At 56.1% G+C, this 114,241-nt stretch carries 105 protein-coding genes, 2 tRNA genes and 1 pseudogene (2 of these 108 only partly in view); 53 read left to right on the top strand and 55 right to left on the bottom strand.

All coding sequences use genetic code 11. From position 1 onward, the window contains the following. The 3 genes from QUE75_RS11875 to QUE75_RS11865 all read right to left on the bottom strand — a co-directional run. On the bottom strand, window positions 1-93 hold the beginning of the coding sequence (locus QUE75_RS11875; RefSeq protein WP_286250348.1) for a hypothetical protein. 273 nt of this gene lie to the left of the window's left edge; only the first 93 of its 366 coding nucleotides appear in the window; it begins with the start codon at window positions 91-93; its stop codon lies off the left edge, out of view. A 12-nt stretch (window positions 94-105) separates the two neighbouring features. Then, window positions 106-1,455: an NAD(P)/FAD-dependent oxidoreductase gene (locus tag QUE75_RS11870; protein WP_286250347.1), complete on the bottom strand. Its 1,350-nt coding sequence runs from the start codon at window positions 1,453-1,455 to the stop codon at window positions 106-108. A gap of 200 nt (window positions 1,456-1,655) precedes the next feature. Further along, the gene (locus tag QUE75_RS11865) at window positions 1,656-2,192 is read right to left on the bottom strand and encodes a DUF2058 domain-containing protein (protein ID WP_061332700.1); all 537 of its coding nucleotides are present in this window, start codon (window positions 2,190-2,192) and stop codon (window positions 1,656-1,658) included. A 104-nt stretch (window positions 2,193-2,296) separates the two neighbouring features. Here QUE75_RS11865 and dbpA point away from each other — a divergent pair, with 104 nt between their 5' ends. The 4 genes from dbpA (at window position 2,297) to QUE75_RS11845 (ending at window position 7,301) form a co-directional block, all read left to right on the top strand. Continuing rightward, a complete protein-coding gene (gene dbpA / locus QUE75_RS11860) occupies window positions 2,297-3,670 on the top strand; it encodes an ATP-dependent RNA helicase DbpA (RefSeq protein ID WP_106693716.1) in 1,374 nt (457 codons plus the stop codon). Between the two features lie 223 nt (window positions 3,671-3,893). Then, entirely contained in the window at window positions 3,894-4,145 is a 252-nt protein-coding gene (locus QUE75_RS11855) for an OadG family protein (RefSeq protein ID WP_061332702.1), read from the top strand. Between the two features lie 41 nt (window positions 4,146-4,186). Next, window positions 4,187-5,965, top strand: a complete 1,779-nt coding sequence (gene oadA, locus QUE75_RS11850; protein ID WP_061332703.1) for a sodium-extruding oxaloacetate decarboxylase subunit alpha — start codon at window positions 4,187-4,189, stop codon at window positions 5,963-5,965. A 13-nt stretch (window positions 5,966-5,978) separates the two neighbouring features. Continuing rightward, the gene (locus QUE75_RS11845) at window positions 5,979-7,301 is read left to right on the top strand and encodes a sodium ion-translocating decarboxylase subunit beta (RefSeq protein WP_061332704.1); all 1,323 of its coding nucleotides are present in this window, start codon (window positions 5,979-5,981) and stop codon (window positions 7,299-7,301) included. A gap of 258 nt (window positions 7,302-7,559) precedes the next feature. On the opposite strand, the gene QUE75_RS11840 is transcribed toward QUE75_RS11845, so the two are convergent. From QUE75_RS11840 to imuA, 3 genes are read right to left on the bottom strand one after another with little or no spacing between them, the layout of a single operon-like run. Further along, window positions 7,560-10,676 (bottom strand): error-prone DNA polymerase, encoded by a 3,117-nt coding sequence (locus QUE75_RS11840; protein WP_286250343.1) that lies wholly within the window; start codon window positions 10,674-10,676, stop codon window positions 7,560-7,562. Beyond that, entirely contained in the window at window positions 10,676-12,094 is a 1,419-nt protein-coding gene (locus QUE75_RS11835; RefSeq protein WP_286250341.1) for a Y-family DNA polymerase, read from the bottom strand. The genes QUE75_RS11840 and QUE75_RS11835 overlap by 1 nt, the downstream gene beginning before the upstream one ends. Window positions 12,095-12,099: 5 nt before the next feature. Further along, window positions 12,100-12,789: a translesion DNA synthesis-associated protein ImuA gene (gene imuA, locus QUE75_RS11830; protein ID WP_061332707.1), complete on the bottom strand. Its 690-nt coding sequence runs from the start codon at window positions 12,787-12,789 to the stop codon at window positions 12,100-12,102. Window positions 12,790-12,915: 126 nt separating this feature from the next. On the opposite strand from imuA, the gene QUE75_RS11825 reads away from it, so the two are divergent. Then, window positions 12,916-13,251 (top strand): 4a-hydroxytetrahydrobiopterin dehydratase, encoded by a 336-nt coding sequence (locus QUE75_RS11825; protein ID WP_061332708.1) that lies wholly within the window; start codon window positions 12,916-12,918, stop codon window positions 13,249-13,251. Here QUE75_RS11825 and QUE75_RS11820 read toward each other — a convergent pair. Further along, window positions 13,248-14,234 carry an integron integrase gene (locus tag QUE75_RS11820; protein ID WP_286250334.1) on the bottom strand — a complete coding sequence of 329 codons (987 nt, stop codon included), beginning with the start codon at window positions 14,232-14,234 and terminating at the stop codon, window positions 13,248-13,250. The two genes, QUE75_RS11825 and QUE75_RS11820, sit on opposite strands and share 4 nt — an antisense overlap. Before the next feature lie 480 nt (window positions 14,235-14,714). Between QUE75_RS11820 and QUE75_RS11815 the strand changes: the two genes are divergently transcribed. From QUE75_RS11815 to QUE75_RS11765, 11 genes are all read left to right on the top strand, one after another. Next, window positions 14,715-15,551: a hypothetical protein gene (locus QUE75_RS11815; RefSeq protein WP_286250332.1), complete on the top strand. Its 837-nt coding sequence runs from the start codon at window positions 14,715-14,717 to the stop codon at window positions 15,549-15,551. Window positions 15,552-15,629: 78 nt separating this feature from the next. Then, window positions 15,630-16,016: a RidA family protein gene (locus QUE75_RS11810; RefSeq protein WP_286250330.1), complete on the top strand. Its 387-nt coding sequence runs from the start codon at window positions 15,630-15,632 to the stop codon at window positions 16,014-16,016. Window positions 16,017-16,164: 148 nt separating this feature from the next. Further along, a complete protein-coding gene (locus tag QUE75_RS11805) occupies window positions 16,165-17,736 on the top strand; it encodes a transposase (protein ID WP_286250329.1) in 1,572 nt (523 codons plus the stop codon). 202 nt (window positions 17,737-17,938) lie between these two features. Continuing rightward, window positions 17,939-18,289, top strand: coding sequence for an RNA recognition motif domain-containing protein (locus QUE75_RS11800; RefSeq protein WP_232902770.1), 351 nt, complete (start codon window positions 17,939-17,941; stop codon window positions 18,287-18,289). Between the two features lie 362 nt (window positions 18,290-18,651). Further along, window positions 18,652-22,263, top strand: a complete 3,612-nt coding sequence (locus tag QUE75_RS11795) for a YobI family P-loop NTPase (RefSeq protein ID WP_286250320.1) — start codon at window positions 18,652-18,654, stop codon at window positions 22,261-22,263. A gap of 583 nt (window positions 22,264-22,846) precedes the next feature. Continuing rightward, window positions 22,847-23,161 (top strand): transcriptional regulator, encoded by a 315-nt coding sequence (locus tag QUE75_RS11790; RefSeq protein ID WP_286250317.1) that lies wholly within the window; start codon window positions 22,847-22,849, stop codon window positions 23,159-23,161. Beyond that, window positions 23,154-23,453 carry a helix-turn-helix domain-containing protein gene (locus QUE75_RS11785; RefSeq protein WP_016914159.1) on the top strand — a complete coding sequence of 100 codons (300 nt, stop codon included), beginning with the start codon at window positions 23,154-23,156 and terminating at the stop codon, window positions 23,451-23,453. Before QUE75_RS11790 ends, QUE75_RS11785 begins: the two co-directional genes overlap by 8 nt. Window positions 23,454-23,595: 142 nt before the next feature. Beyond that, window positions 23,596-23,853: a type II toxin-antitoxin system Phd/YefM family antitoxin gene (locus QUE75_RS11780; RefSeq protein ID WP_022992576.1), complete on the top strand. Its 258-nt coding sequence runs from the start codon at window positions 23,596-23,598 to the stop codon at window positions 23,851-23,853. Continuing rightward, on the top strand, window positions 23,841-24,143 hold the full coding sequence (locus tag QUE75_RS11775; RefSeq protein WP_061332717.1) for a type II toxin-antitoxin system RelE/ParE family toxin: 303 nt from the start codon (window positions 23,841-23,843) through the stop codon (window positions 24,141-24,143). Before QUE75_RS11780 ends, QUE75_RS11775 begins: the two co-directional genes overlap by 13 nt. Window positions 24,144-24,255: 112 nt before the next feature. After that, on the top strand, window positions 24,256-24,534 hold the full coding sequence (locus tag QUE75_RS11770; RefSeq protein WP_230714988.1) for a type II toxin-antitoxin system RelE/ParE family toxin: 279 nt from the start codon (window positions 24,256-24,258) through the stop codon (window positions 24,532-24,534). Beyond that, entirely contained in the window at window positions 24,534-24,827 is a 294-nt protein-coding gene (locus QUE75_RS11765) for a HigA family addiction module antitoxin (RefSeq protein WP_061332719.1), read from the top strand. The genes QUE75_RS11770 and QUE75_RS11765 overlap by 1 nt, the downstream gene beginning before the upstream one ends. A 67-nt stretch (window positions 24,828-24,894) precedes the next feature. Here QUE75_RS11765 and QUE75_RS11760 read toward each other — a convergent pair whose 3' ends face one another. Genes QUE75_RS11760 through QUE75_RS11750 form a run of 3 tightly spaced genes read right to left on the bottom strand, consistent with a single transcriptional unit; the run spans window position 24,895 to window position 25,589 of the window. After that, window positions 24,895-25,095, bottom strand: a complete 201-nt coding sequence (locus QUE75_RS11760; protein ID WP_230714989.1) for a BrnA antitoxin family protein — start codon at window positions 25,093-25,095, stop codon at window positions 24,895-24,897. Window positions 25,096-25,146: 51 nt separating this feature from the next. After that, window positions 25,147-25,398: a PIN domain-containing protein gene (locus QUE75_RS11755; protein WP_286250300.1), complete on the bottom strand. Its 252-nt coding sequence runs from the start codon at window positions 25,396-25,398 to the stop codon at window positions 25,147-25,149. Continuing rightward, window positions 25,395-25,589 carry a type II toxin-antitoxin system VapB family antitoxin gene (locus QUE75_RS11750; RefSeq protein WP_061332722.1) on the bottom strand — a complete coding sequence of 65 codons (195 nt, stop codon included), beginning with the start codon at window positions 25,587-25,589 and terminating at the stop codon, window positions 25,395-25,397. Before QUE75_RS11750 ends, QUE75_RS11755 begins: the two co-directional genes overlap by 4 nt. A 207-nt stretch (window positions 25,590-25,796) precedes the next feature. Between QUE75_RS11750 and QUE75_RS11745 the strand changes: the two genes are divergently transcribed. The 3 genes and pseudogenes from QUE75_RS11745 to QUE75_RS11735 all read left to right on the top strand — a co-directional run bounded on the left by QUE75_RS11745 (window position 25,797) and on the right by QUE75_RS11735 (window position 26,864). Further along, the gene (locus QUE75_RS11745) at window positions 25,797-26,039 is read left to right on the top strand and encodes a type II toxin-antitoxin system Phd/YefM family antitoxin (protein WP_061332723.1); all 243 of its coding nucleotides are present in this window, start codon (window positions 25,797-25,799) and stop codon (window positions 26,037-26,039) included. After that, a pseudogene (locus QUE75_RS11740) lies at window positions 26,035-26,151 on the top strand (Txe/YoeB family addiction module toxin); the annotation flags it as partial. The gene QUE75_RS11745 and the pseudogene QUE75_RS11740, both read left to right, overlap by 5 nt. A 107-nt stretch (window positions 26,152-26,258) precedes the next feature. Then, the gene (locus tag QUE75_RS11735; protein ID WP_106695971.1) at window positions 26,259-26,864 is read left to right on the top strand and encodes a hypothetical protein; all 606 of its coding nucleotides are present in this window, start codon (window positions 26,259-26,261) and stop codon (window positions 26,862-26,864) included. Window positions 26,865-26,907: 43 nt separating this feature from the next. Here the strand turns inward: QUE75_RS11735 and QUE75_RS11730 are convergent, their stop codons facing one another. The 4 genes from QUE75_RS11730 to QUE75_RS11715 form a co-directional block, all read right to left on the bottom strand. Beyond that, window positions 26,908-28,218: a methyl-accepting chemotaxis protein gene (locus QUE75_RS11730; RefSeq protein WP_286250296.1), complete on the bottom strand. Its 1,311-nt coding sequence runs from the start codon at window positions 28,216-28,218 to the stop codon at window positions 26,908-26,910. Window positions 28,219-28,349: 131 nt separating this feature from the next. Continuing rightward, window positions 28,350-29,558, bottom strand: a complete 1,209-nt coding sequence (locus QUE75_RS11725; RefSeq protein ID WP_286250294.1) for an efflux RND transporter periplasmic adaptor subunit — start codon at window positions 29,556-29,558, stop codon at window positions 28,350-28,352. 23 nt (window positions 29,559-29,581) lie between these two features. Then, the gene (locus QUE75_RS11720; RefSeq protein WP_286250292.1) at window positions 29,582-31,960 is read right to left on the bottom strand and encodes an ABC transporter permease; all 2,379 of its coding nucleotides are present in this window, start codon (window positions 31,958-31,960) and stop codon (window positions 29,582-29,584) included. 4 nt (window positions 31,961-31,964) lie between these two features. After that, complete coding sequence (locus QUE75_RS11715; RefSeq protein ID WP_286250290.1) at window positions 31,965-32,690, bottom strand: ABC transporter ATP-binding protein; 726 nt, start codon at window positions 32,688-32,690, stop codon at window positions 31,965-31,967. 161 nt (window positions 32,691-32,851) lie between these two features. On the opposite strand from QUE75_RS11715, the gene yghU reads away from it, so the two are divergent. The 3 genes from yghU to QUE75_RS11700 are packed head-to-tail and all read left to right on the top strand — an operon-like array spanning window position 32,852 to window position 36,980. Then, entirely contained in the window at window positions 32,852-33,724 is an 873-nt protein-coding gene (yghU, locus tag QUE75_RS11710; RefSeq protein ID WP_286250288.1) for a glutathione-dependent disulfide-bond oxidoreductase, read from the top strand. A gap of 9 nt (window positions 33,725-33,733) precedes the next feature. Beyond that, complete coding sequence (locus tag QUE75_RS11705) at window positions 33,734-36,133, top strand: Lon protease family protein (RefSeq protein WP_286250286.1); 2,400 nt, start codon at window positions 33,734-33,736, stop codon at window positions 36,131-36,133. Then, window positions 36,123-36,980, top strand: coding sequence for a universal stress protein (locus QUE75_RS11700; RefSeq protein WP_286250284.1), 858 nt, complete (start codon window positions 36,123-36,125; stop codon window positions 36,978-36,980). Before QUE75_RS11705 ends, QUE75_RS11700 begins: the two co-directional genes overlap by 11 nt. 13 nt (window positions 36,981-36,993) lie before the next feature. Here QUE75_RS11700 and ftsH read toward each other — a convergent pair whose 3' ends face one another. Genes ftsH through ggt form a run of 3 tightly spaced genes read right to left on the bottom strand, consistent with a single transcriptional unit; the run spans window position 36,994 to window position 40,948 of the window. Then, entirely contained in the window at window positions 36,994-38,895 is a 1,902-nt protein-coding gene (gene ftsH, locus QUE75_RS11695) for an ATP-dependent zinc metalloprotease FtsH (protein ID WP_061332733.1), read from the bottom strand. Beyond that, the gene (locus QUE75_RS11690; RefSeq protein WP_058090531.1) at window positions 38,892-39,140 is read right to left on the bottom strand and encodes a YkoF family thiamine/hydroxymethylpyrimidine-binding protein; all 249 of its coding nucleotides are present in this window, start codon (window positions 39,138-39,140) and stop codon (window positions 38,892-38,894) included. The genes ftsH and QUE75_RS11690 overlap by 4 nt, the downstream gene beginning before the upstream one ends. Before the next feature lie 44 nt (window positions 39,141-39,184). Further along, entirely contained in the window at window positions 39,185-40,948 is a 1,764-nt protein-coding gene (ggt, locus tag QUE75_RS11685) for a gamma-glutamyltransferase (protein WP_286250279.1), read from the bottom strand. Between the two features lie 140 nt (window positions 40,949-41,088). On the opposite strand from ggt, the gene purU reads away from it, so the two are divergent. The 12 genes from purU to pyrF all read left to right on the top strand — a co-directional run bounded on the left by purU (window position 41,089) and on the right by pyrF (window position 55,426). Further along, window positions 41,089-41,943, top strand: a complete 855-nt coding sequence (purU, locus tag QUE75_RS11680; protein ID WP_058090533.1) for a formyltetrahydrofolate deformylase — start codon at window positions 41,089-41,091, stop codon at window positions 41,941-41,943. A 126-nt stretch (window positions 41,944-42,069) separates the two neighbouring features. Further along, the gene (gene gyrA / locus QUE75_RS11675) at window positions 42,070-44,643 is read left to right on the top strand and encodes a DNA gyrase subunit A (RefSeq protein ID WP_138437600.1); all 2,574 of its coding nucleotides are present in this window, start codon (window positions 42,070-42,072) and stop codon (window positions 44,641-44,643) included. Then, window positions 44,640-45,722, top strand: coding sequence for a 3-phosphoserine/phosphohydroxythreonine transaminase (gene serC / locus QUE75_RS11670; RefSeq protein WP_286250272.1), 1,083 nt, complete (start codon window positions 44,640-44,642; stop codon window positions 45,720-45,722). Before gyrA ends, serC begins: the two co-directional genes overlap by 4 nt. A gap of 2 nt (window positions 45,723-45,724) precedes the next feature. Continuing rightward, window positions 45,725-46,822, top strand: a complete 1,098-nt coding sequence (gene pheA, locus QUE75_RS11665; protein ID WP_138437598.1) for a prephenate dehydratase — start codon at window positions 45,725-45,727, stop codon at window positions 46,820-46,822. Window positions 46,823-46,855: 33 nt separating this feature from the next. Then, window positions 46,856-47,980 (top strand): histidinol-phosphate transaminase, encoded by a 1,125-nt coding sequence (gene hisC, locus QUE75_RS11660; protein WP_286250269.1) that lies wholly within the window; start codon window positions 46,856-46,858, stop codon window positions 47,978-47,980. Window position 47,981: 1 nt separating this feature from the next. Further along, a complete protein-coding gene (locus tag QUE75_RS11655) occupies window positions 47,982-50,210 on the top strand; it encodes a bifunctional prephenate dehydrogenase/3-phosphoshikimate 1-carboxyvinyltransferase (RefSeq protein WP_286250267.1) in 2,229 nt (742 codons plus the stop codon). Then, window positions 50,210-50,890, top strand: coding sequence for a (d)CMP kinase (cmk, locus tag QUE75_RS11650; RefSeq protein WP_061332741.1), 681 nt, complete (start codon window positions 50,210-50,212; stop codon window positions 50,888-50,890). Before QUE75_RS11655 ends, cmk begins: the two co-directional genes overlap by 1 nt. A gap of 131 nt (window positions 50,891-51,021) precedes the next feature. Beyond that, window positions 51,022-52,713 (top strand): 30S ribosomal protein S1, encoded by a 1,692-nt coding sequence (rpsA, locus tag QUE75_RS11645; protein ID WP_058090540.1) that lies wholly within the window; start codon window positions 51,022-51,024, stop codon window positions 52,711-52,713. 133 nt (window positions 52,714-52,846) lie between these two features. Next, entirely contained in the window at window positions 52,847-53,143 is a 297-nt protein-coding gene (locus tag QUE75_RS11640) for an integration host factor subunit beta (protein ID WP_058090541.1), read from the top strand. Between the two features lie 70 nt (window positions 53,144-53,213). Next, window positions 53,214-53,516 (top strand): LapA family protein, encoded by a 303-nt coding sequence (locus QUE75_RS11635; protein ID WP_061332743.1) that lies wholly within the window; start codon window positions 53,214-53,216, stop codon window positions 53,514-53,516. Then, window positions 53,516-54,685, top strand: coding sequence for a lipopolysaccharide assembly protein LapB (gene lapB, locus QUE75_RS11630; RefSeq protein WP_061332744.1), 1,170 nt, complete (start codon window positions 53,516-53,518; stop codon window positions 54,683-54,685). Before QUE75_RS11635 ends, lapB begins: the two co-directional genes overlap by 1 nt. 30 nt (window positions 54,686-54,715) lie before the next feature. After that, window positions 54,716-55,426: an orotidine-5'-phosphate decarboxylase gene (gene pyrF, locus QUE75_RS11625; protein ID WP_286250260.1), complete on the top strand. Its 711-nt coding sequence runs from the start codon at window positions 54,716-54,718 to the stop codon at window positions 55,424-55,426. Window positions 55,427-55,938: 512 nt separating this feature from the next. Here pyrF and QUE75_RS11620 read toward each other — a convergent pair. Continuing rightward, a tRNA-Asn gene (locus QUE75_RS11620) sits at window positions 55,939-56,014 on the bottom strand. Window positions 56,015-56,085: 71 nt separating this feature from the next. Beyond that, the gene (locus QUE75_RS11615; protein WP_286250257.1) at window positions 56,086-57,270 is read right to left on the bottom strand and encodes a pyridoxal phosphate-dependent aminotransferase; all 1,185 of its coding nucleotides are present in this window, start codon (window positions 57,268-57,270) and stop codon (window positions 56,086-56,088) included. Window positions 57,271-57,461: 191 nt separating this feature from the next. On the opposite strand from QUE75_RS11615, the gene uvrB reads away from it, so the two are divergent. After that, window positions 57,462-59,519, top strand: coding sequence for an excinuclease ABC subunit UvrB (gene uvrB, locus QUE75_RS11610; RefSeq protein ID WP_286250256.1), 2,058 nt, complete (start codon window positions 57,462-57,464; stop codon window positions 59,517-59,519). On the opposite strand, the gene rimI is transcribed toward uvrB, so the two are convergent. After that, on the bottom strand, window positions 59,520-60,635 hold the full coding sequence (gene rimI, locus QUE75_RS11605) for a ribosomal protein S18-alanine N-acetyltransferase (protein ID WP_286250254.1): 1,116 nt from the start codon (window positions 60,633-60,635) through the stop codon (window positions 59,520-59,522). Window positions 60,636-60,833: 198 nt separating this feature from the next. On the opposite strand from rimI, the gene QUE75_RS11600 reads away from it, so the two are divergent. Continuing rightward, window positions 60,834-62,333: a RimK family protein gene (locus QUE75_RS11600; protein ID WP_138437592.1), complete on the top strand. Its 1,500-nt coding sequence runs from the start codon at window positions 60,834-60,836 to the stop codon at window positions 62,331-62,333. Window positions 62,334-62,346: 13 nt separating this feature from the next. On the opposite strand, the gene QUE75_RS11595 is transcribed toward QUE75_RS11600, so the two are convergent. Further along, entirely contained in the window at window positions 62,347-63,510 is a 1,164-nt protein-coding gene (locus tag QUE75_RS11595; protein WP_286250249.1) for a cation diffusion facilitator family transporter, read from the bottom strand. Window positions 63,511-63,913: 403 nt separating this feature from the next. Between QUE75_RS11595 and QUE75_RS11590 the strand changes: the two genes are divergently transcribed. Beyond that, window positions 63,914-64,939 (top strand): quinone-dependent dihydroorotate dehydrogenase, encoded by a 1,026-nt coding sequence (locus tag QUE75_RS11590; protein ID WP_286250247.1) that lies wholly within the window; start codon window positions 63,914-63,916, stop codon window positions 64,937-64,939. Between the two features lie 179 nt (window positions 64,940-65,118). Here the strand turns inward: QUE75_RS11590 and rmf are convergent, their stop codons facing one another. Next, window positions 65,119-65,331 (bottom strand): ribosome modulation factor, encoded by a 213-nt coding sequence (gene rmf / locus QUE75_RS11585; RefSeq protein ID WP_058090550.1) that lies wholly within the window; start codon window positions 65,329-65,331, stop codon window positions 65,119-65,121. Window positions 65,332-65,656: 325 nt separating this feature from the next. Between rmf and rlmKL the strand changes: the two genes are divergently transcribed. Further along, window positions 65,657-67,837: a bifunctional 23S rRNA (guanine(2069)-N(7))-methyltransferase RlmK/23S rRNA (guanine(2445)-N(2))-methyltransferase RlmL gene (gene rlmKL / locus QUE75_RS11580; RefSeq protein WP_286250243.1), complete on the top strand. Its 2,181-nt coding sequence runs from the start codon at window positions 65,657-65,659 to the stop codon at window positions 67,835-67,837. Window positions 67,838-68,089: 252 nt separating this feature from the next. Here the strand turns inward: rlmKL and QUE75_RS11575 are convergent, their stop codons facing one another. Both QUE75_RS11575 and QUE75_RS11570 read right to left on the bottom strand, forming a co-directional pair. After that, window positions 68,090-68,695, bottom strand: a complete 606-nt coding sequence (locus QUE75_RS11575; protein WP_061332753.1) for an outer membrane beta-barrel protein — start codon at window positions 68,693-68,695, stop codon at window positions 68,090-68,092. 105 nt (window positions 68,696-68,800) lie between these two features. Then, the gene (locus QUE75_RS11570) at window positions 68,801-69,286 is read right to left on the bottom strand and encodes a hypothetical protein (RefSeq protein WP_286250240.1); all 486 of its coding nucleotides are present in this window, start codon (window positions 69,284-69,286) and stop codon (window positions 68,801-68,803) included. 115 nt (window positions 69,287-69,401) lie between these two features. Here QUE75_RS11570 and QUE75_RS11565 point away from each other — a divergent pair, with 115 nt between their 5' ends. Further along, complete coding sequence (locus tag QUE75_RS11565; protein WP_286250238.1) at window positions 69,402-70,691, top strand: M18 family aminopeptidase; 1,290 nt, start codon at window positions 69,402-69,404, stop codon at window positions 70,689-70,691. 52 nt (window positions 70,692-70,743) lie between these two features. Here the strand turns inward: QUE75_RS11565 and QUE75_RS11560 are convergent. Next, a tRNA-Asn gene (locus QUE75_RS11560) sits at window positions 70,744-70,819 on the bottom strand. Window positions 70,820-70,987: 168 nt separating this feature from the next. On the opposite strand from QUE75_RS11560, the gene QUE75_RS11555 reads away from it, so the two are divergent. Further along, the gene (locus QUE75_RS11555) at window positions 70,988-71,866 is read left to right on the top strand and encodes a YheT family hydrolase (RefSeq protein ID WP_286250236.1); all 879 of its coding nucleotides are present in this window, start codon (window positions 70,988-70,990) and stop codon (window positions 71,864-71,866) included. Here QUE75_RS11555 and QUE75_RS11550 read toward each other — a convergent pair. Then, window positions 71,809-72,468 carry an arylesterase gene (locus tag QUE75_RS11550; RefSeq protein ID WP_286250234.1) on the bottom strand — a complete coding sequence of 220 codons (660 nt, stop codon included), beginning with the start codon at window positions 72,466-72,468 and terminating at the stop codon, window positions 71,809-71,811. The two genes, QUE75_RS11555 and QUE75_RS11550, sit on opposite strands and share 58 nt — an antisense overlap. Window positions 72,469-72,537: 69 nt before the next feature. On the opposite strand from QUE75_RS11550, the gene QUE75_RS11545 reads away from it, so the two are divergent. Then, window positions 72,538-73,257: an ABC transporter ATP-binding protein gene (locus QUE75_RS11545; protein WP_286255681.1), complete on the top strand. Its 720-nt coding sequence runs from the start codon at window positions 72,538-72,540 to the stop codon at window positions 73,255-73,257. After that, window positions 73,257-75,743 (top strand): ABC transporter permease, encoded by a 2,487-nt coding sequence (locus QUE75_RS11540; RefSeq protein ID WP_286250231.1) that lies wholly within the window; start codon window positions 73,257-73,259, stop codon window positions 75,741-75,743. Before QUE75_RS11545 ends, QUE75_RS11540 begins: the two co-directional genes overlap by 1 nt. A gap of 4 nt (window positions 75,744-75,747) precedes the next feature. On the opposite strand, the gene QUE75_RS11535 is transcribed toward QUE75_RS11540, so the two are convergent. From QUE75_RS11535 to QUE75_RS11520, 4 genes are all read right to left on the bottom strand, one after another. Further along, on the bottom strand, window positions 75,748-76,527 hold the full coding sequence (locus QUE75_RS11535; RefSeq protein ID WP_286250229.1) for a substrate-binding periplasmic protein: 780 nt from the start codon (window positions 76,525-76,527) through the stop codon (window positions 75,748-75,750). Between the two features lie 171 nt (window positions 76,528-76,698). Next, entirely contained in the window at window positions 76,699-77,886 is a 1,188-nt protein-coding gene (locus QUE75_RS11530; RefSeq protein WP_286250228.1) for an iron-containing alcohol dehydrogenase, read from the bottom strand. Then, complete coding sequence (locus QUE75_RS11525) at window positions 77,886-78,431, bottom strand: hypothetical protein (RefSeq protein WP_058090560.1); 546 nt, start codon at window positions 78,429-78,431, stop codon at window positions 77,886-77,888. The genes QUE75_RS11530 and QUE75_RS11525 overlap by 1 nt, the downstream gene beginning before the upstream one ends. Window positions 78,432-78,592: 161 nt before the next feature. After that, the gene (locus QUE75_RS11520; protein WP_058090593.1) at window positions 78,593-79,828 is read right to left on the bottom strand and encodes a M48 family metalloprotease; all 1,236 of its coding nucleotides are present in this window, start codon (window positions 79,826-79,828) and stop codon (window positions 78,593-78,595) included. 229 nt (window positions 79,829-80,057) lie between these two features. Between QUE75_RS11520 and QUE75_RS11515 the strand changes: the two genes are divergently transcribed. The 7 genes from QUE75_RS11515 to QUE75_RS11485 all read left to right on the top strand — a co-directional run bounded on the left by QUE75_RS11515 (window position 80,058) and on the right by QUE75_RS11485 (window position 87,975). Next, complete coding sequence (locus tag QUE75_RS11515; RefSeq protein WP_286255679.1) at window positions 80,058-80,798, top strand: DUF599 domain-containing protein; 741 nt, start codon at window positions 80,058-80,060, stop codon at window positions 80,796-80,798. An 18-nt stretch (window positions 80,799-80,816) separates the two neighbouring features. Then, entirely contained in the window at window positions 80,817-81,287 is a 471-nt protein-coding gene (locus QUE75_RS11510; RefSeq protein WP_061332768.1) for a PaaI family thioesterase, read from the top strand. Continuing rightward, the gene (locus QUE75_RS11505) at window positions 81,284-81,718 is read left to right on the top strand and encodes a PaaI family thioesterase (RefSeq protein WP_058090563.1); all 435 of its coding nucleotides are present in this window, start codon (window positions 81,284-81,286) and stop codon (window positions 81,716-81,718) included. Before QUE75_RS11510 ends, QUE75_RS11505 begins: the two co-directional genes overlap by 4 nt. A gap of 462 nt (window positions 81,719-82,180) precedes the next feature. Further along, complete coding sequence (gene htpG, locus QUE75_RS11500) at window positions 82,181-84,073, top strand: molecular chaperone HtpG (RefSeq protein WP_286250222.1); 1,893 nt, start codon at window positions 82,181-82,183, stop codon at window positions 84,071-84,073. 13 nt (window positions 84,074-84,086) lie between these two features. Continuing rightward, entirely contained in the window at window positions 84,087-84,305 is a 219-nt protein-coding gene (locus QUE75_RS11495) for a DUF2835 domain-containing protein (RefSeq protein WP_061332772.1), read from the top strand. A 387-nt stretch (window positions 84,306-84,692) separates the two neighbouring features. Beyond that, window positions 84,693-86,864: a catalase/peroxidase HPI gene (gene katG, locus QUE75_RS11490; protein WP_286250219.1), complete on the top strand. Its 2,172-nt coding sequence runs from the start codon at window positions 84,693-84,695 to the stop codon at window positions 86,862-86,864. Between the two features lie 133 nt (window positions 86,865-86,997). After that, entirely contained in the window at window positions 86,998-87,975 is a 978-nt protein-coding gene (locus QUE75_RS11485; RefSeq protein ID WP_286250217.1) for a tRNA dihydrouridine synthase, read from the top strand. A gap of 25 nt (window positions 87,976-88,000) precedes the next feature. Here the strand turns inward: QUE75_RS11485 and QUE75_RS11480 are convergent, their stop codons facing one another. Then, window positions 88,001-89,020: a class I fructose-bisphosphate aldolase gene (locus QUE75_RS11480; protein ID WP_286250215.1), complete on the bottom strand. Its 1,020-nt coding sequence runs from the start codon at window positions 89,018-89,020 to the stop codon at window positions 88,001-88,003. A 147-nt stretch (window positions 89,021-89,167) separates the two neighbouring features. On the opposite strand from QUE75_RS11480, the gene QUE75_RS11475 reads away from it, so the two are divergent. Next, the gene (locus QUE75_RS11475; RefSeq protein WP_286250212.1) at window positions 89,168-91,222 is read left to right on the top strand and encodes a dehydrogenase; all 2,055 of its coding nucleotides are present in this window, start codon (window positions 89,168-89,170) and stop codon (window positions 91,220-91,222) included. A gap of 126 nt (window positions 91,223-91,348) precedes the next feature. Continuing rightward, complete coding sequence (locus tag QUE75_RS11470; protein WP_286250211.1) at window positions 91,349-92,227, top strand: metal-dependent hydrolase; 879 nt, start codon at window positions 91,349-91,351, stop codon at window positions 92,225-92,227. A gap of 51 nt (window positions 92,228-92,278) precedes the next feature. Here the strand turns inward: QUE75_RS11470 and QUE75_RS11465 are convergent, their stop codons facing one another. The 22 genes from QUE75_RS11465 to QUE75_RS11360 form a co-directional block, all read right to left on the bottom strand. Next, on the bottom strand, window positions 92,279-92,764 hold the full coding sequence (locus QUE75_RS11465) for a GNAT family N-acetyltransferase (RefSeq protein WP_058090570.1): 486 nt from the start codon (window positions 92,762-92,764) through the stop codon (window positions 92,279-92,281). 122 nt (window positions 92,765-92,886) lie between these two features. Then, window positions 92,887-93,834 (bottom strand): aldo/keto reductase, encoded by a 948-nt coding sequence (locus QUE75_RS11460; protein ID WP_286250205.1) that lies wholly within the window; start codon window positions 93,832-93,834, stop codon window positions 92,887-92,889. Then, window positions 93,821-95,158: an NTP/NDP exchange transporter gene (locus QUE75_RS11455; protein ID WP_286250203.1), complete on the bottom strand. Its 1,338-nt coding sequence runs from the start codon at window positions 95,156-95,158 to the stop codon at window positions 93,821-93,823. Before QUE75_RS11455 ends, QUE75_RS11460 begins: the two co-directional genes overlap by 14 nt. Window positions 95,159-95,300: 142 nt before the next feature. Then, complete coding sequence (locus QUE75_RS11450; RefSeq protein ID WP_286250201.1) at window positions 95,301-96,212, bottom strand: histone deacetylase family protein; 912 nt, start codon at window positions 96,210-96,212, stop codon at window positions 95,301-95,303. A 3-nt stretch (window positions 96,213-96,215) separates the two neighbouring features. After that, window positions 96,216-97,214 (bottom strand): serine hydrolase domain-containing protein, encoded by a 999-nt coding sequence (locus QUE75_RS11445; protein WP_286250200.1) that lies wholly within the window; start codon window positions 97,212-97,214, stop codon window positions 96,216-96,218. A gap of 156 nt (window positions 97,215-97,370) precedes the next feature. Beyond that, entirely contained in the window at window positions 97,371-97,814 is a 444-nt protein-coding gene (locus tag QUE75_RS11440; protein ID WP_286250198.1) for a hypothetical protein, read from the bottom strand. Between the two features lie 154 nt (window positions 97,815-97,968). Beyond that, window positions 97,969-98,463: a hypothetical protein gene (locus QUE75_RS11435; RefSeq protein WP_286250196.1), complete on the bottom strand. Its 495-nt coding sequence runs from the start codon at window positions 98,461-98,463 to the stop codon at window positions 97,969-97,971. A gap of 90 nt (window positions 98,464-98,553) precedes the next feature. Beyond that, entirely contained in the window at window positions 98,554-99,204 is a 651-nt protein-coding gene (locus QUE75_RS11430) for a helix-turn-helix domain-containing protein (RefSeq protein ID WP_286250195.1), read from the bottom strand. Between the two features lie 115 nt (window positions 99,205-99,319). Beyond that, window positions 99,320-99,778, bottom strand: a complete 459-nt coding sequence (locus QUE75_RS11425; protein WP_286250193.1) for a carboxymuconolactone decarboxylase family protein — start codon at window positions 99,776-99,778, stop codon at window positions 99,320-99,322. A gap of 235 nt (window positions 99,779-100,013) precedes the next feature. Beyond that, window positions 100,014-100,697 (bottom strand): DUF899 domain-containing protein, encoded by a 684-nt coding sequence (locus tag QUE75_RS11420; RefSeq protein ID WP_286250189.1) that lies wholly within the window; start codon window positions 100,695-100,697, stop codon window positions 100,014-100,016. A gap of 91 nt (window positions 100,698-100,788) precedes the next feature. Next, a complete protein-coding gene (locus tag QUE75_RS11415) occupies window positions 100,789-101,787 on the bottom strand; it encodes a hypothetical protein (RefSeq protein WP_286250188.1) in 999 nt (332 codons plus the stop codon). Between the two features lie 65 nt (window positions 101,788-101,852). Continuing rightward, on the bottom strand, window positions 101,853-102,239 hold the full coding sequence (locus QUE75_RS11410; RefSeq protein WP_286250186.1) for a RidA family protein: 387 nt from the start codon (window positions 102,237-102,239) through the stop codon (window positions 101,853-101,855). A gap of 20 nt (window positions 102,240-102,259) precedes the next feature. Further along, window positions 102,260-102,796 (bottom strand): TFIIB-type zinc ribbon-containing protein, encoded by a 537-nt coding sequence (locus QUE75_RS11405; protein WP_286250184.1) that lies wholly within the window; start codon window positions 102,794-102,796, stop codon window positions 102,260-102,262. A gap of 45 nt (window positions 102,797-102,841) precedes the next feature. After that, window positions 102,842-103,744: a glycosyltransferase gene (locus tag QUE75_RS11400; protein WP_286250182.1), complete on the bottom strand. Its 903-nt coding sequence runs from the start codon at window positions 103,742-103,744 to the stop codon at window positions 102,842-102,844. A gap of 71 nt (window positions 103,745-103,815) precedes the next feature. Next, entirely contained in the window at window positions 103,816-104,358 is a 543-nt protein-coding gene (locus tag QUE75_RS11395) for a DinB family protein (RefSeq protein WP_286250180.1), read from the bottom strand. A gap of 197 nt (window positions 104,359-104,555) precedes the next feature. Next, window positions 104,556-105,023 carry a signal peptidase I gene (gene lepB / locus QUE75_RS11390; protein WP_286255676.1) on the bottom strand — a complete coding sequence of 156 codons (468 nt, stop codon included), beginning with the start codon at window positions 105,021-105,023 and terminating at the stop codon, window positions 104,556-104,558. Between the two features lie 152 nt (window positions 105,024-105,175). After that, complete coding sequence (locus QUE75_RS11385; protein ID WP_286250178.1) at window positions 105,176-105,676, bottom strand: hypothetical protein; 501 nt, start codon at window positions 105,674-105,676, stop codon at window positions 105,176-105,178. 1 nt (window position 105,677) lies between these two features. After that, entirely contained in the window at window positions 105,678-105,992 is a 315-nt protein-coding gene (locus tag QUE75_RS11380) for a hypothetical protein (RefSeq protein WP_286250176.1), read from the bottom strand. 92 nt (window positions 105,993-106,084) lie between these two features. Continuing rightward, a complete protein-coding gene (gene bla, locus QUE75_RS11375; protein WP_396631657.1) occupies window positions 106,085-106,987 on the bottom strand; it encodes a class A beta-lactamase in 903 nt (300 codons plus the stop codon). A 64-nt stretch (window positions 106,988-107,051) separates the two neighbouring features. Further along, window positions 107,052-108,431 carry a hypothetical protein gene (locus QUE75_RS11370; protein ID WP_286250174.1) on the bottom strand — a complete coding sequence of 460 codons (1,380 nt, stop codon included), beginning with the start codon at window positions 108,429-108,431 and terminating at the stop codon, window positions 107,052-107,054. A gap of 329 nt (window positions 108,432-108,760) precedes the next feature. After that, complete coding sequence (locus QUE75_RS11365; RefSeq protein ID WP_061332095.1) at window positions 108,761-109,459, bottom strand: TSCPD domain-containing protein; 699 nt, start codon at window positions 109,457-109,459, stop codon at window positions 108,761-108,763. Between the two features lie 30 nt (window positions 109,460-109,489). Further along, the gene (locus QUE75_RS11360; RefSeq protein ID WP_286255672.1) at window positions 109,490-111,628 is read right to left on the bottom strand and encodes an adenosylcobalamin-dependent ribonucleoside-diphosphate reductase; all 2,139 of its coding nucleotides are present in this window, start codon (window positions 111,626-111,628) and stop codon (window positions 109,490-109,492) included. Window positions 111,629-111,919: 291 nt separating this feature from the next. Here QUE75_RS11360 and QUE75_RS11355 point away from each other — a divergent pair, with 291 nt between their 5' ends. Together QUE75_RS11355 and QUE75_RS11350 are read left to right on the top strand one after the other, a co-directional pair. Beyond that, entirely contained in the window at window positions 111,920-112,096 is a 177-nt protein-coding gene (locus QUE75_RS11355; RefSeq protein ID WP_286250170.1) for a hypothetical protein, read from the top strand. A gap of 105 nt (window positions 112,097-112,201) precedes the next feature. Then, the gene (locus tag QUE75_RS11350) at window positions 112,202-113,008 is read left to right on the top strand and encodes a DUF6160 family protein (protein ID WP_286250169.1); all 807 of its coding nucleotides are present in this window, start codon (window positions 112,202-112,204) and stop codon (window positions 113,006-113,008) included. A gap of 70 nt (window positions 113,009-113,078) precedes the next feature. On the opposite strand, the gene QUE75_RS11345 is transcribed toward QUE75_RS11350, so the two are convergent. Beyond that, window positions 113,079-113,873, bottom strand: coding sequence for an ABC transporter ATP-binding protein (locus QUE75_RS11345; protein ID WP_061332101.1), 795 nt, complete (start codon window positions 113,871-113,873; stop codon window positions 113,079-113,081). Window positions 113,874-113,882: 9 nt separating this feature from the next. Continuing rightward, window positions 113,883-114,241 carry the end of an ABC transporter permease gene (locus QUE75_RS11340; protein ID WP_072677142.1) on the bottom strand. 544 nt of this gene lie beyond the right edge of the window, so the window shows 359 of its 903 coding nt (coding positions 545-903); the start codon falls outside the window, past its right edge; the stop codon is at window positions 113,883-113,885.

Below are 114,241 nucleotides of genomic sequence, written 5' to 3'. Positions count from 1 at the left end.
CGCCTCAATCAGCAGGGCTGTGGCGATAAGTGGCAGGACCGGGCGCAAAGCCTCTAGCAGTACCGACAGAACACCGAACAGTGAAAATACCATGTGATTGCCTCCTTATACCCGGCCTCTGAGCATGGCCTGGTAGGCCGCCTGTAGCATTTTGTCTTTCAGAATCCAGGGTACCCAATGTTCTTCGTAGGGGTTGATGAAGCCGAACGAAGGCACCATTTTCAGTTCGTAGTCGAACTCCACCAGAATCGCCTTGCCTTTCTCTGTGATCAGGGGGCAGGAGGTGTAACCGTTGTAGCGGCCCGGCAGTTCGCTTTTGCCTTGAATCGTCGCCAGCAGGTTGGCAACGGCGATGGGTGCCTGGGCTTTTACGCTGGCAGCTGTTTTGCCAACCGGTGTGCCAACCACGTCACCCACCCCGAAAATATTCGGATATCGACGGTGCTGAAGGGTGTGACGATCAACTTCAAGCCAGCCTGTGAATGGACCTTCCCGCCAGGCCAGGGGGCCTTCGCGAACCGGCGCTGGAGCGGTCATCGGGGGCACTACGTGAATGAAGTCGTAGTCTTCCGTGATATTGCCATCCGGGGTTCTGAAGGTAGCTTCTTTGCGCCCCGGTTCAATGGCAATCAGTTCGTGCCGATTGCGAATCGGAATACCCCTTGCGGGCATATGGCTGTATAGGAATTTATTGATGTCTGGCTGCGAGAACAGGCCGGCTTCCCCTGAGATATAGTGCATCTCGGTACGATTCCGGGTGCCGGCTTCGCGCATGCGGTGTTCAGTCAGCAAGGTCACTTTCAAAGGCGCGCCGGCGCATTTGATGGCAGTGATCGGGCGGGTCATCAGCGCTTTGCCGCCTTTCTCTACCAGTTCGTCAACGGCCCTGGCTGTGGCAGCACCGTGAATGGGATTATCGTAGACGCAGGCGATGCCGTTCTGGCCGATCAGGTCTGTACTCATTCCCTCGATCAGGTCGTAACGCACCTCTACACCGGTGGCCACCATTAGGTAGTCATAGTCAACTTGCTGCCCGCCGCTGGTCATCACCCGGTTGTTGTCTGGATCGAATGCCGCAACGGTATCTTTGACCCACTTGACGGACCGGGGCAGGTAACGGTCGTTCCGGTCGATGACTTTGTTGACATCCTTCCAGGCACCGACCGCAACCAGAGTCAGGCCAGGCTGGTAATAATGGGCTTCACGGCTGTCGATAATGGTGATGTTTGGCGAATCGATGGCGGAAGATAGGCGCGATGCCAGTGAAATTCCGGCTGCGCCGGCACCGACGATAACAATGCGGGCTTTCGACTGGATGGCGGCGGCTTGGCGAGGTGAGAGCAGGGCGGTGGTTGGTACTGCCGCTGCCAGTGCGCCTGCCGCAGAGAGCTTGATCAGTTGTCGGCGGCTGAGTTTGCCGGCCGGTTCGCTAGCATGGGTTCTGTTTTTGGGCATGGTGAGCCTCTTCTGATTTAGCCAGGGGTAGATGATGCATGGCCACATATACCCAAATGATCTATGCATAGAATATTTGGGAATTCATCAGAACTCTACGAAAGCAGGAGGCGGTGGTCTGTGACAATGTCACACAAGCGGGAGGAAGCCGGTAGCAGCGGGGGCTAGAGTGCTACCGACTTTAGTCGTAGGGCGGGTCTTTACCACATCAGATCATCGGGAATCTCATACCCCGCGTAAGGGTCGTCCTCTCCGGCATCATCCTGCTTGCGATCGTGCATCGAAATCACGGCGGTTTCGTCTCGCTCCATAATCTTGCGGGCTACTTTGTCCGGGACCACTTCGTAGTTGTCGCCAATTGCCACAATCGCAAGCCGGCCACGGGAGAGCTGGTCAACCATGGTGTCATCCACCAGAATTTTCTTGATCTTCTTTCCGTCGACAAACTGGTAAGACGTTTCGCCCCGGCTGCGGTCCAGCCGGTTGGTTTCAATCAGTTGCCGAATCTGAGCCTGAATGGCTTTCTTTTCCGCCTCCTTTTGCCGTTCCAGGTTCAGCTGGCGGTCACGCTCGGCCTTTTCAAGGCGGGCCTGGCGAGCGCGTTCCTCGGCTTCATTCACCTGGACTGCACCTTTGGGTTGCTGCTTGCGTTGCTTGCGTTTTTCGTTTCGTATGCTTTTGGCTTTCTTTTCGTCGGCCAGTCCGGCCTTGAGTAGTTGTTCCTGCAAAGACGCCATCAGTGACTCCGTGGATTCGTGATAAACTGCATATTATGAACCTCTAGTATACGCCGACGTTATTCCCGCAATAACCCACAAACATTTATCTCGTGGATTTTTCTATGTCTTCTTTTAAAGAGCTGGGGCTTTCTCAGGCCATGCAGGCAAACCTGCAGCGGTTGGGTTTTGAGCAGCCGACTGGCATACAGGTCAAGGCATTGCCACCAGCGCTGGCCGGCAAGGATGTGATTGCCATGGCGCAGACCGGCAGTGGCAAGACGGCCGCATTCGGCATTCCGTTGGTGGAACGACTGAAACCAAAACAGTTTGCGGTGCAGGCGCTGGTGTTATGCCCGACCCGGGAACTGGCTGACCAGGTGGCCAAGGCTCTGAGAGAGCTGGCGCGGGCACAAGACAACGTGAAAGTGCTCACGCTTTGTGGGGGTGTTCCCATAGGGCCCCAGATCGGCTCGCTCAGTCATGGCGCCCATATCGTGGTAGGCACGCCGGGCAGGGTTGATGACCACCTGCGCAAGGGTACGCTGACCCTGGACCGCGTGAACACGCTGGTGTTGGACGAAGCAGACCGAATGCTGGATATGGGGTTTGAAGAGGTGGTGTTGTCCATTCTTGAGCAAACGCCGGCCGCCCGACAAACCCTCCTGTTTTCCGCAACCTGGCCAGAACCGATCCGGGCCATGAGCGAGCGCTTCCAGGTTGAGCCGGTGGACGTCAGGATCGAGGCAGAAGACGCTACCAGCAGTATTTCTGAGGTGTTCTACGAAATATCGCCAGACCAGAAAGTTCGCGCAGTTGCAGCCCTGTTGTCTCATTATCAGCCGGTGTCGTCTCTGGTTTTCTGTACAACCAAGCGGGACTGCGACGAGCTGGCGCAGGAGCTTGAGGCACTCGGTTTTGCGGCTATGTCACTGCATGGGGATCTCGAGCAGAAAGACAGGGACAGCACGTTGGTCAAATTCGCCAATCAGAGCTGTACGGTTATGGTCGCCACCGACGTGGCTGCTCGTGGCCTGGATATCAAAGCGTTGCCCCTGGTGATCAATGCCGAGCCTGCCCGCGACCCGGAAGTACACACCCATCGCATTGGCCGAACTGGGCGTGCCGGTGAACAGGGGCACGCGATTACGCTGTGCGCGCCCAGCCAGGGCCATAAAGTCTCGCGGCTTGAATCAGCCCGAGGTGCGTCTGTTGTCTGGGGCGATTCCGAAAGCCTGCTGGCGCAAACGTTACGCCCGGTTCGCCCGGCCATGAAAACCCTGTGCCTGGCCGGTGGTCGAAAAGACAAAGTGCGCCCTGGCGACGTGTTGGGCGCTTTGACCGGGGATGCGGGTATTCCCGGTACGGCAGTGGGAAAAATAGATCTGTTCGATTTCCAGTGTTTTGTGGCCGTTGATGAAGCCTGGGCAGATAAAGCTTTGGCTCGGCTTGAGAAAGGAAAGGTCAAAGGCCGCAAAATCAGGGTTCGTTATGCTTGATTCCGGTTGTTGGAGACCGGTCGGGTGAGTGTCAGATCAGGCCAGGAAGCTCGGAAAGTCCCTATAGAAATGTTTACTTCAGGTTGCTCCTGATCAATGAAAACGGTAAATTACGCAGGATTTTGCCTCCCGATTTGTTCGTTCCAGCCATTAGACTTTGGTCTGACGGCTGAAGGCGGCGAAGCGGGGAAATCACACAAATCAATACAGGTAGCTATTCGATATGAATGAGCTGATGTCACAAGCCGTCGAGTTGATGATTGCTGGTATGGGCTTTGTGTTCGCGTTCCTGGTTGTTCTGGTATTCGCGACACTGCTCATGTCCAAACTCATTGGACGGTTTGCGCCGCCAGAGCCGGCAACCCCGGCCAAAACGCCACGTGCCAAGCCGAAGGCGCCCGCGTCGGTTGATCCTGACACCGCCGAGGCCATCAAGAAGGCGATTGCACAATACCGGGCACGCCACAAGAAGTGACCCGTTGCACGATTAGAACCTTTTAACAGAAGGCTGACACGATGACTGATACCAAGAAACCGCTGGGGATTACGGACGTAATTCTGCGTGACGCCCACCAATCCCTGCTTGCCACCCGTATGCGGCTTGATGACATGCTGCCCATTGCCGAGAAACTCGACAAAGTCGGTTTCTGGTCTCTGGAGTCCTGGGGTGGTGCTACCTTTGATTCCTGTATCCGTTACCTGGGCGAAGACCCATGGGAGCGCATCCGCGAGCTGAAAAAAGCCATGCCCAACACCCAACAGCAGATGCTGTTGCGTGGTCAGAACCTGTTGGGCTATCGCCATTACGCGGATGATGTGGTTGATCGTTTCTGTGAGCGTGCCGCCGAAAATGGCGTTGACGTGTTCCGTATCTTCGACGCGATGAACGATCCTCGTAACATGGACCGTGCCATCAAAGCCGTTCGCAAGACCGGCAAGCATGCCCAGGGCACCATTGCCTACACCACCAGCCCCGTGCATACCGTCGACATGTGGGTAGAGCTTGCGAAAGAAGTGGCCGACATGGGTGCCGATTCCATCGCCATCAAAGACATGGCGGGCATTCTCAAGCCCTACGTAGCGTATGAGCTGGTCAGTCGTCTGAAGAAAGAGCTGGATATCCCTATCCACATGCAGTGCCACGCCACCACCGGTATGTCTACCGCCACCGCCATCAAGGCTGCGGAAGCCGGCATTGATAACGTGGACACCGCAATCTCCTCCATGAGTATGACCTACGGCCACTCGCCCACTGAGGCAGTCGTGGCCATTCTGGAAGGTACCGACCGTGACACCGGCCTGGACCTGAACCTGCTGGAAGAAATTGCCGCTTATTTCCGCGAAGTGCGTAAGAAGTACGCCAAATTTGAAGGCAGCCTCCGTGGAACCGATTCCCGCATCCTGATTGCCCAGGTGCCGGGCGGCATGCTGACCAACATGGAAAACCAGTTGCGTGAGCAGAACGCAAGCGACAAGTTTGATCAGGTTCTGGAAGAAATTCCCAAGGTTCGCGAAGACCTGGGCTTCATCCCGCTGGTGACCCCAACCTCTCAGATTGTCGGTACCCAGGCGGTACTGAATGTTCTGACCGGCGAGCGTTACAAGTCGATCTCCAAGGAAACGGCTGCGATCCTGAAGGGTGAGTACGGCGCAGCGCCGGCACCCATGAACAAAGAGTTGCAGGATCGTGTTCTGGATGGCAAGGAAGTGATGACCTGCCGCCCGGCGGATGTGCTTGAACCGGAAATGGACAAGCTGACCGCTGAGCTGAAGGACATCGCCAAAGAGAAGGGCATCAAACTGGCCGAGCAGGAAGTTGATGACGTTCTGACCTACGCCTTGTTCCCGCAGATTGGCCTGAAGTTCCTGGAAAACCGCGGTAATCCGGATGCATTTGAGCCGGTACCGAGTGCCGATGACGTTGCCCCCGCCAAAAAGGCCGCTGGCCCTGAGACTTACACCGTAGAAGTTAACGGCAAGAAGTACGTGGTTGCTGTTAACGAAGGTGGTGAGATCAGCCAGATTGAAGGCCAGGGTGGCGCCTCTGCGCCTGCCGCTGCTGCAGCTCCGGCTGCCGGTGAGGGCGAGCCTGTGGTGGCGCCTCTGGGCGGTAACATTTGGAAGGTTCACGTTTCTCCGGGTGATACCGTGGAAGAGGGCGATGTGCTGATTATCCTCGAAGCCATGAAAATGGAAACCGAGGTGCGCGCACCCAAGGCCGGTACCATCGGTGAAGTCTTCATCAAGGAGGGGGACGCCGTCTCCGTTGATGATGAAATGCTGACAATCGCATAAGGGCCAGCATTCCATGGAAAAGTTATTGACGTTGTGGACAGGTAGTGGCCTGTTCAACATAGAGCCGGGCCAGGTGGTGATGATCATCGTTGGCCTTGTGCTTCTCTATCTTGCGATCAACAAGAAGTTTGAGCCATTGCTTCTGGTACCCATTGGGTTCGGTGGCATCCTGGCGAATATTCCGGAGGCAGGGCTTGCCCTGTCTGCGGCCGAGAACGCCATCCATTTCGCGAAGCCGGAAGTGTATGCGGCTTTGGCGAGCACACTAGATGTAGCCTATCAGGCTGGCCAGACAGTTACCCCTGAGGTAAAGGCGGCCTTCAAGGAAGCCTATGAGTCGGCTGGCTACGGCACGGTGAGTGCTGCGGATTCCATCGCTCAAAGCCTTGGTTACAGCCACGGGATGCTGCACAGCTTCTACATGGTGATTATCGGTTCTACCATTGGCCCGCTGCTGATCTTCATGGGCGTTGGCGCGATGACCGATTTTGGCCCCTTGCTGGCTAACCCCAAGACGCTGCTGCTTGGTGCCGCCGCTCAGTTCGGTATCTTCGGTACCGTGATTGGTGCGGCGTTGCTGGACTGGACCGGTGTTCTTGAGTTCACCATTCGTGAAGCAGCGGCCATCGGTATTATCGGTGGTGCGGATGGCCCGACGTCGATCTACGTATCAAGCGTTCTGGCTCCGCATCTGCTGGGTGCCATCGCGGTCTCTGCCTACGCCTACATGGCGCTGGTGCCGATGATCCAGCCGCCGATCATGAAGGCGCTGACCACCCAGAAAGAGCGCGCCATCAAGATGTCGCAGCTGCGCCCGGTGAGCAAGAAAGAGAAGATCATCTTCCCGATCGTGGTACTGATCGCGGTGGTTCTGTTCCTGCCGGATGCGGCTCCGCTGCTGGGTATGTTCTGCTTCGGTAACCTGATGCGTGAGTGTGGCGTGGTCGAGCGTTTGAGCGACACGGCCCAGAACGCGCTGATCAACATTGTGACCATCTTCCTGGGGCTGTCTGTTGGCGCCAAGCTGGTGGCGGACAAGTTCCTGGATGGCCAGACTCTGGGTATCCTGGTGCTGGGCATGGTGGCCTTTGCGGTTGGTACCGCTGCCGGTATCTTGATGGCCAAGTTGATGAATAAGGTGACCAAGGAAGCGATCAACCCGTTGATTGGTTCTGCCGGGGTGTCTGCGGTGCCGATGGCGGCGCGGGTGTCCAACAAGGTTGGCCTGGAGGCGAACCCGCAGAACTTCCTGCTGATGCACGCGATGGGCCCGAATGTGGCTGGTGTTATCGGCTCTGCGGTTGCAGCGGGTGTGATGATCAAGCTGCTTGGCTGATTGTTGTTCGCTGCTGTATTGAGAGAACCCTGCTTCGGCGGGGTTTTCTTTTTTGTAGCCTGCTAGTTTGGTGCTGGCAGCAGGGTGGCAGGGCTTTCCAAAAAACGCTCCTTCGGCACATCCATGTGGCGCTTGGGCTCCGCCATCCATGGCTCCGCACATTTTTGGAAAGCCCCGCCACCCTGCTGCTTCTGAGCTCCGAGTTGTCAGCCTTAAGAGTGCGGAAAAGTTTGCATTGTGGTGGTCGTTCCCAGCTGTTCAGTGAAAATCTCTGGAACTGACCGGTAACGCGTTAATCAGATGGCTCAGGTCAGACAGCTTTCCGGCCATGATATGAACGATATCTCCCTCCTTTTCGATAATCCCCTTTACGTGTAACAACCGGGCGGTGAGTAACGGTTTTCGTTGGCGGCGGGCGGTGTCTAGCCAGACGACGACGTTGATGTTGCCGGTTTCGTCTTCGAGGGTGACGAAGGTGACGCCGGAGGCGGTGCCGGGGCGTTGGCGGCCGGTGACGAGGCCGGCGACTTGTACGGGGATGCCGGGGCGGGTGGTTTTGAGTTGGTCGGCGGTGAGGCAGTAGCGCAGGTGGCCTTGTTCGCGGAGCAGGGCGAGGGGGTGTCTTTGTAGTGTTAGGCCCTGGCTGCTGTAGTCGGCCAGTACGTTCTGGCCTTCGGTGGGTTCGGGGAGCAGGTGGCAGGGCTCCGGGGTGTAATCGGCCATGGTTTCGTTGGCGAAGAGTTCTGCCGGTTCTTCGTGTTCGAGTAACTGCCAGTAAGCCTGGTGGCGGTTGCTGGTGAAGCCGGGCATGGCGTTGGCGCCGGCGAGGAGTTCCATGTCGCGCTGGTTGAGGCCCGCGCGGGTGCGCAGCTCGGCGGCGCTTTGGTAGCCGCTTACGGGGCGGTTCTGCTGAATGCGTTCGGCACCGCTGGAGGACAGGCCCTGTATGATTCTGAGGCCGAGGCGCAGGTGTTTTTCCTTGCCTTGCAGGGTGTGTTCCCAGGCGCTGTGGTTCACATCCGGTGGCAGCACGGTTACCTGGTGGCGCTGGGCATCCTGTACCAACTGGCTGGGGGAGTAGAACCCCATGGGCTGGCTGTTGAGTAGGGCGCAGTAGAAGGCGGCCGGGTGGTGGCGTTTGATCCAGGCGGAGACGTACACCAGCAAGGCGAAGCTGGCGGCGTGGGATTCCGGGAAGCCGTAGCCGCCGAAACCGCAGATTTGCTGGTATAAGCGTTCGGCGAAGTCCGGATCGTGGCCCCGTTCCAGCATGCCGCTGATCAGTTTGTCCCGGAACGGGGTGAGGTCGCCGTGGGATTTCCAGGCGGCCATGGCGCGGCGCAGTTTATCGGCTTCGCCGGCACTGAAGCCTGCCGCCACCATGGCCAGTTTGATGACCTGTTCCTGGAAGATCGGCACACCCAGGGTACGTTCCAGTACCTGGCGGACGGCGTCGTTCGGGTAGTCCACCGCTTCCAGGCCGTGTTTTCGGCGCAGGTAAGGGTGCACCATGTCGCCCTGAATAGGGCCGGGGCGGACGATGGCCACTTCAATCACCAAGTCATACCAGGTTTCCGGTTTCAGGCGCGGGAGCATATTGATCTGGGCCCGGGATTCCACCTGGAACACGCCGATGCTGTCGCCTTTCTGCAGCATGGCGTAGGTGGCCGGATCTTCCTGGGGTACATCCTGCATGGTGAACGTGTGGCCCTTTTCCTCGCTGATTAACGTCAGCGCCTTGCGGATGGCGGTGAGCATGCCCAGGGCCAGCACATCCACCTTCATCAATCCCAGGCTTTCCAGGTCGTCTTTGTCCCACTGGATCACGGTGCGGCCTTCCATGGCAGCATTTTCTACCGGCACCAGTTCAGCCAATGGCCCGGCACTGATCACAAACCCGCCCACATGCTGGGACAGGTGCCGGGGGAAACCCAGTATTGTGTTGACCAGGGTAAAGAACTGGTCTGCCACTTTCGGGTTTCGGGTGAGCCCTTTATCCAGAATCTGCTGGCGCCAGTTGGTGGCCTTGTCGCGCCAGTCGATGCCATCGAGCAGCTTTTCCACCAGTGCGGCGTCGAACCCCAGGGCCTTGCCGACATCGCGGATGGCGCTGCGGGGGCGATAGCGGATAACCGTTGCCGCCAGTGCCGCCCGTTCCCGGCCATAACGTTGATAGATGTACTGGATGACTTCTTCCCGCCGTTGGTGCTCAAAATCCACATCGATATCCGGTGGCTCGTCCCGGTCTTTCGAGATGAAACGTTCGAACAGCAGCTCCACCTTGGCGGGGTTCACTTCGGTGATGCCCAGGCAGTAACAGACGGCCGAGTTGGCGGCCGATCCTCGCCCCTGGCACAAGATACCGCAGCTGCGAGCAAAGGCCACGATGTCGTGGATGGTGAGGAAGTAATGCTCGTAGTTGAGCTCCGAGATCAAACCCAGCTCTTTGCGGATTAATGCCTGCACCTTCATGGGCGTGCCCCCGGGGTAGCGGCGACGTTCGCCGTCCCGGGTCAGGCGTTTTAGGTAGGCCGCCGGGGTTTCGCCCTTCGGTACAAGGTCAGGCGGGTATTCATAGCGCAGGCTGCCGGGCTCGAAACGGCAGCTGTTGGCAATGTTGACGGTTTCCTGAAGCCAGGCCTGGGGGAACAGGCGTTGCAGTACCGGGAGCGGCCGCAGGTAACGCTCGCCGTTCTGGAACAGGCAGTGGCCAGCGTTTTCGACCGTGGAGTGATGGCGCAGTGCCGTGAGTACATCTTGCAGGGGCTGGCGCTCCCTGGCGTGCATGTGTACTTCGCCGGTTGCGGCAATGGCAAGTTTGAGCTGATCGGCCAGCTTGCGTACACGAGCCAGCTGTTGCTCTTCGCCCGCTTCCAGGGTGCGGGTGGCGCCAATGCGCAGGCGTTGCTCAAACAACCGTTGCAACCATTCGCCACAAACCTCGGCTTGCTCGTAGCTGGCAGCCGACGATGCCGGTGGTAGCCACAGGCAGAGGCAGTTATCCAGCTCTTGGGTTTCGATATCCCGGGTAAACAGCTGATATTGGCCTTTCTCTGCCCGGCGCCGGCCGGTTGTGATCAGCTGGCAGAGTTGTCCATAACCCTTGCGGTTACGGGCCAGAAGGATAAAGCGGGGAGCCGAACCACCGGGGGGCGCATCTTCCAGTTCAAACCAGCTACCGGTAATTAGCTTTACCGGGCTGCCTTTCAGGGCAGACCAGGCTCTGGGAATGCCGGCAACGGAGCAGGCATCGGTGATGGCGATAGCGTTGTAGCCCAGCTCCAGGGCACGCTCGGCCAGCTCGTGGGGGTGTGAGGCCCCGGTCAGGAAGGTGAAATTGCTGAAGCAGAATAACTCTGCGTAGCCGGTAGCCATCAGCCAAACCATCCGTGTATGAACCAGCCATCCTGCACGTCCCGGAACACCCAGGCCAGTTCGCCGCCCGGCAACTGGGCGATGTAGTAATCTCGGTGAACCCGCTGGCCATCCCACCAGCCACCGCTGATGCGCTCCGGGCCGGAATGCCAGGTTTCCGGGGGCTGAGCCAGAGGCCGGGGAGCCTTCAGGAGCCACAAGGGACGCCGGGGTAGTGTCACTGAAGCCTGTGGCCGGAGTTTACAGGGTTTGCCCGGATTGTTGGCAGACCAGGCACATTCGGGCCGGTGATCAGCCCTGGCCGCAAGCCGTTTCAGGGACTGTTCGCCCAGGCGTGCCTGCAGGCGGCTGATCAGCGTGTGCCAGGCTTCGTCCAGGTCTTCCGTTTCGCCCAACAGATCCCGGCCTAACGGGGCTTCCCGGCCGGTGAAGCGTTTGACTGCCAGAATCAGGCCGGTGACCGGTGCGCTCAAGGGGTGTTGGTCCAGCTTCAGGCGTATCAGTTTCAGAAACATCTCGGCCCGGTGTTCCGGCCCGGTAGTGCGAATGCGTAAACGGGTGGCTTGCTGATGCCGGTGCTGCAGAATCAGTAACAGGGTATCCGTGTCTTGCTGGCGCCAGCACAGGTCTTCCTCCAGTTCTGACAGAATCCGCTGTAGTGAGAACAGCAGCCCCTCGGTGTGCTCCACTTCGTGAATGAAGTCGGCTTTTTGCCGGAAACTGTGGGGTGGTTGCCAGGGGGCTTTTGGGTCTGGCCGGGTGCCCTGGATTTTCTGGACCATGGCCAGCAGTTCTGGTGACAGTCGCCGGGCCAGCTCTGTGGGGGGCAGGGCAAACACCTCTGCCAGGGTGTTCAGCCCCAGGCGTTGTAAGCGGGTGCAGGACTTTTCATCAAACCCTGCGGCCGGCAAGGGTAGGCTTCCCACCGATGCAAGAATGTGGTGTTTGTCTGCCGTGCATTCCCCTTTGCCGGCCCGGGCCAGTAACTGTGCGGCCTGGGGCGTATGGCCAATGGCGACCCAGGCGGTCAGTTTACGTTCGGCCAGCGCCTGCTCCACGGTTTGCCAGATAGAAGGCAAACCGCCATACAGTTTCTGCAGGCTGCTGACTTCTGCCCAGATACCGTCTGGCGGTGAGAGGGTAATGTGTGCTGCATAGCGGTATAGCCAGCGCGCCTGGTCTTCCAACAGCCAGGCTTCCTGCCTGGCTTCGGTACGCATGATGCTCAGTTCTGGTGCCAGGCCCAGGGCAGTCTTCAGGCGCATACCGGCTTCAATACCAAGATCCCTGGCGTTTGGGCAGGCCTGAACCACGGTATGCCCGGCGCCATCCACAATCGCCAGGGCTCCTGTGGATGGCTGATTCCGGTGGATGTGGTCCAGCAGCAAATGCGGGAAGTGCAGGTAAAGCCAGAGCATACAGCTTACCCTTGTGAACGGGGCCACGGCCCCTGAACCACACGGGATGAATCCTGAGTGGTGATGTCTGCCCGGTGCCCTAACGCCAGGGAACAACGTTGGCCAGGCCAGCTGCCACGGCGCTTGATGATGTTTACTTTGAGGTCCTGGTGATCCCCTGGCACCAGTTCCAGGCGCAAAGCCGCAGGTGAGTTTTGATCCGCCTGCCGGCGGCTACGGAACAGCACACACACATTGCCGCCGGCTTCTGATGCCAGCTGTAGCCGCCGGATATCCCGGCTGGCAAGCTTGCCAGGCCAGGCGAGCACCAGCCCGGTTACCGGTGAGCGAAGGCAGTTCTCAAGTGTCCACAGGAAATCGCCCTGATCGTCTGTGTTGATCACCACCAGATGGTCCAGATTCACGCCTTCCCGGGCCAGGGCAGGGGCATAGGGCGTGTGCGGCGGGTTCAGCCAGAAAACGGTCTTGCCCTGCTCAGACAAGCGCTGCATTAATGGCAAAACAAGGTGCAACTCACCAATGCCGAGGGCATCCAGCAGGCATTCGCTCAACGCGCCCCGGGGCCAACCAAGGCCACCCAGTTGATTGTCCAGAACCTGATAGCCTGTCGGCTCTGCTGGCTGCGTAGTTTTTCTATGCTTGTGGCCCTGCCATACGCGGGCATCCTGCAGAAGACTGCTGAGAAGGTCACTCATGGGGAAATCTCTGAACACTGTTTATATATACAGTATTATTGTGGGGGCGGAATTTCAACTACCCACTTGATAAAACCGCTCACGCCACCCACGCTGGACACAGTAACCAGGAGAGGAGAAACAGCCATGACAAAACTGAGCCAACACGCCTGTGAAGCCTGCCGTTCAGACGCACCGAAAGTGACCGGCCAGGAGAAGCAGGAACTGCTGAGCGTGATCCCAGACTGGGAAGATGTGATGGTAGACGGCGAGGAACAGCTACGCAGGGTCTTCACCTTCAAGAACTTCGTGGAAGCGCAAGCCTTCACCAACAAAGTGGCGGACCTGGCCGAAGCCGAAAACCATCACCCCGCGATTCTGCTGGAGTGGGGCAAAGCCACCGTGCGCTGGTGGACTCACAAAATCGGCGGTTTGCACAAAAATGATTTCATTATGGCCGCCAGAACAGACGAGCTTTATTAAAAGGCCTCGTCCACCGGGCTGCGCACACCAAAGCCGCCTTTACGGACAACATGGGTGTAGATTTCGGTGGTACGGACATCGGAATGGCCGAGTAGCTTCTGGATAGTGCGTAAATCGTAGCCTGCTTCCAGAAGCCGCGTAGCAAAACTGTGCCTGAAGGTGTGGCTCCCGGCGGGCTTGTGAATGCCCGCCGCGCGAATGGCGATCTTGAAGTGCTTCTGTACCGTTCGGTCAAGCATGTGGTGGCGCCGCCGTATTCCAGAACGCGGATCAATAGAAAGATCCGGTGCCGGAAATACATACTGCCAGTCTGGTTCCTGGCTGGCACTGGGATATTTTCTGGCCAGGCCAGCCGGTATATACACCAATCCACAGCCACGGGCGATATCTACCTTGTGCTGCAGCAGGGCTGAGTGGATCTGCTTCTGGAGAGGCTCAATCAGCCGGTCTGGAAGCAGTGTGATTCTGTCTTTACCGCCTTTGCCTTCGCGGATAATTAACTGCTGCATCCCGAAATCAATGTCTTTTATCCGGAGCCGAAGCGCTTCACTTATCCGTAAACCAGAACCGTAAAGTAGCATGGCGATCAGTTTATAGTCGCCTTCCAGGTTGGCAATGACCCGCCGGGCCTCGTCCGGACTGAAGACAACGGGCAGCTTCTTGGGTTTTCTGGCTGCCTCATACTGAAGCTCTTCCAAGGGTGTGCCCAGAAACTCCCGGTACAGGAAAATCAGGGCATTCAGTGCGACTCGCTGGGTAGCCACGCTGACATTTGCCTGCAGTACCAGATGTGACAAAAATGCCTCTACCTCCGCAGTGCCCATCGCTTCGGGGTGTTTCCGGCCATGGAACCGGATAAAGCGTTTAATCCAGAAAACGTAGGTTATCTCGGTTTTATAGGCCAGGCCCCGTAGCCGGATAAAGTTCCTGAGTTGATCAAGAAAGCGGGTAGATTGCGGTGAAATAGGGATGCGGATATCCATATCCTGAACTCTCTCTTTTTATGTATGGATATACAGTATATTGGTGTAGGGATTTGTCAATCCCTGATGGAGCCGTAGTTATACGAACGCGTTCGCAAAACTCCGGAAAAATGGATAGGAAATGTTTGTAACCTTCTGATATGGTTAGAAACTAGGATTTTCAGGGGTGGAGTTATACGCCCCTATGTAGGGGCTGGGGTGGCTCGAAAGAGGGCGTATAACTCCGGCGGTAGCCGTGGTGACTTCTGTTAACCTTCTGTTCTTGTTAGGAAAAGTATGAAATTTTGGGCGCGTTTTGGGTGGAGTTATACGAACGCGGGATATACGAACGTGTTCGTATAATTCACTGTTAACTGATTTGAGGGGGTGGTTTTGTACAGAAAGGACGTCGAGAAGCTAAAGAATCAAATCTCACTAGACCTCAGATCCAGCGCTCGGTCGTATTACAAGATTGGTATAGATGTTTTTCATGACGCGAGAATGAAGAGCTGGGTTGACTTTCAGCCTGCAATCGGGAACTTATGTATAAGTGTTGAGCTTTTATTAAAGTCAGTAATCGCTGAAAAGGCGCTCTACATGCTTTATGTCGGCCTACCTGACGAAGCCAAGCTGCTATTGTGCTATCCAGACAGCTTAACGAAAGAACATAACTCAGTCTCTTATATTGGCGATCTTAAATACTTTTCGTACAAAACTATTGAAATGGATAAGGCGTCTTCTTTTTTATTTCATTTTTATCCAGAAATTAAGCAGGAGTATAAAGGCTTCTTTCATTCACTTTCTTCAATTAGAAATGTAAGTGTGCACGCATCTGTTCCAGATTTCCAAAAATACGAACTGGAAAGCATTGCTTACCACTCAACAAGATTATTCCATAAAGTTTCTGAGTTAGGTGTATTTAAGTATTTCCCCTTTAGCCCAGAAAAGAAAACCGTAAATTTTTTAAAATATTACGAGGGCGAAAAGGTAAAGAAAGTTAAAGACGCTTTAGATAACGCTCGGAAGGTTGTGAAAAGCGGCAAGCTGAACGAATCATTTTCCTATTGTGATGATTGGGCAATGATGGTGCAAGAGTGCCCTATATGTGGCCAAAATGGCGTGTATACAGGTGAAACTGAAGAAAGTTCTGATGATAATGGTGTATCTCTTAACTTTCTATGTGAATCGTTCGAGTGCGATGCTTGCGGTTTAAAGCTTGAAGATTTTGAAGAGCTAGAGCTTGCTGGTATGGAGACTAGTATTGATAGAGAGGATGATGTCGAACAATGGTGTCATGAACACGGATACTATGACGATGACCGGTGGGATCACAGTTAACAAACAATTGCAGCGGATCAAATTTTGCTGCGCAAAATTAACCCGCTGAATTGGGCGTTATACCTCAAGGAGGAGCATATGAGAAAACTGGTAAGTTCAGGCTCTCCTTTGGAAGAACCGATTGGGTTTTCCAGAGCATGCAGAGTTGGAAACATGATTTCTGTCGCCGGCACGGCACCCATAGAGAATGGTGAAACTACCTGCGTTGGGGATGTTTATGGGCAGACCAAGTATTGCTTGGAACTGTCTATTCGGGCTATCGAAGAGGCTGGAGGAAAACCGACAGATATAATCAGAACTCGCATCATGCTCACTGACATTTCTCGTTGGGAGGAAGCCGCCAAAGCACATGGTGAGTTATTTTCTGCAATAAAGCCCGCGTGTACGTTTGTTGAAGTAAGCCGCTTCATCAATCCGGACTGGCTTGTAGAAACGGAGATCGATTGTGTCCTGGGTCCGGTATAACAAAGCCATTAAGTCTGTTCCGGGCCGGTGGCCCTCCACCGGACGTCCCTGTCGGGCCGCCGCTTATGGCTGGCGTTGAGGCTGTAGAAAAACCCCGAAATCACCCTGTGTTTTGATAGGATCAGGCAAACGGACAAGGAGTGGTCAGATGCCCCGCTTCAAGCACTACAACTACGACCAGGACACCATGGTCGCCATCAACTACCAGGAACAGCTCCAGCCCGGCACCTTTGAACACGCGGTGCACTACCTGATCGAGCACAAACTGAACCTGGCGGTGTTTCATCCCAAGTACCGCAACGAAGACACTGGCCGGCTGGCCTACGATCCGGCCATCCTGCTGAAGATCATCCTGTTTGCCTACTCCAAGGGCATCACCTCCAGTCGCGAAATGCAGTGGTGTTGCGAGACCAACATCATCTTCAAAGCTCTCTCCTGCGATACCGTTCCGCATTTCACGACCCTGGCCAAGTTTGTCAGCAGCCACGCCGATGAGATCGAAGAGCTGTTCGAACAAGTTCTGCTGGTGTGCCACGAAGAAGGTCTGTTGGGTAACGAGCTGTTTGCCATCGACGGCTGCAAAATGTCCTCCAACGCGGCCAAGGAATGGTCCGGCACCTTTAAAGAGCTGGGCGAGAAGCGGGAGAAACTGCGACGACTGATCCGTCATCACCTCAGGGCGCATTACGAGCGGGACGAGGCAGACACCGAGGCCGAACTGGACCGCGACATCCGCCGAGCGAAGACCATTCTGTCGTTGGATGAGGCCGCTAAAAAGATTGATCGTTTCCTAAAGACGAGCCGCCCACGGATGGGCCGGGGGAAACGGAGCAAGGAAGTGAAGAGCAACGTCACCGATAACGAAAGCGCCAAGATGACCACCAGCAAAGGCACGATCCAGGGCTACAATGGGGTCGCCACGGTGGATAAGAAACACCAAATCATCATCGACGCCCAGGCCTTTGGCGAAGGCCAGGAACATCACACCCTGCAACCGGTACTGGAAACCGTCGAAGCCCGTTTCAAGAAACTGGGTATCGCTGACAACATCTACCAGTCTGGCGCTATTGTCACTGCCGACACCGGCTTCGCCAACGAGGCCAACATGCAGTACCTGCATGACCGTCAGATCAACGGCTATGTGCCAGACAACCAGTTCCGCAGCCGGGACCCGAAGTTCACAAACCAGAAAGACAAGTACGGCAAGCGGCATCAAAACCTGCCGGACAAGGGTTGGAAAGACATCATTCCGGCCAGTGAATTCCAGTTCGATCCCGTGAACCTGATCTGCGTCTGCCCGACTGGCGAAGAGCTTACCTATCGGGGTCAAAGGGAAGCCGAGAATGGCAAGGTCCGAGTTCACTTCGAAGGTCGATTGCTGCAATGTCGCCACTGTCCCAAGAAGCACCAATGCATGCAGAACCCTGCATCCGCTAACCACCGAAATGGGTCTGGCCGACAGGTGTCGTTCACCATTGAGAACAAGCGTCTGCCGAACTACACGGACTGGATGAAGCACCGGGTCGACAGCCAACAGGGCAAAGAGATATACAGCCACCGAATGTCGGTGGTGGAGCCGGTGTTCGGCAACATCGGCACGAACAAACGGCTGAATCGCTTCAGCTTGCGAGGCAAGAAGAAGGTGCAAGGCCAATGGCAGCTATACTGCCTGGTGCACAATATTGAGAAGTTGGCGAATTACGGGCGGTTAGCAGCGTGATGTCGGGATCAGGCGGTTACAAATGTGTCTGCTGGATGTCAGCTATACCGGCACTGACACCGTCAAAAGGGCTGAAACTCATGGCTGAACATCGGAACGATGATAATCGGCTAACTGATGGCCGCTAAGAAAATTTTAGGAACCAGGTGCTGGGGAAGGCTCGGAATCGGGTTTTTCTACAGCCTCGTTATGGGGCTCTCGTATGAGAGATGACATTCCGAAAACTCACACTGAAGTTCTGGCTGCACTCAGTGGTCGCGGAAGTTTGTCGTTCGATATGCCCGCAGCCAGAAAAAAGCAGTTTGCCCTAAACATCCAGAGGCAGAAAAGGTCTCTCATCATGCTTAGGCAAAATACTGGTTGGCTTGGGAAAAAATGGGCACTCATTTACAGTTTTTACGCCGAAGTTTCCCTAATGTGGGTCTCACGAGGTGTACCCAGCATGGGCCATGCCTTTTTGGTATATCAGACAGCGCACCGTGCAATCGAGACCATTGAGGGTGAAGATATTGACGGTGGAATTATCAGGGTTACCTTTGTTGGCCGCCCATAACAAGGCCAGGCACGCGACGCCTACTGCATTGCGGCTTCGCCTCCATTCCGTAGCCGCGCATGCTGGCTGGCGTTAGCGACCGGTATGGGCCACTTCCTGCAATGCTGGTAATGGAAGCAGCTTCGCGCACAGAGCGGACGTTAGAAGGGTCGGGACGGACTCGCTATCGATCCGAAATGGTGATTCGACGGTCACTGGTATCAGCGATCTGAGTGGTTCAATATGAAACCTTAGGTTCAATCGGACGTCCGAATCCAAACATAGAATTTAAATAAGCAAGAGTGCCCAGGCAAAAGTGGGCTGATTTAAGTCAGCCTTTCGTGCATTTTCGTTTCTTGAAGGTTAGGTTAGTTCAGCATCGTATGATAAAGACCATCACCTCACTAACACGCTGGCTTGCCAATAGCCTCTATAGCATCGTGTCTTGGCTGGAAAGCAAAGACCGCTCCGCCGACATGCAATCGAAGTTCGTGGACCTCGCGCCAACTGATGAGGCAGACAAGGCTGGCGTATATTCCGAAGCGATTTTGTTTGCGACGAACAATGCGAAGGTCTCCAACATTGCCCTAACGGGTCCCTATGGGTCGGGAAAGAGCAGCATCATCCAATCCTTCTTGAAGAAGTATCGGCGGCCTGCGCTTCATATTTCTCTTGCTGCGTTCGTTCCCGAGGCCGATTCCGGGGGCGAGAAGGTGAGCCGTCAAGAGATTGAGAGAAGCATCCTGCAGCAGATGCTGTATGGTGCTGACGCAAACAAGCTTCCGCTATCGCGGTTCAAAAGAATTCAGTCGCCCGGTGTTTGGTCGATTTTTAAATCTCTTTACATAATGCTTGGAATTCTCGCGCTTTGGTACGTGTTTCATCAGCGAGAAGACATCATCAGCGGCCCCTTTTTCGTTCCGCTCGCGCTCAGCAATTGGCTCAACCTGGGGACCTTCGTGCTCGCGGCAACATTCCTCTGGGTGACACTGCATCATTTTTATGTCGCGAGCTTCGGTCTGTCACTCAAGAGCATCTCGTTGAAGGACGTTGAGATAAAGCCTGCACATGATGACCAGGCGTCCATATTGAACCGTCACCTAGACGAAATAGTCTACTTCTTCCAATCAACCGATTACGACCTTGTAGTCATTGAGGATATAGATCGATTTGAAAATGCCGAAATTTTCGTCACACTGCGCGAAATTAATAGCCTCGTGAACGAGAACGCAGGCGTGAAACGCACCATCAGATTCCTCTACGCCCTGCGCGACGACATGTTTGTCAACACCGATCGAACCAAGTTCTTCGAATTCATCATTCCCGTCATACCGATCATCAACACATCGAATTCGATCGACATGGTATTGGAGCAGGGAAGGAGACTTGAGCTCGACGGCCGCCTTGATCGGCAGTTTCTGAGAGAGGTCTCACGATACCTGAACGACCTGAGGTTGATTCAGAACATCTTTAATGAATACGCCATTTATGTGGCTAATTTGGAAACTGATGGAGAGAATCTGCTCGACGCCAACAAGCTCCTCGCGATCCTGATCTATAAAAACGTCTATCCAAGGGACTTTGAGCAACTGCACCGCGGCGCGGGGACTCTCGCTGAAATATTGAACCGCCAAGACGAGCTCATTGGGCATGGTGAGGCCACGTATAGGACCGAGATCGCGGAACTCGAAAAGCGGCTTGAAGTCGCCGAGCGACAGACGCCTTCGGACCTGAGAGAGTTGCGGCAAATCTACGCTATGGCTCTGATTGAGAAGCTTCCAGCGAATGTTAACAGCGTTCGTATTGATGGGTCACAATGGATCCCCCTTCCACAGTTGGTCAGCCACGATGCGTTTGAGCAACTTATAGAGGCTTCCCGTCTTATCGGCCGCAACATCAATGGTCAACAACATCAGGTCGATGTTTCCAAATTGCAAAGCGAGGTGGACTCCCAGAAATCCTACCAGCAACGCAAGGAGGAGATCGAAAGCAAGGCGGCTGATAATAAGAACAAGAGCTTGCGCCAAATACGCGACCTAAGATCAAAGATCGCAGCGCTTCGCACGACTAAGCTCAACGAGCTGTTGCGTTTGAACGCCGACCACGTGCAGGATCTTTTCGGGAACTTCGGGGAAAACGGAGAGCTTGCCCGTTTTCTGATTCTGGAAGGCCATCTCGACGATACCTACTACCAATACACTTCACTCTTTCACTCAGGCCGTTTGTCGCCCAATGACAATAAGTTTCTGATCCAGATACGGGCATTCGTCACGCCTGAGCCGGGTTTTCCGATCGACAATCCGAAAGAGGTCATCGCAGCGATGCGAGATGAAGACTTCCGGCAAAGCTATGTCTTGAACGTCAAGCTTGTCGATAGTCTCCTGGGTGACCGGAGCAGTTACCTCGACCAAACGCAGAAGCTTTTCGAGTTTCTCTCGTCCGAATTCGAGAGCTGCGAGGACTTTTTCGATGCCTATTACACCAGCGGCCGCGATGTTGTAGGACTTCTTTCGGGACTAGTCAAAGCTTGGAAAAGTCTAGTCCCAACTGTCATTGCCAGCCCTAACAATATCTCCCACGTCACCCAACTGGTCTCGAACCTACCGGAAACCTCGCTCAAAACGCTCGCAAGGGATTTTGATGAGTTACCGGAATTTGTTTCGGCGAACCTTCCAGAGATTCTGGTGAATTCACCCGAACTAGAACCGGAACGCCTTGCATGTCTCGACTTTGAGATCAAAGATCTGGCTGCAATCAAAGAACACTCTGAAATTGTACGCGTCATGTTCGAGGAGGGGCTTTTCGAACTCACGATCCCGAACCTGGAGTACGTCTACCAAGCGATTTTGGGAGAGAACGATCTCGAGCCACTACGCGAGAGGAACTTCACGGCCATACGTTCGACGAATAACACAACCTTGATGAAGCGGGTCGAACGCGATTTCGACCGCTACTTTATCGATGTACTTTTGGAGCTTGAAGAAAATTCTAAAGAGGATGCGCCTGCTATTCTTGCCGTGGTTCGCCACGATACGCTTGATGAGGATGATCTTCGGGAGTTTCTTGAACGGCAGACGACCCTGCTGCCAACTCTAGAAGATGTGCCCGAGAGATTGCACGCAATGCTGTTCAAGCTAAATGTGATCGAACCAACTTGGGTGAACTGTCTTGATTTTATGGAAGGTGAAGGGTTCGAAGCAGATAGCCTGGTTGGCTATCTTGATCGGGATGTTGTCCGTGCGGCTATCCTGAAATACCCCATACCAAGTGACTCAGATTCACTGCAGCTGCGTCAATTCCTCGTCGGGGCAGGCTCGCTGTCTCATGCCGCCTACAGAGAATATGCTCACGCCCTGCCGAACTCGTTCAAAAAGCCACCCGAAGGACTCGAGCCAGCCAAGCTTCGAATCCTGATAGATGAAGGAAAAATCACATTCACTAAGGAGAGTCTCGACGCGCTCACTGACAATAGGGACTTGCAGGTACTATTTGTCGCGGCCAATATCGACACATATTTGGCGGACCCAGACAGCTTTGCGCTGGACGAAGATTTCTTGGAAGATCTTCTTCGATCTGAAATTGATCATGCAGCCAAACTCCGGATAGTTGAGTTGATGGACCTTGGAGCACTCGTAAATTTACCCAACAGAGCAGCACTTATTGGTCCAATCATTCAAAATACCGACGTCGAAATTTTCGACCTTGATGTCGGTATAGTACGATCTTTAATTGAGCATTCTAGACCTATAGAGACGCAAATATCACTTCTAAATAAATGTCATGCTCATTTAAATGATAATGAAGTGCGTCAAGTCTTGGCCAATCTACCGCGACCGTTTTCCGAAATAAAAACTGGGTATATGGCGCCGAAACTGAAGAACAGTTCCGAGAATATAGAGTTGGTTAGGTGGCTTGACTCAAGAAACATTATTTCGTCATGGAGTGAGAGTAAATTATTCAATAATGATATAAAAGTGAATCTCTATAGACGCTGATAAGCGGCTTCCAAAATTCCGCACTGTCTCGGCGTCGGCGTTACCCCGCCTGGAGCGCCACACACCGAACGACCGCTTCGGGCCAACTCTTGCAATGCTGGTAATTGAAGCGGCTTGGCGGACAGAGCAACAGTATATGTTGCCCCTTACTACTGACAGCTCGGGAGAAAATGGTCCAAGATCAAGCCATTATGGAATGGCCGTTGCGATATGATACGCAGGGTAAGGCAGAAAACGCGCAGGCTCAGTATTAAAATGTTAGCTCTCTAGGAGTTCTTAGTGGATACAAATGAAGGAAGAGTATACTTCGCCCTTGATAGTGATGACTTTGATCTTGACGACGAAGTAACGGAATTTCTCGGAATTGAACTAATATCAATCAAAGCAGTATAATTTTTAGTCGAAATTAGAGTGTTTTTTATATTGATAAATATAATCACTAAAGCCAAAGAGCTAACAAATGGCTTCTGTCGGACTGGTAAAAGCTCCGGCTTCGCCTCCACTTTTCCCAGCCGCAGAGCCGAGCGTTAACCCTTCCACCCGCCACCTTGCAAAACTCCGTCAATGACGTATATTGGTCATCATGTTTACCATCATCGAAACCCCTACATTCGAATCAGATGCCAGAAAGATCTGGACTGAGGAGGAACGGAATGCGTTCTTTGCCTGGCTGGCAGCCAATCCGGAAATTGGCGATCCCATTCCAGGGAGCGGTGGATGTAGAAAGGTTCGTTGGTCGGTGGCGGGTTCAGGGAAGCGTGGTGGAGTGCGAGTCATCTACTTCACCAGATTGGCAAATGGTGAGATCTGGTTGTTGGTGATCTACAAGAAGGCCGTCAAGGAGAACATACCCGCGCATATCCTGAAGTCGATTCGTGAGGTATTGGAAAATGAGTAATGAGACTCTGAGTGCTGAGGAGCTTGGTAACAAGCTGCTCCAATCTGTTAAAGAAATGAAAGCAGGCAAAGCCGCACGAGTCAGTCGTGTGGAGCCAAATGAGGTCGCAGAGGCGCGCGGCAAGACTGGCCTTACACAACGAGAGTTTGCCGAGGTGCTCCACATTTCCCCGCGCACGCTACAGGAATGGGAGCAGGGGCGACGTAAACCTTCCGGGCCGGCAAAAGCGCTCATCGAGATTGCGTTTCGCCATCCGGAGGTGATTCGGGAAGACCTCGAGCTCAGGGGTTAACAAGGCCAATCACGGCGACGCCTACTGCATTGCGGCTTCGCCTTCATTTCGTAGCCGCGCATGTTGGCGGGCGTTAGCTGTGATTGCCCCACCTGAAAAGTGATACTATAGTGTCACTATTAGTCTGATTTAGGGTGAGCCCATGAAAGTTGAGCTTGTTACGAACCTCAAGCGCCAAGCCACAAAGATTCTGGCAGATCTGCACTTGTCTAAGGAGCCGATACTGATCACGGAGCATGGTCAGCCATCGGCATATCTTGTCGATGTGCAGGATTACGAGTTTATGCAGCGCCGACTTGAGCTGCTTGAGGGGCTCTCACGGGGAGAGCGTGCTGTACTTGAGGGAAGAACGTACAGTCAAAGTGAGGCCAGGGAGAAAATGAGTAAATGGCTGAAGTAATCTGGACGGAGCCTGCCCTTCAAGAACTGGATGCCATAGCTGAGTACATTGCTCTGGATAATCCTGTTGCCGCAAGTCATCTGGTCCAGGAAGTTTTCGATAAGACCGAGCGCTTGGAAGATTTTCCCCAATCCGGACGGATTCCTCCAGAGCTCCCTAATTCGGTATACAGGGAGGTAGTGGTTCCACCGTGTCGCATTTTTTATCGTGAGGATAAGAAGCGGGTTCTCGTCCTCTATGTCATGCGAGAGGAGCGACAGCTTCGGGCGTACATGCTTGGGAACAGCTAACCAGGCGCGTGACTCGGATGCCTTTGTCTCCGCTTCGCTACGTCAAAGTCACCGGTGCGCTTCGGCGTTAAGCTTGGTTGTTGCGTGGTGCGCAACATGCTAGCATTTCCTCATGATTAAATCATTCCGTCACAAAGGACTGAAGCGGTTCTACTCGACCGGCAGCACGTCTGGCATACAGCCAGATCATCCCAAGAAACTGCGCATGCAGCTGGCAGCTCTGGATACCGCCACTTCGGTGGATGATATGGATATCCCTGGTTTTCGGCTTCACCCATTGAAGGGGCTAGACAAAGGGCGGTGGTCGATTTGGGTAAGCGGAAACTGGCGCATGACGTTCGAATTTCGGGACGGCAACGCCTACATACTTGATTATGAGGATTATCACTAATGACCATGCATAATCCGCCACATCCCGGTGAATTCATTCGGGAGGTGTACCTGGCGCCTTTCGGTATCAGTTCCCGTCAGCTTGCTTCCAGTCTGGGCGTATCACCTTCCACTTTGTCTCGGTTGCTCAAAGGAAATAGTGGTATTAGCCCGGAAATGTCATTGCGGCTATCCAAGGTTCTCGGGCGTACTCCTGAGAGCTGGTTGGCAATGCAGGACATGTACGATCTTTGGGTGGCCCGCAATACGGTCAATCTGGATGGCATTCATCCCCTGGACTTCGAAGCAGCTTAACCAGTGGCTGTTGTCGGACGCGCCTACGCTGGCGCTCCGGCACGCCGCTTCGCTCAGCGTTAGCACCTCAGGTCCGACGGCTGTCGTTCACGTCGTCCGCAAGCCAAGCCTTGATCAGTGATTGATAGGGCATGTCCCGCTTGTTGGCTTCGATTTTGATCCGATCAAGCAAGGTTTCCGGCAACCGGAGTGAGATAGTCTTGGTTGAGGGTTTCAGCTTCGGGAGCGATGCCGGCTTGGCCTGACTCCAATGCAGGCACTGCGACACCCCTTACATTTCGCCTTCGGCTCCATTCCATAGGCGCCCATGCTGCAGGCGTTATGTTTCTCTCAGGGCCGGCTCAAGTCCAAGATGATCAACAAAGGGGATAAAGTCGCGATCCAGCGCCATCAGGCTTTGTTTGGTCTGACGATATTGTTTGTCGTTGCGGATGCCTTGCAGGATTTCCAGAAATATGAGGTCCCCGATAGCGACATATCCTTGGACTATCGAGGCATCCAACAGATCGGTATGTGGGTTAGTGACTCCGTTGAAATAGTCGATCCAGACGCTGGTATCCACCAGTATCATCCGGCGCTCCGCATTTCATTCAGGTCGCCTTCCCACTTGACCTTGCCGCGCAGTTTTCGAATTTCCTGCTGCTTGCTCAACTGGACCAGAAGTTTCAGGCCTTGCTCAACGGCTTCTTTTTTGGTTTTGTAGCCGGAGGCTTTGAGGGCTTCGGCCATCAACTCGTCGTCAATGACAATGTTCGTTCTCATGGTGCACCTATGTGTATGGTTTACAGTTTCTATACACAATCTAGCACTTCGGGGAAAACATAACAATCGGCTGCACAGCCACCCATTTTACGCCGCTTCGCGGCTCCAAACCGGCGCGCGAGCCGGGCGTTATGCAGGGCGTTCGTCTTGTCGTACGTACCTAAAGGCGTACACTTGGTGAAAAGTTGAACACACAAGAGGTGCGTCATGACCGGAATCACAGCAACTGAGGCGCGCAGTAACCTATATCGGTTGATCGACGAGACTGCCGAGTCCCACCAGCCAATCGTCATTATGGGTAAGCGGAACAAGGCCGTTTTGGTATCCGAGGAAGACTGGTCAGCCATTCAGGAAACACTTTATCTCCTTTCTGTACCTGGTATGCGGGAGTCTATTCGTGAGGGAATGGATTCCCCTGTGGATGAATGTGATGAGGAGCTGGGCTGGTGACCTCGCGGGGGCGTATTCGCGTCGCTACAATATTCAGCATCGTCTGGTTTACCAAGAGCTGGAAGACGAGCGGGTGGTGAGAGTTCTCAGGCTCTGGAGCCACTACGAGTGATGCATAACCAGCCGCTGTTGCCGGGCAATTTTTCACAGCGATGCGGCTCTAAGATTGCCCCTGCCAGGATGCAATCACCAATATGTTAGCCAACTGGGAAAATAATAATGATGTTACGGCTGCGGGCGATTTTCGCTGTCATGTTTTTTTCTTGTCTGATTTCGCTGCCGGGCAAAGCTGCTGCGGCAGAGGTTGGTGCCGGGGACTGGCATGGCCTGGAGCTCGGGGTGGCCTTGAATAATTGGCGAAACAGTGGAGACAACCATGCCGGCTACCAGGTTTTGTTGGCTTTTCGGCCATCGCAGCAGCATCGCTTTCAAGCCCGTTATACCGATGTTTCCAATGATGCTTCAAATGGCTGGTCGGCTTTTAAAGACGTCATCACGCTGTGTGATCTCCGGTCCGATTGCGATTCCAGTGACAGCGAGGGCCGAACTATTCGCGAGCATGCCTTACTCTATCAATACCGTGCGTGGGGCCGGAGCAGTAGCCAGGGGGCTGCTGAGGTATGGATTGGTGGTGGCCCGGGGTGGATCAAGGAAACCCTGAGACAACAGGTTGGGGAGGCAAGGCAGGTACGCCGGGACACCGGGGTTGCCTGGTCTACTCAGTTGGTTGGACGAGGTAGCCGGTTTTATACGGCGCTTACGCTTGAGGGCAACACTGAAATCAATGGCACCCTCGTGGGCCTCGGTTTCGGATTCGGGTTTTGAGCGGTAGTTTCAGTTGATATTCAAATGACACTTCGGGAGCTGTTTACAACTCTTTGGCAAAGCGCTCAACAGCGTCCACAACCTGTTTGGCGCCTTCCTTGATTTCCAGAATCACTTCACCCGCCTGATTGGCCAGTTCCAGCCCTTGCTCTGCATTCTCCCGGGTGCGGAACATCTGGTGCATGACTTCATCCGAGAGCACCTGGTTTTTCTCGACGACGCTCACAATCTCATCCGTGGCTTGACTGGTACGGGCTGCCAATTGCCGCACTTCGTCAGCAACCACGGCAAATCCGCGCCCATGTTCGCCCGCTCTGGCAGCTTCAATCGCTGCGTTTAGCGCCAACAGGTTGGTTTGCGCGGCGATACCACCAATGGTTTGCACGATCGAGTTGATTTGCAGTGATTGTTTGCTCAGGGCCTCGATACTTTCAGTCGCGGCCTGCATTTGAGCTGCTATATTCTGCATCGTTTCGACGGTCTCCTGGACCACGGTCGTGCCCTTTTGGGCGCTGATATCCGTTTGCTGTGAGACGTCGTAGGCCACGCTTGCGCCCTCCCGTACTTCGGCTTCCCGTGCGACCTGATCAGTGACCACGCTGGCAAACTTTACCACCTTGGAGAGGTTACCCTCGGCATCGTAGACCGGGTTATAGGTGGCCTCCAGCCATACCTCGTGGCCACGGCTGTCGATCCGTTTGAAGCGGTCTGCCACGTACTCTCCGTTATTAAGTTTTTTCCAGAAGGCGTCATATTCAGGGGAGTTGGCTTCCTCTGGCGTGCAGAATTTGCGGTGATGCTGGCCAACGAGTTCGTTGAGCTGATAGCCCATGGCCCGCTGAAACTGATTGTTTGCGGTGATAACCGTGCCGTCTAGGTTGAATTGAATAACCGCGGTGGAACGGATCAGTGCATCAATGAAGGCCTCGCTTTCTTTTCCACCTTCCACGGTTTCGGTGACGTCGCGGGCATAGCCTTGAACGTAAGCGAGCTTGCCATCCGCCCCGCGCACGGGAAACCAGTGTATGTTCAGCCACACCAGTGGGCCACTGGCGCTCAAGTAGCGGTAGTTGTCGCTAACCGGCGCGAATTCTGCCATTGCCTTGTTGAAGTTATGGAAGCAGGGCAGCTTTGAGACATAGGGCGGAACAAGATCCGACAGCGGTCGGCCAAGAAGCTGGTCTGACTGGTAGCCCAGAGTGTCGGCGAAGTCCTGGTTTACCGCGCAGACGCAGAAGTTGGAATCGAGCCTTATAGACAGCATGCCTCGGTCCATCTGGTGCGTCAGCTGGCGCAGCATGGCCAATTCTGCACGTTGGTCTTCGAGTTCTTTTTTGAGCTGGCTATTAAACATCGGGAAACCCCAACAAGAGAGAGTTCCTTGTTAACGGCCGGGGCGGCTGACTCTTGAGGTCAGTCTGGAAGGAAATTAAACGGCATCGGTTAGTTCTGCTCAGTGCAAGGACACTCCGTTACCAGAGAGGCTCAACGAACCCGGATTCGATCTCCATCATTCAGCCCTCGCCCCGGGTGCCGCACAACGCGGTCGCCTTCATTGAGCCCCGACAGGATGACGGTGCTTAGTCCGTTACCGTGGCCTGCCTCCACTGGCTGGATATTGGCGCGGTCTCCAGTAACCTTGAAAACCGCATACCCGTTGTTGTGGCGGAACAGGGCGGAGGCTGGCACTTGCAGGGCGTCTTCGGCTTGCCAAAGAATAAACTCGGCATCCACTCGGTAGCCATCGCCCAGAAGCTGCCAGTGTTCGTGGGGGCTGAGCATATCGGCAATAACTTTTACCCGTTGTTCTTCAACACCAAGTGCTGAGACATCCTGGAAGCCAACGGGCTCCACTCGCCGGATAACCGCATTGAGGGTGGGGCCGCCCCATCCTGTCAGGCGGGTGGCCAGGCCAGGCTCCAGTTTCACGGCATCGAAACTCAGTACGTCTACCACCACTTCCAGGGTGCCCGGGTCTCCCAATTCCAGTAATGGCTCTCCGGCCTGGACAATGCCTTCGCTTTTCCTGACCAGCCCGAGCACAGCACCATGAATGGGGGAACGAACCGCTACGCGCTCTGCCGGTTTGCCTCCGTTGGCGGTGGCGCTGGACACCTGCAGCCGGGTTTGCGCAGCAGCGAGTTCATGGCTGGCGACTTCTTCATCAAACCTGGCAGAGCGCAAGATAGCCTGGGCACGAGCGGCGGTGGTTCTGGCCTGTTGCAACTGTTCGTCCGAGACAAAGCTGGACGGTCTTAGTGCCAGTAATCGCTGGTATTCCTGTTGGCTGAAGTCTGCGTCGGCCTCCGCCGCGGCGGCCTTCTGGCGGATGGATTGGAGCGAAGAGCGGGCGGCAGCGACTCGGGCTTCTGCTTCAGCGCGGCTGCGGGCATCCAGAATGCTGGCGGGCATGGGGTCGATCAGGGTGAGTAACTCCCCGGGGATAACCGTGTCTCCCACGTCCAGCTCAAGCCGGTGTACAAAGCCGGTTACCGGTGATGACACCAGATAGCGGTCTTTTACCCGGGTTTTACCTTCTTCCCGCACGGTTACCTCCAGCGGGCCCCGTTGCGCGGTAGACAGGTCTACCCAAACCGGCTCTGGCCTCAGGATAAACGCGAAAGTCACCACGGTCAGTGCTGCCATCAGTGACCAGAAAAGTCTTTTGCCGGTTATGTGGTTACGCACGGCCATGAGGTGTTCCCTGCAAGTTGAGTTTATTCACGGGTTTTCAGTACGGCCACCAGGTCCAGTTTACGGAGCCTGCGCCAGGTGATGAAGCCGGAGATCAGGGCAGAGGCGATCACTACGTTGGCTGCCAGTGCCAGGGTTTTACCGGTGATGATCAGTGGCACCCGGTATAATTCGGTTTGCATGGCTGTTACCACGAGCTGGCCAAGCCCAGTGCCGATGGCCCAGCCCAGTGGTATGCCCAATATCAACAATACCGCAAGCTCCCCCAATAGTATGTGGGACACTTCGTTATGGCTGTATCCCAGCACACGCAGGCTGGCCAGATCTCGCGCTCGCTCTGCCAGTGAGATTCGGGCGGTGTTGTAGATCACGCCGAACGCGATGGAGCCGCCTAGCAAGCTGATAATGAAGGTGTAGGTCAGGAAGGTTTTGGCCAGGGTTTCAAAGAAACTGTCGAGCATGGCCTGGCGTAGATTCAGGGCCATTACTTTGGGTGTGTCGCGTAGTTCCTGGTAGACCGTTTCGGTGAGGTCTGGGTCCAGGTTCATCAGTATCTGGTTGATGACGGGGCCTTCTCTCAACGCCCGATTCATGGCGCCCAGGTTCATATAGGCACCCACGCCCAGAAATTCGCTGGTGACGCCGGAAACGGGCAGGTTCAGGGTAGGGCGCTGGCCTTCCAGTACACGCACGGTCACCGTGTCGCCGGGGCGCAAGCCTAATGAGTCTGCCAGGAAATCAGTCAGCAGTATGCCGGCCTGGGGGATGTTGACGTCCTGAAGCTGGTGGTCGACCACAAATTGCAGTTTGGCGTTGTCAGGGATGCCTGTCAGCGCGGTTCGCCAGCGCCGGTGGCCGTGAATCAGTTCTACCGCCGTTACCCGCCGGCCTTCGGTGTACCAGATGCCGGGAAGCCGGGCTAAGCCGTACATAGCTGACTGGCTCACCGGGTCTGTCAGGCTGACGGTGAGGTCCTGTTTCTGAACCTTGGCAAATTGGGTGTGCACCATCAGCGAGACCGAACTGAACTGAAAATTGCCCACCACCACAATCGCGGTGGCCATGGCAATCCCGGTGATCGAGAGCAGGGTTCGGCCGGGTCGCCGTGACAGGTGCCGTACGATCATGCGAGACGGCTGGGTAAACCGGACCCAGCCCAGCAGGCGTTCCGGTGTACTGATTCGAAAGCGGGCCGGGCCTTCCGGCTGCATGGCCTGGGCTGGAGGCAGCATGGCAGCCGCGCGAATAGCGCGCCACCCGCCAAGCCACGCGACGCCCAAACTGGTGGCGGCGAGCAGCAACACCCATAGCGGGTTGATTCGGAACAGCAGTTCGGGAAAGCGGTAAAAGTCCATATAGAGTTCACCCAGCGCCCGCCCGAGCCAAAGCCCCGCTAAGGTGCCAATGGCCAGTCCAATCAGGGCAATAACGAGTACCAACTGGCTGTAATGCCAGCCAATCTGTTGATTGCTGTACCCAAAGGCCTTGAGCACCGCGATGATTTCTCGCTGAGTGCTGATCAACCGGCTGACCACCACGTTCAGCAGGAACATGGCAACGCCCAGGAAAATAGCAGGGAAGATGGTGGCCATGGCTTTGAGCTGCTCAAGCTCATCACTCAGAAAACGATGAGAGAATTGGTCTTCACGGCTGAAGGCGCCGGCACTGCCGTAGCGGTCAAGTAACCGATCCAGGCGGTCGATCACATCCTCAACTGGGTGATCAGGGGCTGTTTGCAGTACCAGGCTGTTAAAGGCCCCTCGCATGTCCATGGCGGACGCGAGTGCCTCCTCGGGCATCCAGATGACGCCGTATCGCTCGTAGTCCGGCAACATCCCACCGGGTGGAATGACATAGATGAATTCCGGTGATTCCGCGATGCCCACGATGGTCAGCCGTTGTTGTCGGCCGTTGATAATGCCGGTTATCCGATCATCCAGTTGCAGGTTGTGGGCATCGGCAAAGCTTCCGATAATCGCCACTTCGTCGGTGCGGCTGGCATCCGGTAACCGCCCTTGTCGCAGATAGAGTTGATTGACGGCGGGTTGTCCGGTGGCAGGCACTGAAACCAGCCGTGCGGATACAGGGTCTTGAAAACCGGCCACGTCGAGTTTGGCAACGCCTTCTACCCGGGCGCTCAGGCGCGTGACACCGGGGACTTCAGAAACTTGCGTCAGTACCTGTGTAGGCGCTCGTTTGAGGTTTACGAACACGTCGGCAAACTGGTGTTCCTGGTAGTACTGGTCACGCGTTGCGGTGAGCGACGCGTAATTCACCAGCGACAACAGGCAAACCGCGATGCCGCCTGCAATCACCAGGGCAATGGCCAGCATCTGGCCGCGCATCTGCCAGATTTCGCGGCGCAGCTTGGTGTGGAGGATGCTGGTACCAAAGAGAGCCATGGCGCTACCAGCTCAGGGTTTTCGGGTCTTGCCGGTGGGCATTGTGCTGCTCACCGCTGATCAGACCATCTGAGAGGGTGATCACCCGGTCTGCCATCAGGGCAATAGAGGCGTTGTGGGTGATGATTACCGTGGTGGTGCCGGTTTCCCGGTTGGCTTTCTCCAGGGCATCGAGTACCAGAACACCTGTAGCGGAATCGAGGGCGCCTGTGGGCTCATCACACAGCAATACGTTAGGCTGTTTGGCTATGGCCCGGGCAATGGCAACCCGTTGCTGTTCGCCGCCAGACAACTGGGCCGGGAAATGATCGGCCCGGTTGGCAAGCCCGACCAGTTCCAGTGCCTGGTCCGGCGCCATGGGGTTGCGGGCGATTTCGGTAACAGCGACGACGTTCTCCCGGGCGGTCAGGCTTGGGATGAGGTTGTAGAACTGGAAAACAAAGCCCACGTAATCCCGGCGGTAGCGGGTGAGTTCCTTGTCGGTGGCCCGGGCAAGGTCCGTTTCCAGGTACCGGACTTCACCGCTGGTCGGTATATCCAAGCCGCCGAGAATATTCAGCAGTGTCGATTTGCCAGAGCCGGAGGCACCCAGCATGACCACCAGTTCACCGGCGTAAAGGTCGAGATCCACTCCGCGCAGGGCGTGCACCTGCACTTCACCCTGCTGGTAGGTTTTGGTTAGGCCGCGGGTGTGAAATACCGGAGCGCCTGATAGCGCAGATGCAGCCATAATACGACTCCCTTCGTAAACAACAGATCACGACCAGTATAGCCTGTCGGTACCTCCCGGATTTGATCCGGCGCATTCTCAATGCGAACACAGGTGCTAACGGCAGGGGCAATCAGGTAAAGTCGGTCAATAGCTTACTCACCGTCAATCGGAGACCAAACATGAGTGATTCAACCTATACGCCTCCAAAGGTCTGGAAATGGGACAGCAGTAACGGTGGCAGGTTTGCCAACATTAATCGTCCCGTTGCCGGGCCTACCCACGACAAAGCGTTGCCGGTGGGGGAGCATCCATTCCAGCTGTATTCCCTGGCTACGCCCAATGGCGTGAAAGCGACGGTGATGTTTGAGGAGTTGCTGGAGAAGGGTATCAAGGAGGCAGAGTATGATGCCTGGCTGATCAACATCATGGAAGGAGATCAGTTCAGCAGCGGGTTTGTTGAGGTAAACCCGAACTCCAAGATTCCGGCGTTGCTGGACCGCAGCGAGAATCCGGCCGTGCGGGTGTTTGAATCCGGATCTATTCTTGTCTATTTGGCGGAAAAGTTCGGTGCCTTTTTACCAACAGACCGGGCCCGGCGCACAGAGACGATGAACTGGCTGTTCTGGCAGATGGCCAGCGCACCGATCCTGGGTGGTGGTTTCGGGCATTTTTATGCCTATGCCCCGGAAAAATACGAGTACCCGATCAACCGTTACACCATGGAGGTGAAGCGGCAACTGGATGTGTTGGATCGCCAGTTGGCGGACAATCAGTACATCGCCGGTGACGAATACACCATTGCCGATATGGCGATCTGGCCCTGGTATGGCTCGCTGGTGAAGAACACGGTGTACGAGGCGGCGGAGTTCCTGGAGGCCCACACCTACACGAACATTTTGCGTTGGACAGATGAGCTGGCCAAGCGCCCCGCGGTGCAACGTGGCCGTATGGTAAACCGAGCCTGGGGTGAACTGTCTTCCCAGCTGCACGAGCGGCATGATGCCAGTGACTTTGATTTGCGTACCCAGGACAAGCTGGACGGCGAAAAGTAAGGAGGAACAATGGCGCTACCTGCGGCGTTAACCGAAGACCAGATTTACCACCGTTGCCCGTTGGACAAGTTGAACTTTGAGACAACGGCAACGCTGGAGGAACTGGAACTCCCTTTTGGGCAGGAGCGCCTGCTGCGCGCGATGGAGTTTGGCGCCAGCATGGAGGCCAATGGCTTTAACCTGTTTGTACTGGGGCCATCCGGAGCGGGTAAGCACGAACTGGTCAGGCAATTCCTCGACAAGCACGCCGAAGGCCAGCCGGTGCCTTCTGATTGGTGCCATGTTTTCAACTTCCAGCAATCCGACAAGCCGAACGCCATTGAGTTGCCGCCGGGTGAAGGCCGGATGTTCAAGCGTGATATGAGTGACCTGGCGGCGGAACTTAAAACGGCTATTCCGGCTACCTTTGAAAGTGAAGAGTATCAGGCCCGCATTCAGGAACTGCAGGAAGAGGTGACCCGTCGCCAGCAGAAAGGCCTGTTCGCCATCCAGGAAGAAGCCAACGCCAACAACATTGCCATGATCACAACTCCGGCCGGCTTTACCTTTGCGCCCATGCGTAACGGCGAAGTGATTGAGCCGGAGGAATACAAGACTTTCTCTGATGATGAGAAGGCGCTGGTGGAGGCCAAGGTTGAAGACCTGCAGAAGAAACTGCAGCAGGCTATCCAGCAAGTGCCGCGGCTGCGCAAGGAAGTGCGGGAGCGTATCCATTCTCTGAACGAAGAGATGGTTCAGCTGACCCTGGGCGGCCCCATTGGCGAATTGCGCGAGAAGTGGTCGCACCTGCCGGAGGTGGTTGCCTACCTGGATGCGGTTCGGGAAGACGTGGTAGAACACGCCGAAGCCTTCCAGGATAGTGAAAACGGCGCCCCCGCCGGGTTGCTCAATCGTTACCGGGTGAACCTGTTGGTGGATAATTCGCAAACGCAGGGCGCCCCGGTGGTGTATGAGGACCTGCCCAATCACCAGCACCTGACTGGTCAGATTGAGCATCGTGCTCACCAGGGTAACCTGTACACGGATTTCACATTGATCCGGGCCGGTTCGCTGCATAGGGCCAACGGCGGTTTTCTGATCCTGGATGCCCGCCGAATTCTGACCCAGCCCATGGCCTGGGAAAGCCTGAAGCGTATCCTGTTTTCCAATGAAATTCGTATTGAATCCCTGGAGCGCCTTTATGGCCTTGCCACTACCGTCAGTCAGCAGCCTGAACCGATCCCGCTGAAAGTGAAAGTGGTGCTGGTGGGCGACCGGACCCTGTATTACCTGTTGGCACACTACGACCCGGACTTCCTCGACCTGTTCAAGGTTGAGGCAGATTTCGAGGATGATCTGGACCGGGACGGAGAGAGCTATCAGCTCTACGCCAGAATGCTTGCCACCATGGCCAAATCTGTAAAGGCCCGGCCGTTGGACAAGCCTGCCGTGGGGCGTTTGATTGAGCATGCCAGTCGCCTGGCTGGTGATCAGAAAAAACTGACCGCCCATGACCGGGTATTGAAAGACCTGCTCAGCGAGGCAAATCACTGGGCTGCCCGTGCTGACAGCAAGCACATTGGCATCGGGCATATTCAACAGGCGATTGATGAGCGGGAGTTCCGCGCCAGCCGCATTCGGGAACGTAGCCTGGAGCAGATCTACCGGGGTGTGGTGATGATTGCCACAGACGGTGAGCAGGCGGGGCAGGTGAACGGCTTGTCTGTGTTGCAGATAGGTGCCACCCGTTTTGGTCAGCCTACCCGCATCACGGCCACCGCCCGGCCCGGCAAAGGCCAGGTGGTGGATATTGAGCGTGAGGCCAAACTTGGCGGGCCCATTCACAGTAAGGCGGTGATGATCTTGTCCCGCTTTCTGGCAGGCCGCTATGCGCCCATGGGTGATTTATCCCTGTCTGCGAGCCTCGCCTTCGAGCAATCCTACGGTGGCGTGGAAGGGGATTCAGCCTCGGTAGCGGAAACCTGTGTGCTGTTGTCTGCCATTACCGGCGTGCCGCTGAAACAGTCGTTGGCGGTGACCGGCTCCATGAACCAGCACGGTGAGGTTCAGGCAGTGGGAGGGGTGAATGAGAAAATTGAGGGCTTCTTCAATGTCTGCAAGAAAAACGGTGGGGTAAATGGCCACGGCGTGTTGCTACCCGCCAGTAACGTTGAGCACCTGATGTTGAACGAAGAGGTGCGCACGGCGGTTCGGGAGGGCGTGTTTGCCATTTACCCGATGACCCACATTGACCAGGCCATTGAGCTGATGACCGGCATGGCGCCAGGCTCGCCTGACGATGAGGGTGGTTATCCGGAAGGGAGCTTCAACCGTCGCGTGTCTGATCGTTTGGCTGAGTATGCAAAGGTAGGGCAAAAGAAGGAAGACGCCCAGGATAACGACAGCGGAGGCAAGAACGGTGACCGCTGAGCAACAGCTACCGGTTGAGCCAGTGGGCCGGGTGCTCATTTTGTTGGATGGTTCAAGGTTAAGTTTGGCGGCTCTGGAAGCCGCGGCGGACATTGCCCATGCCCGCAAAGCCGAAGTGCTGGGGGTGTTCGTGGAAGAGGTGAACCTGTTGCGCTGCGCGGGTTACGGGTTCACACGGGAAGTGGGCAGAAATTCCGGAGTCGCCCGGCCAATGGACCTTGCGGCTATTGAGGCCCGGATGCGCTCGCTGGCGGAGCAGGCGAGAAGATCGCTGGAGCGTGCCATGGCGCAACGGGGGCTTGCCCAGGCGCTCACCTTGTGTCGTGGCCGTGTGGCAGATGAAGTACTGAATCTGGCGCGGCCGGGGGATTTGCTGGTGTTAGGCCGCGTGGGCTGGTCTGGCAGTCCGGGCTCTCGCCTTGGGTCCACGGCCAGGGTTCTGGTGAGCCAGGCGCTCGGGGATGTGTTGTTGTGGGCCGATCCGCCCATGCGGTCCCGAAATCGCATTGTGGTGCTGCTGAATCACGATCAAGGGGCGAACCATCGGGCTGTCAGGGTTGGCGCTGAGCTGGCGAGGCGTAACCGGCAGCCGTTGACGATCCTGGTGCGAACCGAAACCGGCCGTGATGAGCGTATCGCCGAGGATTTGCTGGCCTATATGGAAAGCGAGGGTATTACCGCCCGGGTCAGTTTCTTGCCCATGGCCAGTGCCGGAGCTGTTGCACGGGTGATCAGGGAGGAAGGCGCCTCGCAACTGGTGCTTAGCCGGCAGTGCAGCCTGTTCCGTGAGCAGGATGCAGATACCCTACTGATTGAAATGAACCTGCCGGTGACGGTAACACCCTGAAGCCTGCGGAGAATCATGCGATTTTCCGGTCGCCGGCTTTGCTCAACACCTCGGTGATTTCCTCCGTTGACAGGGTTTCGTGTTTCATCACCGCCTTGGCCAAGGCGTCCAACTCTTTGCGGTGTTCCTTGAGGAAGTTGACGGTGTAGGATTCCAGGTCCATGAGTTGCGACTGGATTTCTGAATCGATCAGGTCGGCCAGCTTTTCACTGTACTCCCGGGGGGCACCCATCTCCCGTCCCAAGAATACATGCTCCTCACCAATACCCAGTCCCAGTGGGCCCACTTTCTCACTCATGCCCCACTGGCCGATCATTCGGCGCAGCAATTTTGTGGCTTCTTTAAGATCGTTCTGGGCACCGGTGCTGACTTCTCCATAGATGATTTTCTCGGCGGAGCGGCCGCCCAGCATGACTTTGATGCGATCCCGCAGGTAGCTTTCGGTGTAGTTGTATTTGTCTTCCCGAGGAGTTTGTTCGGTTACGCCCATGGCCATGCCATGGGGGATGATGGTGATCTTGGTGAGTGGGTCGGCCTTGGGCATGTAATAGGCCATGATGGCGTGTCCGCACTCGTGGTAGGCCACCACTTCCCGTTCTTCCGGCGTTAGCTGGGCATCCCGCTCCTCGCCCAGAATCAGTCGGTCCCGGGCCTGCTCAAAGCAGTGGGCGTTAACCTCGTCCAGATTTTCCCTGGCGGCGGTCAGGGCCGCTTCGTTGACCAGGTTTTTCAGGTCTGCGCCGGAGAAACCGGTGGTGCGGGCCGATAACTGCGCAAGGTCCACATCGGCGGCCAGCGGCACTTTGCGCACGTGCACTTTGAGGATGGCTTCCCGGGCCTCTTTGTGCGGGCGATCCAGGGTGATCTTGCGGTCGAACCGGCCGGGGCGGAGCAGGGCGCTGTCCAGTACGTCCGGGCGGTTGGTGGCTGCCAGCACCAAAACATTCTCGTGGGCTTCGAAGCCATCCATCTCGGTCAGGATCTGGTTCAGGGTCTGTTCCCGTTCATCGTGTCCGCCGCCCAGGCCTGCGCCCCGGGAGCGGCCAATGGCATCCAGCTCGTCGATGAAGATCAGTGCGGGTGCCTCCTTGCGGGCATTCTGGAACATGTCCCGAACCCGTGCGGCACCCACTCCGACAAACATCTCGATAAATTCCGAGGCGCTGATGCTGAAGAAGGGTACTTCCGCCTCGCCAGCAATGGCCCTCGCCAACAGGGTTTTACCGGTTCCAGGCGGCCCCACCAGCAGCACGCCTTTGGGCATGACCGCCCCGAGGCGCCGGTATTTCTCGGGCGATTTCAGGAAGTCGATGATCTCCGCAATGTCGCGCTTGGCGGATTCTATACCTGCCACGTCATCCAGGGTGGTAGTTGAGGTTTCCTTGCGAGCCCGGCGGGCCCGGGACTTGGCATAGTCGAATGGTCCGCCACCTTGGGTCATTCGTTTTTGTGCCGCCCCCCAGAACCAGAACATCAGCGCCAGCAACAGTATCCAGGGCAGGAAGCCAAGAATCAGGTCCTGCCACCAGGGCCGGCCCGATGGCGCACCACGAATGACAACCTCTTGCCGCTCCAGCAATGACAGCAGATCCGGATCGTCAACCGGTGGCCGTAACGTCAGGAAATTCTCTGTGCTGCGCCCGGTATCGGAACTGAACCGGGCGGCACCGGCCTCGGTAAACCGGCCACGGATTTCTTCGTTGCGCAGGGTGACTTCCTGCACCTGCCCGTTCAGTACCGCTTCTTTAAACTCGGAATAGGCCAGTTCCTGCTGCTGCGAGCGACCGGTGTCCTGTAGCCACAAAAACATCAGGAAAAAGGCAGCGCTCAGCCACAGGAATGAATACTGGTTCGGTATGGCTGGTTGAGGCTTGTCGTTGTTATCGGGTTTGCCTGGTTCGTTCGGGTTGGTCATCTCGGCCTCCGGTCGCCCTCCATGATCTTGGCCACGAACACCGATTTTCCGTAGGTTTCGAAAGACCACTTCATGGTATCGGACAGCACGTTCATTACTTCATCATAGTCGCCGAAAATTTCGGTGCTCATACGCCCAGGATAGACTTCCAGGCCGGTTTGTTTCAGGCGATCAATCAGATCCCAGATCGGTTGCTTGTAATCGTCTTTAAGCGGATAACAGCTCAGCTGTACAGAAAGATACATGATTTGCCTCCCAAACAGTCCGAGGCGGGTCAATTCCCGCCCGGTTAAAAGCCCATCGCCGATGACGTGCTCCGGCGTGGATCGGCACCGCCATATAGGGTGCCATCCTCTCCAATCATAATACTCTGGATAGCGCCCATGGCGGCGCTGGTGGTGACCTCATGGCCTTTGGCCTCCAGCAGGCGCACGGTGTCCGGGCTGATGCCCTGTTCCATGCGGATTTCATCAGGCAGCCACTGATGGTGGATGCGGGGCACGGCAACAGCGGTCTGGATGTTCATGTTGTGGTCTATCACATTCATCAGAACCTGCAGGGTGGTGGTGATGATGCGGGAGCCGCCCGGGCTGCCGGTTACCAGGAAGTTGCGGTTGTTTTTGCGCACCACGGTCGGGGACATGGAGCTGAGCATGCGTTTGCCCGGTTCGATCTTGTTGGCCTCGCCGCCGATCAGACCGTAGGCATTGGGCTCACCCGGCTTGGCGCTGAAATCATCCATTTCGTTATTGAGCAGGAAACCAGCGCTCGCAACGGTAATGCCGGAACCATAGCTGAAGTTGATGGTGTAGGTGTTGGATACCGCATTGCCCCAGCGGTCCACCACGGAAAAATGAGTAGTCTCGGGGCTTTCAAAGGCAGCCGGCTGGCCGGGTTTGATATCGCTGGCGGGCCGTGCTTTGTCCGGGTTGATGCCTTTTCTCAGTTCTGCCGCATAGGCCCTGCTAGTCAGCCCGCGCAGCGGCACCTCCACAAAATCTGTGTCACCCAGGTATTCAGCCCGGTCGGCATAGGCCAGTTTCATGGCCTCGGCCATGTGATGAATGGTCGCGGCGGAATTGTGGCCCATCTCTGTGATGGGGAAGCCCTCAAGGATGTTGAGGATCTGGATGATATGGGTGCCGCCGGAGGAGGGTGGCGACATGGAGTAGATGTCGTAACCACGATATTGGCCATGCACCGGTTGCCGGACGGCGGGCCGATAGGCTTTGAGGTCATCCAGGGTGATCAGGCCGTCGTGGCGTTGCATCTCATCAACAATCAACTGGGCGGTCTTCCCCTGGTAAAAACCTGCTGGGCCATGCTCTGCAATGCGTTTAAGGGTGTCAGCCAGGTCGGGTTGTCTGAATAGCTCGCCTGGTTGCGGTGCCGAACCGTCCTCCTTATAAAAGGTCGCCTTGGTAGCGGGCCAGCGTTGCAGGCGTTCTCTGGCTTGTTCCAGGCCTTCGGTGAAACGATGGGGAACCACGAAGCCCTCTTGCGCAAGCTGGATGGCCGGGGCCAAGGCTTCCTTTAATAAGAGAGTGCCGTGTCGTTCCAATGCCAGGGCCAGGCCGGCGACCGTGCCGGGAACGCCAGCGGCCTGATGGCTAAACCGACTGCGTTGGCTGATGACGTTGCCCTCGTCATCCTGGAACATGGTTTCGCTGGCGCCGGCCGGGGCGGTTTCCCGGTAGTCGATGGCTTCTGGCGTGCTGCCGTCACCGGGCGCATATAAAAGAAAGCCGCCACCACCGATGTTGCCGGAGCGGGGCTGGGTTACCGCCAAAGCAAAACCGGCGGCGACCGCGGCATCCATGGCGTTGCCACCGCCTTTGAGAACCTGCAGGGCCACCTCGCTGGCCAGGGTGTGACTGGTGGCTACCATGCCCTGAGTGGCCTGAACCGGGTGGAATCGCTCGCCCTCAAGGATGGCCTGATTGCTGGCGTAGGCGGCATTCAGCACCAGTAACGCTATCAATGCTGTTGTCAGGCCCCACAGGCGCCTCAGTGGAATTCTTGGCCGGGGGCTGTGGATCACTCTGTGTGTCATTGGATTCCTCGTTTCTGGCTGCCAGATAGGCTATCATAGCCGGTCATTTTTACCGGTGCGCTCAGGCACGCCACCGCAGGCGGATGTCTGTGGTTTTCCGGCGCACCCGCTTTCCCGGATTCAAGTTAAGGAAAGGCTTAATGGAGCATACCTATCGTCTTGTTATTTCCTGCCCGGACCGGGTAGGGATTGTTGCCAAGGTGAGTAATTTTCTGTCCACCTACAACGGCTGGATTACCGAGGCGAGCCACCATTCAGACACTCAGTCTGGCTGGTTCTTCATGCGTCACGAGATCAAGGCTGAGTCGATCCCCTTCGGGCTTGATCAGTTCCGCGCCGCGTTCGAACCGATTGCCCGCGAATTCAACATGCGCTGGCACATCGCCGATTCCGCCCGGCCCAAACGCGTCATCCTGATGTGCAGTAAAGAATCACACTGTCTGGCGGACCTCCTGCACCGCTGGCACAGCAAGGAACTGAACGCCGAAATGGTGGCGGTTATTTCCAACCACGATGACCTGCGCCGGATGGTGGAATGGCACGATATTCCCTATCACCATATACCGGTCAGTAAGGAAAACAAGGCAGAAGCTTTTGCTCACATTGAAGAGCTTTTCCAGAAGTACGATGCCGACGTGGTGGTGCTGGCCCGTTACATGCAGATTCTGCCGGCTGAGCTGTGCGAAAAGTACGCTGGCAAGGTGATCAACATTCACCACAGCTTCCTGCCGTCGTTTGCCGGGGCCCGCCCATATCACCAGGCCTACAGCCGGGGTGTGAAGCTGATCGGGGCCACCTGCCACTACGTGACCCAGGACCTGGACGAAGGCCCGATCATCGAGCAAGACGTGATTCGCATCAGCCACAGCGATTCCATTGAAGATATGGTTCGCCTGGGCAAAGACGTTGAAAAGAACGTGCTGGCCCGCGGTCTTCGGTCTCATATCGAAGACCGCGTGATTACCTACGAAAACAAGACCGTAGTGTTCGATTAAGGCTGTGCCACAGTCGCCCCTCGGGGCAGTGGACTGTGGTATGCTTGGCGGCTTGTTGAAGAATAAAGACGGGGCCCGGAAACGGCCCCGGTACGACTTCCAGATAACGCAAAGGAACCTTTCTCGATGGGTGAGTTAGCCAAAGAGATCCTGCCGGTCAATATTGAAGACGAATTGAAGCAGTCCTACCTAGATTACGCCATGAGCGTTATCGTCGGCCGGGCTCTGCCAGACGTGCGTGACGGCCTCAAGCCGGTGCACCGTCGGGTGCTGTTCGCCATGTCCGAGTTGGGTAACGACTGGAACAAGGCATACAAGAAATCCGCCCGTGTGGTGGGTGACGTTATCGGTAAATATCACCCCCATGGTGACTCAGCCGTTTACGACACCATTGTTCGTATGGCCCAGCCGTTCTCCTTACGCTACCCGCTGGTGGATGGTCAGGGTAACTTCGGGTCCATCGACGGCGACAACGCCGCCGCGATGCGTTACACCGAAATCCGCATGGAGAAAATTGCCCATTCGCTGCTGGCGGACCTGGACAAGGAAACCGTGGATTTCGTCGACAACTACGACGGCACCGAGCGTATTCCGGAAGTCCTGCCTACCCGTGTACCGAACCTGCTGGTCAATGGTTCTTCCGGTATTGCCGTAGGTATGGCGACCAACATTCCGCCCCACAACCTGACCGAAGTGGTCAATGGTTGTCTGGCGCTGATTGATAACCCGGACCTGTCCATCGACGAGCTGATGGAGTTCATTCCGGGCCCGGATTTCCCGACCCAGGGCATCATCAACGGCCGTGCCGGTATCGTTGAAGCCTACCGCACTGGTCGTGGCCGCATTTACATCCGCGCCCGCCACGAGATTGAGCACGACAAGAAAACCAATCGTGACGCCATCATCATCACCGAACTGCCGTACCAGCTGAACAAGGCCCGGTTGATCGAAAAGATTGCTGAACTGGTCAAGGAAAAGCGCCTGGAAGGCATCACGGAGCTGCGTGATGAATCCAACAAGGAAGGCATCCGGGTGGTGATCGAGCTTCGTCGTGGTGAAAACCCCGAAGTGATCGTGAACAATCTGTTCGCCCACACTCAGCTGCAAACCGTGTTCGGTATCAACATGGTGGCGCTGATCAACGGCGAGCCGAAGATTCTGAACCTGAAGGAAATGCTCGATGCGTTCGTTCGCCATCGCCGTGAAGTGGTGACGCGCCGGACCATCTATGAGCTGCGCAAGGCCCGCGAGCGCGGCCATATCCTGGAAGGTCTGACGGTTGCCCTGGCCAACATCGATGAAATGATCGAGCTGATCAAGGCATCACCGAGCTCTGTGGAAGCCAAAGAAAAGCTGATGTCCAAGGGCTGGGTGCCGGGTGATGTTCTGGCCATGCTGGAGCGTGCCGGTGAAGACGCTTGCCGCCCGGACGATCTGCCGGAGATCTACGGCCTGCGCGATGGCCTGTATTACCTGTCTCCGGAGCAGACCCAGGCTATTCTGGATATGCGTCTGCACCGCCTGACCGGTCTGGAAACCGAAAAACTCCAGAACGAGTACAAGGATATCCTCGAGAAGATCGCCGGCCTGCTGGAAATTCTGGCAGACCCGGACCGCCTGATGCAGGTGATCCGTGAAGAGCTGGAAGCCGTGGTAGCCGAGTTCGGTGACGAACGCCGCACCGAGATCACCAGCTCGCAGCGCGACCTGACCATTGCGGACCTGATTGATGAAGAAGATCTGGTAGTCACCATTTCCCACAGTGGTTATGCCAAGACCCAGGCCGTGGAAGATTACCAGGCCCAGCGCCGCGGTGGCCGGGGTAAGGCAGCAACCTCGATGAAAGACGAAGACTTCATCGAGAAGCTGCTGGTGGCCAACTCCCACGATACGATTTTGTGTTTCTCTAACCGTGGCAAGGTGTACTGGTTGCGGGTGTTCGAGATTCCCCGGGGCAGCCGTGGTTCCCGTGGTCGCCCGATGGTCAACATTCTGCCGCTGGAAGAAGATGAACGTATCACTACGTTCCTGCCGGTGCGGGATTACCCGGAAGATCAGTTTGTGCTGATGGCCACCTCTGCCGGTGTGGTCAAGAAAACCCCGCTGCCGAACTTCTCCCGTCCGCGCAGCAGTGGTCTGATTGCTTTGAACCTGGACGAAGGCGATACCCTGATTGGCGCGGCCATTACCGATGGTTCCGCCGAAGTGATGCTGTTTTCCACTGCGGGCAAAGCCGTTCGTTTCCAGGAGGAGCAGGTACGCCCGATGAGCCGGACCGCCCGTGGTGTACGTGGTATCAAGATGCCGGAAGGCCACCATGTGGTGTCCCTGATCATCCCGCAGGAAGGCGGTGTGATTCTTACTGCCAGTGAGCATGGCTATGGCAAGCGTACCGCCATTGACGAGTTCCCGGCATACAGCCGTGGTAGCCAGGGCGTTATCGCCATGCAGTGTTCAGAGCGTAACGGCAACCTGGTGACGGCACTTCAGCTGTTTGAAGGCGACGAGATGATGCTGATCTCTGACAAGGGCACCCTGGTGCGTACCCGCACTGACGAGGTTTCGGTGCTCAGCCGGAACACCCAGGGTGTGCGCCTCATTCGCCTGTCTCAGGAAGATGAGCGCCTGGTGGGTGTGGAGCGTATCGCAGAATCTGATGACGACGACGTCGAAGTAGAAGGCGAGGAAACCGAAGAATGAGCAGGGCGTTTAATTTCTGTGCCGGTCCGGCCACCTTGCCGGAAGCCGTGCTGAAGCAGGCTCGTGATGAGATGCTGGATTGGCGTGGCACCGGTATGTCGGTTATGGAAATGAGCCATCGTAGTGACGAGTTTGTGGCCATTGCCGATGCGGCTGAGAAGGACCTTCGGGAACTTGCAGGCATTTCAGATGATTACGCCGTACTCTTCATGCAGGGTGGAGCTTCCAGTCAGTTCTCCACCATTCCGCTGAACCTGCTTGGTGACAAGTCCTCGGCCGATTACGTGAACACCGGTATCTGGTCCAAAAAAGCCATTGCTGAGGCCAAGCGCTACGGTAACGTGAATGTGGTGGCCAGCTCCGAGGATGGCGGGTTTACCACCATTCCGGATCAGTCAACCTGGAACACCCGTGCCGACGCCGCTTACCTGCACTACACCCCCAATGAAACCATCGGTGGCCTGGAATACGACTTCATTCCGGACAGCGGCAGGGTGCCGCTGGTGGCGGATATGTCGTCCACCATGCTGTCACGCCCGGTGGATATCAACAAGTTCGGGCTGATTTACGCTGGCGCCCAGAAGAACATCGGGCCGTCGGGCCTGGTGGTGGTCATTATCCGCAAGGACTTGCTGGGTAAGGCTCGTAAGGAAACGCCGACCATGATGAACTATCAGGTCATCGCGGATAACGGCTCCATGTACAACACCCCGGCCACCTATTCCTGGTACCTGTCTGGCCTGGTGTTCAAGTGGCTGAAAGAGCAGGGTGGCGTGAAAGCCATGGGCGAAATCAACGCCCGTAAAGCCCGGAAGTTGTATGACTTTATCGACACCAATGATTTCTACGCCAACCCCATTGAGCCGCGCTTCCGTTCCTGGATGAACATACCGTTTACCCTGGCGGACGATACTCTCAATGGTGAGTTCCTGAAAGGTGCAGAAGCGCGCCGGTTGCTCAACTTGCAGGGGCACCGCTCTGTGGGTGGTATGCGCGCCAGTATCTACAACGCCATGCCGGAAGAGGGCGTGGATGCGTTGATTGACTATATGGCGGAATTTGCGAAGGAGCGGGGCTGATCATGACGGATGAGAAGACCCGCCTGGGCGAACTGCGGGACGAAATAGACAGCCTTGATCAGCAGATCATGCAGTTGATCAGCGCTCGCGCCAAGTGTGCCCAGGAAGTGGCCAATGTGAAGATGGCTGCCAATCCTGGCCAGAACGTTTTCTTCTACCGTCCCGAACGGGAAGCCCAGGTGCTGCGCCGCATCAAGGAGCAGAACCCGGGGCCGCTGCCGGCCGAAGAGATGGCCCGATTGTTCCGGGAAATCATGTCTGCCTGCCTGGCGCTGGAAAAACCGATGCACATCGCGTTCCTGGGGCCCTTGGGCACCTTTACCCAGGCGGCGGCGCTCAAACACTTTGGCCATTCGGTTATCAGCGTTCCACTGCCAGCCATTGACGCAGTGTTCCGTGAGGTGGAATCCGGTGCGGCCCAATACGGTGTGGTGCCGGTGGAGAACTCCACCGAAGGCATGGTCAACCACACGCTGGATATGTTTATTTCCTCGCCGTTGAAGATTTGCGGTGAAGTGCAGCTGCGCATACACCACCATTTGCTGGTCTCGCCCAAACACAAAGACCAGGACATTACCCGCATCTATTCCCATCAGCAGTCGTTTGCCCAGTGCCGCCAGTGGCTGGATACGCACCGCTACGGCATTGAGCGCATCACCGTTTCCAGCAATGCGGAAGCAGCCCGCCGTGCGGCGGAAGAGCCCGGCTCCGCCGCGATTGCCGGCGATATGGCCGCCGAGCTGTACGGCCTCGAAAAGCTGTCCAGCAGCATTGAGGACCGCCCGGACAACACCACCCGCTTCCTTATTATCGGGCGCGAAGAGGTGCCGGCCAGCGGCCAGGACAAGTCATCCGTACTGGTTTCCATGCGCAACAAACCTGGCGCCCTGTATGCGGTGCTGGAGCCTTTCCATCGCCATGGCATCAGCTTGACTCGCATCGAAACCCGGCCGTCGCCCAGTGGTACCTGGGCCTATGTGTTCTACATCGATTTCGAGGGGCACGTGGAAGATGAGCAGGTAAAGAAAGTGTTGTCAGAAATCGACCAGGAAGCCGTGGAGCTGAAGCGCCTGGGCTCCTATCCCATCGGCGTGCTTTGATTCCTGAACAGACCTCAACGGGAGGAAAGTTGAATGGCAGTGGATTACCAGAGTCTTGCGGTAAAAGGTGTTCAGGCTCTGTCTCCGTATCAGCCCGGTAAGCCCATTGAGGAGCTTGCCCGGGAACTGGGGTTGAATCCCGCGGAGATCATCAAGCTGGCCAGCAACGAGAACCCTCTGGGGCCCAGTGAGAAGGCCCTGGCGGCCGCTCGTAAAGCGCTGGAAGAACTTTGCCTGTACCCTGATGGCAATGGCTTTGAGCTGAAACAGGCACTGGCCAACCGGTTCGGCGTGGGTATGGATCAGATTACCTTGGGTAACGGCTCTAATGATGTGCTCGAGGTGATTGCCCGCTGTTTTGCCGACACCGAGAGTGAAGTGGTGTTTTCCCAATATGCCTTTGCGGTTTATCCCATCGTTACCCAGGCCATTGGTGCCAAAGGGGTGCCGGTTCCCGCCAAAGAGTGGGGGCACGATCTGGATGCCATGGCGGCGGCGGTGACCGAACGCACCAAGTTGGTGTTCGTGGCCAACCCCAACAATCCTACCGGAACCGTACATACCGCCAGAGCCATTGAGTCGTTTCTGGATAAAATCCCGGAGCGGGTGCTGGTGGTTTTGGATGAAGCCTACTGCGAGTACCTGACCGGCGAGGAATACCCGGATGGCATCAAGCTACTTGAACGTTATCCGAACCTGATCGTCTGTCGCACCTTCTCCAAAGCCTGGGGTCTGGCCGCGTTACGGGTTGGCTATGCCGTAAGCTCGCCCGCCATTGCTGATATCCTGAACCGGGTGCGGCAGCCGTTTAATGTTGACTCGGTCGCCCTTGCGGCGGCCACGGCGGTTTTGCAGGATGAAGCCTATCTGAATCGTTCCCGGGAAGTGAATGCGGCTGGCCTGCGTCAGCTATCGGAAGCCTTTGAATTAATAGGCCTGCCTTATATCCCATCTGCGGGTAATTTTATTGCCGTTGAAGTGGGTGATCAGGCCCAGGGAATCTATCAGTCGCTACTGTCTCATGGTGTGATTGTTCGCCCGATTGCCGGCTATGGCATGCCGCTTCACCTGCGGGTGTCGGTGGGGCTCCCAGAGGAAAACGAGCGATTCCTGGATGCCTTGTCCCAGTCCCTGGCGGCTGCCGGGCAGGGGGGCTGAGGTGGCTGATAACCAGCCTCTTTTTCAGCGTGTTGCTGTCATTGGCCTTGGGCTGATAGGTGGTTCCCTCGCCAGCGCTATTCGCAGCCACAACCTGGCGCGGGTTGTCGTGGGCTTTGATCAAAAACCGGAAGACGCGGCACTGGGCGTGGACCTCGGTGTTATTGACCAGGCAGCGACCACCCTGGAACAGGCGGTGCGAGGCAGTGATCTGGTGGTCCTGGCCGTGCCGGTGCGGGCAACGCGGGTGGTGCTTGAACAGATAAGACCCTGGCTGGCGAGTGACGCAGTGTTGACCGATGTCGGCAGCACCAAGTCCAGTTTCGTCGCAGATGTTAAAGCCGTATTCGGCAGCCTGTCGCCAAGAGTGATCCCTGGGCATCCGATTGCCGGCTCGGAGAAAAGTGGTATCCGGGCGGCCAACCCGGACCTGTTCGCCAATCACAAAGTCATTCTGACCCCGGCCGACGATGCCGATGCGGCGGCGCTTTCAGGGCTTACGGCGCTGTGGGAGGGCACCGGTGCAACGGTCCTGACCATGTCGGTGGCGTATCACGACGAAGTGTTGGCGGCCACCAGTCATTTGCCCCATCTCATTGCTTTTTCCCTGGTGGACACCCTGGCGGGCGAAGACGAGAATATGGACATTTTCCGGTACGCCGCCGGTGGCTTCCGGGACTTCACCCGCATTGCCGCCAGTGATCCGGTAATGTGGCATGACATTTTTTTGTCAAACCGCGATGCCGTGTTGCGCGTGATTGACCATTTTACCCAAGACCTGGATCAGCTCAGGGCGGCCATTGCCAATGGCGATGGCGCAACCCTGCTGCGGGTTTTCAGTCGCGCCAAAGCGGCGCGGGAACATTTTTCGAAGATGCTTTCAGGACAGGCTTACGTGACTAACAATACCGACAAGCAGGTTATTTTTTCTATGCAGCCCGGCGGTTCCGTTCGGGGTGACATTCGGGTTCCGGGTGACAAATCCATGTCGCACCGGTCGATCATGCTGGGTGCCCTGGCCGAAGGTATTACCGAGGTGAAGGGCTTTCTGGAAGGTGAGGACAGCCTGGCCACCTTGCAGGCATTCAGGGATATGGGCGTAACCATTGAGGGCCCGGAAGACGGCTTCGTGCGCATTCATGGCGTGGGTATGCACGGGCTCCAGGCACCGCGCGGCCCTCTGTACCTGGGTAACTCCGGTACGGCTATGCGCCTGTTCTCTGGCCTGCTGGCGGCGCAGCCGTTTGACTCCGAGTTAACCGGCGATGCCAGCTTGTCCAAGCGCCCAATGGGCCGGGTTGCTGACCCGCTGCGTGCGATGGGTGCGGTGATTGATACCGCCGAGGGTGGTCGCCCACCGCTCAGGATCCGCGGCGGTAACCCGTTGACCGGTATCCACTATGAAATGCCGGTTGCCAGTGCCCAGGTCAAGTCCTGCCTGCTACTGGCGGGCCTGTACGCCGAAGGCGTGACGTCGGTAACTGAACCCGCACCGACCCGTGACCATACCGAACGAATGCTGGAGGGCTTCGGTTACCACGTTCACCGTGATGGAGCCACAGCCAGCGTCACCGGTGGTGGCAAGCTGACTGCCTGCGCCATTGACGTGCCGGCGGATATTTCCTCGGCGGCATTCTTCCTGGTGGCGGCGAGTATCGCACCGGATTCCGACCTGACCCTGCGCCATGTTGGCATGAACCCGACACGGGTAGGGGTGATCAATATCCTTCGCCAGATGGGTGCCAACATTGAGGTACTCGAAGAGCGGGTGATTGGCGGCGAGCCTGTGGCTGACCTGCGCGTTCGGTCCGCAGAGCTGCGCGGTATTGATATTCCGGAAGACCAGGTGCCGCTGGCGATCGACGAATTCCCGGTGCTGTTTATTGCTGCAACCTGCGCCAAGGGCCGCACCGTGTTGCGTGGAGCAGAAGAGCTTCGGGTAAAAGAAAGTGACCGGATTCAGGTCATGGCGGACGGGCTTGCGGCTCTGGGCGTTGAAACCACGGTTACTCCGGATGGTATTGTCATCGAGGGCGGCCAGACCATTGGTGGCGGCACGGTTGAAAGCCATGAAGATCACCGGATCTCCATGTCGTTCGCCGTTGCCTCTCTGCGAGCCACTGGCCCTATCCGCATCAACGATTGTGCAAATGTGGCTACGTCGTTCCCGGGCTTTGTTGACCTGGCCAAACAGACTGGCATTCAAATCAGTACAGAAGGCGAGTTTTAATGACCCAAAGCAAGGCACCGGTAATCGCCGTTGATGGTCCCGGAGGTTCCGGTAAAGGTACCATCACTCAGATGCTGGCCAGAAAGCTTGGCTGGCATCTGCTCGACAGCGGGGCGCTTTATCGGTTGACGGCATTGGCGGCTATGCGACAGGGCGTGGCATTGAATGACGAAGCCGGTCTGGTAAAGGTGGCGGCCACCCTGGATGTGGCTTTCGAGCCCACCGGCGAAGGCCACCCGGTAAAGGTGGTGCTGGCAGGTGAGGACGTAACCTCGGAAATCCGCACTGAAACCTGTGGTGACAATGCCTCAAAGGTGGCGGTGATACAGCCGGTGCGGGATGCGCTGTTGCAGCGCCAGCGGGATTTTCGGCAGCTGCCCGGGCTGGTGGCAGATGGTCGGGATATGGGAACGGTGGTTTTCCCCGATGCGCCGGTAAAGATATTCCTGACCGCCAGTGCCGAGGAGCGGGCGCGGCGCCGTTATAATCAGTTGAAGCAAGCAGGGGTCGATGTTAACATTGACGCCCTTTTGGAAGAGATACGGGTGCGTGACGATCGGGATATGAACCGGTCAGCGGCCCCTCTCAAGCCTGCAGATGATGCGCAAGTCATTGATTCTACGGGTTTGAGTATAGAAGAGGTGTTAGACAGGTGTATGGCCGCAGCAGGTCAGGCCTGACTACACCTTTTTGTTGTTGGAATGCCGGAAACAGCGCTAAATTGCCAGCCGCTGGCTGATTCCGGAAATCGTTAACAGACCGTGTTGCTGGCGGCACGGAGCACACTTGCGTTGATCATATAGGGCACATAATGAGCGAGAGCTTTGCGGATCTTTTCGAAGAAAGTTTGAAAGAAATCGATATGCAACCAGGTTCCATTGTTCAGGGAACCGTTGTAGACGTCGATAACGACTGGGTCACCGTTAACGCCGGACTGAAGTCCGAAGGCGTTATCCCCGCCTCCCAGTTCCTGAACGAAAAAGGCGAGTTGGAAGTAGCTATCGGCGACGTTGTCGATGTGGCTCTCGATGCAGTTGAAGACGGTTTCGGTGAAACCCGTCTGTCCCGTGAGAAGGCCAAGCGCGCTGAAGCCTGGAAGGTACTTGAGAAGTCCTTCGAAGCGGAAGAAGTGGTCAAGGGTATTATCAATGGCAAGGTCAAAGGTGGTTTCACTGTTGATCTGGCTGGCATCCGTGCCTTCCTGCCGGGTTCCCTGGTAGACGTTCGTCCGGTTCGCGACACTGCGCACCTGGAGAACAAAGAACTCGAATTCAAGGTTATCAAGCTGGACCAGAAGCGTAACAACGTGGTTGTTTCCCGCCGCGCCGTTCTGGAAGCTGAAAACAGCGAGCAGCGCGAAGCTCTGCTGGAAACCCTGACCGAAGGTCTGGAAATCAAGGGTATCGTCAAGAACCTGACCGACTACGGCGCGTTCGTAGATCTGGGCGGTGTTGACGGCCTGCTGCACATCACCGATATGGCCTGGAAGCGCATCAAGCATCCGAGCGAAATCGTGAATGTGGGCGACGAAATCAATGTTAAGGTCCTGAAGTTTGATCGCGAGCGTAACCGCGTATCTCTGGGTCTGAAGCAGCTGGGTGAAGATCCGTGGGTAGAAATCAAGGCCCGTTACCCTGAAGGTGCCAAGGTTACTGCACGCGTCACCAACCTGACTGACTACGGCTGCTTTGCCGAGCTGGAAGAGGGTGTTGAAGGTCTGGTTCACGTATCCGAAATGGATTGGACCAACAAGAACATCCATCCGTCCAAGGTTGTTCAGGTAGGCGACGAAGTTGAAGTGATGATCCTGGATATCGACGAAGAGCGTCGTCGTATTTCCCTGGGCATCAAGCAGTGCGTTGCCAACCCGTGGGAAGACTTCTCCGGCAAGTTCAACAAGGGCGACCGTATCTCCGGTAAGATCAAGTCAATCACTGACTTCGGTATCTTCATCGGCCTGGACGGTGGCATCGACGGTCTGGTTCACCTGTCTGACATCAGCTGGAACGAGACTGGCGAAGAAGCCGTTCGCGAGTACAAGAAAGGCGACGAAGTTGAAACCGTTATCCTGTCTGTTGATCCAGAGCGCGAGCGCATCTCCCTGGGTATCAAGCAACTGGAAAGCGATCCGTTCGCCGAGTTCGTTCAACTGAACGACAAGGGCTCCATCGTTAAGGGTACTGTTTCTGCAGTAGACGCCAAAGGCGCTACCATTGCCCTGAACGAGGAAGTTGAGGCGGTACTGAAGGCTTCTGAAATCAGCCGTGACCGCGTTGAAGACGCGCGTAACGTTCTGAAAGAAGGCGAAGAAGTTGAAGCGAAGATCATCAGCATCGATCGCAAGAACCGCGTAATCAACCTGTCTGTCAAGTCCAAAGACGTTGAAGACGACAAGCAGGCTCTGGAAAACGTACGTAGCAAAACTGCAGAATCCTCTGGTGCGACCACCATCGGTGATCTGATCAAAGAGCAGATGCAGCAGCAAAACGCCAATAAGGATTAATTTTCCGGTTGGCATCAAAAAAAACGGGCTCTAAGAGCCCGTTTTTTTTGTGTTTTTTTCTGGTTTGGCTAAACTAGAGGCACTGGGACCCGGTAATTGACTGCGGAATAATAATGACAGAGGGAAACGCCTCATGACGAAGTCCGAACTGGTTGAACTGATTGCCTCCAAGCAAACACAGCTCTCCGTCAAGGATGTGGAGTTAGCGGTTAAGACCATCATCGAGCATATGTCTCAGGCCCTTGCCGATGGTCAGCGTATTGAAATCAGGGGATTTGGCAGCTTTTCCCTGCACCACCGGGCAGCCCGAACCGGGCGTAATCCGAAAACTGGTGAAGCGGTGCAACTGCCTGCCAAGTATGTTCCGCACTTCAAGCCCGGCAAAGAATTGCGTGAGCAGGTGAATGACAGCTTGAAGAAGGGTTTTTAAACCCGGTTCCAGGCAATGCTGATGGAACACCGCACTATCGGGCCTGGCGCCCGTCTGGAGAGATATTGACATGGCAGGACTGCAGAAGATCCTAATCACCGTTCTGGTTCTGGTTCTGATACTCCTGGCGCTGGTGTTTTCTCTGAACAATCAGATGGCCGTTTCGCTCAACTTCCTGTTGTTTGAAACGCAGCCCCATGGTGTTGCCGTCTGGATTATCATGTCGTTTGTGATTGGCGCCCTTGTGGGGGTGTTGATTACCTTACTTGCCACATTCCGTACGTCGGTGTCCCGGCGGACTCTCAAAAAAAGACTCGAGCGTGCTGAGCACGCATTAGAGAAATCCAGGGCACAGAACGACCGGGCAATTTGATGGAAATAGTTCTACAGTGGCTGCTTCTGACGGTAGCGGTCGCTGCCGGCTGGGTGGTCGGCAGGTTTGGTAGCCAGGGCAAGCGCCGCTCCCGGGCCATTTCCGATGAAGATTCCGTTCGCGACCGTCTGCAATTCCTGTTTACCAACTACTCTGACCAGGCTGTGGACAACTTTGTGCAGTCCCTGGCCGTCAATAAAGATACCGTTAGCCTGCATCTGTCTATCGGGAGCCATTTCCGCAATAAGGGCGAAACCGATCGCGCCATTCTGATCCACCAAAACCTGCTGGCCCGGCCCGAACTGCCGGCGCGCTATACGCCCCAGGTTACCCTGGAGCTGGCAATGGATTATCTCAATGCCGGCCTCCACGACCGGGCGGAAGCCCTGCTGCATCAGTTGATGGGGGACCGGGAGTACGGCCGCCGCGCTGCTACGGCCTTGATCGAGCTGTATCAGCAGGAGCGGGAGTGGGAAAAGGCTGCCCAGGTGGCACAGACCCTTACCCGTAGCGACGCAGATCCTGCGATGGTCAAAACACTGGCGTACATTACTTGCGAGTTGTCCGATGCGGCCCTGGCCAAAGACGATCGCTGGACTGCCCAGAAACTGGCCAAGGAAGCCCTCGACTACGACCGCTCCTGTGTTCGCGCAACCTTGTTGCTGATGAAACAGCAGATCCGCCAGGGCAACTTCCGCGAAGCCGGCAATCAAAGCCTGAAGGTGTTTGAACAGAACCCGGAGTTTGGTCCGGAGGCCATCGACCGCCTGATGAAGCTCGAGCGGGAACACGGTGATGTAGGCAGGCTGGTCAAAAAACTCCGCAAACTCTATGAACAGTATCCGAGTACCAGTTTGTTGCTGGCGCTGGTGGAGTCGGTGGAGCGGTCCTTTGGTCGCCCCGCTGCTATTGATCTGCTCCGGCAGGAGCTGGAAATTCGGCCTTCTGTTCGTGGCCTGCTCCGGCTGGTGGAAATGGCCGGCTATGAAAAAGGCATGACCACAGACGAAGGCCGCCTTGTCAGCCGTATTGGCCACCTGATTCTCGCCAACCGGCCGGTTTACCGTTGCGTCAGTTGCGGTTTCTCAGGCCAGCAGCTTCACTGGCTTTGCCCCAGCTGTAAGCAGTGGGAAACGGTGCGTCCCATCCAGGGCGTTGAAGCCGAATAATGTTTTAACCTTTTGAACCGGAACCTGACCGTGCAAAACCTTAATGACCCGAAAATCATCGTTGCCCTGGACTTCCCCTCCCAGAACCCGGCCCTGGCGCTGGCTGATCAGCTGGACCCGGCCAAATGCCGGTTGAAAGTAGGCAAAGAGTTGTTCACCCGTTCCGGCCCGGAATTGGTCAAATCACTGCAGGGCAGGGGCTTTGACGTGTTCCTGGATTTGAAATTCCACGACATCCCGAACACCACTTCCGCGGCGGTTGCCGCAGCGGCGGATCTGGGTGTGTGGATGGTAAATGTGCATGCCTCGGGTGGTGAGAAAATGATGGTTGCCTGCCGCGAGCGCCTGGAGTCGTTCGGGGCGGATAGGCCGCTGCTGATCGCCGTCACGGTGCTGACCAGTATGTCCGATGCGGACCTGGCCGGTATCGGCATCACCGGTTCCGCAGAGGCCCACGTTTCCCGTCTGGCCACCCTGACCAGAAACTGCGGCCTGGATGGCGTCGTCTGCTCCGCCCAGGAGGCCCCCAGACTGAAAACAGAGCAGGGCGCCGACTTCCAGCTAATCACCCCGGGAATCCGCCCGTTGACCGCCGATAAAGGTGACCAACAGCGCATCATGACCCCAACCGACGCCCTCAAAGCCGGCTCCGACTACCTCGTCATCGGCCGCCCCATCACCCAGGCGCCCGACCCTCTGGCTGCCCTTGAGGCCATTCACGCTGAGGTGATCTCGGTCTGACCTTGTTCGGGTGGTTGAGCTGTGGCCCTAGCCTGCTTGTTTTGGTGGGGCTGCAGTGTGGGACGGCCTTTCCAAAAAACGCTACGAGCACATCCATGTGCGCTTCGCTCCGGCCATCCATGGCCTCCGAGATTTTCGGGAGGGACACCCATCCGCGCCCTTCGGGCAAATGCGGGCATAGTCGTTAAGAGATCCAAGTGATCTTGTTAGTACTTTGCGGTTAAAGGAGTAAGAGCCTCAGTACACACTTTCGGGCTTCTAGTTGCCTATACTGGAAGTGTCCAAATGGCGGGGTGGGGAAGACCTTTCCGAAAATTTGCGGAGCCATGGATGGCGGAGCAGAAGCGCCACAGGGATGTGCCGTAAGGAGCGGTTTTCGGAAAGGTCTTCCCCACCTCGCCTTGCTCCCAAGCCGGCAGGTTAGGGGTAGGGTACAAGCAGCCATCACCAAAATTCAAAACCAGAACGAAAAAAGCCCGCTAATTCAAAGAACTAGCGGGCTTTCGGAATAGTGGCTCCCCGACCTGGGCTCGAACCAGGGACAAACGGATTAACAGTCCGTTGCTCTACCAACTGAGCTATCGGGGAACGTCGTCATGTGACGAGGCGCGTATATTAAGTTGGCTATACCGCCTCGTCAACCCTCTGACTAAAAATTTTTAGCCAAGCGCCTTCTGCAAACGCTCAACCGCCTTCTGCAGGTTATCCATGCTGGTCGCAAAGCTCAGGCGCATGTGGCCCGGGCTACCGAAGGCAGAACCCGGAACCAGGGCAACGCCCGCTTCGGTCAGCAGCTTCTCGGCAAACTCAACGTCTGTGTTCACGCCGTCAGTGGCATCGATTGCGCCCTGGAAGCTCGGGAACACATAGAAAGTGCCGTCGCCGTTCAGGCACTCAACGCCAGGCAACTTGTTCAGGGCAGCTACCAGCCAGTCGTGGCGTTCCTTGAACGCCTTGACCATCTCACCTACGCACTCCTGCGGGCCGTCCAGGGCTGCCTGGGCGGCGGCCTGGGAGATAGAGGCCGGGTTGGAGGTGCTCTGGGACTGGATTTTCTTCATGGCGCCGATGATCTTCGCCGGGCCTGCGGCGTAGCCGATGCGCCAGCCAGTCATGGAGTAGGCCTTGGACACACCGTTCAGTACGAAGGTACGGTCATACAGCTCCGGGCAGGCGTTCAGGATGTTGCAGAACGGTTTGCCAGTCCACAGGATCGGCTCGTACATGTCGTCGGTGGCAATCATGATGTTCGGGTGCTTTTTCAGCACCTCGCCAATCGCCTGCAGCTCTTCCAGGGTGTAAGCCATGCCGCTGGGGTTGGACGGGCTGTTGATCACAAACAGGCGGGTACGCTCGGTAATAGCGCTTTCCAGCTGCTCGGGGGTGATCTTGAAGCGGGTCTCGGCGGAGGTTTCGATAATCACCGGCTTGCCTTCAGCCACCAGCACCATGTCCGGGTAGGAAACCCAGTAAGGCGCGGGGATAATGGCTTCGTCCCCCGGGTTCAATGTGGCCAGGGCAAGGTTGAAAAAGCTCTGTTTGCCACCACTGCTTACCAGGATCTGGTTGGCTTCATATTCCAGGCCGTTGTCCCGTTTGAACTTCGCAATAATCGCTTTCTTCAGGGCCGGCGTACCATCAACGGCGGTGTACTTGGTCTGGCCGTTGTTAATGGCTTCAATGGCTGCCTGTTTGATGTGCTCGGGGGTGTCGAAGTCCGGCTCGCCAGCACCCAGGCCAATGATATCCTGGCCGGCCGCGCGGAGTTCTGCGGCTTTGTTGGTGACTGCGAGGGTGGGGGAAGGCTTGATCGCCTGTACTCGGCTGGAAAGTTGAAGGTCCAAACTTGAGCTCCTTAAAGCTGCGTCTTATGGGCTGCGATCGGCCGGGCAACTATGGAGCCAAAGGTGCTGGCTGTTTTTCTCCCAGCCGTCGATCGCACAGATGGTATCATGAAGCAGCCAGAACACTAAATTTCTTGTAGGGGTTGTGCCGTATTGCGGCCGGCGCCGAACCCGGAGGTTAATCGCCAGTTATGGCCAGTAAAGCATCCAGCGCTTCCCGTGAAGGTGTGTTCCGAGTTGATTCCCCATATCAGCCGGCCGGTGACCAGCCCAAGGCCATCGCCGGCCTGGTGGATGGCATTCATTCCGGGCTGGCGCACCAGACGTTGCTGGGGGTGACCGGCTCAGGCAAGACGTTCACCATTGCCAACGTGATCCAGGACGTGCAGCGGCCCACCATCATCATGGCCCACAACAAGACCCTGGCGGCGCAGCTGTACGGCGAGTTCAAGGAGTTCTTTCCGGATAACGCGGTGGAGTATTTCGTGTCTTACTACGATTACTACCAGCCGGAAGCCTATGTGCCGTCGTCTGATACCTTCATCGAGAAAGATGCCTCCATCAACGAACACATTGAACAAATGCGTTTGTCTGCCACCAAGGCGTTGCTGGAACGGCCGGATGCGATCATCGTGGCGACGGTGTCGTCCATCTACGGTTTGGGTGATCCGGAATCCTACCTGAAGATGATGCTGCACCTTGACCGGGGTGATCAGATAGATCAGCGCTCGATTCTGCGCCGGCTGGCAGAGCTCCAGTACACCCGTAACGACATAGAGTTCCACCGCGCCAACTACCGGGTTCGGGGCGATGTGATTGATGTGTTCCCGGCGGAATCGGAGCGGGAAGCCATTCGCATCGAATTGTTTGACGATGAAGTGGAGAACCTCAGCTACTTCGATCCGCTGACCGGCGAGGTACTGCGCCGTGTGCCACGGGTAACCATCTATCCGAAGTCTCACTATGTGACGCCCCGGCAGAAGGTGCTGGACGCGGTCGAGAATATCCGGGCGGAGCTGGACGTGCGTTTGCAGCAGTTGCGGGATAACCACCGGCTGGTGGAGGCCCAGCGCCTTGAGGAGCGCACCCGCTACGACATGGAAATGATGATGGAGCTGGGTTACTGCAACGGCATCGAGAACTACTCTCGCTATTTGTCTGGCCGGGCGCCCGGTGAGCCGCCACCCACCCTGTTTGATTATCTGCCGCCGAACGCCTTGCTGGTGGTGGACGAATCCCACGTGACCATTCCGCAAATCGGCGCCATGTACAAGGGCGACCGTTCCCGGAAGGAAACGCTGGTTGAGTATGGTTTTAGGCTGCCGTCGGCACTGGATAACCGGCCCATGCGGTTTGAGGAGTGGGAGCGAATTGCCCCCCAGATGATCTTCGTGTCGGCCACGCCGGGTAACTATGAGGCGGAGCACGCCGGCCAGGTGGTAGAGCAGGTGGTTCGGCCGACCGGCCTGCTGGACCCGGTGATCGAGGTGCGGCCAGCGTCTACCCAGGTGGATGACCTGCTCTCGGAAATCCACGCACGGGTGGCGGTGGAGGAGCGGGTGCTGGTCACTACCCTGACCAAGCGCATGGCCGAAGACCTTACCGATTTCCTTATGGAACACGACATTCGCGTTCGGTATCTGCACTCAGACATCGACACCGTAGAGCGCGTTGAGATTATCCGGGATTTACGCCGGGGCGAGTTTGATGTGCTGGTGGGCATCAACCTGTTGCGGGAAGGCCTGGATATGCCGGAAGTATCTCTGGTGGCGATTCTGGACGCAGACAAGGAAGGCTTCCTGCGCAGTGAACGCTCGTTGATCCAGACCATTGGCCGTGCCGCCCGTAACCTCAACGGTAAAGCCATTTTGTACGGGGACCGCATTACCGGTTCCATGCAGCGGGCCATTGACGAAACCGAACGCCGGCGAGCGAAGCAGGCGGCCCATAACGAAGAGCACGGTATTACCCCGAAAGGCCTGAACAAGAAGATCGCCGATGTCATGGAGGGAGCCACTGGCGGTGGGCGCGGTCGCCGTAAGGCGGAACGTCCGGGCCAGAAGGCCGCGGAAGAGGCGGAAGGTTATATGGTCAAGGCAGGCAAGCGCTCTCCGGAAGAGTTGCTCAAGGAAGTGACGCGCCTGGAGGATGACATGTACAAGGCCGCCGCCGACCTGGATTTCGAAACCGCAGCGCGATTGCGGGACCAGATCTCCGAACTCAAGGAAGCGGCGATTCGTACCGGCTGATCAGGGTCGTTTCGGCCCGACGATCACGGCCGCCTGCAAGGGTTGGTTGCGGCCGTAGCTGGACATCTTGCCAAATACCCGTTTGTCGACAGGTAAATATTGTTTGTCGGCGACGGTCTCGCCCACGTCAGTATCGATCTCCGGGTCGTGCAGGTACACAAACTCTTCATCCATGGCGCACACGGTCACCCAGTGGGGTACACGACTGCGGTTGAGCTGCCAGGTACTGATCAGGATGACCGGGATGCGGCCCTCGTGCAGGGCGGCTTCCATGGCTTCCAGGGTCAGTGGGTCATGGTGCAGCTGGATGCCGGTCTGGCCAATATCGTGCAGGAAGCCTTCGTGCACCAGTTCCAATACCCGCTTTTTATCGTCGTTACGCACGGTATCCTTAAACAGGGCGCCTTCCTGACTGATCCAGGCGCTGGCCTCAAAGCCTCGGTGCCAGGCTGACAAGGCCAGGCCATGGGGCCCGCAGCCACCGTGACCGGCGAGCATGAAAATGGTAGTGGCCTCCCGCCAGATCTTCAATTCTTCCAGGGTGTTCAACTGCTGGTCTTCGTCCAGGGCAGCCATGGCCATGATCAGGGCAGAGGGACCGCAGGTAAACTCTGTGGTTTGGGGGTAATAGGGTACCGGGAGATACTCCCGGGAAGGCTCGTAATAGAGAATACGCCGTTCGAAGCGCAGGGCATCGCCATGGTCTTCGTAATAGTCCCGGTAGGTACCGAATTGGCGATAGCCCAATCGTTTGTATAGATTGATTGCACCGGCGTTATCTTCCCGAACCTCCAGGCGCATGATGATGCGGTCTGCTTCTACGGCTTCCTTCTCTGCCTCCCGCACCAATTGCTCGCCCACGCCCCTGCCGCGCACGGTTGGCGATACCGCGATTGAATAAATCCGTGCCAGACGGGTGGCGGCATTCATCAGCACCAGGCAATAGCCCACCAGCTCGGAGCCTTGCTCCGCCACTATCAGGCGGTCCCGTGGCATTTCCAGGAACCGTCGGAAACTGCGTCGGGAAATACGGTCATCGGTAAAACAACGATTTTCCAACTGCACCAGGGCAGTCAGATCGTCGGCGACTGCTTGTCGAAGCAAAACATCATGCATGGTTAACAAATCCCGGTCGCGAAAATCGCAGAAGCTGGCGAGCGCTTCCACCGCAGCTATTATGGTAGAGACAGGTTGGTTTCGATAGCAGGCGATCATGCGTAAAAGCACGCATCCAGCCTGGATTGTACCAGACGTCACAGCGGCGTATTGTTGCGCCCATTACCCGGCTGAACCTTTCAGGGAGGAATGCCTTTAATGTCCCGTTTGTTAATCGTTGTGGACCGTGCCAAAGACTGGTCACCCTATTACCCCAGCGAGGATGTACTGACCTTTGATCAGTATCTGAATTTTTCCGCCCCCGCCAATAGCCGGGTGCGTGTGATCAACCTTTGCCAGAGCGCGAAATACCTGAGCCGGGGTTATTACTGTTCTTTGTTGGCAGAGGCCCGGGGCCACCATGTGGTGCCCTCGGTGATGACCTTGAACGATTTGAGCCGCAAGGGCTTGTTCTCGCTGGAGCTGGAAGAGCTGGATCACAGCGTCATTCAGTGGCTGGAGCAGGAAGCCCGGGAAATTGACCCGGCCACTGATGAGCGGGATGCCACCCACGAAGTGCGCATTCGCACCTATTTTGGCCAGGCAGAGCATGCGGATCTCAAGCCGGTAGCCCGGGCCTTGTTTGAGCGCTTTCCCTGCCCAATTCTGGAAGTGGTGTTCCGCCACCGCAAGCAATGGCAGATCGAATCCATGAAACCGGCCGCCCCGGCGGATCTGGATGAGCGCGAACAGGATGTGTTTGCGGCGGCGCTCGACCGTTTCAGCAGCATGATCTGGCGCAAGCCGAGAACGCGTCGGCGCTATCGTTTTGATCTGGCCATGCTGGTGAACCCGGAAGAGGAAATGCCCCCGAGTGATGAGGCCGCCCTAAAAAGATTTGAGCGGGCAGGGCGAAAGCTGGGTATCAATGTAGAAAGAATTACCCGTCGGGACTACATGCGGTTGCCGGAATACGATGGCCTGTTCATTCGGGAAACCACCGCGATTGATCATCACACCTACCGGTTTGCCCGCAAGGCAGAGGCGGAAGGTATGGTGGTTATTGATGACCCGGTCTCGATACTGCGTTGCACCAACAAGGTGTTCCTGGCGGACCTGCTGAAGAACAACAAGGTGCCAACCCCAAAAACACTGATCCTGTCCAAAGATCAGAAAGATGCGGTTGATCAGGTGGTCAGTGAGCTGGGTTTCCCGGTGGTCATCAAGATTCCGGACGGCGCCTTCTCAAGGGGCGTGGCCAAAGCCAAGGATGAGAAAGAGCTGAGGGCGGGCCTTAAAGAGCTGTTCAAGCAATCAGCACTGGTGTTGGCCCAAGAGTATTTCTACACCGATTACGACTGGCGCATTGGTGTGTTGGGCGGCCGCGCCATCTATGCCTGCAAATACATGATGGTGAAGGGGCATTGGCAGATCTACCAACACGGTGGCGCGGCGGTGGAAAGCGGCGGGTTTGAAACCATGCCTACCTATGAGGTGCCCCGGAATGTCATCCAGGCGGCGCTGAACTCCACCCGACTGATCGGTAATGGACTGTATGGGGTGGACATCAAACAGGCCGGCAACCGGGTGGCCGTCATTGAGGTAAACGACAACCCCAGCATCGATTCCGGTGTGGAAGACAAATTCCTGGGCGGCGAGCTTTATACCCTGGTCATGCAGGAGTTCCTGTCCCGCATGGAAGAAAACCGGCGCCGGTAATACCGGCGCTTGATCAGCTTGCAGACACCCAAACCCGGACTGAACCAAACCAGGGATAGGGTGCCAGCACCTCCCGGACGCTTTCGGTGGTCAACGCGGGTGCGGGATGCTGTTCGTCCAGGAAGACTTCGATATGAACCCGGTTTTTGAGGTAATGCAGTCTCAGCCGGCTATGTGGTGGCAGCTCACCGAGCTGCTGCGACAGCAGGTGGCGGATATCCTCGCGGCTGGGTAAGTGTGGGTCGGTCTGATGCGGTGTGTGTTCGTCGTTCTCGGCATCGATATGAAAGTTGATGTCCCGGATATTATCGATGGCGTCCCTCATGCCGGAAACCACCTTCATGCCGATCTGGTGTCCCTCAGAAACGCTTATCTCAGGCCGAACAACCAGGTGGACATCCAGTAGTATGTCGTGACCCATACGCCGGCTGCGTAGCTCGTGAACATTGCGCACGCCGTCTGTGTCCATGGCAATGGCTCGCAACACCCGGGTATCTTCCGCAGACAGTCCGGTATCGACGAGTTCCTTGACGCTGTCCCAGGTGAATTTCCAGCCAATATGAATAATGATGCCGGAGATAACCACAGCGGCAAGGGTATCCAGCCAAACATATCCGACCATTGCACCGACAGTGGAAACCAGAACAACGACCGATGAAAATGCGTCTGTCCGGCTGTGCCAGGCGTTTGCGATCAGCAGGTCGGATCGAATTTTGATGCCCACATGGCGGGTATAACGGTAGATCCATTCCTTGGAGGCGACCGATATCCCCGCAGCAACCAGAACCGGCCAGCCCGGTACCGCGAGATCCTCTCCGGAGACCAGGCGCAGAATGTTCTCCCAGGCAAGGGCTGCGCCCACGGCAATCAGTATGCTCCCCAGCAGTAGTGTGCCAAGCGTCTCGATGCGCTGATGTCCGTAGGGATGGTCATCATCCGGGCCTTTACGTGACAGCCGCATCACTGCAAGCACAACCCAGTCTGAGATAACGTCGGTAAACGAGTGGATGCCATCCACCACCAGGGCGTGGGAATGAAAAAGAGTGCCACCAATAACTTTTATCACGCCAAGGGCTGCATCCAGGACCATGCCAATAATAGTGACCCGGGAGGCGGCGTGTTTTTCCTGTTGCAAGTCCTTGTCAGTCCTTAGATGGGCCTTTGGGGGCTGATCCATGGCTCAGGCTCCGATCATTCTGTTGGTAGCCAGTATAGCCGCAGGAATGGAAAATTTGGGGAGAATTAATCGGGAAACGCAGGTCGATTTATGCACATGATGACAAAGTCGTTACCCGCTACCACTTTGTAACTAAAGTCGTCAAATGGTTATTTTGTCTTTTTAACACATTGATTTTTATGTAAAATTTAACTGATCAAAAAATGATCAATTTGTAGGCTGGCGCAGTTATCAAGGGGTCGAGACGCTTGCCCCGACATTTTCAACAGAGTTATCCACAGATTCCGTGGAAAAGCCCCGCCAGCCGCTGAGGCATGGGCTTTTACGTTGTATTGAAGGTTCGGGAGGATGGTGTGGAAAACTTCCGGTATACTCCGGCCACCCCTCGGCAAGGAGCTCCAAGATGTACAGCATGCTACGTAATTTACTTTTCCGGCTGCCCCCGGAACAGGCCCATAATGCTGCCCTCAGGGGGCTGGATCTGGCCTACAAAACCGGCATTATAAATATTGTTTCAAGGCGCCCGGAGCCGTGCCCGGTTAATGTCATGGGGCTGGAGTTCCCCAATCCGGTAGGCCTGGCCGCCGGCCTGGACAAAAATGCTGACCACCTGAATGCCCTGGGAACCCTGGGTTTCGGGTTCATTGAAGTGGGCACCGTCACACCCCTGGCACAGCCGGGCAACCCCAAGCCGCGGATGTTCCGCCTGCCCGAACACCAGGCCATCATCAACCGCATGGGCTTTAATAATGAAGGCCTTGGTCATCTGGTGAGCAATGTTGAGAAGCGTCGTTATCGCGGTATCCTGGGCATTAACGTGGGCAAGAACAAAGATACCCCGAACGAGCAGTCCGAACAGGACTACCGTAAGGGCATCGCCGCAGTTTACCCCCATGCCGACTACATCACGGTAAACGTGTCGTCGCCAAATACCCCGGGGCTGCGTGATCTGCAGTTCGGCGACTCGTTGAAGCAGCTATTGCACGCGATCAAAGACGAACAGGCGATCTGCGAGAAAAATATTGGTCGTTATGTACCGGTAGCTGTGAAGATTGCCCCGGATATGGATGATGCAGGCATTCGCTTTGTCGCCGGGGCATTACTCGAGGCGGGCCTGGATGGTGTGATTGCCACAAACACCACTATCAGCCGGGAAGCGGTTCAAGGACACAAGCACGAGCAGGAAGCTGGCGGTTTGAGTGGTGCACCGGTGCGCGAGGCGTCTTTACGGGTTATTCAGGGGTTGTACGCCGAGTTGGGGGACAGAATCCCGATTATTGGCGTTGGCGGTATCACTGATGGCGAGAGTGCGGCCGAGAAAATCCGGGCAGGGGCGAAACTGGTGCAAATCTACACCGGCTTTATTTACAAAGGCCCAGCTTTGATTAACGAAGCAGTAGAAGCGATCAGGAAAGAACAGCATAAGTAGTGAGGCCAGAAAGAAGGTGGGCCCGCTGAGCGGGCCCTTGCGGGGAACGAACCCCGTAGCGCTTCTTCGCATGGTACGGGGCGGGAGGCCCCGTTTTGGTTGCTCTGGTTACTGCGTCAGATTGTGGTGTAGCTACAACTAAAAGAGATCAGGTTAAACGGGGTATGCCAACACCGCGGTCATGTTGCGGTTACGTTGGCAAGCTTGTGGATGCCGGAGACGCCGGTCATGCCCTCCCAGTTATCTGTGCGGCCTTCTCGCCACCCGTTCAGCCATTCCTGGCGTACCTCTGCTTGGTCTAACGGGCAGCTGTCTTTGGATTTGCCGGACACGCCAGCGAGATAACCCCGCTTGAATGCACGAGCGTACATGTCTCTCTTCTGTCTTTTCATGCCGTTCCTCACTGATGGATTAACAGAACAAGCGTGTACACATCTGCCGTGGCCATGGTAAAGAAGGCACCCATCCGGGATAACCCACTATTGCCAGTTCCGGCCAGAGCAGTCAGGATCCTGTTAACGGAAGCACGGTTATGTTGGCTTCCAGAACGACGCGTCAACTACAAGGTAAGACGAACCTTGCGCGGATGTACACTATTTATTTCATCTATATGAAGCTTTTCTTATAGGTTTGTGAAATAACGATGACGGCCCGAATTCGGGTTTTGCTGCTATTCCGGCGGCTTACCGGCTCTATCCAGAAAACCAGGAGTTGATTTTGTCCAAGCATGTCTTTTTCGTAACCTGCCCCAAGGGTGTTGAGTATCTCCTGGCCGATGAGCTGGAAAGCTTTGGCCTGGCTCAAGTGCGCAACGCGCCGGCGGGCGTCTGGGTAGAAGGGGAGCTGGAAGCCGGATATCGCGCCTGTTTGTGGTCCCGGCTGGCCAACCGGGTCATCCTGCACATTGCCGAGATGGATGCCCGTAGTGCTGACGAACTTTATGAGGGCGTGGTGTCTCTGGACTGGCAATCGCACATTCCCGTCAACGGCAGCTTTCGAGTGACTTTCCTGGGGCAGAACGAAGAAATTCGGAACACACAGTTCGGTGCCCAGAAAGTCAAAGACGGTATCGTAGACAGCATTCGGGGCGCAGGCCTGCCGCGGCCCTCGGTCGCACCAAAAGATCCGGATGTCACCATCTCTGCCCGTCTGAACCGAGGGCGGCTGTCGGTTGGGCTGGACCTTAGCGGGCATAGCCTGCACATGCGGGGATACCGCACTGAACAGGGCCTTGCGCCGTTGAAGGAAAACCTCGCGGCCGCGTTGCTGCTGCGGGCCGGTTGGCCGGAAATTGCAGACGCCGGCGGCGACTTTGTTGATCCCATGTGTGGTTCCGGAACGCTGGTGATTGAAGCAGCATTGATGGCGCTGGACATTGCGCCGGGCCGGAAGATTGAGCGTTTTGGTTTTGAAAAATGGCCAGGCCATCAGCCGGAACTTTGGCTGGCATTGCGCCAGGAAGTCGAGCGCCGCGCACACGAAGGCAAAAACAAGCGCATACCGGCGTTTGCCGGTTTCGATCAGGACGACCGGGTGATCGACACGGCCCGCAACAACCTACGCCGGGCTGGTCTGGACAACATCGTAAGCGTAGAGCCCCGGCCGGTATCGGCGTTTGAGCGGCAGCCGGACTGGGCGGATAAGGGCCTGGTGCTGACCAATCCTCCCTATGGTGAACGCCTGAGCGAGCGCAAAGAGCTGGCCGCGCTTTATCAAACCCTCGGTGAAACCGTCTTGCGTGAACTGCCGGGGTGGCGCCTGGCCGTGTTCACCGGTGCACCGGAATTCGGTAAATCCATTGGCCTGCGAAGCTTCAAGCAATACAAATTGTTTAATGGCAAGTTGCCAGCGCAGCTGTTGTTGTTCGAGGTGCAGCCTGAAAACGCCCGAACACCGCGAGACCCGGCTGCGCCCGGGCAGGTTATGCCACGCATCGCCAACCCCGAACGGGCAGACATGCTACGCAATCGCCTGAAGAAGAACCTGAAAACCATCGGCCAGTGGGCGCGGAAGCAGAATGTCAGCTGCTACCGGCTTTACGATGCCGATATGCCTGAATACGCGTTGGCCATCGACCTATACGATGGCAGGGTGCACGTGCAGGAGTACCTGGCCCCGAAGTCTATCGACGAAAAAGCCGCCCGGGAACGTCTGGCCGAGGCTCTGGCGGTCATACCGGAAGTGCTGGACGTTGCCCCCGAGAATCTGGTGTGCAAACAACGCCAGCGTCAAACCGGCACCAAACAGTATGAGAAACAGGCCGCAACCGGCGAATACTTCAACGTGCACGAACACGGCTGCACCCTGAGGGTAAACCTGAAAGACTACCTCGACACTGGCCTGTTCCTGGATCACCGCCCGGTGCGCCACTGGATTCAGCAGCATGCCCGTGGCAAACGCTTTCTGAACCTGTTCTCCTACACCGGCGCAGCCACGGTACACGCAGCCGTTGGCGGCGCCAGCCGGTCCCTGAGCCTGGATATGTCGAAAACCTACGTGAGCTGGGCCCAGGACAACCTCGCCCTGAACGGCGCCGACCCGCGCAAGCACGTGGTAGAGCAGGCGGATTGCCTGTCCTGGCTGGCGGACCGCAAAACCGCCAACCAGACCTTCGACCTGATTTTCATGGACCCGCCCACGTTCTCCAACTCAGCGAGAATGGCTGGTGTTCTCGATATTCAGCGGGATCACGGCACCTTGGTTCGTCAGTGTATGGAGCGGTTATCCAGTGACGGCCTGTTGATATTCTCCAACAACTTTCGGAAGTTTAAACTGGACGAAGACCTGGCGGCAGAATTCGAAGTGAAGGAAGTGACCGCCAGTACGCTGGATAAAGACTTCCAGAGAAATCAGAAGATTCACCGCTGCTGGCACATCCAGCACAAACTTACCGATTAAGCGTTGTTTTAAAGCGGCCTGCATAAAGGTCTGGGTTAAGAGGGACGGGGGTTCTTTCCTGGAATCTCGGAGGCCATGGATGGCCGGAGCGAAGCGCACATGGGTGAGGCAAGTGTTTATGAAGCGAAGCTTCATGCGCAGCCGAACGACAGCAATCTATGATTGCTGGCTGGACCCGCTTGCGGGGGCTCGTAGCGTTTCCAGGAAAGAACCCCCGGCCCTCTTAACTAACACCAAAAAAACGCGGCAAACTCAGAACTCATAACGCAGCCCCGTAGAAAACTGGAACGTATTGGCACTACTGCCAGTGTCTTTGAACAGCCGCCCACCCTCAAACACCAGGAAGGTGTTGCTCAACACCTCGAAATCCACTCCGGCCAGCCAGCTGATGCTGAAACTGCTGTCCGGGTAATCGCCCTCGAGATCCCGGAACTGCGCGTTGTAGCTTTCCTCACGGTTGGGCAGGGTTGCCTCGCCTTTTACGTGGGTAAAACCGGCCTGCGCATACACGTTGGCATAATCGGTAATCGGGTAGTGCAGGCCCATGTACCAGCTGGCGAAGTAATCGACAGCCAGGGTCAGGTCGCCACCGGAAACATCGGCATCGTTGAAGCCGCCACCCAGACGGATCTCGGCGTGAATCAGGTCGTTCAGGTGACCACCGATCACCAGCGTACCGGCTTGGCCCCAGGCATCCTCCTTGGTGCGCTCGCCGATAGAGCGGTGCTCCAGAGCGGTCACCAGTAGGCCAACGTAGTGCTTGTCAGAACGAGGAGTGTCTTGTGCCTGTGCCGACAATGGGGCGAGGCTGATGGCCATCAGGCTGGAGCTGAGGAAACGTAGTGCGACCTTGTTCATTATTATCCGGCTTCCTGTCAGTAACGTTGCTGACGCCAGATTCTGCCTTGTGTAACGCTTTGTTACGCAGACGCCGGTCACACTTCCCCGTGTCAGCCGGCCCGCTTACAGGTCAGCCAGAAGGCCTTCCTCCTGCGCAAGCATCAGCAGGGCGTAAACGCCATTCTCCGGGAGTTGTGGTTCCAGGCCTTCGTCAAACATCAGTTGCCGACGGCGGTCTTCAAGGGTGTCGCTGTCGATGCCGGTAATCAGTTCGGAAATTGGAGCAATCTCGAAAGGGGCATCCTGGCTGACGGCACTGAAAATCAGATCGATCAGAATTTCATCCGGGTCCATGCCATCCACGTATACGGTCTGGTCTGGCAAGTCCTGATGGAGTTCCTGAACCAGTTCGAGCAGTGGCACGCCCTGTTCTTCGAGGTACAGCAGGTCAAAGTCCCCCAGGTCGCCGTCATCTGGCAGCCAGGCTTCCTCCGGGGCAATAACCACGGTTTTCATCTGGCCGTCTTCCAGCGACCAGGCCATGGCGACGGGAAACAGGGCGTCGTCAGTCTGACAGTATTCGATGTCCAGGAATCGGGGTATCGACACAGTGGGCTCCGGCGTTGATCAGTGGGTGCGTATAGGGACTAACCGGCAGCCTGGTAGGAGCGGGGCCGGCTTCATGCCATACTGTAGCAGCCATTATCATGCAATCAGGAAGATCATGGAACACACTGAATTTAATAATGACTTGATTGAATTTCTGAATGCCTCTCCAACACCGTGGCATGCAGTAAGCACCATGAAATCCCGGCTTGATGACGCCGGTTTTCAGCAGCTGGATGAGCGGGAAGAGTGGGCGCTGGAGCAGGGCCGGGGCTATTACGCCATTCGCAATGGCTCCTCCATTATTGCCTTCCGCACCGGCAAGAATGACGTAGCGACTTCCGGCATCCGGATGGTGGGTGCCCACACCGACAGCCCCTGCCTGAAGGTAAAGCCGAATCCCGAGATTCGCCGCAAGGGCTTTTTCCAGTTAGGTGTGGAAGTTTACGGCGGCGTGTTGCTGAACTCGTGGTTTGACCGGGATCTGTCGTTGGCCGGCCGGGTTACGGTTCTGGATGAGGACGGTAAGGTCCGGGACACCCTGGTGGACTTCCGTAAGCCGGTGGCAATTATTCCCAGCCTGGCCATTCACCTGGACCGGGAAGCCAACAGCAATCGTTCAGTGAATGCCCAGACAGACCTGCCTCCGGTCGTTATGCAACTGCCGGAAACCGATACAACGTCATTTGCTGACTTGCTGCGTGAGCAGTTGATCAGTGAATCCGGCCTGAAGATTCGTAAAGTGTTGGGCTATGAACTGAGTTTCTACGATGCCCAGGGCGCGTCTTTCGTTGGTTTGCGTCAGGAGTTTCTGGCGTCGGCCCGTCTCGATAACCTGCTCAGTTGTTACATTGGCCTGCAGTCCCTGTTGAACACTTCAGGTGATGAAGCCGCGCTTCTGGTGTGCAATGACCACGAAGAAGTGGGTAGCATGTCGGCGGAAGGTGCCCAGGGCCCGTTCCTGGGAGCCGTTCTGGAGCGCTGGTGTGGCGCAGGCAAGGGCAGGGCGATTGCCCGCTCCATGATGATTTCCGCAGATAATGCCCACGGTGTGCACCCGAATTTCATGGACAAACACGATGAAAACCACGGTCCGATCCTGAACCAGGGGCCGGTCATCAAGGTTAACCACAACCAGCGCTACGCCACCAACAGCCGGTCGGCCGCTCTGTACCGGCATATCAGTGATGAGCTTGGCCTGCCGCACCAAACATTTGTGGTACGCAGTGACATGGGTTGTGGCAGCACCATCGGGCCGCTGACCGCCGGTAATCTGGGCGTGACCACGCTGGATATCGGTGTGCCGCAGTTCGCCATGCATTCCATCCGTGAAATGATCGGTAGTCAGGATGGTTATACCCTGTACCAGGTTCTGAAGGAATTTATGCAGCGGGAAGAGGTTTTCTGAGGCAGAAATGAAAAAGCCGCTGATGTTGAATCAGCGGCTTTCTCGGAATAAGTGGCTCCCCGACCTGGGCTCGAACCAGGGACAAACGGATTAACAGTCCGTTGCTCTACCAACTGAGCTATCGGGGAACAGCATCAAGTGGCGGGCATATTAAGTTCTTTAATAGTGTTCGTCAACCCCCTGAAAAGAAAGGTCAAAATTTGCACAAGCGCAGTCAATCGGGCTACCGCCCGCCGGTCTGGTTACGTAACGGACACATCCAGTCTGTGTGGCCAACGCTGTTCCGGAACGTGACCATGCCACAGCCGGAAACCGCTGTTCTGGCGACTCCGGATAACGATGAACTGCACCTGGATTGGTACCGTCAGGGCAGTGACCGCCTGGCCATTGTGTCCCATGGTCTGGAAGGCCACAGCCGGCGCCCCTATGTGCTCGGGCTGGCGCGGGCATTAATGGCGGATGGCTGGGATGTGCTGGCCTGGAACTTCCGATCCTGCGGCGGGGTGATGAATCGCCAGCCACGGTTCTATCACAGCGGAGCCACGGAAGACCTGCATACGGTGGTGTCCCACGCGCTGGAAGGCCACTACAGCAACCTGTTCCTGTCTGGCTTCAGCATGGGCGGCAACCTCACCCTGCTATACCTCGGCGAGCAGGGCGAGCGTGTTGATAGTCGCATCAGCGGTGCCGTTGCCTATTCAGTGCCCGCAGACCTGGCTGGTAGCGCGGATATGCTGGCCCTGCCCAGTCGCAGGATCTACATGCAGCGCTTTCTGAGGGATCTGCACGGCAAAATGCAGGAAAAGGCCCGTCGGTTTCCGGATCTGATTGACGTGACCGGATTCGACAACATCCGCAACTTTCACGAATTTGATAACCGCTACACCGCACCCCTGCATGGCTTCCGGGATGCCCAGGACTACTGGGCCAGCTGCTCGGCACTGTTTCGGTTGAAGGACATACGGGTACCGGCGTTGATGGTTAATGCGGTAGACGATCCCTTCCTGTCAGCCCGATGTTTCCCGGAAGGCCGTAAGGTCCTCGGCGCCGACGTTACCGTCGAGGCGCCAAAGTGGGGCGGGCATGTGGGATTTGTCGAGCTGGCCCGTGACGGTTACTACTGGTCTGAGCGCAGGGCGCTGGGGTTCCTGTCCAGGATCAACGGCTCCAGTTGAGGCCATAGATTGTCCAGCAGTACCGGCTGGGCAGCCTCGGTGGGGTGAATGCCGTCCTCCTGCATTAGCCCATCCTCGTTGTAGATGCCCTCAAGAAAAAAGGGAACCAGAGGCGTGTCGTAGCGGTCAGACAGGTTCGGGAAGATGTCCGCAAACAGGCGGGTATAACGCTGGCCATAGTTCGGTGGAATTTGCATGCCCACCAGCACCGGGATGGCACCGACATCCCGCACTTGCTCGATCATGTCGGCGAGGTTGGATTCAATCACATTCGGTGGAAAGCCGCGCAGGCCGTCGTTCCCGCCAAGCTCGATGATCACAACGTCTGGCTGGTTTTTCTGAAGCAGTTCAGGCAGCCGCCGCAGGCCGCCATCGGTGGTTTCGCCGCTGATGCTGGCGTTCACAACGTTCCAGTTCAGGCCCTGTTCATCAAGCCTGTCCCTCAGCAGCTGAACCCAGGCTGTGTCGGACGGCACGCCATAGGCGGCACTGAGGCTGTCGCCAACTACCAGTAGTGTGTTCTGGCTGGCCAGAGCGGAGAGCGACAGCAACATCAGTGCTGAGAGGGCAAATGATCTGACCAACGCCGATACCGTATGCATAGTAAATTCGTATACCCTTTACAGATTCAATAAAACACAGCACCAGACAACGGAGCCACCGTGAACCAGATGACGGACCCCAAACTAGCCGCCACAAACCCCATGTTACGGGTGACCGACCTTACTCACCGGGTGAGCCTGGAAACTGATACGTTGACGATCTTGCAGGGGGTCAGTCTGGAAATCAATCGGGGAGAGTCCGTAGCCATTGTTGGCCGCTCCGGTTCCGGAAAAACCACTTTGCTCGGATTGCTTGCCGGGCTGGACACCCCGACCGAAGGTAAAGTAGAGCTGGACGGTGCTGAAATCAGTAACCTGACGGAAGACCAGCGAGCACAGCTCCGGGCGAGCCGGGTTGGCTTCGTGTTCCAGTCATTCCAGCTGTTGCCGGCGCTGAGCGCGCTGGAGAACGTAATGTTGCCCCTCGAGCTGGCAGGGATGGAATCGCCGGAGGCACGGGCCAAAGAACTGCTTGAGCGGGTAGGGCTGGGCGAGCGCCTGAGCCATACGCCACGGCAGTTATCCGGAGGTGAACAGCAGCGGGTAGCCATCGCCCGGGCTTTCGCTTCCGACCCGGTTATTCTGTTTGCGGATGAGCCCACCGGCAACCTGGATAACCGCACCGGGCAGGCGGTGTCGGATCTGCTGATGGATCTGAACCGGGAGCAAGGCACCACCTTGGTCATGGTCACCCACGATGAACACCTGGCAGCGCGATGCGGCCGGCAGCTTCACATTGAAGCCGGTGTACTGACAGAGCCGGAAGCGGCCCGGGAGTTGGCTGACTGATGGCGGCTGCAAAAAAACTGATGTCGGTGCGCCGGGACTGGCGCGAGCGTGATGTGCGGGTTGTGCTGGTGGCCCTGGTGATTGCCGTGGCAACCGTGGCTACCATTGCCCTGTTCGCCAACCAGCTGCAGCGAACCCTGGTCTCCTCGGCCAGCTCTTTCCTGGCGGCGGATCGCCAGCTTGAGGCGGAGAATGGCCGGCCAGTGCCGGCTGAATGGATTGACGAAGCCCGTGATCGGGGCCTGGAGACCGGCCAGCTGATTGAATTCTCCACCATGGTATTTGGTGAAGGTGGGTTCCAGCTGGTTTCCGTCAAGGCCGTCAGTGATGAGTATCCCCTGCGTGGCGAGATCGAAATCCAACCAGTCTCTGATGCCCCGCGCCAAACCGTGAGTGCCGGCCCCGGGCGGGGCGAGATCTGGGTCAATCCCCGGTTGCTCCGATTGTTGGAACTCGAGATTGGTGAGACGCTGGAAGTGGGCAATCTTGAACTTGAGATCACCAGCCTGCTGATAAGGGAGCCGGACGGCGGTTTCCGGCTATCCTCCCTGGCCCCGCGTGTGATGATTCATGTGGACGACGTGCCCGGCACCGGCGTGATACAGGAAGGCAGCCGCGCTGAATACGTGTATCTGTTCGCCGGGCCTGACAACCTGCTTGACGACTACTATCAATGGCTGGAGCCACAGCTGGAACCGAGCCATGAATGGGAAAGTGTGCGCGATGGCGAAACCTTCTCCCGATCCCTGGAGCGTGCTGAACGTTTCCTGTTGCTCGGTGGCAGCCTGGCGGTCCTGCTGGCGGCGGTGGCCGTGGCGGTTGCCAGCCGTCAGTACGCCTTGTCTCAGCGGGATACCGTGGCACTTCTTAAAACCCTGGGGCTGTCGAGCCGGGGAATTGGCGGCCTTTACCTGCGCCGGTTGGCGCTGTGGGGTATCGCCGGTGTGATTGGTGGCCTGCTGGTGGCGCTGCCGCTGTTCTGGATTCTGGTTCGCCTGTTGAGCGACGTGCTGGAGCAGCCGGTCGATTTCCATCTGGCGCCTTCGGCCCTGGTACCCGCCTTGCTTACGGCTCTGGTTTCCCTGTTCGCGTTTGCCTATCCGCCCATTCGCCGGCTGCGCAATGTGGCTGCGATGCGGGTTCTGAGGGCGCAGCCCGGGGAAAGTGGGCGAGACGCGATCCCCGATATTGCGATTGCGATTCTCGCCGTGTTCGGTCTGGTCTGGTTATACGCTGGCGAGGTTGCGCTGGTGTTTGCCTTGTTGGGCGGCCTGGCACTCCTGTTGGCGGTGTTGGCGTTGGTCGGTGGCCTGATGGTGGCGGTTCTGCGCCGTGTACGTGGCGGCGGCAACGCCTGGCGCCTGGCGCTGGTGGGCCTGTACCGGCATCGACAGGCCAGCATGGCGCAAATGGCGGTGTTTGCCATGACATTGATGCTGGCGGCCACGCTGATCCTGGTGCGCACTTCTTTGCTCGACGACTGGCAGGCCCAGTTACCGGATAATGCCCCCAATCACTTCCTGATTAACATCGCACCGGATGCGGTGGACGAAGTGGAAGCCTTCTGGGCAGAGCGTGACGCCCCATTGGATACGGTCTATCCCATGGTGCGCGGGCGCTTGACGGAACTGAATGATCAGCCGGTTCTGGAGGCCGTGAGCAAGGATGAACGCATTGGTGCTCTGAACCGTGAACTGAACCTGACCTGGATGGCAGAACTGCCTGAAGATAATGAGATTGTTGCCGGCGAGTGGTTTGCCCCCGGCGACACCATCGGTGTGTCGGTTGAGGCAGAGCTGGCGGAACGCATGGGGCTGGTCATGGGGGATCGCCTGACCTTCACCATTGGTTCGGAAACGGTGACAGAACCGGTCACCAGCATTCGTACTGTGCAATGGGACAGCATGAAGCCCAACTTCTACATGGCCTTCCCGCCCGGCGGTGGGCTGACGGATATGCCTGGTACCTGGATTACCAGTTTCCATCTGGATGAGCGTAACAAAGTAGCGCTCAATGAGTTTTCACGCCGGTTCCCGACCGTCTCGGTTCTGGAGATCGATCATATCATCGAGCGTATCCAGCAGATTGTGCGCCAGGTTACCCAGGCCATTGAAGCCATTCTTGCGCTGATCCTGGCGGCGGCTCTGGTGGTGATGGCGGCGGTGGTCAGCGCCACACTGCGGGATCGTCAGCGGGAGGGCGCTTTGCTTCGCACCCTGGGCGGCCAGCAGTCATTGCTTGCCCGCAGTACCATGCTGGAGTTTGCCCTGCTGGGGTTCGTCGCGGGTATTATGGGTGTGTTGGCGGCAGAGGCGGCGGTCTATGCGCTTCAAGTCAGAATGTTTGAGGGTACTTTCCGCTGGCACTGGCAGGTGATGTTGCCCATTCCTTTCATCAGTGCAGCGCTGCTGGCATTGTTCGGGCGCTGGCAGTTGCGCCCGGTTCTGAGTGTGTCACCCATGCTGCTGTTGCGGCGGCTGGAATAAACTGTCAGCGATAGTTCGCGAGAATGGCCTGTAGCTCGCCATTCTCGCGAATCTTCTGCAGCTCCTCGTTGAAGGCCTGCACGAACTCCGTCCACTCCGGGCGAACCATGATCCGGAAACCATACTGGCTGATGGCAGTCTCGGAGCTGCTGAAATGTTCTGCCATGCCTTCGGTTTTCAGAATCCACTGGCCGACAAGTCGGTCAGCCAGGGCCGTGTCAAACCGTTCGCCGTGCAGCAGAAACCGGAACATATCCCGGTCACGGGAGACGTCAAAACGCCGAATCTGTTCACTTTCGAAGTAGGAATCAAGGGCAGGGTACATGTAGCCCAGGTGAGTAACCACGGTTTTTCCGAACAGGTCGCTCGGGTGGTTGTACTCAAATTCGGCGCCGTTTGCGAAGAAGAACACTTCTTCTACATGGACAACCGGGTTGGTGAACAGAAACTGTTCGGGCTTTTCCGTCCATTCGATGGCACGGGGGGTGCCGTCCAGGAAACCGTCGGCCAGCATCTGGTCGACCCGCTTTCTTGGAATTTTCATGAACTCAAGATCGTAACCGAGGCGCGGCACAATCAGTGCGACCACGTCCCACATGATGCCGGAGGGCTTCTCGCCATCCACAATCAGGTATGGGGGGTAGCCGTTGGGGGATATGTTGAAACGGAAGGTCCCGGATTGGTCTTCGCCACTGTGTGCCGCCATGGACAGGCACAGGCCCGCCGTCAGAATGGCAAAGCTACGGCGTGAAAAAAGCGATGCTCTGGACAATAGATCTTTCATTCAAAGAAACTCAGGTTGTTGCAGGCCACTGCGGTATAACGATCAAACTTACCCGGCCAACTCCCTGCCAGAACGTTGCTAAATAGTAACGACTTCCTCCTATAAATCAATCATTGTGAATCTGACTTTAGGCTAACCCATCGGGCGATGGGTCAGCCCAGATAACTCCGATCAGGCCCAGGCGCGCCGCAGCACCGAAAGGGCATCTTCCTTCGCGACTTCCCGCGGGTTGAACATGATGGAGCCGTCGTCCAGCGCCATCTCGGCGATGGCCTCCAGCTGACTCTCCAGCACCTTGCCGGTTTCTTTCAGGGTACGGGGCAGCTCACAGCGTTTATGCAGTGCGTCCCTGAGCTTGCGGATGGCGGAAATGCTGGCCTCGGCACGGCGGGCTGCAGGAGTTGCCGAGAATACTTCCGGGCCTTCCAGGTAGAGCAGCAGTTCGCCCAGGGGTTCACGGATGCTTTCAATGTTGAATTCAAGCACATACGGCAGGTACAGGCTCATGCACAGGCCATGGGGCAGGTGGCAGATCGCGCCGGTTGCGTGGCCCAGGGAGTGTACAAGCCCAACCATGGAGTTGGAGAAGGCAATGCCGGCCATGGTAGAGGCCTGGGCCAGTTCAAGCCGCCCGTTCTCGTCTTTGGGGTTGTCCATTACCGCCAGAAGTGACTGGCTCACCTTTTTGATGGCAGCCGTGGCGTAGGCATCGCTCAGCGGATTCTTGGCCATGCAGGTAAACGCTTCGACCGCGTGAGTCATGGCATCCATGGCGGTTGCGGCGGTGATATGGGGAGGCAGGGTCAGCGTCATCCGTGGGTCGATGATCGCCGCATTCGGCAACAGGAACGATGAGGTGAACGGCAGCTTCACGCCTTTTTTCTCATCGGTAATCACGGCAACGGATGTGACTTCAGAGCCCGTTCCGGCTGTGGTTGGTACCACGAAGAAGGGCTTCAGGGGATGCTTCAGAATACCTGCGCCACTGTACTTGGCGATGTCGTCGCCACCTTCGGAGACCAGAATGTTCACGGCTTTGCCGGTATCAATGGCGGAGCCGCCGCCCACGGCAATAATGGAATCGCACTTTTCCTTGCGGTAAACCGTGGCGATATCGCGAACAACCGTTGTAGAAGAATCCGGGGGGACGTCGTCATAAATAGAGACGATTTCCAGTCCGCTTTCTTCGCAAGCGGCAATCACAGGGTCAAGCAGGCCTGCCGCCCGAACACCCTTATCGGTAACAATCATCGGGCGCTTGGCGGCCAGGCCGGTCAATTCAAACGGAATGTGTTCCAAGGCAGCTTTGCCGGCAATCACTTTTACCGGGCAGAAGAACTCGTAGTATTTGTTGGTCATTATGCTCTCACTGTCTCGACAAAGTTGGTGGCGACTTTCAGGTAGATGCGGGCACCGCTGATCAGTTTTTCAGGCAGATGCAGGTTGGCTGGGTATTCCTTGACCGCTCGCTGTGCGACCAGCTTGGGTAGGATGAATGACTCCAGGCGGTTGAGCACACGGGTCATACGCACGGCGTAACTGACATCACCATCTACCAGCATGCGGTCGTTGGCAAAGGCCACCGAGGTCTTTTCCTGGAAGGACAGTACCAGGAACGCATGGGCCATATGCTTGAACTGAATGGAAAGGTCCACCGGCCGGGGAGCACTGTCGCCGTGGAAATGCAGTTTGCCATCTCCGGTGTGCTCAACGATCAGCTTGGGGCCATTGGGCATCACCTGCATCTCGAACAGAAATCCTTCGGGCAGGGCGCGAGTTTCGTTCCGGGTTTGTTCGTCTACTTCGCTGATTGCCTGCAGGGCCCGGCCCATTACCTGGAACATCAGTTCCACATAGGACCGCCTTGCGTGGGAAATCATCGGTTGAAGTCGCTTTACGAGCATGATCGCCATCCGATTGTTGTTTGTTTGACTGATTTTTAGAGTTATTGCTCTAAATGTCAATGCAATCTGTGACGGCTTTTTTGCGTCAACGTGGCAAATGCTTTAGCCATAAAAAAACCGGGAGCGTTAAGCCCCCGGTTTTTATCCCCGCCACGTGTTTGCTATTGGGACAGATCGGCTAGTTTTCTTTTGGCTTCCTCGCCCACATCGCCGCCGGCTTCGGCGGCTTTCGAGTAATGGCCAATGGCGTCATTCCGACGGTTCTGACGGCTGGCAATATCGCCAAGCCGCAGATAGGCAATGGAGGTAGGCACCACCTGATTGGCCCGCTCAAGGTGCCCACGGGCTTTGTCCAGATTATTCATGGCCAGTGAGTTCAGGCCGTTGTATAGCTGGTACTGGAACATCTCCGGGTATAGCGACACCGCCTTGTCGAAATCCGCCTGGGCTTTCTCTGTTTGCTTCTGTTCTTTGTAGATCCGCCCCCTGAGGGCGAAGAACATGGCCTCGCGCGGTTCCAGCTCGATCGCCTTGTTGATGGAATCAAGGGCGGCTTTCATATCACCTTTGGATGCCAGTTCCATGGCTTTATCGTGGGCGTCATAGGCGGGTTGGAGTTCTTTAAGCAGGGCAATGCGCCGTTGGTAAATGTCGCGGCCCCGGAAGCCACCGGTTCCCAGCTCTGAGGCCAGGGCCTGGTTCTCCCGAACCCGCCTGGCTGAAGGCGGGTGGGTGGCGAACATGCCGTCCAGCCAACTTGTCTGCCTGCCCTGGGATAATTCCAGAAACAGCTCTTGCAGCTCAACCGCTGCCTGAGGGTCGTAACCGGCGGCTTTCATGTAACGAATGCCGTAGTGGTCGGATTCCAGCTCATCACCCTGGCTGTACTGTGCGAGAGCCAGCTGGGCGCCCACGGCCGCGCCGCCCATAATCAGCCCGGCCCACTCGTTATCAGACAGCGCAAAACCAAGGCCGGCGACGCCAGCGCTGATCAGCATCCCCTGTTGCATGCGTTGCACGCTGTGCCGCGCCGCAGCGTGGACAATCTCATGCCCCATCACAGCGGCTAACTGGGCTTCATCCTCAAACTTGACCAGCAGGCCCCGGTTGATGGCGATCTTGCCCCCAGGCAAAGCCCAGGCATTGGGCACGCTGCTATTGAGTACCACAAACTCGTACGGCAAATCGGGGCGATCACTAACCCGAGCCAGCTTCATGCCGACCTCGCGAACATAGACTGTCAATTCCGGGTCCAGATAAAACTGCCCACCCTGGGTTTGCTGGGTTGGGGTGTAGTGCTCGGCCCCGAGCGCCAATTCCTGGCTTTCAGGGATCAAAGACAGCTGCTTTTTGCCGGTGACCGGGTTTACAGCACAGCCCGCAATGGCAAGAAACATCACCGAGAGTAACGTCAGTCTCAGAATTTGTCCGGGGTTCACATCCGACTCCTTTGGGCGACCGGTTCCGTGGACGCGCAATTGTTGATTTGGGTGTTTCATTATATAGCACAGTACGACCGGTGTTTTAGTGTCAGACCACCCGGGTTGTGGCCGGTTCATGCACCTTCGCGTATCATTGTCACGCAACCTCTCTGCCATATACGTTACAACGGATCGACAACCACGCATGGGCTATTACCTGGAACTCATTGCTTTGTTCTGGTTTCTGGTGTGCTGGGTAGGCTACACCTGGTATTCCCGAAATCGGGCAAGTACTCGCGCCTGCCTCTCAAACACGCTGGATATGTATCGTGAAGACTGGATGCGGGTAATGCTCAAGCGGGAGAACCGGATATCGGACGCTTCCGTGGTCGGTAATCTTGAGCGCAATGGTGCCTTCTTCGCATCCAGCTGCTTGCTGATACTGGCTGGTATCATCACTGCACTCGGCTACACCCGTGAAGCCATGGAAGTGTTCGCCACCATGCCTTTCAGCGCCGTACCGACCCGGGAAATCTGGGAGCTTCGATTAGTGGTGTTGCTGGTGGTGTTCGTGTATGCCTTCTTCAAGTTCACCTGGTCTATGCGCATGTACAACTTTGTGGCGGTGATGATAGGCAGCGCGCCCCTACCGGACGACACCAAAACCAGCCCCGCCGCCCGGGAGGCCTTTGCCCGCAGTGCCGGCAACATCTGCAACCTGGCAGGGGACGCGTTTAACCTTGGGTTGCGGTCCTATTATTACGCCCTGGCCGTGGTGGCCTGGTTTATCCATCCCATGGTGTTTATAGCGGCTTCTACCCTGGTGGTTGTCGTACTTTACCGTCGGGAATTCCAGTCTGATGCGTTGGTTGCCCTGCGTGCCGGGAAAGTGTTCGAAGAACCCGTACCCGGTAAGCAAGCTGCAGAAACCACTCCGAAAAGCTGAATTGCAGGACATCCCTGAATGAACGATGAAACCCGAATCAACCGGGTAAACCGGTTTGTGAACACCCTCAACCAGGCCCGTGAACTGGGCCTGAGTGCGAAGGAAGCGGGCGAGGGCTACCTGGTCATGGAACTGCCGTACAGCGACAGGATCATTGGTAACCCGGATACCGGCGTTATCCACGGTGGTGCCATTACCACTCTTATGGACACCGCCTCCGGCTCCGTGATGATCTGTGCCCTGGAAGACTTCGAGCTCTGCCCGACCCTCGACTTGCGGGTGGACTACATGCGCCCGGCCGAACCCCACAAGCCTGTCTATGCCCGGGCCGAGACCTACAAGATCACCAAGAACATCATCTTTACCCGCTGCGAGGCCTATCAGGAAGGCGGTGAAACCATTGCCAACTGTGTTGGCACGTTCATGAGAATCGGCAAAGAAGCCACCCCGAAATCCTACCGAGACCTGATCACCGGAGGCGAGGAATGACCGACCCGGAAATCCTCAAATACACCCAGCAAACCGGCGACTTCTCCCGCATGCTGGAGAGCATTCCCTACGCCACCTGGATTGGCTTGCAATGCGACCGCTTTGGAGACGACCTGATTTTTCGGTTGCCAAAGAAAGAAGAGAACCTGGGCAATCCGATTTTGCCGGCGATTCACGGCGGTGTGATTGGTGGCTTCATGGAAATGTCGGCAGCGATCTACCTGATCATGTCTCAAGATACCTTGCGGATGCCGAGAATTGTCGACTTTTCCCTGGACTACCTGCGCGCGGGCCTTAACCGGGAAACCTACGCCGAATGCCGCCTGACCCGCCAGGGCAACCGGGTTGCCAATGTGATGATCTCGGCCTGGCAAAAGTCCCGTTCCCAACCCATCGCCACGGCCCGCGCCCACTTCCTCCTCGAAGACTGAATTGGTTCTGACTGGGGTTGAAATGCCCCGGCTGACCCCCCATCTCTGGTTCAAGAAATTTCAGCATTGGTGCAGGCAAGCGGGTGGGGATGGCTTTCCGAAACACGCCTCGAGACGTCCCTGTGCGGCTCGGGCTCCGCCCCGCAGGGCTTATTGCTCCTGCGGCGCACTGCGGGTCCTGGGCTGGCCGTCCTTGGCCAGCCCGTGAAGAGCTTTCGCTCTTCACCCATGGCTCCGCACGGTTCCGGAAAGCCATCCCCACCCGCTCGCCCAGACATCGTGCTTTCACTGGCCTAACTCAAAAGTCGGGTGGGCTGGGCCGGTAGGTTCTTCCAAAACCTTGCGGAGCCATGGATGGCGGAGCAGAGCGTACATGGACGTATTCACAGCGTGTTTTGGAAGAACCTACCGGCCCAGGCCGCTCCACAAAAGTTAAAACCCGAGCAGGAGAAAAACACAGCCATGACGGTAGAAACAAACAAAGAGACCCTGGGATTCCAGACCGAAGTGAAGCAACTGCTTCACCTGATGATCCACTCCCTGTACTCGAACAAGGAAATCTTCCTTCGTGAGCTTATCTCTAACGCCTCAGACGCCGAAGACAAACTGCGCTTCGCTGCCCTGAAAGACGACAAACTCTACGAAGGCGACCCCGACCTCAAAATCCGCCTGGATTACGACAAAGACACCGGCACCATTACCCTCGCCGACAACGGCATCGGCATGACCCGTGACGACGTTATCTCCAACCTTGGCACCATCGCCCGTTCTGGCACCGCCGAATTCCTCAAGCAACTGTCTGGTGACGAGAAGAAAGACAGCAAGCTGATTGGCCAGTTTGGTGTGGGCTTTTACTCCGCCTTTATTGTTGCCGACAAAGTCGACGTATTCACACGCCGTGCCGGCGCACCGGCAGAAGAAGGTGTGCACTGGGAATCCAAGGGCGATGGCGAGTTCACCATCGAGCCGGTGACCCGTGAGCAGCGTGGAACCGAGATTGTTCTGCACCTGAAATCCGACGCCAAAGAATTCGCCGATGGCTGGAAACTGCGCAGCTTGGTCAAGAAGTACTCCGACCACATCTCCTTCCCAGTCGTAATGAAGGCCGAGTCAGAGGAAGAAGACAAGAAGGGCGAAGAGGAAACCGTCAACGACGCCACCGCCCTGTGGACCTTGCCCCGTAACGAGATCAAGGACGAAGAGTACAAAGAATTCTACAAGCACATCGGCCACGACTTCGAAGACCCGCTGACCTGGTCCCACAACAAAGTGGAAGGCAAGCTGGACTACACCAGCCTGCTGTATATCCCCAAGCGCGCGCCGTTTGATCTGTACAACCGGGAGGCACCCCGTGGCCTGAAGCTGTACGTACAGCGCGTGTTCATCATGGACGATGCCGAGCAGTTCCTGCCGTTGTACCTGCGCTTCACCAAGGGTGTGATCGATTCCAACGATCTGTCCCTGAACGTGTCCCGGGAGATTCTGCAGAACGACAGTACCGTAGAAAGCATCCGCACCGCCTTGACCAAGCGGGTACTGGATATGCTGTCCAAGCTGGCCAAGAAAGACAGCGACGAATACCAGGGCTTCTGGGACGAGTTTGGCACCGTTCTGAAAGAGGGCCCAGCAGAAGACTTCAGCAACCGCGAGAAAATTGCCGGCCTGTTGCGTTTTGCCTCCACCCATACCGGCGAGTCTACCCAGAACGTTTCCCTGGATGACTACATCGCCCGGATGAAGGAAGGCCAGAGCAAGATCTATTACATCACCGCTGACAACTTCATGGCGGCCAAGAGCAGCCCGCATCTGGAAGTGTTCCGCAAGAAAGGCATTGAGGTTCTGATCCTGTCTGACCGTATCGACGAGTGGATGATGGGTTACCTTAACGAGTACGACGGCAAGCAGTTCCAGGACGTGGCCCGTGGTGATCTGGATCTCGGTGAAGTGGAAACCGAGGAGGACAAGAAGCACCAGGAGGAGGCCGCCAAGGAACATAAGGATCTGATCGCGCGCATCCAGAAAGCGCTGGAAGACCGGGTGCAGGAAGTCCGGGTAACCAACCGTTTGACGGACTCACCCGCCTGCCTGGTCACTGGCCAGTTCGATATGGGCGCCCAGATGAAGAAGATCATGGAAGCTGCTGGCCAGAAAGTGCCCGACAGCAAGCCGATCTTTGAAATCAACGTGGACCATCCTCTGGTGCAGCGCCTGGAGCAGGAAGCCAAAGATGAGCGCTTCGGCGAGTTGTCTGCGGTGTTGTTCGACCAGGCCACCCTGGCCAGTGGCGAGCAACTGAAAGACCCCGGCGCCTATGTCAGCCGCCTGAACCGTCTGCTGCTGGAGCTGGCTAACTGAGCCGGCCCTGACCATGCAGCAGATAATTGTGGACATCAGCATCAGCCCTGACGAGTGGATCAAACTCTACCAGGGCGTTGCCACCGATGTTCGCACCACGGCCCGGGACGGACGCTCTGTCCGTTTCCCGGCCCGTATCCTTTCCCGATTCTTCCTCAAAGACGGCATTCAGGGCAGTTTCCGCATCCTGTTTGACGATCAGGGCAAGTTTGCCTCCATCGAGCGTTTGTAACGCCCTCCTTTAAGACTGGCCTTCCTATGCCTTTAGCGATAAAGAAAAACTTTCAAAAGCTTATTTTTAATTAATTGTCTGTTGGTCGCTCCCCCGCGATAAGGTGAAGGTGTTCTCGCAATCAAGGAGTTGCGCCATGTCAGTGTCAATCGAATTTGCACCGGTAGCATGGAAGGACTTGCTCGGGATTCTGGTGGACTACTATCAGGATTACGCAATCGCCCAGTGATCGTTCTGTCGCTTTGCCCGGGCTGCGGGAAGTCCATAGGGATTCACTATACAGGCGGTAGTAAACATTCAAGCAGCGGCCTGTGAATGATCTATATTTAGTGATGCCCTTGATCGTGAAATGTTTTTTTGCCAATGACGCAGAAACAGGAGAATACGATGTCTGAGAATAATAGTGGTGGTAAGTGCCCGGTCATGCACGGGTCTAATACGCAGGAGCAGGGCAATGTGGCGGCCTGGTGGCCGGAGAACCTGAATCTGGACATCCTGCACCAGCACGACAGCAAGACTAACCCGATGGGCGAAGACTTCGACTACCGCGAAGAAGTCAAAAAACTCGATTACGAAGCGCTCGAAAAGGACATGCACGAGCTGATGACCAACAGCCAGGATTGGTGGCCGGCAGATTGGGGTCACTATGGCGGTCTGATGATTCGTATGGCGTGGCACGCGGCAGGCACCTACCGGCTGGCCGACGGCCGTGGTGGCGGTGGCACCGGCAACCAGCGTTTTGCTCCTCTGAATTCCTGGCCCGATAACGGCAACCTTGATAAGGCTCGCCGCCTGCTGTGGCCGATCAAGAAGAAGTATGGCAACAAGGTAAGCTGGGCCGACCTGTTTATCCTTGCCGGTAACATTGCCTATGAGTCCATGGGCTTCAAAACCTTTGGCTTCTCCTACGGCCGTCAGGACATTTGGCACCCCGAGAAAGACATCTACTGGGGCGCAGAGAAAGAGTGGCTGGCGCCCTCTGACAGCCGCTACGAGAGCGTAGACAAGCCAAACACCATGGAAAACCCGCTGGCCGCGGTTCAAATGGGCTTGATTTACGTGAACCCAGAGGGGGTAAACGGCAATCCTGATCCTCTCAAGACCGGTGAGCAGGTTCGCGAAACCTTCGCCCGTATGGCCATGAACGACGAAGAAACCGCTGCACTGACCGCCGGTGGCCACACCGTGGGTAAAGCGCACGGTAACGGCGATGCGGACGCGCTTGGGCCGGAACCGGAAGCAGCAGACGTAGAGAATCAGGGCTTCGGCTGGATCAACCCCAACATGCAGGGTAAGGCAACAAATGCCATTACTTCCGGCATCGAGGGCGCCTGGACCACCAACCCGACCAAATTCGACATGGGTTATTTCGACCTGCTGTTCGGTTACGACTGGCAGTTGACCAAGAGCCCGGCTGGCGCAAACCAGTGGGAGCCGGTCGACATCAAAGAAGAGCATATGCCGGTTGACCCGACCGACATGAAGACCCGCGTCAAGCCGATGATGACCGACGCCGACATGGCCATGAAAATGGACCCGAAGTACCGCGCCATCTGTGAGAAGTTCATGGCAGATCCGGAGTACTTCAAAGACTGCTTCGCCCGTGCCTGGTTCAAGCTGACACACCGGGATATGGGGCCGAAGTCCCGTTACATCGGCCCGGACGTTCCCGCTGAAGACCTGATCTGGCAGGACCCGGTTCCCCAGGGTGAGACCAACTACATTGAGGAAGTGGTCAAAGAGAAAATCGCTGACGCTGGCCTGAGCCTGAACGAGCTGATCACCACGGCCTGGGACAGCGCACGCACCTTCCGTGGCTCGGACATGCGTGGTGGCGCCAACGGTGCCCGCATCCGCCTGGCTCCTCAGAAAGACTGGGAAGGCAACGAGCCGCAGCGCCTGGCCAAGGTATTGAAGGTGTATGAGAAAATCTCAGCCGACACCGGCGCGAGCATCGCTGATGTCATCGTGCTGGGCGGTAACCTGGGCATTGAGATGGCCGCCAAGGCCGCTGGCCATGATGTGCACGTGCCGTTCCTGAAAGGCCGTGGCGATGCCACCGACGCGATGACCGATGCGGCATCGTTCGAGCCGCTGGAACCGCTGTCTGATGGCTTCCGTAACTGGCAGAAGAAAGACTACGTGGTCAAACCGGAAGAGATGCTTCTGGACCGTGCCCAGCTGATGGGCCTGACTGCGCCGGAGATGACGGTTCTGCTGGGCGGTATGCGGGTGCTGGGTACCAACTACGGTGGCACCAAGCACGGCGTGTTCACAGATCGCGTTGGCCAGCTGACCAACGACTTCTTCGTGAACCTGACCGACATGGCCAACCGTTGGGAGCCCACTGGCAAGAACTCCTACAACATCGTGGATCGCAAGAGCGGCAACACCAAGTTTTCCGCGACCCGTGTTGACCTGGTGTTCGGTTCCAACTCCATCCTGCGTGCCTACGCAGAGCTGTACGCCCAGGACGACAACGAAGCCAAGTTCGTGAAAGACTTCGTAGCCGCCTGGACCAAGGTAATGAACGCAGACCGCTTCGACGTGAAGAAGTAAGCCGCAGTAACCAGCCGGGCATCCTGTTTCGGGATGCCCGGCTACCTATTTGCCCCCGAATTCCTTACAATCCGCTCCGCCTGATTTTTGATCAGCCGTCTTTGATCTTTTCTTCTCAGTATCTGGAGCTTTCATGCGAATCATCCTTGCCCCGATGGAAGGGCTGGTCGACGCACCCATCCGTGAAACCCTGACCAAAGTCGGCGGGATTGACCGGTGCGTGACGGAATTTATTCGCGTGACCCACGGCATGCTGCCGCCCCGGATTTTCTACAAGTACGCCCCGGAACTTCACAATAACGCGCTGACCGAAGTGGGCACACCCGTGGCCGTGCAGTTGCTGGGTTCAAACGCCGAAATGATGGGCCGCCACGGTGCCAAGGCCGCTGAACTGGGAGCAGGGCAGGTGGATATCAATTTTGGCTGCCCCGCCAAAACCGTCAACAAGCACAAAGGTGGTTGCGTGCTGATGCGGGAGCCGGAGTTGATGTATGAAATCACCGCGGCCGTGCGCAAAGCAGTGCCTGCCAACATTCCGGTAACCGCCAAGATGCGCCTGGGCTACGACGATCGCTCCATGGGTGTGGCCTGTGGCCAGGCACTGGAAGCCGCCGGGGCATCGGAGATCGTGATCCACGCCCGTAGTAAAGTGGATGGCTACAAACCGCCCGCCTACTGGGAAGAGATTGCCAAAGTGCGCGAAGCAGTCCAAAGCCACGTCATCGCCAACGGCGAAATCTGGACAGTGGAAGACTACTGGCGCTGCCGCAAAGTCTCTGGCTGCGATGATGTGATGATTGGCCGTGGCCTGATTGCCCGGCCAGACCTGGCGACACAGATTAAAGCCTCACAGCAGGGTGACTCTATCGAACCCATGGCCTGGCCGGAAGCGGTTGCCCTGGTGCGTGAATATGCGGCAGCCTTGCAAACTCGCCTGGAAGACAAATACGTGACCGGTCGCATCAAGCAATGGCTCAATTACCTGCGCCAGGGCTTTGCCGAAGCCGAGGCGCTTTGGCCCCAGGCTCGGAAGCTCCGGGACGTGGCGCCCATGCTGGCTTGCCTTGACCAGCCAGTTGATTTACCCACCCAGCGAACCAACGTTGCCTGATCCGCACCCCGCATGCGAGGGGTGATCAGTCCTCCCTCTCCATGTCTGGTGAATAGCTTCCGGAACGGGCCAGGCCATTAAGCCTGGCTCTTTTTTTCATGGCCGCCTGGGCTTTGTCTGCATTGTCCAGTTTGCCGGCCCAGGCTTTCTGGGCAGGCTCCTGCAGGGCACGGCCATAGGAAAAACTGAGTTCCCAGGGGTGGTAACCCATGCTGTTCAGGGCGTTCAGGTTTTCGGTGGATTCCTCCGGGGTTTGGCCACCGGACAGGAAGAATATGCCCGGTACAGCCGCCGGCACCACCCGCCGGAACACGCTCAGGGTGGCTTCGGCAACCTGTTCCGGGCTGGCTTTGCCCGTTTCTTTGCCCGGTGTCACCATACTGGGTTTCAGCACCATGGTTTCCAGGTCCACCCGGTGGCGGTGCAGTGCCTTGAACACTTCCAGCAGCACATCTTCACTGACTTCCGCCGCGCGTTCGATGCTGTGGTTGCCATCTATCAGAACCTCGGGTTCCACAATCGGCACTATGCCCATGGACTGGCACACTGCGGCGTAACGGGCCAGCACCTCGGCATTGGATTTGATCGCCTGGAACGAGGGCAGGGTGTCGGAGATATGGAACACATCCCGCCACTTGGCAAAGCGCGCGCCCATGGATTTGTAGTGCTCCAGGCGCGTGCCAAGGCCATCCAGCCCGTAGGTGATTTCATCGCCCGGGGCGTTTACCAGCGGGCCTTTGCCCTGGTCCACCTTTATGCCAGGAACAATGCCCTGGCTGGCCAGCAGCTTGGGGATGGCAACATCGTCCAGGCTCAGTTGCTCCAGCGTTTCCTCGTACAGAATAACGCCGCTTACGTGCGCTCCAAGCTTTGGCGTGGAAAAGATGATGCTGCGGTATTCGCGCCGGGTGGCTTCCGTGGATTCAACGCCCACCGCCTTGAACCGCTTGGCAATGGTTGGGGCGCTCTCATCTGCCGCGAGAATACCTTTGCCCGGCTGGACCAGGTCGGCAATGGTGGCTAATAGCTCCTGTTTAACGCTCATGGCTCCTCCTTGGTTGCTGATTCTGCAGTGGTCGAGACGTATTCAGTGTAGTCTCAAAAAGCCCGGCTGTTATTTGATCTGGGCTAAGGCGGGAACGCATCGCAGGTTCTAGACTTAAGGTATAACAAGATCATACTGGAGCCCGCCATGAAAACCGTCGTCAGCGTCAGCCAGGGATCGTCTGAGTACGACTATGAGCTGGAAACCGAATTTCTGGGCCATACGTTTCGCGTGGTGCGAGTGGGCACCGATGGCAATCTTGATCGGGCCGAGGCTGTTCTCGATTCGATTCGCGCACAGGCTGATGCCATCGGCCTGAGCATGATCCACGACCACTACCAGGTGGGCCGCGAGCAGCTTGAACACCCTGATACCGCCAGGCTGGAAGCCTGCGTACCAGACAAACCGATCACGACCGGGGCGGGCTTGCGGGGCATCCTCCAGGAATGGGCGGTTCGCCATACCCAGACGGAGCTGGGCCACTTTTTCGATAACGCCCGGGTGTTGTTCCTCAATGGCCAGGCCGGATTCCGTATTGCCAGGGCCTTGTCTGAGCATACCGACAACCTGTTCTTCGCCGATCCATACCTGGACTTTGGCGTGCCCCGGCTACTCAATTCGCTGAACCAGCTCGAAGCCTATACCAAGCTCACGGCCCCGGTGATGTTTAGCCCCAACGCCGTCAGGGTTATAGAACGATTGCACCGAAGCCCCCTGTACCGCATGGGGGAGAAGCTGATCAGCGGCTCGTTGCATGAGGCGGTAAAAGACTGCCATGTGATCGTTGGTGCTATGGGTGATCTTGAAGTGTTTTCCGAGAAGGAACTGGATGGCAAAACTGTGATTACCTCCAGAGTCACCGCATCCGCCCTGGACTGGTTCCGCTCCCGGCGCGTGGCCATGGTGGTGGATTACAGCCCCTGGCTGGCAGGTCGCCCCGTGGGGGTCAACGTGATGGAGGCGATGATCAGCGCGGCTCTGTCTCGCACACCGGAGCAACTGGGTGCGGACGATTTCCTGGACGTGATTGAACAGTTGGGCGTAGAGCCCCGCATCCTGTACCCGAACGGCTACCGTCGGATCAACCGCTTTGCCTTTGTGATTCACCCGTTGTCTCAGCAATACCTGACCAAAACCCCGCCCCTGGATTGGGTAGCGAGCGTGTCGCCACCGGCGGTGATGAACCTTGTGGAAAAGGCCATTGCCTACACGCCTCCGTTTGTTTACTCCAAGGTTTCGGGCATCCAGTCGCCCACCGGCGATGAGGTGGAAGGCTGGCTGATCACCGTAGGCGGCACACCCAGGGAAATCATGGCCCACGACCCGGAATTCACCTACAGCCGATTGCTGGCGGCGGCGAATCTGGCGAAAAAGCTGGGCGCCCAGATCATGGGGCTGGGGGCGTTCACCAAGGTAGTGGGTGATGCGGGGATCACCGTGGCAAAGCGGGCACCGCTGCCCATCACCACTGGCAACAGCTACAGCGCCTCGGGCGCACTTTGGGCGGCCCACGATGCGGCGAAGAGGATTGGCCGTGTCAGCATTGGCAAGAGCGGGAAGATGGCCGGCAAAGCCATGGTTGTCGGCGCCACTGGCGCTATCGGCTCTGTCTGCGCCCGGTTGTTGGCCAAGGCCGTGGATGAAATCTACCTGGTGGCACCGGAAGCGGCCAAACTGTTGTCTCTCAAGGAAAGCATTGAACAGGAAACCCCGGGCGCCATCGTGCATGTGGCCGCCACCACCAACCGTGACCTGCCCGATATGGACATGGTGGTCACTGCCACCTCCGGCGCCGGTAAACGTATTCTGGACATCATGCAGGTGAAACCCGGTTGCGTGATCACAGACGTGGCCAGGCCCCTGGATATCCCGGCGGAAGACGTGGCCAAGCGGCCCGATGTGCTGGTGATTGAATCTGGAGAGATCAAACTGCCTGGCATCGTGAAAATGAAAGATATCGGCCTGCCCAAGGGCATTGCCTATGCCTGCCTGGCAGAAACCATCGTGCTGGCGCTCGAGGCAAGGTTCGAGAATTTCACCCTGGGCCGGAACATTGAATGGGAAAAGGTGCGGGAAATATACAAACTGGGCCTGAAACACGGCATGGAGCTGGCGGCTGTATCCGGCGTTAACGGGGTGTTTACCGAGGAAGATTTCGAGAGAGTGCGCACCTTGGCCGCCCACGCCACGGAACCGGCCTGAACCAGGCAAAGGCCTGAAGTGTACGGGTAGCGGTGGATTTTGGCCTACAAACACCTGCCGCCCACTCCCGGAGCAGCGTAGCCTGTTGACTACGCAAAAAACGAATGGCTTCGGGAGAGTTCTGCCATGAACGCGCCAGTGTCACAGATCAAGAAAACCAGCAATGCAGCATACCGGACCGCAACGCCCCCTGGATTTCTACCGGAAGTGCGCAGCCCGGATTTCGAGTTTCCGGAAGACCTGCCAAGGTACTGGTGGGACAACGACCCGGCAAAAACCCTTTTGCTGGCGGCGTTGTCTGCCAGCTTCCCGCCGGGAGAGAGATTCTTCATTGATACCGTTCGCCACTACCAGAACCAGATTACCGACCCTGAACTGAAAAAAGCGATTCGCGCGTTCATCGGCCAGGAAGCTCACCACTCGAAAGAGCATAAAATGATGAACGGCTTCCTCGAAGAGCGGGGGGTTAACCTCAGCCGGTTGGAGCGGGAAGTGCAGTGGTTTATGAACTGGATGCGTAAGCGCTTCACACCGGAGAGACAGCTGGCCCACACCGTGGCAGTAGAGCATTTTACCGCCCTGATGGCCGAAGAATTCCTGCTGAAATACGATGCCCTTGAAGAGATGGACCCCCGCATCGCACCGGTCTGGGCCTGGCACGCCATTGAGGAATCCGAACATAAGGCAGTGGCATTTGATGTCTATAAAAGCGTGGGCGGCAGTGAATTCATTCGCGTAACGGAAATGATGTTTGTCAGCGTGATGTTTCCGTTGTTCAGCAGCATTCACCTGATACAACTGATGAAAGCCGATGGCCAGCTGGGCAACCTGAAATCCTGGGCCAAGGGCCTGAACTACATGTGGGGCAAACCGGGGGTCTTCCGCAAACTGATTCCGTCCTACCTGAAGTATTACAGCCCGACCTTCCACCCCTGGGACAACGATGCCCGGGATCTGGTGGAGAAGGCCAAGAAGCGTTGGTTGCCGGCCTCACTTCAAGGCTGAACAGCACCATTTGCATTCGTCGAGGGGCAGCCGCAAAGGCTGCCCGCCGGATTACGCCGTCAGATCCTTGCGCATGTTGTAGCGCAGGAACTGAGCCCCGCGAACCGTCACCCGCTGTTCATCCACCACTTCAAAACCGTGACGCTCAAAGAAGGGCTTGGCCACTACGCTGGCTTCGGTTTTCAACTCTTTTGCGCCTTTGGCAATCAGCTGCTGTTCCGCCTCATGATACAGCGTGGAGGCAATGCCACGACGGGCATAGTTAGGGGCAGTAAACACCAGATCAATGGTGCCGTCGTCATCGTAGGAGATAAACCCGGCCAGGTCCTGGCCTTCTTCCGCCACCAGGGTTTCCAGTGACTCCAGCCTTTGCCGCCAGGTATCCAGGTGTGGCGTACGGGAGGCCCAGGCAAACCGCTGGGTTTCGTCATAGGCGCCGGCCGTGAGTTCATGCACGGAATCGGTAAACAGGCGAACCACCGGGCTCAAATCCTGAATACGGTACTTGCGAATAGTGATCGACGTGATTGTGCTCATGATGACTCAGTGTGTACCTGTGTTGGAGCGCGGGTTAATAACCCATAAACCCGCTACTCCAGTCAGCATACCGACAACCGCAGGAAAATCCAGCCTTTGAATTGCCTGAGTCAAGCGCCTTGTTACAGGCTTTCCAGGTGCGCAATCATCCGTTGTCGCATCTCATCATCCGGCAGCCGGCCCATTGCTGCGCCCATGTTGTCGATCATGTGGCGAGCTCTGCTTGTAGCGGGTGTGGCAGCGGTCACCACCGGGTGTGCCAGCACAAACTTGAGGAAGAACTGGGCCCAGGTATGGGCATCGAACTCTGCCGCCCACCCCGGCACCTCTTTGCCCCGAACCTTGTCCCACAGGCGAGTGCGACCAAAGGGTGCGTAGATCAGTACAGCAATACCCTTGTCCCGCGCCAGAGGCAGAATGCGCTCCTCCATGGTGCGGTTGTCAATCGCGTAGTCGACACCGATAAAATCGATGGGCTCTTGCTCCATTACCCGTTCCAGGCCTTGGTACTGCTGGGGGAAGGTCGTGGTCACGCCGATATAACGCACCCGGCCTTCAGCCCGGTATTCCTTAAGCATGCCCAACTGCGTGGGAATGTCCGCCATGTTGTGCACCTGGATAAGATCAATAGGGTCTTTTCCGATCCGCTCGAATGACGTTTCCAGTTGCGCCCGTGCCTGATCCGGGTCTGCCTTGCCACCACCGCGCCCCGCCACATTCAGTTTCGTGGCCCAGAACAGCTTGTTGGCGATGCCCTGCTCATTGGCGATACGCGCAGCGACTGCTTCGGAAGCACCATAACTGGGGGCGGTATCAAATACGGTACCGCCTTCCTTCACCAGGGCTCCCAGCACTTCCCGAAGTGCATCCAGGTCTTCAATACGGGCAGTGCTGGAAAAAGTTGCGGAACTGCCAAGGCCAATCCCCGGCAAACGCTCGCCGGATGAGGGAATGGGGCGGGTAATCAGCTCCAGTTTGCGGTCTGCCTCAGCCCACAGCAGGCTGGGCCTGGCTGCCAGTGTAACGCCGGCGGCCATGGCCAGTTTCAGATAAGCTCTACGGGATATCATGGCGTGGTTCTCCTCGTGTTCCTTGGATCATTGGTGAAGCCGCAATGGCTTTCTGCCGCTGGCTCTTACCCAGCCAGAGCGCCAGGCCGGCCCAAACCAGGGCCAGTGGCACAGCCACGGTGGCAATGGCCGTAAGGCCCATGCCCAGCCGGGCCAGCAGGCCTTCGGTCTGGGCGCCGACCACATCACCGGTCCGGTAAACAAAGGTGTCGATAAACGCCTTTGCCTTGTACTTTTCTTCCCGTGTGGTCACGGTAAACAGGGTTTCCCGGGCGGGCCGCATCAAGGCTCTTTGAACAGCCCGGAACGAGGCTTCGAGCACCACCAGCGCCGCAAAGGAGCCAACAATGGCCAGCCCGATAAAGCCCAGGGCTGCGGTCAGCGGCAGCAAGGCCAGGGTCAGCGACACCCCTAAACGCTTCATCAGGTGCCCGGCCACCAGCGCCTGCATCACCAGGGTCGCCACCTGGGTAATCAGGTCGATGCGGGCAAAAAGGGTGGTGCGCAGGTCGGTACTGTCTTCCATGGCTGCCACCATATGCAGGCGGGTGAAATAGATAAACGTCGCCATGATGGCCAGAATCACCACATAGGCGGCAATCCCCATCAAATACCGGGACTTGAACACTGCCCGGAAGCCCTCCCAGGCACTGCCACCAATGCGTTCATGTTCATCAACGGCGGGCGGATCTTCCGGGTCTTTGCGTTCTGCCGGGTTATGGGGTTGCAGGCCGGTGAGCACCCAGGCCGCAATCAGCGCCAGCACCAGAAACCCGGCCGAGACCAGCAGCAGAGCCGGAGTGCCTATAGGCTCTGCCAGTCGCCCCGCCAACCATGGCCCAAATATGGCGCCCAGGGTTCCCCCCACTGCAATCAAACCAAAGAAACGCTTGCCCTGGTCAAACGAGAAACGGTCGGCCATCAAGGCCCAGAAAACCATGGTGACAAACAGGTTGAACATGCTGAACCAAACATAGAACACCTGCCCGGTGGTCACCCCGATCACCTCCGGGGTTAGCGTCATCAAGCTGTAGAACACCAGCAGGGTGAAACTGAAAAACAGGTAGGTAGCGGTTATAAACAAGCGGCGGGGTAGATGGCTGACCAGCCAGCCAAAGACCGGGTTAACGGCCAGCGTTATCACTGCGGTGCCAACAAACAGCCAGCGCACTGCATCAATGCCGCCCTGCATCCCCAACGCTTCGCGGGCAGGACGCAATACCATCAGCGCCGTCAGTACACAGAAAAAATAGAACACAGCCAGGAACACCGGAACGATTTCGTGGCGGCGAATGTTGAACGCTTTCTGAAACGGGTGGCGCACGTGATGGCTCCCGATGGGGCCGGGGAAATGCGACGCGGTGCTCCCTGCGGCTATGAATTCTTGTTATCGTGTTAAACGAACTTTGATGTTAATCATAGGCCAAAGTTCCGCTGGATGGGGTGGAGACTGCATCGCTTCCTCATCAGCTGCCCGTAAATACCCGACAGGCCTCTTCCACCACAATCCCGTGCCGTCTTGCGAGGTTGGCCCGGTTGTCATCATAGCCCCCACCAATCACTGTAGCCACGGGAATACCCCGGCGCTTGAGTTCCCCCAGCACAAGCCGGTCCCGCTGACGAATACCTTGCTCCGATATGTTGAGCTTGCCAAGCGGATCGCCCTCGTACACATCCACACCGGCGTCGTAGAGCACGATGTCTGGCTTGGACAGCGCCAACGCCTGTTTTAGGGTTTCGTACACAACCGCCAGATAATCTTCATCACCCAAGCCGTCGGGCAGCGCTACGTCCAGGTGGCTCAATTGCTTCTCGAAGGGGAAGTTGCGTTCGCAGTGGATGGAACAGGTGAATGCCCCTGGTGTGTTGGCGAGCAGGGCTGCAGTGCCGTCGCCCTGATGCACATCCACATCGAAGACCAGCACCCTTTTGATGCCTTCTTGCCCAAGCAGCACGTTGGCAGCAATCGCCAGGTCATTGAGGATGCAGAACCCGGAGGCGTAATCGAAATGGGCGTGATGGGTGCCGCCGGCAAGATGGCAGGCAATGCCGTGTTGTAAGGCAAGTTGCGCGGCAAGCACTGTACCGGAGGGCGCCAGAAATGTACGCCGCACCAGGCCGGTGCTCCACGGCAGGTTCACTTGCCGTTGCTCCCGCGCCGTCAGCCGGCCTTGCGCAAAACGGGCCAGGTAATCCGGGCAATGGGTTTGGGTCAGCCAGCCCTGGCGGCAAGGGGCAGGGCGGAAGCTGTTGCGGCGCGTGAGCAGCCCCGTGGAACGCATATATTCCGCCAGAAGCCCGAACTTTTCCATGGGGAAGCGGTGCTTCTGCGGGAAAGGAAAGCTGTAATCCGGGTGGTGAACGATGGGTATGGTCATTCGCTAAGGCAGTGCCGGAATAATGTGGTCTTCAATTAATTGAAACTGTTGGCGCAGGTAACGGGAACCCGGCGAAGGTGGGGCAGGGTCTGAGGTCATTACCACCGTCAGTTCCAGGGTCGGCACTACATAGAGCACCTGGCCGCCAAAACCGCGCCCGTAATACCCCATCTCACCCGCCATGGGCCGCAGGAACCAGCCGTAGCCATAGGGATCATCGGTGAAGGCGGATTCGCCGCGACCGGTCCAGGATTCAGTTACCCAGTTCTCCGGGAGCAATTGTTGGTCTCCCACACGCCCGTTATTGCGATACAGCTCGCCGACTTTTACCAAATCACGAGGTGAGAGCAGCATGTTGTTACCGCCAAAATAAACCCCTTGCGGGTCTTGGTCCCAGGGCGGGATATCTATGTCCAGAGGTTTCCCCAGCCACTCCCGAGCCAGGGAAAGAGTACTGCGGCCAGCACTTTCTGTTAAAGCTGCAGAGAGCAGGTGGCTGCTGCCTGAGGAATACAGCATGCGCCCGCCCGGTTCATCCACAAAGGGCCGGGTAAGCACGTGGCTGACCCAGTTGTTACTGGCCACCCAGGGCCCATAGTTAGCCCCAGAGGTACGCTGCAGACCTGCCTGTAAAGACAGCAGGTGCCCGAGGGTAATGCGCTCAATACCCTCGGTAGCCGATGCAGGTACCCGGTTGCCCAGAGTTTCTACCACAGGCTGATTGGTTCCCTCGAGTACATCGTTTTTGATACCCATACCCACCAGCGCAGCCAACACCGTTTTAGACAAAGACTTGATGTTGACGGGTGTATCCAGGCCCTGGCCCCGTAAATCCAGTGCCAGAATTTCTTCACCCTTGTGGGCAACAATCAGGGTGTGCAGGCGGTCAAGTTGTGCGGCTTCTTGCTCGACCTCGGCTTGCCAATCTGTGGGCTGTGCTTGGGACAGCATAGGTACGAAAAGGAGTAAAAGTGCGAAATTCCAGCTGAAAAACCGATGCATAGAGTTCCCGATATTGATGGTCGTGTCAGAATAAACTTCTCCAACTCATAACCACCATACGCCAGGAAGCTCGAACGAGCTCACATTCACACACTGCTGATCCGACGGTGAACTCGGAGGATTCGTCATCCTCCGCCTGCTCTTGCTGTTTGGAACCTAATTCTGGCTGGCTAAAGCCAAATGTCCCAAGCCCGCCATACGAAGTTTGCGACCAGCGAAGACAAGCAATAAGCCCGGAACTGCGCCAATTACGAGAACCTTCAGCAGGATGATCACACCCTCCTGATCTAGCCCTCCTTGCACCAACAGAAACGCAGAACTCAAAACGCCAAACATCCCGCGTAGTAAAAGCAAACTGCCGACAATAATAAACAGCAACCCAACAAAGCGAAGGATGGCAGACGGTTTGGCGGTTGGCTGTTCAGTATGAGAGCGGGTGTTGGAAACCCATCTGAAGCTACCATAACCCACGACCATCATGATGAGCCCGGCGGCGAACTCCGGAAGGGTGTCTGGAAGCCCGACAAACGTTGAAAACGAGAGGATTCCGCCGATTACACATGTGGCTAAAGAAAGACCACGTAGAATTTGAGTTTTCATAGTATCTATCCCTGATGTATACGAAACCGGCAATTGCAGGTTGCTAAACGGAGCGAATGGAAAAGAGCGATAATATTGTGAACAGTACAAACCTCTACATCATTGAAAATTCCCTTTCCAACTTGTGTGGCGAACGTTACCACAGGCATGCCACCTAATTTATCGAAGTATTCGCCTCGACCAATCTCACCGCAACATCACTGAACTGCGTGCCGTGCCGACCTTCACGGTTTGAGCCGAAGAGATTGATCCACTGGTCGGCGCTTAGCAACACTTCTCCGCTACCGGTGCTGCTCTGATTTCCTGCCGCATAACGGCCGGCAAAGTTGAAGGCGAAAGCGCCAGGGGATTCCGGCAGTGGCGTTAACTTGAAGCCAATCGTCAGTTCCGGTGAAGACGCGTACCCCCGGCCTTCATCGGCAAGACCTACCCGCAAGAGGTGAGAACGTTCCAGAAATTCCGTGCGCAGTTCCGAAGAGCTGCCATCGGGCTCTGTCGCCTGGCATTCGCAATAGCGAATCTCCAAAATCATCGAACTGCTATCTAGGAAGTGTTCGGGAGTTGGGCCGCCGGCATGTGTCAATCCGGGAAACAGTACCAGTGCGGTAAGGCCAAGTAGAGTGAAGACGGATGACGCGATCCTTTGCATGATTGAACTCCATATGGTGATTACCCAGAAACACCCAAGTTATTCTGTTTTGAATCCCAACTCAAGGTCGCCTGGTCTCTTAGCTATACCTCACACCTTCCCGGGCGTAATGCGCGCAATGGCACGGAACTCCCTCGTCATATGAGCTTGATCACTAAAGCCGAACTGATGGGCAACCTCTGCCAGGTTTGCCCGGCTGTGCTCGCGGATGTAGTCGATGGCTCGTTTCACTCGCAGGATGCGCTGGTACTGCTTGGGTGTCATTTCCATCCAGTGTTTGAAAAGCCGCTCCACATGCCGCTGGCTGACGCTGATTTGTTCGTTAAGCACCCCCGGTGTTGCGTTTTCGTTGAAGCTTTCCAGGGCCTGCTTCAGCGGCCCGGGGATGGTCTTTGTGAGACGGAAATGCCTGCTCAGCCATCGTTGCAGAGTGTTCACCCGGCTTACGTTGTCATGGTCTGACTTGAGGTTGGAGTAGAGCTGGCTAAGGCCGGGTAGATGCGCTGGGTCTGCGGTCAGGGCCGTGGGCTGATCAAAGTGTTGCCCGATTACCGCATAGCCAATCGCGGGTTGAAACCGAATACCCGCGAGCTGCGATTTGGGAAACAGGGAAACATTCTCTGATACCTTCTCAACCGGTAGCAGGATGACACCCTCCGGAATGGGGGTGTCGCCGATCTTCACGTCACCCGCCAGACTAAACCAGATGCTGCTGCACGCCTCAGAATGCAGTAACTTCACCACCGGCTCGTTTGCCAGCTCGGATACCGACGCTGACCAAATCCCTTGCACAAACGCCGACAACTGTCCTGATGGGCAGGACAGCTGAAAGTCGAACGCTGGTCTGGAAAGGCTATTATGGTTTATAGCTGCCTACCTCTGGCTTGAAGGTTTTGGCAATCCGGTTCCAACTGTTGATGGCGTTAACCGCGATGGTCAAATCCACCAGAGCCTGCTCACCCAAAGCTTTCACTACATCCTGATATTTCTGGTCGTCTACCGGTTTGCCATAGGTAAGATGCTCCGCCCAATCAAGCGCAGCTCGCTCTATGGGAGAATAGAAAGGCATGTCATGCCAGGCGCTCAAGCCCATCATACGCTCCGGGATTTCACCCTGCGCGGTGGCATCTTTGCTGTGCATGTCGATGCAGAAGGCGCACTGATTGATTTGCGACACCCTTAGCTTTACCAGCTCCCAAACAGCCGTGCTGAGGGTGTCTGACGCCCGGAACTGCTCCCTCAAATACGCTTCCTGATTCATTAGAATCTGCATGGCTTTCGGCGCCAGGCCGATGTAATTCGCGCGTGCGGTCATGATCCATGTCCTCCAATTGTTGTGGAGTTACACGGTAATAAATGGCCCGGGATCGGTATTGAAGATTTTCGACACTAGCGATGATCCCAGTAATGCGACCCGTTTTAACGACGAGCACAAGTAAAAGTGCTGTTCAGTCTCGGCCAATCCAATGGAAGGTAGAGCCCCCAGGATAAAAACGATAAAGGTCATTTTGGCCATTACCTGACACCGGTATCCTGTTTGCGGTGCATCCTCACAAGTCATATTCATCGTGACGACGATTCCACACATACGGCTTTGTCTGTGGCCAACCTTCCGGCGAATCCTCCCAGGTTTCCTGGCGACCATAAGGCGTCAAATCCAGATACGTCCAGAGACTACCCAGGTACTCAACGCCACGGGCACCCGTAAAGTAAGTGCGGTATACATCATTCCCGTCACGAAGGAATACGCTTGCGCCGTGCCTTTCTCCGTCTGCTGTCGTTACGCCAAAATCATAGTTGAAGTCACTTTCGAAAGACGAGTACCAGGGCATCGACCAGCCCATACGCTTTTTGTACTGCGCAAGCTTCTCGTAAGGTGCGCGTGACACCATCACAAGCGACGTATCGCGGGCATGCAAATGGGCAGGGTGGGTCATGGCGTCGGCGAGCCAGGAGCATCCGTCACAACCGGCCTTCCAGTCGGGTGCGAACATAAAATGATAAACAATGAGCTGGCGGCGCCCGCCGAACAGGTCAAGAAAAGACACACTGCCTTCTTCGCCCTGGAACAGGTAATCATTCTTTACCTTGACCATGGGCAGTTTTCGGCGTTCAGCGCTCAAGGCATCCCGCGCTCTGGTGGCCTCTTTTTCTTTAACCAGTAACTGACTGAGGGCGGCTTCCCATTCCTCATTTGACACGATTGTCGGTAATGGTTGCTTACGGTCTCGCATACTTAAGGTCCCTCTCATTTGATGTTCAGTACTTGGTGTACCGTTCAGCAATCAGCGTTGGGGAACAGGAAAAAGCTGTTTGGCGTCACACTCACTGCGACCATACGTAAAAGATAGCAATTGCTGCGAACAGTACTGGAGCAAAGACTTCGAGGCCCACATAAATACGCCGTATCCTTTGAATTCTCTCTAGCAACCGTAGTACAGCCTTCGCCCTTTTGTGTTGGGAGCTATTCGTTGCTTCACCGAAGATGACAGATAGATTTTCGTCCTGCAGCCTGTTTCGCAGGTCGAACCAGCTGCCCAGGCATTCATCGAACGCCTTGTTTATGCGCTCAAACGAGCTATCTGAGAACACCCGATAAGGATCGTCATGTCCTGCAGCTTCTCGTGCTTTCAAGATTATCTCGGCCTTTTCCTCAAATTTAGCTACGTCCTTGGCTAACTCATCTGAAAGCTCTGCAAGGCATTTCTCGTTCGCTTCAATCGTGGCCGTTAATTCCGGAATTTTACGGAGTTCCTCGAGATCCATAGTGAACAAATTGGTGGACGTTGGAACGACGTCAGGTGTCTGGCCCAGGGATTTCGACATGGCATCATGAAAAGGCTCATATGCGCGCCCAATGGTATTCGAGATTTCCTCCCAGAAATAATACTGAACGTTTTTTCTCAGCGACGAGACGTCCAGAACCTCCCGCATCTCTGCTATGGCTCTAAAATTTTTACTACGGCTAAAGTTTGCACGCTGATAGTCCACGTAAGCTTTCATGAGGAAAATTACGGCCACCGCTGCGATGAAGGCTGTGTAGACAAATAACAACCTTCGATCTACGAAAAGAAGAGTTTCGCCAAACGTGATCTGGCCGATTCCGAAAAGGCCAATTGAAACAAAGACAAGAGACACATAAAGCAAAATGGACTGATAACGTGTCGTTTCTGGCCTGAGGAAGGGTTCCGACACAGTTGCAGCGTATTCAGCGAGCGAGTCGAACCTCTTCAGAAAAGCATCATCGTCTGCAGGTTCTCTGTTGCCAAACAAGATCGGCAAGTTACGCCGTATAGACTGTTCGATAGCCGCTTGGGTGGTCACATTGCTTCTCCCGTTATGTTTGTGAAGCACCTGCTGTTTCGCCCACCGAGACTGCAGAGCGTTTATTACACTTGCCCCAAGACACAATCAATTTCCGTTTCCACAAGCCAGTCGGGGTTGATGAACCGACTTACTTCAACAAAGGTGCAGGCGGGCTTAATCACAGAAAATAGCTCACCATGTGCTTTTGCTGCCTCTTCCCAGCGAGCTATATCCGTAAGCATAATGCGAGTTCTTATAATATCGTCGGGACTCCCACCAGCTTCCTCAATAGCCTGAATAGACAGTTCCAGGCAATACTTGGTCTGGCCGTAAACGTCCCCGATACAGGTCGTTTCACCATTTTTTATTGGTGCTGTACCTGATACAGAAATCATGTTCCCAATTCTGCAGGCTCTGGAAAAACCAATGGGTTCTTCCAAGGGAGAGCCCGAACTTACCCGTTTTTTCATAAGTTCCTCACCAAGCGCCGTTATTCCGAGCCAATAAACTGAACAATAGCCAACTTTCTCTCGTGGTTCTTCAGCCAATCCCTGACTTCTACGGCCTTTGCGGTATCGCTTTCCCCAACCAGCCTCTTCAAACGGTCGACTTTTTTGCTCTCCATTTTTTCATCCCGCACCTTTCGCTGCCATTGGTCGGTAAAGACCTTGGGAAGTTTGTGTGCCAGCTCGAGGGATTTGAGCAACGTCCATTCGCTGCCATCCAGCCAGGCCTCATCACAGAAACCGCAAAGATCAATACGGTTCTTGTGCTCGCTGGATACCGAGTACTTGGTCATCAGCTTGCTGCACTTGGGGCAGGAGAGGGCGGTTTTAGCATCGTTCTCGACGGTTACATCTGCATCAAAGTGATCGCTCTGCTCGACGGGCTCATTTCTTTCCGCCCAGTCGCGGTAGTAGAGCAGTGACAGAGAAGCGCCTTCACAGCCTGGACAACCCATAACCGGGAGGCCATCCTCAATTTTGGTGGGTGTCAGGTCAGTGGTTCTGCATTTGGGGCATTTCATGGTCATTCCTTTTTTGATGAAAGCCAGTCTGAGAGGCTGCCAATGTTAATCTTGTCTCGCACCACGGCGGGGAAATATCACCCGATAAACCGCGCGCCATACCACCGAATCCAGGGGAGCATACCGCAACGCCTGAGCAACCGCGCCCCAGGCCGTCGCAGAGTCTCCTACTGATGCAAAATGGCGGGCTTTCCGGCAGTAGAAGCGTGCCAGACCCCAGCGGATGTCACCGGGTTCGAGCGTGCTTCCGTACTCCTCGATAAAATCACGAATAATCGCTTCGTTAGCGGCAAATCGGCGTTTCTTGTCGCTGGAAATTTGATCTTCCATCACCCGGTAATAGCCCCAATACTCGGGTACATAAGTGAACGTAAACCGGGCCGAAAAACGCAGCCAGATGTCGTAATCGTCGGCAACGCCGTAACGGCCGGAAAACCCGCCCATGGTATCGAAACATTCCCGCCGCGCCATGACCGTGTTGATGCTCACGCTGTTGTCCACCAGCATCTGCCGGGCAATCCGCCCGGAGTAACGGCGCATATTCTTGCGGGACAACTCGCGGCCCTGTTCATCGATCATGATTTCATCACTGTGAAGCACGTCCACGTCCGGGTGAGCCTCCATCAGCGTCACTTGCCGCTCCAGCTTCTCTGGAACCCACAGGTCATCAGAATCGAGAAAACATATTAGCTCTCCCTGGGCGTACTGAAGCGCCAGATTCCGGGCAATGCTCTGGCCCTGGTTCTCCTGAAAATGGTAGTGGATGCGGTCATCATCCAGGTAACTGGCCAGACTCTTGCGGGTACCATCCTGGGAGCCATCATCAACGATGATCAGCTCCCAGTGGGGATAAGACTGGGCCAACACAGACTCGACCGCTTGCGTGATGGTCCGCTCACGGTTGAAGGTGGGTGTGATGATGCTGACCAGGGGGGCTGACGCAGGCACAAGCTGTCCTTATTGGTGTCCATTGCGGGGCTGAGGTGCCGCAGGGGAGGCCGCGGAACTGAAGCGATGGGTCATGCTTGAGACTCTTCTGGAATTTGAACCAATAGATCAGTCACCCCGATATCCACCCCTGCCTGGGACAGCAAAGTCGACACCTGCCCACGATGATGAGTTTGGTGGTTGAAGAAATGAAGCACCAGGCTCGAAAACCGCTTTTTTGCCGGAACCCCTTTGGTGTTGTGGTAGGAGAGAACTACATCCAGGTCTTCTTCGGTAAGCTGAGCTATCCAATCGATGATCTGTCGATCCAGCCAGATTCGATGCTCAGTTAAGCGCTCGATATCACCAAAGAGAACTTGGTCCAGGCTAGTCGGAGTATCAAGGCCCGCGACTCCACGCAGCGATTCCTGGCACGACGGGTGAGTAGCAAAACGCTTGAGCCAGATGGTATCGCCAACGAGAATATGGTTCAGGGTGCCCAGGATCGAGCCAAAGAAAGCGCCGCGGCCTTTCGTTAATTCGTCGGCCGACAGCTTTCCCGCCGCCTCATAGACCTTTGCGTTCATCCACTGATTGTATGTGGCGAGCAATTCAAAATGGTTTTTCACGTTCATTGGAATTCCGTTTCATTCAAAGTGCCAACTTTACTGCATCAGGTTGCAACGCCCGTTATGACGAGTGGTCACCGCCACGCGCATTGGCAAGCGCCTTGAACTCGTTTTCCCGTCGCCAGTTTTGTGTTCGCAAGGTGGAGTGTGCCTACCGATGTGGGGAAGTGCAAAATGAATCTGATGGTTTGGTTCTACATTGTTTAAAAGCTGCCTTCAACTTTATTAAGTATTGAGTCTCGACGGACGATGCCGAGCTGAAAGCGACTATCGTTAGCGTTAAAAGTGTTATCTCCGAGGAGGAAGTATTCTCCTTCTCTTGTTGTATATAGGTTTTTTGTATAATTTTTATTTTTCGCGATAGCCGATGCTGGCAAATAGTGCACCCCAGATTGAACAAGATTTTCCGGAAGTCTTACCATTTCGTCGTTGATATAGACTCCTTCCTTTTCTAGCCTTATTGTTTCGTTAGGAAGGCCAACAATTCTAAAAATCAATAAATTGAATTGCCGAGGGTTTTTCAATGCAACAACATCCCAGCGTTTAGGTTCATAGCTAAACGAAGAAAGAATCCCTATCTCAACTTTTTGTCCATCCTTTATTGTGGGTTCCATGGATGATCCGGTCTGAATGAACTCTCTCCCGGAGGTGGGCGCACTAAAAAGTACCATGATCATCAGAACTAAACTTACCCTCATTGATATTCCTTTGAGCAAATAACGATTGTCGTATGCCAGTCTGAGGAGTGGCCTCGCAGGCGAAAGTCTCCGTGCCTTCCGAGGTTACTGGCGCTTGAGCATTATTTAAAATGAAATTCAGATAACTAAAGATGGCTAGAGAAAATATCCTTAATTTTTTCCTTGCTCAAAAAATTGGATTCTATCTTGAATGTTTCGTTATCATTGTTATTTTGGGTCATAAATACAGTAGACTTGTCTGGACCGATAAAGTAGAAAAAATCCTTATCGCTACCTGGCCAGACTCCTGAATCCCTGTTTCTCATAAAAACATATCGAAATGAGTCAATGGCTCTGATATCACACCCAGCTTCATTTTCCCCTAAAACAGATCTAAAGAAGACTTCCGGGCTACAGCCACCTGTATTTATCTCTTTATCAAGGCTAAAACCAACGATATTCTTACCGGGCTCAACGCTGTACTTCGCGATTAAAATTTCGCTATCTGTTCCAAGGTATCCTATGAGTAGCGGGTTGTTCGGAACATAAAAATCAAGATTTCCATAAACCACGCGCAAACGACTTTCATCTGCGGTTAATGAGAAAGGAAAAAATAATATAAATAAAAAAATAAAAGCCTTTTTCATATTAAATACCCCACAATGCCGCGCGAATATGAGTTTTATAGTTTGCGGAAACCTGATCTCGACACATGTTGTAGAGCGAGGTATCTCCAGACATTATTCTCTGGCCAATCTTTACTATTTCTTTGATGATGTAATTAATGCTTGGAGTGTAAGACGGTCTTGGTACTAAATCCATTGATGCAGTACATGACTGAGCTTCTGTGAGGGCTTCGTACATTACCTTTGCGGCGTGTTCGTTTACCGAGTGAGGCTGAGCTAAACCTTGCCAGAAAAAATTGATTACTGCAGCTACATATTCCCTGTCGTCTGATCTCATTCCCTTTTCCTTTTCGCAAATGACTCAATGGCATCATCCCGATGCCACGAAAATTCTATCAAGCCCGCTTAGTTAACTCCATAGATGAACCCTTAGCGGCGGCTGGGGGCAAACGGCACCGTCAACACAATCGCTTCACCTATCTCAGCAATTGCCGCATTCCGCCCTTCGAAGGAAGCCTCCGTCTGAGTCAGATACAGCGCCACAATGATAGGTTGGCGCTCAGGTGGCCAGATGACGGCCGTAATAGACCTCGACCCGAAACCTCCCGCCCCAGTTCGATCTGCGACAGTCCAGCCCTCTGGTACAGCAGCCCGAAAAAGCCCGTCCGCAACCTGGTTGCCTTCGAGCCAATCACGCAGTTGCTCTCTGGACTGTTCGGATAATGCATCACCCAACAGCAAGATTTGAAGATTCCTGACCATTGCATTTGGCGTTGTAGTGTCCCGGTTATCGCCTGGTAACGCTTCATTCAGTTCCGTTTCCCACCGGTCGAGACGCGTTACGTCGTCTCCCAAATGCCTCGCAAACGAGGTTACTGCTTCTGGCCCGCCCAATTCTCGTAAAACCAGATTTGCGGCCGTATTATCGCTCGTTGTCAGTGTGGCCTCGCAAAGATCTGACAGGGTCATCGCCTCACCACCAGCGTGCTTCTCCGTGATGGGGGAGTAGGACACGAGATCGGATTCTGAAACATGCACCTTTCTGCCGAGGTTCGCCTGTCCCGTATCGACCCGATGGAGCAGGGAGGCACAAGCCAGGGTTTTAAACGTGCTGGACATCGCAAAACGCTGATCAGCGTGATATTCCCACCTCTGGCCCGACTCCAGGTCGTAAGCAGAAAAGCCAACACGGGCCTCCAGGTCGTCAGCGACTTTCTCGACAGTTTTAATCAGGGAGTTATGTTGGTCAGCCGCGGCAACTGAGGTGAACAAGGTAAGTAAAGTAGCTGCGATAAGCTTTTGGAATATCATCAACGGTTCAACCTTCATCATGGGCTATGCGTGGCCACTAAACTGAGGGAACTCCACGGTCCCATTGACGCATTGGTTATGCCTTTTAAAAAGGAATATCGTCATCGTCTTCTTCGTTTTCTACTTCGGGAACAATGTAATGGTCATCTGTTAATTTTTCCCGCAATGCTTTGTACGAGAACCCTTTGTCTGAAATTTTTTTCCAGAAGCCTTTCCAGAGTGCTTGATGATTTAACGGCGCAGCTTTCGTCTCGGTATAGAGACCAGAAAAGAATGCTCCAATTGCGCCAGCGTTCAGTACCTGATTAATTCCATACGAGCCAGTGTTCTCTATGGCACCATTAAAAACGCTTTCTAAATCCTTGTCATTGAAAGTAGAGCTAATGGGGAGTATCAGCTGATTCCCCCTAAACTCAGCCGAATCGAAGCTGAGCGACTCAGAAAACAAATGAATAGACCTATCTTTAAAAAAGACCGAGGGGAAGGTCGCTATTACCTTGGCTTTCTCAACATCATTTAAGCGATCAATTTTTTGAAAGATCTGACTTCTTATTTCTGCGTTTATCTCAACAAGCCGGGTGACTTGGTATTTTGAGATTTCCTCAGGACTCATTGCGTTAATTAACCCTTCGATGCGCACCCTTTCTGCATGCTCAACTTTAGACCAAAGCTCATTTCTCAAACTCAGGAATGGGAATATCCGTTTGAGCCGAGTGTCATTCGCTTCCGATAGCATGCCCACCAGCTTGTTAGAAACAACTTCGTCATAGATTTCGGGATACAGCCTTTGTATCGCGCTCAAAGAAGCAGATAAACGATTTAATAGTTCCTGTGAAACGCCTGTTTCGTCGCGAAATATCCTCTTAAAGATGAGGATAGCTAGATTTCTTACACCGCTATCTTTTACTCGTCCTAAATTATTTTCTGATGAAAGCAAAGTGAACGCTTTCTCCTCATCCTCTGGAAACGAGGGTTCGTTAATCAATTCGTACAGTCTCTGAACAATTACCTTTCCCTTCACTGGAGGATGAACTAGCAGATAATTTGCTGACTGAACGATGTAGGCTAAAGCTAGTTCTGCGGGTGGAGAGAATTGACTACCATCATCCGAAAATGTCGGGTGCGCACATATATTGCGATCATCTTTTAAGCGCTCTAGGTGTGACTTTTCGATCGTTGAAATAAGTTGCAGATCATCACAAGCGATATTGAGTAGGTCTCTTTCAAAGTCCAGCATGGCCCTCGGGTCATTAGGCTGAATTTTGTCTAGCTGCTGTTCCCATTTTTTTGCCGCTGGGTCTTCACTAAGACTAAGTTCTCGTATCTTTTCGATTATATCTACGCACACGGCAATCCATGTTGCGATCAGAGATGCTCGGTATGCCCCTGTTCGGTATGCTGCAATGGATTCGTTTAGGTAATTTTTCGCGTGAACGTTACGAACATTTTGAATCAGTTCGTCCAAGTTGCTTAGATGTAATCTCAAGAATAATCCTCTCGTACACGGGTGCCGCCGAGGGAATAACAGCGTATTAGATAGCAGTCTTCACTATTGCGATTACCTGCTCGCTTCATTATCCCGCATCAATAATACAAACACGCCCATCACCGATGCCAAAAAACTGGAAAGATCATGTAACTACAAACCCAAAAAAGAAACAAGTCAGATCCAACTTAGTAATCCCAGCGGAGCCGCATTCTAACCAATAACGACGCGCCACAAACATTCCCCCCAACAAAAAGGCCTGGCAGCTTCCGCAACCAGGCCTTTTCATCACTCAGTGGTCAATCACCTCAACCGCACTTGCTGTCGCCGCAAGACAGGCAAGTAGCGCACCCGTCCATCACAATCACCGCTTTGGTGTTGCACTTGCCGCACATGGTGGCGTTGGCGGGGTAGTCGCTGCCGCTGTCGTCGTTGGTGGCTTTGTTCTGGCTGGCTTCAAACTCGGCGCGTTTCTCGGCGAGGATGCGCTTGGTGGTTTCACTCAGCTCGTCGCTTTCCAGCAGGCCAATGGCCTTCAGGTGCTTCTCGATCACGGCGCCGATTTCGGCAACCAGTGAGGGCATGAACACGCCGCCTTTCTTGAAGTAGCCGCCGTTGGGGTCGTACACGCTGCGCAGCTCTTCCACCAGGAAGGTTACGTCGCCACCTTTGCGGAATACCGCAGAGATTACGCGGGTGAGGGCGATAACCCACTGGAAGTGTTCCATGGATTTGGAGTTGATGAACACTTCGTACGGCTGCCGGCTTTCGTGGTCGGTGTCTTCGTTCAGCAGGATGTCATTGATGGTAATGTACATCGCGTGCTCAGCCACCGGCGGTTTGATCTTGTAGGTGGTGCCCAGCAAGAAATCCGGCCGTTCGATGTTTTCGTTCATCTCCACCGGCTTGGTTTCAGCCATTACCGGTGCCTGGTGCTCGTTAGGGGTTTCCGTGTCGGCTTTCTTGACTCGGTAGCCGACAATCTTGTTGCTGATTTTCACTGTCATGTTCGTTGTCCTGTCTGTCGGTTCCCGGGATCAATATTTACCGTAAGTGCCTTCTTTAAGCGCATCAAACAGGTTGGCGGCGGTGTGGGTTTCGCCGTCGTACTCTACCTGTTCGTTGCCCTTGAGGGTCACTTTGCTGCCATCATCCAGGGTGAACTCGTACAACGTGTTCTCGAGATCTTTCTCTTTAACCAGTACGCCCTGGAAGGCTTCCGGGTTGAAGCGGAAGGTGGTGCAGCCTTTCAGGCCCTTGTCGTAGGCGTACAGGTAAATGCCTTTGAAGTCCTGGTACGCGAAGTCTGTGGGCACGTTGGCTGTTTTGGAAATGGAGGAATCTACCCATTTCTGTGCCGCTGCCTGAATATCCACGTGCTGCGTGGGGGTTACATCATCGGAGGTGGTGAAGTAACTGGGCAGCTTTTTGTCTTCGTCTTCGGAGAAGGGCATAGCGCCGGGATTGACCAGATGGCGGTAGGCCAGTAGCTCGAAGCTGAATACATCCACTTTCTCTTTGGTTTTACGGCCTTCACGGATGATGTTCCGGGCGTAATGGTGCGAGAAGCTTGGCTCAATGCCGTTACTGGCGTTGTTGGCGAGCGACAGGCTGATGGTGCCGGTAGGCGCGATAGACGTGTGGTGGGTAAAACGGCCACCTTTCTCGGCCAGCTTTTTCACCAGTTCCGGCTCAACGTCGCCAATCTGCTGCATGTAGCGGCTGTACTTGGCGTGCAGCAGCTTGCCTTTGAGGATGTCGCCCACTTTGTAGCCGTCTTTGGCCAGGTCCGGGCACTTGTTCATCATCTTGGGGGTGATTTCAAACTCGTCTTCCATGATGGGCGCCGGGCCTTTCTCTTCAGCCAGGGCCAGGGACTGGCGCCAGCCTTCCACGGCCATTTCCCGTACCACGTCTTCGGTGAACTGCACGGAATCGTCAGAGCCGTAGGGCATGCGCAGCATGGCGAGGGTAGAACCCAGGCCCAGGATGCCCATGCCGTGGCGGCGCTTGTAGGTGATTTCATGGCGCTGCTCGGCCAGCGGCAGGCCATTGATTTCCACGACGTTGTCCAGCATGCGGGTGAAGATGCCCACTACCTTGCGGTACTTCTCGTAGTTAAAGCTGGCTTTGTCGGTGAACGGGTAGTCCACAAACTTGGTCAGGTTCACGGAGCCCAGCAGGCAGCTGCCGTATGGGGGCAGGGGCTGTTCACCACAGGGGTTGGTGGCGCGGATGTCTTCGCAGAACCAGTTGTTGTTCATCTGGTTAACTTTGTCGATCAGGATGAAGCCTGGCTCGGCGTAGTCGTAGGTGCTGGTCATGATGGTGTCCCAGATGAACTGGGCTTTCACCGTCTTGTAGATGCGGCAGGCAACCTTGCCTTCTTCGTTTACCACGTAGCCGTCCTGAACCGGGAAATCGCGGTACAGGAACTGCTCGGCGTTGTTCAGGTCCAGGCCTTCGTCTTCCGCTTCTTTTTTGGTGACGGGGAAGGAGAGGTGCCAGTCGTCGCCGTTGCGTACGGCTTCGATGAAGTCTTCGGTGATCAGCAGAGACAGGTTGAACTGGCGCAGGCGGCCGTCTTCACGCTTGGCCTGGATAAACTCGATGACGTCGGGGTGGTGTACATCGAAGGTGGCCATCTGGGCACCGCGGCGGCCACCGGCAGAAGACACGGTGAAGCACATGCGGTCGAAGATATCCATGAACGACAGCGGGCCGGAAGTGGTGGCGCCGGCGCCGGCGACGTAGGCACCGCGGGGGCGCAGGGTTGAGAACTCATAACCGATACCACAACCGGCCTTGAGGGTAAGGCCCGCTTCGTGGTTTTTCTCCAGGATGTCGTTCATCGAATCCTGGATACTGCCGGAAACCGTGCAGTTGATGGTGGAGGTGGCAGGCTTGTGAGCTTCCGCACCGGCGTTGGAGGTGATCCGGCCAGCCGGAATGGCACCGTTCTGCAGGGCCCAGAGAAACTCCTTCATGTACTTGTTGCGTACATTCTTGTTCTCCACTTCCGACAAGGCCTTGGCAACGCGCTCGTAGGTTGCGTTGATGTCTTTGTCGACCGCTTCGCCTGTCTTGGTCTTCAGCTGGTACTTGCTGTGCCAGATATCAAGCGACGCTTCCTGCATGGGAATCGTTGTGATCACTGCCTGTGCCTTAGCGTTCATTGCCACCCTCGGTTTCCAGTATGTCTCGTTTTGATGGTGCCGTCCCCGGCGCCATGCCCCTTTTTAGTGGTGTTGCGTTCTTACTGCCGGCCCATTTTTTGGTCAAAAACACTAGATGTGGTATTTGCCTGGCGGAAGGTGCCGCCTGTTCAGAGCCGGTGGATTGCCTTTATCTTGCTGTCGGAGTTGCTTTTGCCGGCTTTCCCGGCGCCCGCGCGGCGGGCTGTGTGGTTGTTATTTGCCCTATATATGGGCTTCTTGTTCGTGAAGTATAACAGGATATAGTGGTCTGTGAATAAGAGAGCAACTATTGAATGGGCTTTGAGTGCAAAGAAAATCAATGGAAGAATACTTGCAACGCGCAAAATCCCTGCTGTGTGGGCGTTCAGCGCGGTTTCGGGGGAATCACTAGATGTTGTGGTTAAAAAGCGTTCAGTGAAAATTGTTGTGATGTGCAAGTTTTTGTGATGTCTGCACGTATCGAGATGCGACGTGTCGGTAGAGTATGAGGGTGGCGTCGTAACACCGCAGTGGCCCACAGGAAGTGATAACTACTATAAAAGGAAAAGAATAATGAAAGGCCTGAAACCTACCATGCTTGCGCTGTGTGTTGCGGGGGCAGCCCCTGCCGCCATGGCGTTCCAGCCGTTGGATGAAATCTCGATGGGTAACATCACCGGTCAGGCGGGTGTCACTATTGAGCTGGAAACACGGCTGAATATTGATCGGTTTATCTACACCGATGAAGGGTCGCTGGAAATCAACGATATCTTCGTCGGCGGCGCCAACCGCACGGACATGTTCTCTGAAATGAATGTGAACCTGGTTGGGCAGGCGAGCGATCGCCTGGATAATATCCGCGTCAATATTGATATTGCCAGCGATGGCGATGCGATTATCAACCTTCTGCCCCTGAGCTTCAACGCGGTTGATTTCCGCATGACGACAGGTGCCTGGAATCTGACTGGCACCGATGGCAGCACCACCATCATGGATAACTTCCAGATGGACATGCTGATTGGCTCTGGCACCATCCGGGTGGATACCGCCACGGATACCCTGAGACTGTTAACGGATATCGCCATTGATGACATGGACTTTGATATTCCGTTCCTGGCCATGGGTATCCGGGATCTCCGGCTCACCGGAGCGGATTATGATCTGCAGGCGCCCCAGCCCTTACGGCTGTTCGCCACGGTGGATCTGGATATCTTCAAGGGCGCCAATGCCGCTGGCACGGAGGTTCTGGCCATTGAGATGGACAGCTTCCGGGCCGACCTGAGCATTGGTGGTGTGTTGATTGGTGGCACGTCGATTGGGTCGGTTATGCTGGACGACCTGGCGATTACCAATACCTCGATGCGCATCTACGGCCATTGATGGCTTGAGCGTTGCCTGAAAACCAAAACGGGGCCTTCGTGGCCCCGTTTTGTTTTTAGTGGAAATGAACTCAGCCCAGCAACAGGCTGTCGTCGTCCACTTCCAGCCCGCGCTGTTTCTCGAACAGACCGAGCAGATCTTTTACTTCCAGGCCTTCCCGGTCTTTACCGGCAATGTCGAACACCACCTGTCCCTGGTGCAGCATGACTGTGCGGCTTCCCACTTCCAGCGCTTGTTTCATGCTGTGGGTGACCATCAGGGCGGTCAGCTTCTGTTCTTCAATGATCTTTTGCGTGAGCTCCAGAACAAAGTTGGCGGTTTTCGGGTCCAGGGCCGCGGTGTGCTCGTCCAGCAACAGGATACTGGACGGCGTGAGGCTGGCCATCAGTAGGCTGACAGCCTGGCGCTGACCACCGGAGAGCAGGCCCATCTTGTCGCCCAGGCGGTTTTCCAGGCCCAGCTTCAGGGTGGCCAGGCTGTCCCGGAATTGCGGCAGGTACTTGCCTTTTACCGCGGTGGTGAGGCCACGGCGCTGGCCGCGCTTGATGGCCAGTGCCAGGTTTTCCTCGATGGACAGGTTCTCACAGGTGCCGGCCAGGGGGTCCTGGAACACCCGCGCCACTCGCGAAGCCCGTTTGTGGGTGGGCAGGCGGGTAACGTCCTGGTTGTCGACGATAATCTGGCCACTGTCCACCATCACCTCGCCCGACAGGGCGTTCAGGAAGGTGGATTTGCCGGCACCGTTACTGCCGATAACGGTCACAAACTCACCCTGATTAACGGTCAGGCTCATACCCCGCAACGCCGGGTTTTCCAGTGGCGTTCCTTTGCCGAAGGTGAGCCGTAGATCGGTAGCGCTGATCATAGTGCCTCCTCAGGCCTTCTTGCGGGTAAAGCGGTTGGTGAGATTGGTACGAACGCCGGGCAGAACAATTGCCAGGGTGACCAGTACCGCGGTAATCAGGTTCAGATCCTGGGCCTGCAGGCCAAGTACGTCTGCATTCAGTGCGAAGGCGATGGCCAGGCGGTAAATGATGGCGCCGATCACACAGGCCAGCAGGGCGCGCATAACGGTCGACGGTGTTAATACCGCCTCACCACCAATCAGGGAAGCCAGGCCGATAACAATCACGCCCACACCCATGGTGACATCGGCGGCGCCCTGGCTCTGGGCAAACAGGGCGCCGGCCAGGCCGACCAGGCCGTTAGACAGTGCCACACCGAGAATGATCA

The organism is Marinobacter shengliensis (assembly GCF_030297115.1).
Lineage (GTDB): Bacteria > Pseudomonadota > Gammaproteobacteria > Pseudomonadales > Oleiphilaceae > Marinobacter > Marinobacter shengliensis.
The sequence above is the reverse complement of the archived record's forward strand: the minus strand, read 5'-3'. Positions and strand labels throughout refer to the sequence as shown.

What these genes read in the sequence shown, in the direction of transcription:
- QUE75_RS11870 (WP_286250347.1), bottom strand. Translation starts at nt 1,455, where the DNA reads ATGCCCAAAAACAGAACCCATGCTAGCGAACCGGCCGGCAAACTCAGC.
- QUE75_RS11865 (WP_061332700.1), bottom strand. Translation starts at nt 2,192, where the DNA reads ATGGCGTCTTTGCAGGAACAACTACTCAAGGCCGGACTGGCCGACGAA.
- dbpA (WP_106693716.1), top strand. Translation starts at nt 2,297, where the DNA reads ATGTCTTCTTTTAAAGAGCTGGGGCTTTCTCAGGCCATGCAGGCAAAC.
- QUE75_RS11855 (WP_061332702.1), top strand. Translation starts at nt 3,894, where the DNA reads ATGAATGAGCTGATGTCACAAGCCGTCGAGTTGATGATTGCTGGTATG.
- oadA (WP_061332703.1), top strand. Translation starts at nt 4,187, where the DNA reads ATGACTGATACCAAGAAACCGCTGGGGATTACGGACGTAATTCTGCGT.
- QUE75_RS11845 (WP_061332704.1), top strand. Translation starts at nt 5,979, where the DNA reads ATGGAAAAGTTATTGACGTTGTGGACAGGTAGTGGCCTGTTCAACATA.
- QUE75_RS11840 (WP_286250343.1), bottom strand. Translation starts at nt 10,676, where the DNA reads ATGGCTACCGGCTACGCAGAGTTATTCTGCTTCAGCAATTTCACCTTC.
- QUE75_RS11835 (WP_286250341.1), bottom strand. Translation starts at nt 12,094, where the DNA reads ATGCTCTGGCTTTACCTGCACTTCCCGCATTTGCTGCTGGACCACATC.
- imuA (WP_061332707.1), bottom strand. Translation starts at nt 12,789, where the DNA reads ATGAGTGACCTTCTCAGCAGTCTTCTGCAGGATGCCCGCGTATGGCAG.
- QUE75_RS11825 (WP_061332708.1), top strand. Translation starts at nt 12,916, where the DNA reads ATGACAAAACTGAGCCAACACGCCTGTGAAGCCTGCCGTTCAGACGCA.
- QUE75_RS11820 (WP_286250334.1), bottom strand. Translation starts at nt 14,234, where the DNA reads ATGGATATCCGCATCCCTATTTCACCGCAATCTACCCGCTTTCTTGAT.
- QUE75_RS11815 (WP_286250332.1), top strand. Translation starts at nt 14,715, where the DNA reads ATGAAGAGCTGGGTTGACTTTCAGCCTGCAATCGGGAACTTATGTATA.
- QUE75_RS11810 (WP_286250330.1), top strand. Translation starts at nt 15,630, where the DNA reads ATGAGAAAACTGGTAAGTTCAGGCTCTCCTTTGGAAGAACCGATTGGG.
- QUE75_RS11805 (WP_286250329.1), top strand. Translation starts at nt 16,165, where the DNA reads ATGCCCCGCTTCAAGCACTACAACTACGACCAGGACACCATGGTCGCC.
- QUE75_RS11800 (WP_232902770.1), top strand. Translation starts at nt 17,939, where the DNA reads ATGAGAGATGACATTCCGAAAACTCACACTGAAGTTCTGGCTGCACTC.
- QUE75_RS11795 (WP_286250320.1), top strand. Translation starts at nt 18,652, where the DNA reads ATGATAAAGACCATCACCTCACTAACACGCTGGCTTGCCAATAGCCTC.
- QUE75_RS11790 (WP_286250317.1), top strand. Translation starts at nt 22,847, where the DNA reads ATGTTTACCATCATCGAAACCCCTACATTCGAATCAGATGCCAGAAAG.
- QUE75_RS11785 (WP_016914159.1), top strand. Translation starts at nt 23,154, where the DNA reads ATGAGTAATGAGACTCTGAGTGCTGAGGAGCTTGGTAACAAGCTGCTC.
- QUE75_RS11780 (WP_022992576.1), top strand. Translation starts at nt 23,596, where the DNA reads ATGAAAGTTGAGCTTGTTACGAACCTCAAGCGCCAAGCCACAAAGATT.
- QUE75_RS11775 (WP_061332717.1), top strand. Translation starts at nt 23,841, where the DNA reads ATGGCTGAAGTAATCTGGACGGAGCCTGCCCTTCAAGAACTGGATGCC.
- QUE75_RS11770 (WP_230714988.1), top strand. Translation starts at nt 24,256, where the DNA reads ATGATTAAATCATTCCGTCACAAAGGACTGAAGCGGTTCTACTCGACC.
- QUE75_RS11765 (WP_061332719.1), top strand. Translation starts at nt 24,534, where the DNA reads ATGACCATGCATAATCCGCCACATCCCGGTGAATTCATTCGGGAGGTG.
- QUE75_RS11755 (WP_286250300.1), bottom strand. Translation starts at nt 25,398, where the DNA reads ATGATACTGGTGGATACCAGCGTCTGGATCGACTATTTCAACGGAGTC.
- QUE75_RS11750 (WP_061332722.1), bottom strand. Translation starts at nt 25,589, where the DNA reads ATGAGAACGAACATTGTCATTGACGACGAGTTGATGGCCGAAGCCCTC.
- QUE75_RS11745 (WP_061332723.1), top strand. Translation starts at nt 25,797, where the DNA reads ATGACCGGAATCACAGCAACTGAGGCGCGCAGTAACCTATATCGGTTG.
- QUE75_RS11735 (WP_106695971.1), top strand. Translation starts at nt 26,259, where the DNA reads ATGATGTTACGGCTGCGGGCGATTTTCGCTGTCATGTTTTTTTCTTGT.
- QUE75_RS11730 (WP_286250296.1), bottom strand. Translation starts at nt 28,218, where the DNA reads ATGTTTAATAGCCAGCTCAAAAAAGAACTCGAAGACCAACGTGCAGAA.
- QUE75_RS11725 (WP_286250294.1), bottom strand. Translation starts at nt 29,558, where the DNA reads ATGGCCGTGCGTAACCACATAACCGGCAAAAGACTTTTCTGGTCACTG.
- QUE75_RS11720 (WP_286250292.1), bottom strand. Translation starts at nt 31,960, where the DNA reads ATGGCTCTCTTTGGTACCAGCATCCTCCACACCAAGCTGCGCCGCGAA.
- QUE75_RS11715 (WP_286250290.1), bottom strand. Translation starts at nt 32,690, where the DNA reads ATGGCTGCATCTGCGCTATCAGGCGCTCCGGTATTTCACACCCGCGGC.
- yghU (WP_286250288.1), top strand. Translation starts at nt 32,852, where the DNA reads ATGAGTGATTCAACCTATACGCCTCCAAAGGTCTGGAAATGGGACAGC.
- QUE75_RS11705 (WP_286250286.1), top strand. Translation starts at nt 33,734, where the DNA reads ATGGCGCTACCTGCGGCGTTAACCGAAGACCAGATTTACCACCGTTGC.
- ftsH (WP_061332733.1), bottom strand. Translation starts at nt 38,895, where the DNA reads ATGACCAACCCGAACGAACCAGGCAAACCCGATAACAACGACAAGCCT.
- QUE75_RS11690 (WP_058090531.1), bottom strand. Translation starts at nt 39,140, where the DNA reads ATGTATCTTTCTGTACAGCTGAGCTGTTATCCGCTTAAAGACGATTAC.
- ggt (WP_286250279.1), bottom strand. Translation starts at nt 40,948, where the DNA reads ATGACACACAGAGTGATCCACAGCCCCCGGCCAAGAATTCCACTGAGG.
- purU (WP_058090533.1), top strand. Translation starts at nt 41,089, where the DNA reads ATGGAGCATACCTATCGTCTTGTTATTTCCTGCCCGGACCGGGTAGGG.
- gyrA (WP_138437600.1), top strand. Translation starts at nt 42,070, where the DNA reads ATGGGTGAGTTAGCCAAAGAGATCCTGCCGGTCAATATTGAAGACGAA.
- serC (WP_286250272.1), top strand. Translation starts at nt 44,640, where the DNA reads ATGAGCAGGGCGTTTAATTTCTGTGCCGGTCCGGCCACCTTGCCGGAA.
- pheA (WP_138437598.1), top strand. Translation starts at nt 45,725, where the DNA reads ATGACGGATGAGAAGACCCGCCTGGGCGAACTGCGGGACGAAATAGAC.
- hisC (WP_286250269.1), top strand. Translation starts at nt 46,856, where the DNA reads ATGGCAGTGGATTACCAGAGTCTTGCGGTAAAAGGTGTTCAGGCTCTG.
- cmk (WP_061332741.1), top strand. Translation starts at nt 50,210, where the DNA reads ATGACCCAAAGCAAGGCACCGGTAATCGCCGTTGATGGTCCCGGAGGT.
- rpsA (WP_058090540.1), top strand. Translation starts at nt 51,022, where the DNA reads ATGAGCGAGAGCTTTGCGGATCTTTTCGAAGAAAGTTTGAAAGAAATC.
- QUE75_RS11640 (WP_058090541.1), top strand. Translation starts at nt 52,847, where the DNA reads ATGACGAAGTCCGAACTGGTTGAACTGATTGCCTCCAAGCAAACACAG.
- QUE75_RS11635 (WP_061332743.1), top strand. Translation starts at nt 53,214, where the DNA reads ATGGCAGGACTGCAGAAGATCCTAATCACCGTTCTGGTTCTGGTTCTG.
- lapB (WP_061332744.1), top strand. Translation starts at nt 53,516, where the DNA reads ATGGAAATAGTTCTACAGTGGCTGCTTCTGACGGTAGCGGTCGCTGCC.
- uvrB (WP_286250256.1), top strand. Translation starts at nt 57,462, where the DNA reads ATGGCCAGTAAAGCATCCAGCGCTTCCCGTGAAGGTGTGTTCCGAGTT.
- rimI (WP_286250254.1), bottom strand. Translation starts at nt 60,635, where the DNA reads ATGCATGATGTTTTGCTTCGACAAGCAGTCGCCGACGATCTGACTGCC.
- QUE75_RS11600 (WP_138437592.1), top strand. Translation starts at nt 60,834, where the DNA reads ATGTCCCGTTTGTTAATCGTTGTGGACCGTGCCAAAGACTGGTCACCC.
- QUE75_RS11595 (WP_286250249.1), bottom strand. Translation starts at nt 63,510, where the DNA reads ATGGATCAGCCCCCAAAGGCCCATCTAAGGACTGACAAGGACTTGCAA.
- QUE75_RS11590 (WP_286250247.1), top strand. Translation starts at nt 63,914, where the DNA reads ATGTACAGCATGCTACGTAATTTACTTTTCCGGCTGCCCCCGGAACAG.
- rmf (WP_058090550.1), bottom strand. Translation starts at nt 65,331, where the DNA reads ATGAAAAGACAGAAGAGAGACATGTACGCTCGTGCATTCAAGCGGGGT.
- QUE75_RS11575 (WP_061332753.1), bottom strand. Translation starts at nt 68,695, where the DNA reads ATGAACAAGGTCGCACTACGTTTCCTCAGCTCCAGCCTGATGGCCATC.
- QUE75_RS11565 (WP_286250238.1), top strand. Translation starts at nt 69,402, where the DNA reads ATGGAACACACTGAATTTAATAATGACTTGATTGAATTTCTGAATGCC.
- QUE75_RS11555 (WP_286250236.1), top strand. Translation starts at nt 70,988, where the DNA reads ATGCCACAGCCGGAAACCGCTGTTCTGGCGACTCCGGATAACGATGAA.
- QUE75_RS11550 (WP_286250234.1), bottom strand. Translation starts at nt 72,468, where the DNA reads ATGCATACGGTATCGGCGTTGGTCAGATCATTTGCCCTCTCAGCACTG.
- QUE75_RS11545 (WP_286255681.1), top strand. Translation starts at nt 72,538, where the DNA reads ATGACGGACCCCAAACTAGCCGCCACAAACCCCATGTTACGGGTGACC.
- QUE75_RS11540 (WP_286250231.1), top strand. Translation starts at nt 73,257, where the DNA reads ATGGCGGCTGCAAAAAAACTGATGTCGGTGCGCCGGGACTGGCGCGAG.
- QUE75_RS11535 (WP_286250229.1), bottom strand. Translation starts at nt 76,527, where the DNA reads ATGAAAGATCTATTGTCCAGAGCATCGCTTTTTTCACGCCGTAGCTTT.
- QUE75_RS11530 (WP_286250228.1), bottom strand. Translation starts at nt 77,886, where the DNA reads ATGACCAACAAATACTACGAGTTCTTCTGCCCGGTAAAAGTGATTGCC.
- QUE75_RS11525 (WP_058090560.1), bottom strand. Translation starts at nt 78,431, where the DNA reads ATGCTCGTAAAGCGACTTCAACCGATGATTTCCCACGCAAGGCGGTCC.
- QUE75_RS11520 (WP_058090593.1), bottom strand. Translation starts at nt 79,828, where the DNA reads ATGTTTCTTGCCATTGCGGGCTGTGCTGTAAACCCGGTCACCGGCAAA.
- QUE75_RS11515 (WP_286255679.1), top strand. Translation starts at nt 80,058, where the DNA reads ATGGGCTATTACCTGGAACTCATTGCTTTGTTCTGGTTTCTGGTGTGC.
- QUE75_RS11510 (WP_061332768.1), top strand. Translation starts at nt 80,817, where the DNA reads ATGAACGATGAAACCCGAATCAACCGGGTAAACCGGTTTGTGAACACC.
- QUE75_RS11505 (WP_058090563.1), top strand. Translation starts at nt 81,284, where the DNA reads ATGACCGACCCGGAAATCCTCAAATACACCCAGCAAACCGGCGACTTC.
- htpG (WP_286250222.1), top strand. Translation starts at nt 82,181, where the DNA reads ATGACGGTAGAAACAAACAAAGAGACCCTGGGATTCCAGACCGAAGTG.
- QUE75_RS11495 (WP_061332772.1), top strand. Translation starts at nt 84,087, where the DNA reads ATGCAGCAGATAATTGTGGACATCAGCATCAGCCCTGACGAGTGGATC.
- katG (WP_286250219.1), top strand. Translation starts at nt 84,693, where the DNA reads ATGTCTGAGAATAATAGTGGTGGTAAGTGCCCGGTCATGCACGGGTCT.
- QUE75_RS11485 (WP_286250217.1), top strand. Translation starts at nt 86,998, where the DNA reads ATGCGAATCATCCTTGCCCCGATGGAAGGGCTGGTCGACGCACCCATC.
- QUE75_RS11480 (WP_286250215.1), bottom strand. Translation starts at nt 89,020, where the DNA reads ATGAGCGTTAAACAGGAGCTATTAGCCACCATTGCCGACCTGGTCCAG.
- QUE75_RS11475 (WP_286250212.1), top strand. Translation starts at nt 89,168, where the DNA reads ATGAAAACCGTCGTCAGCGTCAGCCAGGGATCGTCTGAGTACGACTAT.
- QUE75_RS11470 (WP_286250211.1), top strand. Translation starts at nt 91,349, where the DNA reads ATGAACGCGCCAGTGTCACAGATCAAGAAAACCAGCAATGCAGCATAC.
- QUE75_RS11465 (WP_058090570.1), bottom strand. Translation starts at nt 92,764, where the DNA reads ATGAGCACAATCACGTCGATCACTATTCGCAAGTACCGTATTCAGGAT.
- QUE75_RS11460 (WP_286250205.1), bottom strand. Translation starts at nt 93,834, where the DNA reads ATGATATCCCGTAGAGCTTATCTGAAACTGGCCATGGCCGCCGGCGTT.
- QUE75_RS11450 (WP_286250201.1), bottom strand. Translation starts at nt 96,212, where the DNA reads ATGACCATACCCATCGTTCACCACCCGGATTACAGCTTTCCTTTCCCG.
- QUE75_RS11445 (WP_286250200.1), bottom strand. Translation starts at nt 97,214, where the DNA reads ATGCATCGGTTTTTCAGCTGGAATTTCGCACTTTTACTCCTTTTCGTA.
- QUE75_RS11440 (WP_286250198.1), bottom strand. Translation starts at nt 97,814, where the DNA reads ATGAAAACTCAAATTCTACGTGGTCTTTCTTTAGCCACATGTGTAATC.
- QUE75_RS11435 (WP_286250196.1), bottom strand. Translation starts at nt 98,463, where the DNA reads ATGCAAAGGATCGCGTCATCCGTCTTCACTCTACTTGGCCTTACCGCA.
- QUE75_RS11425 (WP_286250193.1), bottom strand. Translation starts at nt 99,778, where the DNA reads ATGACCGCACGCGCGAATTACATCGGCCTGGCGCCGAAAGCCATGCAG.
- QUE75_RS11420 (WP_286250189.1), bottom strand. Translation starts at nt 100,697, where the DNA reads ATGCGAGACCGTAAGCAACCATTACCGACAATCGTGTCAAATGAGGAA.
- QUE75_RS11410 (WP_286250186.1), bottom strand. Translation starts at nt 102,239, where the DNA reads ATGAAAAAACGGGTAAGTTCGGGCTCTCCCTTGGAAGAACCCATTGGT.
- QUE75_RS11405 (WP_286250184.1), bottom strand. Translation starts at nt 102,796, where the DNA reads ATGAAATGCCCCAAATGCAGAACCACTGACCTGACACCCACCAAAATT.
- QUE75_RS11395 (WP_286250180.1), bottom strand. Translation starts at nt 104,358, where the DNA reads ATGAACGTGAAAAACCATTTTGAATTGCTCGCCACATACAATCAGTGG.
- lepB (WP_286255676.1), bottom strand. Translation starts at nt 105,023, where the DNA reads ATGGTACTTTTTAGTGCGCCCACCTCCGGGAGAGAGTTCATTCAGACC.
- QUE75_RS11385 (WP_286250178.1), bottom strand. Translation starts at nt 105,676, where the DNA reads ATGAAAAAGGCTTTTATTTTTTTATTTATATTATTTTTTCCTTTCTCA.
- QUE75_RS11380 (WP_286250176.1), bottom strand. Translation starts at nt 105,992, where the DNA reads ATGAGATCAGACGACAGGGAATATGTAGCTGCAGTAATCAATTTTTTC.
- bla (WP_396631657.1), bottom strand. Translation starts at nt 106,987, where the DNA reads ATGATGAAGGTTGAACCGTTGATGATATTCCAAAAGCTTATCGCAGCT.
- QUE75_RS11365 (WP_061332095.1), bottom strand. Translation starts at nt 109,459, where the DNA reads ATGACAGTGAAAATCAGCAACAAGATTGTCGGCTACCGAGTCAAGAAA.
- QUE75_RS11360 (WP_286255672.1), bottom strand. Translation starts at nt 111,628, where the DNA reads ATGAACGCTAAGGCACAGGCAGTGATCACAACGATTCCCATGCAGGAA.
- QUE75_RS11350 (WP_286250169.1), top strand. Translation starts at nt 112,202, where the DNA reads ATGAAAGGCCTGAAACCTACCATGCTTGCGCTGTGTGTTGCGGGGGCA.
- QUE75_RS11345 (WP_061332101.1), bottom strand. Translation starts at nt 113,873, where the DNA reads ATGATCAGCGCTACCGATCTACGGCTCACCTTCGGCAAAGGAACGCCA.